Below are 109,493 nucleotides of genomic sequence, written 5' to 3' on the forward strand. Positions count from 1 at the left end.
GCTCGCGGGTCAGGCCAGCTCGCGCCCCTCGCCCGCTGCCTTCTGGTGCGCCTCGGCCTCGGCCTGGCCGATGATGTCCTCGGCCGGCACCGGGTTCAGACGGTCCCAGAGGAAGAACAGCAGCCCGCCGACGAGCATCGAGAGCCCGACCCACAGGTTGATGTGGATGCCGCCGGTCTTCTCGGGGTCGGTGTTCCAGTGCACGATGCCGACGATCGTCGTGATGACGCCGTAGAGCACGAACAGGCCGCCGAGGATGCGGCGCAGGTCGAGGCGGCGGGTGGAGCGGACGAGTGCGGCCTTCTGCTCGTCCGTCATGCCGGTGGTGGTGTCACTCATGTGTGGTGATCTCCTTCGGATCTACAGGACGGGGCTCAGAGGAACGGGAGGTAGAGGACGACGCACAGCACGAGCGCGACGGTGCCGAGCAGCGCGGGCGAGCGGTACCAGGCGGTGTCCGTCGCGACCGAGTCGCCGTGCAGGTCGATCTTCCCGATGCCGTAGACCAGGCCGCTGAGCTCCTTCTCGGGCTTCGGCTTCGTGACCATCGAGACCACGAACCCGACGACGAGCACGGTGACGAACGAGATGATCGCGCCGTACAGGGTCTCCGCGGTCGCGGTCGCGAAGAGGTCGGGGTTCACGAGGTAGGCGATCCACGTGATGGTCGGCGTGACGATGCCGAGCACGTAGCCCCAGAGGGCGCCCTGCGTCGTCATCCGCTTCCAGAGCAGACCGAGGATGAACACGGCGAACAGCGGCGCGTTGAAGAACGAGAACAGCGTCTGCATGTACGTCATGATGTTCGACGCCTGGGCGGCGATGAACGCGGTCGCGATGCCGACGAGCACACCGGCGACGGTCACCCAGCGGCCGGTCGTCAGGTAGTGCACGTCGGGCATGTTCGGCTTGATGTAGCGCTGCCAGATGTCGTACGTGAAGACGGTGTTGAACGAGGACACGTTCGCCGCCATGCCCGCCATGAACGAGGCGAGGAGACCGGTCACCGCGACGCCGAGCACGCCGGTCGGCAGGTACATCTGGATGAGCTTCGGGATCGCGTCGTTGTAGGTCAGCGACCCGTCGGCGAACTGGTTGCCGACGACGGCCGCGGCGATGAGGCCGGGGATGACGACGATCGCGGGGATGAAGAGCTTCGGGATCGCTGCGATGAGCGGGGTGCGGCGGGCGGCGGACATGTTCTTCGCCGAGAACGCGCGCTGCACCTCGGTGAAGTTCGTCGTCCAGTAGCCGAAGCCGAGCACGAAGCCCAGGCCGAGGACGATGGCGAGCCAGTTCGCGCCGATCGGGTTGGTCACGTCACCGAAGCCGGTGCCGGCCCACGCCTGCAGGTGCTGCACGCCCTGGGTCTGCACGATCGCCTTGCTGAGGCCGTCCCAGCCGCCGACGCGGTGCAGGCCGACGATCGTCAGCGGGATGAGCCCGGCGATGATCACGAAGAACTGCATGACCTCGTTGTAGATGGCACTGGAGAGGCCGCCGAGGGTGATGTAGACGAGGACGAAGCCCGCCGACACGATGATCGCGAGCCACTCGGGCCAGCCGAGCATGGCCTCGATGACGATCGCCATCGCGTAGAGGTTGATGCCGGCGATGAGGACGTTCGACACCGCGAACGCGATCGAGTTCACCAGGTGCGGGGCCTTGCCGAACCGGCGGAGCATGAACTCCGGCACGGAGCGGACCTTCGAGCCGTAGTAGAAGGGCATCATCACGAGCCCGAGGAACACCATCGCCGGCACCGCGCCGACGAGGTAGTAGTGCAGGGTCGCCATGCCGATCTGGGCACCGTTGGCGGCCATGCCGAGGATCTCGGTCGCGCCGAGGTTCGCGGACACGAACGCGAGGCCCGTGATCCACGCGGGCATGGACCTGCCCGAGAGGAAGAAGTCCATGCTCGTGCGGACCTGCCGCCGAGCCGTGAACCCGATCCCGATCACCACCGCGAAGTACACGATGACCATCAGGTAGTCGACCCAGCCCAAGTCGAGCCGGATCCCGTTGTTCGCTGCCGCGAGAACCATTGACACTCTCCGTCGATGTGTTGCAGTCGACAACTCCGCCGACCCGGACGAAGACGTTACACCGATTGTGACCGTTCACATAGCCGGGGTATGCATCGAGCTCGTCACGGCCCCCGACGCCCTCGGTAGGCTCTCGCCATGACCGAGCAGTCGCGCATCCTCGTCCTCAACGGCCCGAACCTCGACATCCTCGGCCGACGCGACCCGACGCAGTACGGCACGGTGACGCTCGCCGAGATCGAGGCGATCGTCCACACCGAGGCCGCGGTCCACGAGCTCGAGGCCGACTTCCGGCAGACCAACCGCGAGGGCGAGCTCGTCGAGTGGCTGCACGAGGCGCTCGACGATTTCGTCGGCGTCGTGATCAACCCCGCCGCCTACGCGCACACCTCGGTCGCGCTGCACGACGCGGTCGAGGCGCTGTCGGTCCCCGTCGTCGAGGTGCACCTCTCGAACACGTGGAAGCGCGAGCCCTTCCGGCACGTCGACCACGTCGCGACCGCCGCGACGGCGGTCATCGCCGGCGCGGGCGCCGACGGCTACCGCCTGGCGGTCGCGCACGTCGCGTCCCTGCTGGGCTGAGTCACTGCCGGGCTGGGTCGGTCCGGACTGGGTCGGTCCGGACTGGGTCGGTCCGGACTGGAGGCGCGTGGCGGCGCCGCCACGCGCCTCCAGTCCGTCAGCTGGTCGCGCCGGGCTCGCGCGTTCCTGCCCATCGCGCGTGACATGGGAGGAAGAATCGCGCGTAGCGAGACGGAATTCGCGACCTCCTACGCGCGGTTCGTCCTCCTACGCGCGGTTCGACCTCCGACGCGCGGATCGGCCTCCGACGAGCGGACGCCGGGCCCGCGCGGGTCAGAAGTCGGCGGGGCGACGCACGTCGGCGACGCCGGCGGTCGCGAAGCCTCCGCGGATCAGCGGCAGCGCCCGCAGGACAGCCTGGTCGATCCGGAGCTCGAGGTCGACGTTCGCGATGTCGTAGCCACCTTCGCGCTTCGTGAAGTCCCGCTCGTTGCCGAACACCCCGATGGGGAGCGTCGTCGACTGGAAGAAGCCGAACAGCGGGCGCATCTGGTGCTCGACGAGCAGGGCGTGCCGGTCGCTGCCGCCCGTCGCGGTCAGGAGCACCGGGGTGTCGACGAGGTCGTACTGCCCGATCCAGTCGAAGAACAGCTTGAACGCGCCGGAGTACGCGGCGCGGAACGCCGGGCTGCCCACGACGAGGACGTCCGCCGCCTCGACGGTCTCCAGGGCGTGACGGGTGCGGTCGGACATCGCCTCACGCGACGGCGCCGCCCCGAGGTCGGCCAGCAGCGGCCCGATCTCGATCGTCTCCGTCCGGGAGCCCTCGATCTCCTGGCCGAGGCGCGCCACGGTCGCAGCCACCAGGGTGGACGTCCGCGAGGGGTCCGAGGGGCTGCCGCTGACACCGACGACGAGTTCTCCGCTCATGCGGTCGATGCTCACACGACGGCGACGGGCGGGGTGCGGTTGTGACGACATGTGTCGGGTGCCAGCGCTCCCGCGTACCGTCCGCGGCATGCAGACGTTCCTGCCGTACCCGGACTTCCGCGCCTCGGCCGAGGTGCTCGACGACCGGCGGCTCGGCAAGCAGCGGGTCGAGACGCTGCAGGTCATGCGGGCGCTGACCCTGCCGGACTACGGCTGGCAGCACCACCCGGTGGTCGCGATGTGGCGCGGGTACCGCCCCGCGCTGATGGCCTACCAGGACGCCACGTGCCGGGTGTGGGCGGAGCGCGGCCACGCGGACACCTGCCTGGAGAAGACCCTGGCCGACCTGGGGCTCGTGCCGGAGGACCTCGACGCCTACGAGCGCGGTGACTACGTCGTGCCTGCGTGGAACGAGGACCCGGCGGTGCACCGCTCGCACCGGTCGAAGCTCGTGCAGAAGGCCCCGGAGCACTACCGGCCGCTGTTCCCGGACGTGCCGGACGACCTCGACTACGTCTGGCCGGTCAGCGGACGGGCGTCCACCGCGCCCCGTCACGACGGGTGACGGCAGCGGAACGGACCTCGACGACACCGGCGAGTCCGTCGACGGTGTGCTCGGCGACCGCCTCGGCGATCTCGTCCGACGGCGCGTCGTACCGGATGACGGCGCAGGGGACGCCGCGGAGCAGCTGCACGTCCTTCGCCTCGACCACGGTGAGCTCGGCGACGAGCCGTGCGGCCTCGGGCAGGACGGCGTCAGGGGTGGTGCCGGCGGCGAGTGCGCCGACGGCGAGGGTCACGCGGTACGAGGGCACGGCCACACCGTAGTGCAGCGATCGCGGCACCGCCGTGGCGCACCGGACCCGTCGTGGGCTGCGGGGGGACATGGCGTCGCGCAGGGGCAGCGACGCTCGCGCCCACGACGGGTCACAAGTGCTGCGGGGCACGACGAATCAGGGGGTGTCGTGCCCCGCGCCGGACGCAGATCAGGGGGTCGCGTCCGGTCGTCGCACCGGCGGGCCCGCAGGGGAAACGGTCCCGTCGATGCTGGTCCTCAAGGGTGTTCGGTGTCCTCTCGGTACCGGTCTGTCTCGGTCGGTGCGGGCATCGACCGTCGAGCCGCCGCGGGTCGGACCATGGGGAGCAGGGCACTCCCGATGGTCGCCAGAGCCCCGACGACGGCGATCAGCCCGAGTGGGGCGGTGCCGAGGTCGTGCTGTGCGGCCAGGACGAGCGCGACGACCGTCGCGGGTGCCGGGAGGAGCTGGACCGCCCGGAAGTGGTCCTCCTGCCGGACCCGAGTCGTCATCGCGTTTGCCATGTGAGTACTCTGACGCACTTCTCCGGTCCGCAAAAGGGGGGACACGTCCCCACTCATGGAGTAGAACGTCTAGTACACCCTCGGTGGGTGAGGAGCTCGTTCAGGCGAGTGCCCGGACCGCCCCCACCGCGTCGGCGACGGCATGCACGACGACGGGGACGTCCGCGTCGGTGAGGCCCGCGTCGAACGTCAGGCGCACCGCGGTCCGGGCGACGTCCTCCGGCAGCCCGAGCGCCGTGAGGACGTGCGACGCCTCGGTGCTGCCGGCCGCGCAGGCGCTCCCCGACGACGACACGACGTCTCGCTGCTCCAGCTCGAGCAGCACCGTCTCGCCGTTCACGCCCGGGAAGCAGAACGACGCGTGCCCGGGGAGCCGCGCGCTCCGCGACCCGGTGACGAACGCCCCGGGGACCGCCGCGAGGACACCGTCGAGCACGGCGTCCCTGGTGCGGGTCGCCGTCGCGGCGGACGCGGCCCGACCGGCGTCCGCCAGCGCCAGCGCCGTCGCGACCGCCACGGCCCCGGCGACGTCCTCGGTGCCCGAGCGACGGCCGCGTTCCTGTCCCCCACCGTGCAGGAGCGGTTCGAGCAGCACGCCGGCCCGGACCGCGAGCACGCCGGTGCCCTTCGGGGCGCCGAGCTTGTGCCCCGACAGCGACACCGCGTCGACGCCGAGCACGTCGAGGCGGACCGGCAGCCACGGCGCCGACTGCACGGCGTCGGTGTGGAAGCGCGCACCGACCTCGTGCGCGACGGCCGCGAGCGCCGGGACGTCCTGCACGGTGCCGATCTCGTTGTCGGCGTGCGCGACGGAGACGAGCGTGGTGTCCGGCCGCAGGGCAGCCCGGAGCACCGCCGGGTCGAGGCGGCCGTCGGGGCCGACCGGCAGCACCGTGACGTCGAAGCCGTGGAACCGTTCGAGGTAGCGGCAGCTCTCGAGCACGGCTTCGTGCTCGATGGCGCTCGTGACGACGTGTCGCCCCCGGGGTGCGGCGAGCGCGATGCCCTTGACCGCCGTGTTGGCGCCCTCGGTGCCGCCGGTGGTGAAGACGACCTCGCCCGGTCGGCACCCGAGCACGCGGGCGACGGTGGCGCGGGCGTCGGCGAGCCCCCGGGCGGCGGCGTCGCCGACCCCGTGCGTCGACGAGGGGTTGCCGAAGGTGCCGGTCAGGTACGGCCACATCGCCTCGAGGACCTCGCGGCGGACGGGGGTCGTGGCGGCCCGGTCGAGGTAGAACACGGTCAGGATCCGGCGGGCGCCGCCACGGACACGTCGAGTCCGAGGTCGAGCGCTCGTGCCGAGTGCGTCAGCGCACCGACCGAGATGACGTCCACACCGGTCGCGGCGATCGCGGCGACGGTGTCGAGCGACACCCCGCCAGAGGCCTCGACGAGCGCCCGGCCGGCGACGATCCCGACGCCGGTCTCGAGCATCTCCGGGGTGAAGTTGTCGAGCATGATCGTGTCGACCCCGGCCGCCACGACGGGTTCGATCTGGTCGATGCGGTCCACCTCGACCTCGACGTGCACGGTGTGCCCGAGGCGTTCCCGGGCGCCGGTGATCGCGTCCCCGATCCCGATCCCGCTCGCCAGCAGCACCGCCAGGTGGTTGTCCTTCGCGAGCACGGCGTCGGACAGCGAGGTGCGGTGGTTGTGCCCGCCGCCGCACCGGACGGCGTAGCGCTCGAGCGCCCGCAGTCCGGGAGTCGTCTTGCGGGTGTCGACGATGCGCGCCCGGGTGCCCGCGACGGCCGCGACGTAGGTGGCGGTGGCGGTCGCGATGCCGGACATGCGCTGCGCGAGGTTGAGTGCGACCCGCTCGGCCCGCAGGACCGAGCGCGCGTTGCCGGTCACCGTCGCCAGCAGGGTGCCCGCCGCGAAGGAGGATCCGTCGGGGACGTGCAGGACGACGTCGACCGACGGGTCGACCGCGTGCACGACCGCGGCGAAGACCCCGCCACCGCTCAGCACGCCGGGTTCCCGTGCGCCGAGGGTCGCCGTGGCCACGGCGTCGGCCGGGATGAGCGTCTCGCTGGTGACGTCGCCCCAGGGCGCGTCCTCTTCCAGCGCGGTCTCGATCACGCGGCGCAGGGCGTGCGGCGCGATGGTCCCCGGATCAATCGGTGCGGGATCGATCGGAGTGGTGTCGGTCGGTGCGGTGTCGGTCGGTGCTGCGGCGACGGTCATGCGGGTACCTCCTGCGGGACGGGTGCGTGCTGTGCGACCCACGCGTACGACGCGGGAGCGGACGGATCGGTGTCGGGGTGGTCGGTGCGGGCGTGCGCGCCGCGCGACTCGGTGCGGGTCTCGGCGGCCAGCGCCGTGATCCGTGCGAGGTCGAGCAGGGCACGGTCCTCGTGGTCGCGCACCCCGGTCGGCTCCGGCAGTGCCAGGGCGGCGAGGTCGCGGCGGGCGCTCGCGAGTCCGCTCGCGTCGCGCAACAGCCCGACGCGGTCCGTCATGACGGACTGGACCGCCTGCCGGACGTCGGCGACGTCGGTGCGGTGATCCGTGCCTCCAGGCAGTGTCGGACTGGAGGCGCGGATCACGTCCGCCGCATCGCACACGGTGGTCGGGTGGAGACCCGCGTCACCGCGCAGGCGCACCCGGTCGGGTCGCGGTGCGTCGAGTGCGTCCGCGGCGCGGACCGCGAAGACGAGTCCCTCGAGGAGCGAGTTGGAGGCGAGGCGGTTGGCGCCGTGCACGCCGGTGCAGGCGACCTCGCCGATCGCGAGGAGGCCCGGCAGGCTCGTGCGGCCCTCGGCGTCGGTGGCGACGCCGCCCATCGCGTAGTGGGCGGCGGGTGCCACCGGGACGCCCTCGCGGGTCCAGTCGAACCCGGCCGCTCGGGTGGCGCGGGTGAGGCCGGGGAAGCGTCGGACGAGGAACGCGGGGTCCAGGCCGGTCGCGTCGAGGAGGACGGGTTCCCCGCCCTGGTCGCGCAGTGCACGTGCGATCCCCCGGGCGACGACGTCGCGGGGGGCGAGTTCGGCGTCGGGGTGCACCGCCGTCATGAAGCGGCGTCCGCGGGCGTCGCGGAGGACGGCGCCCTCGCCGCGGACGGCTTCGGACACCAGCCCACCGTCCGGGACGGCGAGGCGGGTCGGGTGGAACTGCACGAACTCCAGGTCGGCGAGGACGGCTCCGGCACGCCAGGCCGCGGCGGCACCGTCGCCCGTCGCGACGAGCGGGTTGGTGGTCTCGCGGTAGAGGTGGCCGGCGCCGCCGGAGGCGAGCACGACGGCGTCCGCGTCGACGCGCCGGGGTTCAGCGAGCAGGTCGAGGACGTCGACCCCGACCACCGCTCCGTCGCGGACGACGAGGTCGGTGAGGCAGGTGCGCTCGAGGATGGTGACGTGCCGGCGGTGCAGCGCGTCGACGAGGGTGCGCTCGATCGCGGCACCGGTCGCGTCGCCGTCCGCGTGCACGACGCGCCACCGGCCGTGGGCGGCTTCACGGCCGCGCGCGAGGTCGTCGCCGTACCGGTCGAGGCTCGACGGGTCCGCCGTGCGGTCGAACGGCACCCCGAGCGAGAGCAGGTCGCGCACCCGGGCCGGCCCGTCGGTGCAGAGCACCTCGACGGCGCGGGCGTCGGCGCTGCCCGCGGCGGCGACGTGGGTGTCCGCCTGGTGGAGGGACGACGAGTCGTCCGCCCCGAGCGCGACCGCGACGCCGCCCTGGGCGTACGCGGTCGCGCTGTCGGCGAGCGCGCCCTTCGTCACCAGGGTGACGTCGTGTCGGGCGCTCGCGCGGATCGCGGCGGTCAGTCCGGCGATGCCGGAGCCGACGATGACGACGTGCACGGTGCGGTCCTTCCGGGGTGCGGACCGGTCAGCGGGCCGCGGGTGCGGTCTGGCCGGCGAGTGGACGCGGCTTCGCGGCGAGCATCCGCTCGAGGGCGACCTTGGCGTCGGCCTGCACGTCGGCGGGGACGACGATCTCGTTGAGGACCTCGCCGTCGACGAGCGCCTCGAGCACCCAGGCGAGGTAGCCCGGGTGGATCCGGTACATCGTCGAGCAGGGGCACACCACGGGGTCGAGGCAGAAGATCGTGTGCTGCGGGTACTCGGCTGCGAGCCGGTTCACCATGTTGATCTCGGTGCCGATCGCGAACGTGGTGGGCTCGGTCGCCGCGGCCACGGTCTTCCGGATGAGGTCGGTGCTGCCGGCGTGGTCGGCGGCGTCGACGACCGCCATCGGGCACTCGGGGTGCACGATGACCTGCACACCGGGATGCTCGCGGCGTGCCTGGTCGATCTGGTCCACCGTGAAGCGACGGTGCACCGAGCAGAAGCCGTGCCAGAGGATGACCTTCGCCGCTTCGAGGTCCTCGGCGGTGTTGCCGCCGCCGGCGAGCCGCGGGTTCCACATCGGCATGAGATCGGTGCTGATGCCCATCGCCTTCGCGGTGTTCCGGCCGAGGTGCTGGTCCGGGAAGAACAGCACGCGCTGCCCCCGCTCGAACGCCCACTCGAGGACGGTCGCGGCGTTCGACGACGTGCAGACGATCCCGCCGTTCCGGCCGCAGAACGCCTTGAGGTCCGCCGCCGAGTTCATGTAGGTGACGGGGATGACCGGCACGCGGCCGTCGGCGTCGGGCTCCGAGCCGTAGAGCGCGGTGAGCTCGGCCCACGCCGCCTCGACGCTGTCGATGTCCGCCATGTCGGCCATCGAGCACCCGGCGGCGAGGTTCGGCAGGATCACGCGCTGGTCGTCACGGGCGAGGATGTCCGCCGTCTCCGCCATGAAGTGCACCCCGCAGAACACGATCGCCTCGGCGTCGGGCTTCGTCAGGGCGGCGTTGGCGAGCTGGAACGAGTCGCCGAGGAAGTCGGCGTGCCGGACCACCTCGTCGCGCTGGTAGAAGTGCCCGAGCACGACGACACGGTCGCCGAGGGTGGCCTTCGCGCGCTCGATCCGCTCGTGGAGCTCGTCCACCGGTGCGTGCTTGTACTCGTCCGGCAGGACGCCCTGGCGCGGCGCAGAGGTCGGGATGACGTCGGACATCGACGAGCCGGGGCCGTAGCCGGGTCGGGAGTCGAAGTCCCAGGTCGGCGCGGCGAGGTCGGGCGTGCAGGTGCTGCCGGCCGCCTGGCCGTTGGAGATCAGTTCGATCGTGGTGGCGATGGACACGGTTTTCCTATCGGTTCCGCTGCTGTGGGGTGCCGGTCTGCAGCGGGCCGTTGTCCGCGTAGGCCAGGTCGGGGTTCGAGCGGTAGAGCCGGGCCGGTCGGTGCCGCCCGCCGCTCGTGGTCTCGTCGGTCGGCAGGATCGCGTCGGTCTTCTCGACCTGCCGGCGGAAGTTCGCGGGGTCGAGCGCTCGCCCGAGCACCGCCTCGTACACCCCGCGGAGTTCGGCGAGGGTGAACCGGTCCCCCAGGAACGCCTGCGCGATCCGGGAGTACGACATCTTGTTGCGCAGCCGCCAGAGGGCGTAGTCCACGATGCGGTCGTGGTCGAACGCGAGCGGCGGGTGCTCGTCGGCGAGGAACCACCGGACGTTCCAGTCGTCCGGCACCGACGACGCTTCGTCCGGGTGCACCAGGGCCCAGTACACGATCGACACGACGCGGCTCGGGGAGCGGTCGACGTCGCCGAAGGCGTAGAGCTGCTCGAGGTAGCGCGGCTGCACGTTCGTGGTCTCACGGAGGCGTGCCGCGGCGGAGTCCTCGAGCCCCTCGTCCGGTCGGACCCAGCCGCCCGGGAGCGCCCAGGAGCCCTCGAACGGCTCGGCGACGCGGCGCACGAGCGGCATCCAGAGCGCCGGCGCACCGGTGTCCGGGTGCGGGCGCAGCGCGACGATCACGGTCGAGACCGCGACGCGGATGGCTGGTTCGTGGGGTTCAGGAGATAGTGTCATGGTGACTCGAAGTGTTCGGGTTGAGATGACACTATCACCGGGTTTCACGAGACCGAAACAGCGCCGAAAACTCCCGGTCGGACCGCGCGCCTACATTGAGCGCATGACGACGGTGACGAGGATGCACGCCGTGGTGTCGGGGACGGTCCAGGGGGTCGGGTTCCGGTACTGGACCGCGCGGAAGGCCGACGGGCTGGACCTGGCGGGCTACGCGCGGAACCTGTTCGACGGGACGGTCGAGGTCGAGGCGGAGGGACCGGCTCCGGCGGTCGACGCGCTCATGACCTGGATCCGCACCGGTCCCCCGTCCGCGACGGTGACCGACGTGGCCTGCCGACCGGTGGTGCCGCACGGCGACGTCGACGGGTTCGCGATCCTGCACTGACCCCGGCACCGACCGTTCACCTGCGGATGTCGGTGCGAAGCGGAATAATCGAATCCACTCAGGCGGTTGCCCTGTCTGCGCGTCCTGCGCCCCCTCGTTCCACCAGTCGTGATCCACCAGGAGCCCCGCATGACCCAGGCCGTCGATTCCGCACCCCGCACCGGGAGCGTCTCGCAGCCCTCCCCCGGCGAGACCCGACTCGTGATCGGGCTGCTGCTCGTCTCCGCGTTCGTCGTCATCCTCAACGAGACGATCATGGGTGTCGCCCTGCCGCGCCTGATGGACGACCTCGACATCAGCGCCGCGACCGGGCAGTGGCTCACCACCGGCTTCCTGCTGACCATGGCGGTCGTCATCCCGATCACCGGGTTCCTGCTGCAGCGCTTCAACACGCGTCCGGTGTTCGTCTGGGCGATGAGCCTGTTCTCCGCCGGCACCCTGATCGCGCTGCTCGCGCCCGGCTTCACGATGCTGCTGCTCGGCCGCATCGTGCAGGCGAGCGGGACGGCGATCATGATGCCGCTCCTGATGACGACGGTGCTCACCCTCGTCGAGCCCGCCCACCGCGGGCGTGTGATGGGCAACATCTCGATCGTCATCTCCGTCGCCCCGGCCATCGGCCCGACGATCTCCGGCCTCATCCTCAACGCGTTCTCGTGGCGCTGGCTGTTCGGCTTCGTCCTGCCCATCGCCCTCGCCGCCCTCGTGCTCGGCATGGTGAAGGTGCGGAACGTGTCCACGCCGCGGAAGGCCCCGCTCGACGTGTTCTCCGTCGTGCTCTCGGCGTTCGCGTTCGGTGGGATCGTCTACGGCCTGTCGAGCATCGGCGAGGCCGGCGCGACCGGTCCCGTCGTGCCGATCACCGCGCTCGTCGTCGGTGCCGTCGCGCTCGCCCTGTTCATCGTCCGGCAGACGCGACTCCAGCGCGCCGACCGTGCACTGCTCGACCTGCGCACGTTCCAGACGAAGGGCTTCACGATCCCGATCGTCGCGATGGGGCTCAGCTTCATGGCGATGTTCGGCACGCTGATCCTGCTGCCGATCTACCTCGAGCGCGTGCTCGGGCTCGACGTCCTGAACGTCGGCCTGCTGCTCCTGCCCGGTGGCCTCATCATGGGGCTGCTCTCGCCGATCGTCGGTCGCGTCTACGACCGCCGCGGACCGCGCGTGCTGCTCATCCCGGGGTCGATCATCATCAGCGCCGTGCTGTGGGCGCTCTCCACCGTCGGCGTGGACACCAGCGTGTGGTTCGTGCTCGGCGCACACGTCGTCCTGAGCATCGGCCTGGCCCTGACCTTCACGCCGCTCTTCACCGCGGCGCTCGGCGGCCTGCCACCGCGGCTGTACTCGCACGGCAGCGCCGTGCTCGGCACCGCCCAGCAGCTCGCCGGTGCGGCGGGGACGGCGCTGTTCGTCACGCTGCTGACCATCGGTGCAGCCACCGCGACCGCCGGCTCGGGTGCGGACGGCCTCGCCGAGGCGACCGCCTCCGGCGTGCGGACGGCGTTCCTGGTCGGCGCGGTGATCTCGCTGTTCGGCATCGCGACGTCCTCGCTGGTCCGCAAGCCGGACGTCCCCGCGGGCGCGCCGACGCCGTCGATGCACTGACGCCGGTCGTCGCGGCTCCGCGATCGTCGGGGCTCCGCGATCGCCGGGGCTCCGCGATCGTCGGGTCGAACCACGGAAGCGACGTCGAACCGGCCAGCGTGCCTGGTTCGACGTCGGTTTCGTGGTTCGTCGGACGCCGCAGGCGTCGGCGGCGCGTGGCATCGTGGACGCCATGCGGTCGACGACGAGCGAGCTGAACTGGTCCGGCACGGTCACCTACACGGCCGAGCGGGTCCTCCGTCCGACGTCGATCGACGAGGCGGCCGAGATCGTCGCACGCGAACCCCGCGTGCACGGCCTCGGCACCCGGCACTCGTTCAACGACTCCGCCGATGCTCCCGGTGTCCTGCTCGACCTCACCGCGATCCCGACCGACCTCCACGTCGACGCCGAACGGCGCACCGCCACGATGGGCGCCGGCACCCGGTACGGGGTCGTCGCGCCGGACATCGACCGCGCCGGGTTCGCCCTGCACAACGAGGGGTCGCTGCCGCACATCTCCCTCGGCGGCGCGATCGCGACGGGCACGCACGGTTCCGGCACGACCCTCGGCTCGCTCAGCACCGCCGTGCGCTCCTTCGAGGTGCTCGGGCCGGACGGCACCGCGCGGACGATCGACCGGCAGGACCCGTCGTTCGACGGCGCCGTGCTGCACCTCGGGCTGCTCGGCATCGTCACCCGGGTGACCGTCGACGTCGAGCCGACCTACCGGATGCGCCAGGACTCCTACGGCCCGATCCCCTGGGACACCTTCACCGCGAACGTCGCCGAGGTCCACGCCGCCGCGTACTCGGTGTGCTCGTACACGGTGTTCGGCGACGAGATCGGCGAGGTGCTGCTGAAGTCCCGCGTGCCGGACGGCGCCGACGACGTGGCCGTGCCGGACGACCTCGTCGGCGCACCACGGCTTCCGGGCTCCCCCGGCGACGACCACCACACCGCGCGTGACGGGTCCGTCGGCCCGTGGTGGGACCGGCTGCCGCACTTCCCGATCCAGTCGGTGCCGAGCCACGGGTCCGAGGTGCAGAGCGAGCACTTCGTCCCGCTCCGGCACGCGGCCGCCGCGCTCGAGGCCGTCCGGGGCATGGCCGACCGCATCCAGCCGCACCTGCACGTCTGCGAGCTCCGCACCATGGCCGCAGACCCGTTCTGGCTCAGCCCGACGCAGGGCGAGGACGTGCTCTGCATCGCCTTCACGTGGCAGAAGCACCCCACCGAGGTCGCTGCGCTGCTGCCCGACCTCGAGGCACGGCTCGCCCCGCTCGGCGGGCGCCCGCACTGGGGCAAGATGAGCTCGCTCGACCGCGCCGCCGTCGCCGAGCTGTACCCGCGGCTGCCGGACTTCCGCGCCCTCGTGGCGGCGGCCGACCCGGACCGGACGTTCGCGTCTGCGTTCGGTGAGCGGGTGCTCGGGAGCTGACCCGCGCCTCCAGGCCCGCCGTCGCGACCGCACCGTCCCGACCGGACCGGTCGCACCGACCGCCGCCGTCGGGACCGGACCGGAACGGCCGCCGTCCCGACCGCCTTCCGTCAGGACCAGACCCGACCGGACCAGCCGACGTGCCGTCCGCTCAGACGACGGGCGTGATCGTCCGCGCCGCACCGTCCCAGTGCCGGACGCCGGCGACGCCGAGCGACTCCGGCAGCGGCGCCGTCCGGAGCGCGGCGACGGCGCGGGGTAGGTCCTCGTCCCGCACTCGGCGGGCGAACGTGACGTGTGGCGACCACGCGCCCGGCAGCGACGTCTCCACGCCACCGGACGCCGCGGCGTGCACGGCCTGGTGGAACGCGGCGAGCTGGGCGTCGACCACGACCGCGCGGGCGAGCACCGACCGTCCGGGACCGGCGGGGAACAGCAGGAGTCCGCCGAGCCGGAGGTCGGTGGGCACGGGTGCCGCGACTCCCGTCGGCACCGGCAGGTCGGGGCCGGCGGCGAGGGTCACGTGCGGGGCGTTCGACGGGGAGGGGTGTCGACCGAGACTCGGCAGGTCGGCGTCGACGAGCGCGGACCAGGCCTGCCGCACGGCGGCGTCCGACGCTGGGTCCAGGAGGAGTTCGATGCTGCGCACACCCCGAGTGAACCAAGCGCACCCGACAGGTGGCACCGACCAGGCTCGTGGCCGTGCGCCACGCCTCCATCTGCGTCCGGGCCCTGCCGCGATGTAACACAGCGGAACGGAACTCGCACCGCGCCGGACGGCCCGTCACACTCGACTGCACGCCGCGGAGCACCGCGGCCACCACCGCGGCCCCGCGGTCCCCCACACAGCACGGCCCACGAGGAGCACCACCATGTCCGCAGCACCCGCCCTGCCCGAGAAGCCGAAGGGCAAGCGTCCGATCGGCTGGATCATCGCCGCCGCGGTGGTCGTCGTCGCGATCGTCGTCGCCCTCATCGTCGGAGCCGTCCGTTCGGGCAGCAACGACGACGGAGCCGGCGCGTCCGGTGACGCACCGAAGACCGTCACGATCGGTGTCGCGGACAAGTCCCTCTCCTACTGGAGCACCTACACGAAGCTCGCGAAGTCGAAGCTCAACGTCACCGTCAAGCTGACGAACTTCGCGGACTACTCGCTGCCGAACCCGGCGCTCAAGGACAAGCAGCTGGACCTCAACCAGTTCCAGCACATCCAGTACCTCGCCGACTACAACGTCACCTCGGACGACGACCTGCAGCCGATCGGCTCGACCGCCGTGTACCCGCTGCCGCTCTACGCGACGAAGTACGACAAGGCGTCGGCGATCCCCGAGGGCGCGAAGATCGCGATCCCGAACGACTCGATCAACCAGGCGCGGGCGCTCCTCGTGCTCCAGGGCGCGAAGCTCATCACCCTGAAGGACGGCGGGTCGGCGTTCTCGACCACGTCCGACATCGAGTCGAAGAAGGTCGACGTCCAGCCGCTCGAGGCCTCGCAGACCGCGAACGCGCTGCAGCAGGGCTCCGTCGCCGCCGCCGTCGTGAACAACAACTTCGCCACCGCCGCCGGCCTGCCCTCGAGCGACGTCGTCTACCAGGACGACCCGTCCAGCGCCAACGCCGCCCCGTACGTCAACGTCTTCGCCGCGCGCGACGAGGACAAGGGCAACACGACCTACCTCGCACTCGCGAAGCTGTTCCAGGACGATGCCGTGCAGAAGGTCTTCCTCAAGGACAACCCCGACGCGGTCGTCCGTGACGAGAGCGCCTCGTCGCTGCAGGACGAACTCAGCAAGGTCGAGAAGGACGCGAAGGCGGCCAAGCAGTAGTGCCGGTCCTCGTCGAACTCCGCGGCGTCTCGAAGCACTACCGCCGCGCCGACACCGGCGAGACCGTGGTGGCCGTCGAGGACGTCTCCCTGGACGTGCACCAGGGAGAGGTCCTCGGCGTCATCGGGTACTCCGGTGCGGGCAAGTCCACCCTGGTGCGTCTCGTGAACGCGCTGGAGCTGCCGAGCTCGGGCTCCGTAACGGTGGCCGGCAAGGAGCTGACGGCGATCCCCGAGCGGGACCGCCGTCTGGCGCGTCGGAACATCGGGATGATCTTCCAGCAGTTCAACCTGTTCCGGTCCCGCACCATCGCCGGCAACGTCGCGTACCCGCTCAAGGTCGCCGGCGTGCCGAAGGCCGAGCGTGACCGCCGGGTCGCCGAGCTCCTCGACTTCGTCGGTCTGCTCGAGCGCGCCCACGCCTACCCGGAGCAGCTCTCCGGCGGGCAGAAGCAGCGCGTCGGCATCGCCCGCGCGCTGGCCGCCGACCCCGAGCTGCTCCTCGCCGACGAAGCGACCAGCGCCCTCGACCCGGAGACCACCTCCGAGGTGCTGGGGCTGCTCCGCCGGGTCAACCGGGAGCTCGGCGTCACCATCATCGTCATCACGCACGAGATGGACGCCGTCCGGCAGATCGCCGACCGTGTCGCCGTGATGGAGCAGGGTCGCGTCGTCGAGGTCGGGGACGTCTACGACGTGTTCTCCGCGCCGCAGACCGACGCCGCCCAGCGCTTCGTCCGCACCGCGCTGCACGACCGGCCGTCCGCCGAGACCCTCGCGCGGCTGCGGGAACGGCACCCCGGTCGGCTCGTCACGGTGCAGATCACCGACGAGGCCGGGCTGCAGAACCGGATCGACGCGGCCTTCCGGGCTGCCGGGGTCACCGCCGAACTCGTCTACGGCGGCGTCGGTGAGATCCGCGAGCGCCGGATCGGCTCGCTCACCTACGAGCTGAGTTCGTCGTCGCCCACCGGCATCGACGACGCGATCGACGCGCTCCGCGCCGCGAGCGTCACGACCGACGAGGAGGACGCCGCGTGAACAACTCCTTCCAGAGCGTGATCGACACGTTCGACGTGTTCCTCGCCTCGGTGCGCGACACCATCGTGATGTCGCTCGTCTCCCTCGTGATCGCCGGGATCATCGGCCTGGCGCTCGGCCTCGCGCTGTACGCCACCCGCCCCGGCAACCTGCTCGGCAACCGGGCGGCGTACACGATCCTCAACGTGGTCGTGAACCTGGTCCGCCCGATCCCGTTCGTCATCTTCCTCGCCGCGATCGCACCGCTGTCGCGCGTGGTCGTGCAGACGACGATCGGCGTGCCGGCGGTGACGTTCGCGATCTCGCTCGCGGCGGCGTTCGCGGTGTCGAGGATCGTGGAGCAGAACCTGCTCGCGGTCGACCCGGGAGTCGTCGAGGCGGCGCGGGCATCGGGCGCACACCCGGTGTCGATCCTGCTGACGGTCCTCATCCCCGAGGGCCTCGGGCCGCTCATCCTCGGCTACACCTTCATCTACATCGGCATCGTCGACATGACGGCGCAGGGTGCGCTCATCGGTGGTGGTGGTCTCGGCGAGTACGCGATCACCTACGGGTCGCAGCGCTACGACTGGTGGATCGTGTACGTCTCGGTGGCGGCGATCGTCATCATCGTGCAGCTCGGCCAGTTCGTCGGCAACCGGCTGGCTCGCGCGACCCTGCGTCGCTGACGCGGCCGGGTCGCCGGTCTTCGGTCGCCGGCGGCCGGCGGCCGGCGGCCGGCGGCCGTCGCCGGTCCCCGGTCGCCGGTCGAGATCGCACTCCGGCGCGCATCCGCCGGACGCTCGCCGGCGTGAGATCGCACTCCGGCGCGGGTCCGTCTCGTGGCCGGCCGCCGAAGTGCGATCTCAGCCCCGGTGGTCGACGCGACCGCCTGGAGGCGCGGTGCCCGTCCGCGGGACCGGCACCGCGCCTCCAGTGCGGAGCCGGCCGGGCGCGGGGCGCTCCCCGAGCGGGCCCGATTCGTCACGCTCGGCGTGCGCGAGCCGCGCGTCGCGCCTGCTCAGCGGGCAACGCGCGGCGCGTTGCACCCGCTCGGCGCCCGGCGGGCCCGCTCGCCGGGCGGGCGCGGCGGGTCAGGCGGCCGGGGACTCGACCGTGGCGACGGTGCCGGTCGCGCCGTCGTGCTCGTAGTGTGCCCGCACCAGGATCGGCCGGTGGTCGGAGATGCCGGCCGGCAGGGTCTCGACGCCGGCGATGTGCAGGCCGACGCTCGTGGCGAAGTCGAAGTGCCCGGTGAACTTCCGGTAGCGCAGGTACGTCGGCTGGTCGGAGAGCGACAGCGCGAAGCCGTGCTGCTCGATCTTCCGGCGCAGGTTGGTCTGGAACCACGGGTAGTTGAAGTCGCCGACCATGATCGCCGGGGCTTCCTTCGAGAGCTCGCGGAGGAACTGGTGCGCGGCCTCGATCTGCTTGCGGCGCAGGGAGTTCGTGGCGGTCAGCGGCGAGGCGTGGAAGGACGCGACGATGACCTCGGCGTCGGCCTCGGTGTCGCGCAGGTGCATCGCGATGAGCCGCTCGTGCGCGGGTGCGAGGACCCGGTCGTGCAGGGACTTCTGCAGCGAGTGGATGCTGAAGTCCTGCACCTCGAACCGGTCGTCGCGCTTGTAGATCGCGAGCCCGAGGCGGTTCGCCTTGGTGGAGGCGGCCAGGGACAGCCCGGCGACCGAGGGGGCGAGGTCGTTGCTGTCGCACTCCTGCACGCAGATGACGTCGGCGTCGGAGGCCTCGGCCAGGGCGGCGAGCTCGCCGTTCGCGGTGTGCTCGCGGAGGTTGTAGCTGACGACACGCAGCCCGGTCGGTTCCGCTGCCGTCTCGGCTGCGATCGTCCCCTGCTGCTGTGGCGCGGCCATGCTGCCTTCCTGTTCCGGGTGTTTCCGGTCACCCTGCCGCGGTCACCGTACTCGGCGATCGCAAACGATTGCTGAGACTGTAGCGCGGGCCGGGTTTCGTGCGTGTGACCGTGCGGAGAACGGCTGCACGTGTCAGGCGCGGACCCGTCGAGCGGGGCGGACCGTCTCCCCCGCGGTGCGGCTCATCAGCAGTCCTTCGACGCACGCCACGACGAGCAGGACGGCGATCACCCAGAAGGCGGCGTCGTACGGACCGGTCCCGCCGAGCCCCGCGGCGGCACGGATCACGACGGCGGCGACGGCGACGCCGAACCCGGCCGCGGTCTGCTGGAGCGTCGACGACAGGGTGTTCGCCGGGGTCATGTCCGCCTGCTCGACGTCGGCGAAGGCGATGGTGTTGTACGCCGTGAAGCCGACCGACCGCGCGGCGCCGCTCACCACGAGCAGCACGGCGAGGAGCCAGAACGGGGTGTCCTCGGTCATGAACACCATCGCCACCACGCTGAGGGCCGCCACCGCACTCGACACGACGATCACCGGCCGGTACCCGAACCAGCGGAGGAACGGCGTCGTCATCGGCTTGATGCCGAGGTTGCCGACGAAGACCCAGAGGACGGCGGACCCGGCGAGCACCGCGCTCCAGCCCCAGGCGTCCTGGAACAGCAGGGGCAGGACGAACGGCACGGCCGACACGGCCAGGCGGAACAGGCTGCCGCCGGCGTGGGACACCCGGAACGTCTCGAGCCGGAAGGAGTCGAGCCCCATGATCGGGTGCGGGGCCCGGCGGAAGTGCCACACGGCGAGCCAGCAGCACACGGCGCCGACGATCCCGGACAGCACGACCGCGAGCACCGGCACCGTGTCGAGGGCGAGCAGCGACGCCATCACGACGAGCGACCCGAGGCCGAAGCACGCCAGGAGCGATCCGAACCAGTCGAACGGCACGCGCTCGGCCGCCCGCTCCTGCGGCACGAGCACGAGGGCCGCGACGAAGGCGATGATCCCGAGCGGGATGTTGATGAGGAAGATCCAGTGCCACGACAGGGTGTCGACGAGCACACCGCCGACGAAGGGCGCGATGATCGGCGCAGCCAGGGCCGGCCAGGTCAGGATCGCGATGGCGGTGACGAGCTGCTCGCGGCCCGCGCTCCGGAGCACGACCAGCCGGCCGACGGGGACCATCAGCGCCCCACCGAGGCCCTGGACGATCCGCCAGAGCGTCAGGTCGACGAGCCCGGTCGAGAGCGCGCACAGCGCCGATGCGATCGTGAACAGCGCGATCGCGCCGGTGAACACCGTGCGGGAGCCGATGCGGTCGGTGAGCCAGCCGCTGACCGGGATGAACACGGCGAGCGTCACGAGGTACGCGGTGATCGCGACGCCGACGGCCGCGGAGTCGACCCCGAGGTCGCGGCCCATCGCCGGGGCCGCGGTGGCCAGGATCGTGCCGTCCAGGAGCTCCATGAAGAAGGTCCCGGCGACGAGCACCGCCACCGCCGTGCTCCCCCGTCGTCGTGTCGTCGTCATCGTCGCCATGTCGTCTCCGATGCTATGCCCGCGGCGGCGCCCGCCGGTCGGCTTCCGCATCCCCACCGGTCGGCTTCCGCATCCCCGCCGGCGACTTCTGCATTGCAGAATGAGGGAGACGACGACGTTGCTCCGCCGCTCTCGGCTCGGGGAACGTGGGACCGCACACGACGCACCAGGAGGCTCGATGACGACCACACCCGTCCCCGGCACGGTCACGGCCAAGGGCGCTCCGGACCCGGCCGCACCGTCCACGCGGCACGTCCTCGACCACGCGTACCTGCCCGTGATGACGCTGCGCGAGTCCGCACTGGCGAACAACACCGCGGTCATGCAGTCCTACGTCGAGCGGCACGGGCTGCTGTTCGCGCCGCACATGAAGACCCACATGGCACCGGCCCTCGCAGCGCGCCAGGTCGCCGCGGGCGCATGGGGCGTCACCGTCGCGTCCGTCCAGCAGGCGATGGTCGCGTGGGAGCACGGCGTGCACCGGATCCTGGTCGCGAACGAGGTCCTCGACCCGACCGGCCTCGCGTGGCTCGCATCACGACGGGCGGCCGACCCGGAGGCCGACGTCCTCTGCTACGTCGACTCACCGGCCGGCGTCGCGGCGGGACGGGCTGCGCAGGCCGCGGTCGACGGCACGCTGCACGTGCTGGTCGAGGTCGGCTTCCCCGGTGGTCGCACCGGCGTCCGCACGGCCGCCGCGGCACGCGACCTCGCGCAACTCGCCCACGACGGCGGTCTCGCGCTCCGCGGGGTCTCCGGGTACGAGGGCGGCCTGCCCGGGGTCGACGCGGCCCGCGCCTACGTCGAGGGCGTCCTCGACGTCGCGGTCGCCGTCCGTCCGCTCGTCGACGGGCCGCGCGCCCTGCTCAGCATGGGCGGCAGCGCCTGGTTCGACGGCGTCGTCGACGCGGTCGCCGCGCGCCCGGACGACCTCGACGTCCTGCTGCGCTCCGGCGCGTACCTCACCCACGACGACGGCTTCTACGCCGAACGCACGCCCTTCGGTCGCCACCCGGACGAGGGCGCGCTCGTCCCCGCCATCGAGGTCTGGGGCCGGGTCACGTCCTGCCCGGAACCCGGGCTCGCCCTGGTCGCGGTCGGCAAGCGCGACATCTCCTTCGACGAGGGACTCCCGGTGGTGCGCGGGGTCCGGCCTGGAGGCGCGGCCGACGTCGCGCAGGTCGTCCCGCCACCAGGGGCGGTCATCGTCACCCGCCTCGACGACCAGCACTGTTACCTCGCGCTGGCGGACGGGGCCGCCGAGGCCGACGGGGCCGACGAGGCCGACGGGGCCGACGAGGCCGACGGGGCCGACGAGGCCGACGGGGCCGACGGGGTCGCCGAGGGCGACGGGTGGGGCGGGCTGACGCCCGGCGACGTCGTCGTGTTCGGCATCTCGCACCCGTGCACGGTCTTCGACAAGTGGCGGCAGGTGGTCGTCCTCGACGACGACGACACCGTCCTCGACACGATCGCGACGTGGTTCTGATGCGTGCGACGACACCGGTCGTGTCCGCCGACGACGACGCCCCGGCGCGCAACGCCGCGCTCTCCCTCCGCCGCGGTCTGCGCCTGCTCGACTGCATCGCGGACCGGACGCGGAACGGCGAGTCCTCGGTGTCCCTCACCACGCTCGCCGACGAACTCGGCACCTCGAAGTCGACCGTCCTGCGGCTGACGGCGCCGATGCTCGAGAACGACCTGCTCCGCCGCACCGCCGACGCGGGCTTCACGCTCGGCCTCGGGGCCCTGCTGCTCGGGCAGAGCTACCTCGAGGGCATCGACCTCCGGTCCGCCGCCGCACCGTTCCTCCGCCGCACCGCGGAGCAGACCGGGCTGACGTGCCACCTCGTCGTGCCGGACGGCACCGACATCGTCTACGTCGACAAGGTCGAGACCCGCGGCACCGTGCGGATGGGCTCCCGGATCGGCAACCGCCTGCCGATGCGCAACACCGCGTCGGGCAAGGCGATGGTGGCGTTCGGCGAACCGGAGCTGCTCGCCCGCGTGCTGGCCGAACCGGCCACGGCGATGACCGACCACTCGATCGTCGACGACGACCGGTGGCGTGTCGAGATCGACCGGACGCACGGCCGCGGGTACGGCATCGACGACCGCGAGAACGAGCCCGACATCCGCTGCGTGGCCGCTCCCGTGCTCGACCACGCGAACCAGGTCGTCGGGGCGATGAGCATCTCCGGACTCGCCTCCCGCTTCCCCGCGGCGGCCGTCCGCGAGCTCGGCGACGGGGTCGTCCGGACCGCGCTCGAGATCTCGGTCGCGCTCGGCTCGTCGTCCGCCCAGCTCGCCCTGTCGAAGGGGACCCGGTGACCGGCCGGGTGCTCACCTTCGGTGAGACGATGCTGCTCCTCACGGGGCGCGACGTCGGAGCCGTCCCGGACCTCGAGCACATGCGCGTCGACACCGGGGGCGCCGAGAGCAACGTCGCGATCGGACTCGTCCGCGCCGGCGTGCCGACGACGTGGATCGGCCGCGTCGGCACCGACCCCGCCGGGGACCGCGTCACGCGGGACGTCAGTGGTGAGGGCGTCGACGTCGTCGCCGTGCCGGACCCCGACCACTCGACCGGCATCATGATGAAGGAGCGCTTGGCCGACGGCCGGACGCGGGTGACCTACCACCGGCGGGGATCGGCGGGTTCCGCGCTCCGCGCCGACGACCTGCCCGTGAGTGCGGTCGAGCGCGCGACGCTCCTGCACGTCACCGGCATCACCCTCGCGCTCTCCGACTCGGCGCGCGACGCCGTCGAGGCCGCGATCGAGCGGGCCGACGTCGCGGGCGTGCCGGTCTCGTTCGACGTGAACCACCGTCCGAAGCTCATCGACGCCGACACCGCACGCGAGCGCTACCGGACCGCCGCCGCGCACTCGTCGGTGGTGTTCGCCGGCGACGACGAAGCACGCCTGGTGCTCGGACTCGCCGACGACGAGGGTGACGACGAGACGCTGGCGCACGAACTCGCCGCACTCGGCCGCGGTCGGGCCGTGGTGAAGCTCGGGTCGCGCGGCGCGGTGGCGTCGATCGACGGACGCTTCCTGCGGCGATCCGCGACCCCGGTGCGCGTCGTCGACCCGGTCGGAGCGGGAGACGCCTTCGTCGCGGGGTGGCTCGCAGCGACGCTGTCCGGTGCGACCCCGGACGAAGCACTCGACCGCGCCGCGGACGCCGGAGCCCTCGCCTGCACCGTCGAGAGCGACTGGCGGCGGCCCGACCCCGCCGCCCTGCACGACCCCACCATCCCCTCGGACGTCGACCACGCCGTCCACGACCGCGTCGACCGCTGACCCGCGACCGCACCGCACCGCACCGCGACCAACCGCCACGCACCGCACCGCGATCCACCGCCACGTCCGCCGAGCACGAGGAACGAGCACATGACGAACACCAGCAGCGCCAACACCGCGAGCAACGACACCGCGGCGGCGGCAGGGGCGTCGCCCGCCCGACACCGGCACGCCGCCGGGCCCGCGATCGCGATCCTCCGCGGCGGCACCGGCGACCACGTCGAGGACGTCATCGCCACCCTGGTCGAGGCCGGGGTGCGCGCGATCGAGATCACCACGAACACGCCACGCTGGCGGGAGGGCATCGCCTGGGCCGCGGAGCGCTACGGCACGTCCGCGTCGATCGGCGTCGGCACCGTGCTCGAACCGCGTCAGCTCGACGAGGCCGCAGCCGCCGGTGCGGTCTTCGCCGTCAGTCCCCACCTCGACGCGGCCATCGGGGAGCGCGCGCACGAGCGTGGCCTCGGCTGGTACCCCGGCGCCGCGACGCCGACCGAGATCGTCCGCGCCTGGCAGCTCGGTGCCCGCGCGGTCAAGGTGTTCCCGGCGGCGCCGCTCGGCGGGCCGGGGTTCCTCAAGCAGGTCCTCGCGCCGCTCGACTTCGTCGACGTGATCCCCACCGGGGGCATCGGCGTCGAGGACGCGGCCGAGTACCTCGCGGCCGGGGCCGTCGCCGTCGGTCTCGGGTCACCGCTCGTCGGGGACGCCCTGACGAGCGGCGACCTCGACGCCCTCCGGACCCGCGCCGAGCGGCTCGTCGCCGGACTCCCCCGGTGACCGACCGGACGCAGCCGATCCTGCTGCGCGGCGGCTCGGTGCTGGCCGACGAGCCGGTGCGTGCGGACGTCCTCGTCGCCGACGGTCGGATCGTGGCCATCGGTACCTACCTCGACGCACCGTCCGACACCGCGACGATCGACTGCGGCGAGCGCCTCGTCCTGCCCGGCTTCGTCGACGCTCACTCGCACGCCGGCTCGCTGGTCTTCGACGAGGGCGTGCAGCTGGCGCTCCTTCGGCAGGGCGTGACCACGATCGTCACCGGGCAGGACGGCGTCGGCCCGGCTCCCGGCGACGGCTGCTGGGCGAACACGTCCTTCGCCGCGATCGACGGCCCGCACCCGCACCACCACGGCGGCGGGATCGGTGCGCTGCTCGGCACGTACGACGGCACGACGCCGGTGAACGTCGCGACCCTGGTGCCCGCCGGGACGGTACGACACGAGGTCCTCGGCGAAGACGACCGGACGGCGAGCCCGGCGGAGCTCGACGCCATGCGGGCCCTGGTACGGCAGGGGCTGTCCGAGGGGGCGGTGGGTCTCGCGACCGGGCTCGACTACGTGCCGGGTCTGTACGCCGACACGGCGGAGCTCACGGCGCTCTGCACCGAGGTGGCCGCGGCCGACGGGCTCTACGTCTCGCACATGCGCGGCGGGTACGAGGGCAACGCCCGGGCGGGGCTCGACGAGATCGCCGACATCGTCCGGGGCTCCGGGGTCCGGGCGCACGTCTCGCACCTGCACGCCCCGGTCGGACTCGCGATCGACGCGCTCACCGCGCTCGCCGACGACGGCGCCCCGATGTCCTTCGACGCCTACCCGTACTCGCGCGGGTGCACGATCCTGTCGATGCTGCTCCTGCCGGCCGAGCTGGCACGCCCCGGCACGGACGACCTCGCCCGGGCGCTGGCCGACGAGGCGGGTCGACGGCGCGTCCGTGCTGCCGTGCTCGAACGGGTGCTCGGTCGGGCGGACCTCGGCACCGGGTGGGCGGAGCAGATCACGTTGTCGCACGTGCCCGCCGCGGAGTTCCACGCGCTGCAGGGCCGCACCCTCGACGAGGCAGCGACCGCGACGGGGACGGACCCGGTCGACCTCGCGCTGGACGTCCTCGTCGACTCGGCGCTGCAGGTCACCGTCGTGATGCGGGTGCCCCGTCCGCGCACGGCCGACGAGCTCGCACCCCTGTTCCGGTTGCCGGGGCACACGGCGGGGTCGGACGGCATCTTCGTCGGGACCCATCCGCACCCGCGGGCGTACGGCACCTTCGCGCGCTACCTGCAGGAGTACGGCGCGACCGGCCGCCTCGGCTGGTCGGAGACCGTCCGCCACCTGTCCACCACGAGCGTCGAGCGGTACCGGCTGGGCGACCGCGGCACCGTCCGGCCCGGCGCGATCGCGGACCTCGCCGTGGTCGATCCTGCTCGGGTCGCCGCACGGTCGTCCTACGAGCACCCGATGCGCCTCGCGGAGGGCGTCGACGACGTCCTGGTGGCCGGCGTCCCGGTGCTGGCCGACGGCGTCCTGACGCACGCGACCCCCGGTGCCGGACTCCGCCGGGGCGGACTCCACCGAGCCCAGCCGGAGCGAGGCGATCGGGGCAACGGGGGTCGGTGAGGCTTCACTCAGCCAGCCGCGACGGTCAGGAGGCGGCGGGCAGCACGGCGACGACGTCGATCTCGACGAGGATGTTCGCGAGGTGCGACTGCACGGTCGTCCGCACCGGGTACGGCTGCGAGAAGTGCTTCGCGTACTCCTCGTTGAACGCCGGGAAGTCTCGGTCGGAGTGCTCGAGGTGCACTGTGGACTTCACGACGTCGTCGAGGGTGGCGCCGTGCTCGGCCAGGACCGCCGCGATGTTCGCCAGCACCTGGGCCGTCTGCCCTGCGACGTCGTCGGCGATCGCACCCGTGGCCGGGTCCTGCGGGCCGAAGCCCGCGGTGTAGAGGAAGCCGTTCGCGACGATGCCCTGGCTGTAGGGGCCGGCGGGCTTCGGGGCGTTGTCGGTCACGATGGCGGTCTTGTTCGGCACGGTGCTCCTCGGGGTCGTTGTGGTGGCGACGTCGTTGTGGTCACGATGTCGTCGCGGTCGTGGTTGCGGTCACGTCGTCCGCGCCGGCGACTGCGTCCGCGAGGGATCCGCGACCGCCGGACGCGACCTCCAGGCTAGGCGCGCGCCCGGCACTGGACCCGGCCGTCTGCCGGAGCCGTTCCGTCCTGCACAACGCGAGCCGTGCCTCCAGGCCGTGGCCGCCGACCGCGCCGGAACGGTGAGGGTCCCACCAGCCGCGCCCGACTACGCTGCCAGCGTGCCCCCTGCCTTGCCCGGACATCGCGGAGTGCTGCGGTGAGTCGACTGGACGGGACCCTCCCGGAGTCGATCGCCAGCAGCCGTCGTCGGGTCCTCGACGTCGCGACGAGCCTCCCCGCGTGGGCGGCCGTGCTGCTCGTGTGGACCGGCGGGCGCATCGTGTCGACGTTCTGGCTCGCGCTGGCGTTCCCGCTGATCGGGCGAGCCCTGCCGGAGAACGCCATCTGGGGCAACGGCCACGGCTTCCTGAACTTCCTGACGGCGTGGGACGGCCAGTACTACGAGCAGATCTCGGTGCACGGCTACCCGACGACGCTGCCGCTCGACGCGACGGGCAACGTCGCGCAGAACGCCTGGGCGTTCCTGCCCGCGTTCCCGTTCACGATCCGCATGCTCACGGCGTCGACCGGGGTGCCCTTCGACGGCGGTGCACCCGCGATCGCCCTCGTCGCCGGGCTGATCGCGACCTACCTGCTGCACCGGCTGGTCCGCGACCGTGCCGGGTCGGCGGCGGCCATGTGGGCGGTCTTCTTCTTCACGTGCGGCCCGCTGTCCTTCCTGCTGCAGGTCGGGTACGCGGAAAGCATGTTCCTCGCGCTGACCTTCGGCGCGCTGCTCGCGCTCGAACGTCGGCGGTACGGGCTGCTGACGGTCCTCGGTGTCGTCGCTGCGTTCACCCGGCCGGGAGCCCTGGCGATCCCGCTCGTGCTCGGGGTCCTCGCGCTCGTCCGGTACGTCCGCGCCCGGAGGACCGAGGGGGTCCGCTCCATCGACGCGTTCCCGGTGGCGGAACGCGTGCGGGTCGTCGCCGCGGGCCTCACGATGGTCGTGGCCGGGTTGGCGTGGCCGGTCATCGCCTCGCACGCGACCGGGTCGCCGAACGCCTACCTCGAGACAGAGATGTCCTGGTGGGTGAACTTCATCGGGCGGGTCGACTTCATGCCGCTCACCCCGTGGTTCCTCATCGCGGCGCGCTGGCTCGGCGTCGGCGGGGTCCTCATCGTGGTGTTCCTGCTCGTGTCGTACCCGGTGTGGCTCCTCCGGAAGTCGACGCGGAAGCTCGGGTTCACGACCGTGGTGTTCTCGGCGTCGTACGCGCTCTACGTCTTCGCGGTGTCCCTGCCGATGGCCTCGACCCCCCGGATCCTGATGCCGCTCGCGCCGCTGTTCGGGTCGCCCGAGCTGGTGGCGAAGCCGTGGATGCGGTGGACCCTGGTGGTGTGCGCGGTGCTCGGGCAGCCGGTGCTCGTCGCCGTGCTGTGGCTGCTCGGCCCGCCGTGACCGCTCCGACTGCGCTCCGGACACGCTGCTGCCCACCGGGCAGTAGTACTCAGGGTCGATCAGGTCAAACTCGGTCGCCACGGCGAGGCCGTCAGGGGCGGTAGTCCTTGTTTTCCGATGGAGGATCGAGCGGACGCTGTCTGGGCCACTGGCCTCCCTGCGAACCTTGGACGACCGCTGTCACGGATCGGAGTACTGCGAGAAGCACGGTCTTCACCCACCCACTCCGCCGCGGGTCCTCAAACGCATCGTCGCCATACGGCCGGTTCCGATCGCTACCGCTCATCACCCACCTCCCTCAACATCGCCAGTCGCCACTGCGGCCTCAACTCAAGACGCACGTCAGAGGGGCAGTGCTGTTGTGCAGGTACCAGTCCCACTTGCACTTCGCGTTGACTCGCCGAGGCGAGAACGACGTTGTGATAGAGGCCGATCCTGACGCGGTGCCGACCCCGGTCACACTCAGATACGCGTGCGTTACCGCGTTGGGATGGGTAGTCGCTCGCGCTTTGCTGTAGTTCGCTCCTGACGAGATGCCCTTCCACACTCCAGCCGTCGGCCTGCCGTTGTACCACGTGAATGACGCAGCTTCCGCCTCCGAGGGATCGAGCACCGCTGAGCCCAAGATCATCACTGCCCCCATCCCGAGGGCAACCGCTCCAAGTTTAGTCTTCTTCATGTTCTCCCCGATCCTCTGTGAGCAACCGTTCTGAGCAAGCTGCTCCGCTTCGGGCGACCCTAGCGATGTACCCGGTCGAAATACAAGTTCATCATCTGTAAAAAAAAATGTTGCCGCTGGACGGCGATCTGTGACTACGATCGGCTGCGGCCTCCATGAATAGGACGTCGCCCGAGAGAAACGAGGGGTTCGTGCAACAGATCAGGATGCGGCGTTTGGCCTATCCGATGGTCGGCGGGTTGGTGCTCGCGGCCGGCATCGTCGGTGCCGCGGCGATTGCGCCCGACCATCGGGCGGAAGCTGACTCCGCTGGTGCCACATTGAAAGCCACAGAAGCGAGAGCGATCCTCACCGAATTCGCCAGCAAGCAGACCGCTGCGGACCAACTTCCACCCTTCCTGAGGGAGGGTGAGCAGGCGCTCGATGGACTCGACTTCACGAGCAGCAGGTTCCTTGGCGCAACGGATGGAACGCGGGCGTGGACTGCCCTGAACTCGAACGCCGAAGTGTGTCTGGTCACCCTCCTCGCGGGGAGTGAGCAGTGGGCAAGCTCGACCTGCGCCACCCCAGCTGACTTTGCGGCACACGGCATCGGCTTGCAGTCTGCGACATCGGATGAGTCCGCCCGCCTGTACTTCGTGCCGGAAGGCTACGGTGCGGACGCTGACGCCGGGCTGGAGGAGGTTGCGCCGCAGCTACTCGAAGGTGACCCGACCGAGAGCCAAGAAGCTCCGGTCGAACTTCCGCAAGAGGACGACTCGGCGCGTGACCAGCGTGCAAAATCGACGCAATCGCGAGCCACGCTGGAACTCCTGCCGTTCGACTCGATCACGGAGCTCCAGGAGTGAGGGGAATCAATCCGCACCGTGCTTCAGTGACGCCGCAACGCTTCGCACTATCGGCCGCGGCGATCCTCCTCGCACTCGGCGCTGTCTTGGGCAGCCCCTCGCACGCGATGGCTGCGTCGTCCTCGATATGGAACGGTAACTCGCAGAAGGGCACCTGGGTGAGCGCCGGGACACCGTACAGCTCCAAGGTCAACGCGTGGGGATTGACTGTCTTCGTCACTCGTGTAGGAGTTCGGGTCAACGGTTACGTCAGCAACGGATCAGGCGGGTCCATCATCGTGTCGTATGCAAAGAAGAAAAATCCGAGCATCGCGTGCCGATGGGACCAGGGATCGACGCAGGTTCAACCGATCAAATGCGTGAACAGCTGGTGAGTACTGTCCAACAAGCCTGACGGGGCGACCTAGTTCAGTCGCCCCGTCAGACAAGCGCCCGGGTCGTGCGCTAGAGCTCGACCGTCCCGTGGTCGCCGGTGTCCGGCCGGCTCTGCTTGCCGAGCGCGGCCTTGAGGGTCTGCACGAGGCTCCCCACCGGGCCGGTGTCCTGCGTCCAGTACTCGACCGAGACGCCCTCGACGGTCAGCAGTCGGATCGTCGGGTCCTCGCGGCCGTCGGGGAACCAGGCCTCTGCGAACGGTGACCACAGCTCGTCGATCACCGTGTCGTCCTGCGTCACCGTGGCGGTGCCGGCGATGGACAGGTAGCCGCCCTGCGACTCGATGGCCACGTTGACGTGCGGGTTCCGGGCGATGTCCTCGACCTTCTCGCTGCCGTCCTGCACGAGGAAGCGGAGCGTGCCGTGGAACGTCTTGTCCTGCACGGCGAGGGGCCGTGCGTGCAGCTGGCCGTCCTCGCTGACGGTCGTCAGCAGGGCCGTGTGGGCTCCGTGGACGATGTCCGAGATGGCTGCGCGCTGGTCTGCCTCTGTGTCGGTCATGGTGCTCCTCTCGCGTCGTGCGCCCTGTTGTGCCCGACGTGCGGCCGGGTCTCCCCGGGGCGCGTTCCGTTCCCGCCAGTGTGCCCCTCGATGCTGGGCGCGTCCGGGTCGGCGCCGTTCGGGTGGGCGTCGGTCGGCGTCGGTCGGTGTCGGTCGGTGTCGTTCAGTGCCGTTCGGTGTCGTTCAGTGAGCAGAAGACGTCGGGTGCGCGCGGGCGACCCGACGTTTTCTGCTCAGTCGACGGGCGGACGGGCGCGGGCGCGGGCGGACGGGCGCGGGCGCGGGCGGACGGGCGCGGACGGGCGCGGACGGGCGCGGACGGGCGCGCGGACGGACGGCTCGCCGGCGGACCGGCGCGCCCGGGTCAGGCGGGTTCGCGGATGGTCGTCTCGACGTCGACGACCTGCGGGACCCGCGGCATCGAGGCGAAGCCGAACGCCACGGGCGGGTCGAGCGGCGCCAGGGACCCCAGCGGCTCCCCCGCCCAGGTCCCGCGCACGCCGGTGACGTCGTGCGCCCCGGTCACGCCGTAGTACTCGCGGCGGCCGTTCCCCGCCGAGCCGGCGGTGCCGGATCCGGGAGCGACGAGCCGGGCGATCGGGTCGATCGCGGCGAGCCACCGCGGGTCGCGGGCGATCGGCTTCGGGACCACGCGCAGCACCCGGCCGAGCGGTGAGATCGTGCCGACGTCGACCGACACCTGCAGCGCGCCGGCGTCGAGCTCCAGGCCACGGGCCGTCCGTCGAGCCCGCACGTCGACCACGGACACGGTGTCGAACCGGTAGGTGCCGGAGACGTAGGCGGCGACGATCTCGTCCGGCGCGAGCAGCACGCTGGTGCCGTCGGGCAGCTCGAGGAACACGTCGGTGAACGCCCCGAAGGGCGAGCGGTCCCACATCCCGACGACGATCCGGACGCCCGACGTGGTGCCGACGCCCATGATCCGGCCGCGGAACCGGCGCTCGACGGGAGGGATGCTGGGACGTGACGGCATGCCGTGGACCGTACCCGGCGCGCCCGTGAGGCGGACCGACGGAGCCGACCCGCGCCTCCCGGCCGACAGGTGCGCCAAAGCGACAGATCGCCGCGAACGTTCCGCGGCGATCTGTCGCTTTCGCGGGTGGGCCCGCCGGGATGACTGCCTACGGGACGGGGACGGGCTCGGCGAGCAGCTCGCGCACGCGCGGCGCGACCCGGGTGCCGTAGAGCTCGATGGACCGCATCATGTCCTCGTGCGGGAGGCGACCGGTCGCGTACCGCATGTCGAACCGCGAGGCCCCGAGGATCCGCATGTTCCGGGCGATCTTCCGCGCGACGGTCTCGGGCGACCCGACGTAGAGCGACCCGCCGGCCGACAGGCCCGCACGGTAGCCGGCGACGTCGAGGGGCGGCCAGCCGCGCTCCCGGCCGAGCTGGTCGGTGACGGCCTTGTGGTACGGCCAGTAGCGCTCGGCGGCCTCGTCGTCGGTCGCGGCGATGAAGCCGGGCGAGTGCATGGCGATCGGCTGCTGCGGCAGCTCGAGCTGCGTGAGCGCCTGGCGGTAGAGGCGGGAGAACGGGGCGAACTGGGCGGGCTGGCCGCCGATGATCGCGAGGAACAGGGGCAGCCCGTACGACGCCGCTCGGATGACCGACTGGGGCGAGCCGCCGACGCCGATCCACGTCGGGATGGGGCCGTGCTCGAGCTTCGGGAAGACGTCCTGGTCGGTGAGCGAGGCGCGCTTCGTGCCGGACCAGGTGACCGCGTCGCCGCCGCGGAGGGACGCCCAGAGCTGCAGCTTCTCCTCGAACAGGACCTCGTAGTCGGACAGCTCGTAGCCGAACAGGGGGAACGACTCGGTGAAGGACCCGCGGCCGAGGATGACCTCGGCGCGGCCGTTCGACAGCGCGTCGACGGTGGCGAAGCGCTCGTAGACGCGGACCGGGTCGTCCGAGGACAGCACCGTGACGGCGGAGCCCATCCGGATGCGCGAGGTGCGGGCGGCGATCGCGGCGAGGACGACCTCGGGTGCGCTCACGACGAAGTCGGCGCGGTGGTGCTCGCCGACGCCGATGAAGTCGACGCCAACCTGGTCGGCGAGGACGGCCTGGTCGACGACGTCGCGGATGCTCTGCGCGTCGGACTGCAGGCTGCCGTCGGCGAGTTCGGTGACGTCGCCGAAGGTGTCGAGGCCGAGCTGCACGGGGCCGATCCGCTCGGGTGCGGGCGGCGGCACGTCCGAGGGGCGGTCGGTGCCGAATGCGTTGCTCATGCTGCTCTCCCAGATCAATGCGTTTGCATAAAGATAGCACGACCGACGCGGCGCGGCCAGGGCCCGCGTGTACGGTCGCCCGCATGCCGCAGATCCCCGACCAGACCGGACGCCGCGTCGTCGTCACCGGAGCCAACAGCGGGACCGGGAAGGAGACCGCGACCCGGCTCGCCGCCGCGGGCGCCTCCGTCGTGCTCGCCGTCCGCACCATCGCGAAGGGCGAGGAGGCCGCCGCCGGCATCCGCGCCGCCCACCCCGGTGCCGACGTCGAGGTGCGAGAGCTCGACCTCGCCGACCTCGCGAGCGTCCGCCGCTTCGCCGCCGGGGTGCTCGCCGACGACCGCTCCCTCGACGTCCTCGTCAACAACGCCGGCGTGATGGCACCGCCGAAGCGCTTCGAGACCGTGGACGGCTTCGAGCTGCAGTTCGGCACGAACTTCCTCGGCCCGTTCGCCCTCACCAACCTGCTGCTGCCGGCGCTCCTCCGGTCGCCGGACGCCCGCGTCGCGACGATGTCGAGCATCGCCGCGGTCCCCGGCCGGATCCGGTTCGACGACCTGCAGTGGGAGCACGGCTACAACGGCTGGCGTGCGTACGCGCAGTCGAAGCTCGCCGACCTGCTCCTCGCGCTGCACCTGCACCGACTGACGGTCGAGTTCGACTGGCCGGTGATGAGCACCGCGGCGCACCCCGGGTACACGCGGACGAACCTGCAGTCGGCCGGACGCTCGCTCGGGAAGGCCAAGCAGGCCAAGCCGAGCAACCGGGCACTGCCGTTCACGCAGGCGGTCGAGCAGGGCTCCGAGCCGCTGCTGTACGCCGCCGTGGGGCCGGCAGCGGTGGGTGGCGCCTACTACGGCCCGTCCGGCGCGTTCGGGCTGACCGGCCCGACGACGGTCGCGTCGATCCCGCGGTCCGCGCGGAGCGCCGACCTCGCCCGCTCGCTGTGGGCGGTCGCCGAGGACCTGACCGGGACGCGTCCGCCGGTCTGACCCGCGGGAGCGCGCCGGGTCCAGCGGTCGCGCCTGGTCGACCGGGTCAGCCCGGTCCAGCGGTCCTGCCTGGTCCGCCGGGTCCGCCTGGTCCGCCGGGTCCGCCGGTTCGGCCTGGAGGCGCGGCGCACCCCCGCCGGCCCGGCCGTCAGAACCGCACGTGGTCGCGCTCGAAGGCCGCGGTCACCGCCGCCAGGACGGCGCGCTGCCCCCGGGCGGTCGGGTGCACGTCGTCCGACTGCATCCAGTCGGCGTGCCCGCGGAGCGGCTGCCCGATGTCGACGTAGGTGCCGCCGTCCTCGTCGATCGCGGTCCGGAGCGCCGCGGACACCGCCCCGAGCTGCGCGGGTGGGGCGTCCTCGTTCCAGATCGCACTGAGCCCGACGACCCGCGCACGCGGCAGCAGCCGGTGGACGTCGGCGACGAGCTGCTCGGTGGCGCCGTCGACCTCGTCCTCGTCCTGCCCGAGGTCGTTCGAACTGGCCTGCACGAGCACGACCGCCGGCCGGAGCGCGACCGCCCTCTGGACGAGCCCCTCGTACGCGCTCGCGCACGAGTCGGGGTCGCCCTCGGTGAGCACGCCCGCGCCGTCGCACGACAGGTTCGTCAGCTGCCACCGCTCGGTCCGGGCGAGGACCGCCGGCCACGCCTGCTCGGCGGGGAGTCCGTGCCCGCCGCTGATCGAGTCGCCGATCACGACGACCCGCGCACCGGGAGCGGCGTTCCACGGTCGGCCGCTGGCGGTGCTCGCCCGGCTCGTGGTGGCGGTGCCGTCCGCCGACGCGGAGCTCTCGGCGCAGGCTCCGAGCCCGAGCGACACGGCGAGCGCCAGAGCGGTCGCCGCAGCTGCACGGGCACTGCTGACCAGGTGGGGGGAGGTCACGACGGGGACGGTACGCCGCGTCTCGATGGACGGACCGCGGTCCTGCTGAGGTCTGGCTCAGGAGTGGTGCAGCTCGACCGATCCGTCCAGGCGTCCGGGTTGGGTGAGCCGCGCGTGCTGCAGCACCGTGCGCGACGGGCCGACCGCTGCGGCGACGATCGAGAGCGTCGCGACGTGCCCCTCGTGCTCGTGCGCGTCGCGGAGGATCGCGTCGGGGTCGTCCGCCGGCAGCGCGGCCGACTCGGCGAGGAGCCCGAACCACCCGCTCCACCCGTCGCCCGCGTCGCCGCCGGCGTCCACGGCGCGGAGTTCGTCGAACGGGCCGAGCTCCGGCGGGCCGACCGGGGCGTCGACCGCTCGGAACGCCTCGAGCCAGCGGCCGATGCGCGGTGCGGCGGGGTCGTCGGCCTCGCCGTGCGTCACCATGTGCACGCCCGGGTCGAGGACGGTGGTGCGGACCTCCGCGCCGTCCCACGTGACGACCTCGGCGCCGTCGGCGGTGGCACGCACGAGGTTGAACGCCCGCGTGGTCGGCACCGTGCCGTCGTGCCCCGGCAGCACCCCGTCGACGGCGTCGAGCGGGACGACCCCGCGCGTGGTCCAGGTGCTGTCCGCGCTCGCGACCGGCTCGGCACGGTTGAGGACCACCGCGAGCCCGGCGTCGTCCGAGGCGGCGAGCCAGGCGCCACCCGCCGAACGGTCGCGGACGCCGCGGACCGACGGGTCGCGCTCCGGCCACCAGGCGGCCGGCGGGTCCCACGGGCGCTCCGGCGACTCGTCGCGCAGGGCGAGCATCGTGACGGGCCACTCGGAACCGGGATCGACGCGGACGACGACGGTGCACATGGGATCGATCCTCGCACGGTGCCCCGGGTAGCGTGACCGGCGTGAACGCAGCAGCAGAGCGCCGTCTGACCGTCGTCGTCGGGATCACCGGGGGCATCGCCGCCTACAAGGCCGTGGGGGTCGTCCGCGACCTCGTCACGCGCGGCCACGACGTGCACGTCGTACCGACCGAGGGCGCGCTCCGCTTCGTCGGCCTGCCGACCCTCGAGGCGCTCAGCCGGAACCCGGTCACCACGACCGTGTTCGAGGACGTCGCCGAGGTGCGACACGTCTCCCTCGGGCGCCGGGCGGACCTGGTCGTCATCGCCCCCGCCACCGCCGACTCGCTCGCCCGGATGGCGGCGGGCCTGGCCGGCGACCTGCTCGGCACGACCCTGCTCGCGACAGAGGCCCCGGTCGTCGTCGCCCCCGCCATGCACCCGCAGATGTGGGAGCACCCCGCGACGACGGCGAACGTCGCCACGCTGCGGCAGCGCGGCGTCCGCTTCGTCGGCCCGGTGGTCGGGGCGCTGACGGGCGACGACGCCGGGATCGGCCGGATGGCGGAGCCCGAGGACATCGTCGCCGCGGCGCTCGCCGTGCTGGACCACGCGCCGACCGCCGGCCGGGCGGGCGTGACCGCACCGCGGGCCGACGGCGAGCGGTCCGCCGGGGCCGAGCCGCGCCTCCAGGCCGGCACCACCGACATCGCCGGCACGGGCGCGCGCGGCGAACAGGGCGACCTCGCCGGTGTCCGCGTCGTCGTCAGCGCCGGCGGGACCCGGGAGCCGTTCGACCCCGTCCGCTTCGTCGGCAACCGGTCGAGCGGCCGCCAGGGCGTCGCCATCGCCGCCGACGCCGCCCGACGCGGTGCGAGCGTCACGGTCGTCGCCGCGAACGTCGAGTCGTCGCTCACCGCCGGGCTCGACGCCACCGTCGTGCCGGTCGGCTCCGCCCTCGAACTCGCCGACGCCGTGCACGCCGCCGCGGCCGACGCCGACGTCGTCGTGATGACCGCCGCGGTCGCGGACTACCGACCGGCGGAGGTCCGGGCCGAGAAGCTCAAGAAGGAGTCCCAGGGCGACACCATGACGCTCGAGCTCGTGCGGAACCCGGACGTCCTCGCCGACCTCGTCGCCGCACGCCGGACGGGGCAGATCATCGTGGGCTTCGCCGCCGAGACCGAACCCGACCGGGCCGCACGCATCGAGCTCGGCCGCGCCAAGATCGCCCGGAAGCCGGCGGACCTGCTCGTGGTGAACCACGTCGGCTGGTCGGCGGGGTTCGAGCGCGAGGAGAACGCCATCGAGGTCCTCGTGCCCGGCGGCGAGGTCGTCCGCGAGACCTCGGGCAGCAAGGCCGAGGTGGCGACGGCGGTCCTCGACCTCGTGGCGACCGCACTGACCTGAGCTGCCGGCCCGAGCAGCCGGCCGAGCCGCCGACCTGAGCGGTCTCCGTGCGTGCGCGGTGCGCGCCGGGCACGATGGGGGCATGCGACGACGCGAGCGTGCACGACGCGCCACCCGGACCGCCACCCTCCTCGCCGTGGTGCTCGGCGGGGCAGGTGTGACCCACTTCCTCCGCCCGCGGGGCTACGACCGGATCGTCCCGGACGCCCTGCCCCCGCGGATCACCACCCTCGCCTCGGGCGCCGCTGAGCTCGGGATCGCCGCCGGGCTGCTGGTCCCGGCAACCCGTCGTGCGGCCGGGTGGGCCGCTGCCGCGCTCTTCCTCGCCGTGTTCCCCGCGAACGTCAAGATGGCGAACGACCTGCTCGACAGCCCGCGGTCCACCCGCGGGATGCGGCTCGGCTCCGTCCTCCGCCTGCCGCTGCAGGCACCCCTCGTCGCCTGGGCCGTGCGCGTCGGTCGGCACGCGCCGAAGCGGTGACCGGGGCGACGCGGGACCGCGCCGCGGTGCCGCTGCTGCACCGCCCGGTGACCGTGCACGCCTGGGAGGACATCGTCTTCGCGCACTGGCGGCACGACCCGGCGTCGCTCGCCGCGCTCGTCCCGCCCGGTACCCGCCCCGACGTGATCGACGGCAGCGCCTGGGCGGGGTTGTCGGCGTACGTGTTCCGCGAGACCCGGGTCCCGCCGTTCCCGCCGTCCGGCCGGCTCGGTTCGATGACCGAGGTCACGATCGAGGTCCTCACCGTCGACGACCGCGGTCGACGCGGCGTCGCCTACCGCACGGTCGACACCGCGAACGTGCCGGCGATCGTCGCCGCGCACGCGCTGCTCGGGGTCCCGTACACGTTCGCGCACGCACGAGCGCGCCGCCGCGGCGACACGATCGCGCACCACTCGGTCCGGCACCCCGCCCGGGCAGGCGCGCTCCACCCGGTCCGGTGGGTGCGAACACGGACTGGAGGCGCGGTGCCGCCCCGCCACGACGCCTCGGTCCGGGTGGTGGCCGGCGCCGTCGTCGACACCCCGCTGGCCGCCGAGCTCACGACACGACAGGGCATCCACGCCCGCCTGCTCGCGCAGACGCTGTTCTGGCAGCGGCAGCACCCGCCGCTGACGGTCCGGTCGGCGCAGCTCGAACGCCTGGACGGCGACCTGCCGGACGCCGTCGGGATGCCCGGGCTGTTCGACCGCGATCCGGACTCGCTGCTCGTGGTGGACGGCACGACGGTCCGGTACGCGTGGGGGGACGTGGTCCGGTGACCGACGATCCGCACCACCTCGACCGCTTCGTCCAGGCGCAGGAGGGCGTCCACGACCGGGCCCTCGACGAGCTCCGCGCCGGCCGGAAGACCTCGCACTGGATGTGGTTCGTGTTCCCGCAGCTCGCCGGGCTGGGTCGGAGTGCGACCGCGCAGCGCTACTCCCTCGACGGAACGGCCGAGGCCCGGGCGTACCTCGACCACCCGGTGCTCGGCCCGCGGCTGCTCGACGCGACCGCCGTCGTGGCCGCCGCTCCGGCGCGTTCGGCGGACGACCTGCTCGGCGGAATCGACGCGCTGAAGCTGCGGTCCTCGATGACCCTGTTCGCGCACGCTTCGGCCGACGCGGCGCCCTTCCGCGCCGTGCTCGACCGCTGGTACGGCGGCACCGAGGACCCGGTCACGGTGCGCCTGCTGCACCTCGACGACTGACACGCCTCGATCCGATCCGGACGCCGTTCGTATATCAGGTACGGTGAACCATGCGTCCGCACCGACCGGTCGGCCGCGCACCCCGTTGCCCGTCAACCCCGACTCCGGAGGAACCCGCATGCCGGTCCCCAGCAGCGCACCGACCGAGCACCAGCTGCTCCGCGACACCGTTCGCGAGAAGATCCACGACGCGATCATGGACGGCACGCTGGAACCGGGCGAACGGCTCAACGACGACGAACTCATCGCCTGGCTCGGCGTCTCCCGCACCCCCATCCGCGAAGCCCTCAGCCAGCTCGCCCGCGCCGGACTCATCGAGATGGCGCCGAACCGGTACACCCGGGTGACCACCCCGAACCCGACCGAGGTCGTCGAGGCGATGCAGACGCTCGGCGTGCTGTTCGGCGGCGTGGTGCGCCTGGCCGTCCCGCGGCTCGGCGCCGCGTCGAAGAAGAAGATCCTGGCGCAGCTCGACACCGCCATCGCGGACTTCGAGGCGCACGACGTCGCGGCCGTGAACCGCGACGCGCTCGGCGTCTTCGCCCTGTACGTCGCGGAGTGCGGCAACGAGAACCTGCAGCGGGTCTGCCGCGACACCATGGACGGCCTGGCGTTCCGTCTCCGCCTGCCGAACCTCGACGAGCTCGTCGACTGGGACCGGATGACGGCGGACTTCCGTCGGCTGCGCGCGGCCACCGAGCAGGGCGACAACGTCGCCGCCGAGCTCGCGACCGAGGCCATCCACCTGCTCCCCGGGGAAAAGCGCTGACACCATCTGAACAGGTGCACAGGAAGCCGCCCGTCTCGCCCACGCGAGGCGGGCGGTCTGCGTTCCCCGCGCCTCCCGGCCGTCCCCGACCGAGCGCGCCGGGCACGCGCAGTCACGCGCTGACGGAAGCCGGTAGCATCGCTCCGACCACCTGTCGGACGACCCGGAGCACCGCATGAGCCACCGCCAGCCGGACCGCACCGAGATCGCCGCGCGCCTCGCCGCCGCCGTCGGCCGGATCAACCGCCGGGCCCGCACCGATTCGGCCGCACTCGGGTACGGCATCGTGTCCGCGCTCGCGACGATCCAGAGTGAGGGCCCCCTGCGCCCCGGCGACCTGTCGCGGATCGAGGTCGTCACGAAGCCGACGATGACCCGCATCCTGACCGAGCTCGAGCAGCGCGGGTTCATCGAGCGCGAGGCCGACCCGCGCGACGGACGGGCGTTCATGGTGACCGCGACACCCGAGGGCATCGCCGCCGTCGAACGCGCCCGAGCCGACCGCACCGGCATCGTCGCCGAGCTCATCGCCGAACTGCCCGACCACGACGTCGACGCCATCGCCGCCGCACTCGAAGCCCTCGAGCGCGTGGCCCAGGGCGAGCGGCACGATCGCTCCCAGGAAGCGCACAGCGCGCCGGCCTGATCCCGCCGTTACCGAACCGTTACCGACGGGTGGACGGACGGTTCTGCCAGCCTCCCTGGACGCGCCGTCCAGGCTCGCGAGTCATCGTGTCGGCTTCGCCCATCGGCGGCCACCCCACGGCTGCCGGCCGGCGGACGGACGGGCCCCACACCACCGTCCGGTCCTCCCCCGGCTCGCGAGCTCTCGACGACGGACGTCCCCACGTCACGGACACCTGCGCGCTCCCCCACCCCCGCGCGCAGCGTCGACAGCCACGCACCACGAGCCGGCCGACCACCGGAATCGATGACAGGACACAGCACCACCGACCTCCCCACCACCACTGCCTCGACCCGACGTGAGGCCCTGAACACCCGCGACCGGCGCCTCCGCCGGGCGCTCCGCCGCCCCACCACGTTCATCGTGGGCGGCGCCGCGGTCCTCGCCGTCGCCGGCGGCATCGCGACCGTCGGGACGCAGCCCGCGATCGGCGAGGCACTCGGCATGCCGACCGCGAGCGCCTCGGCCACTCCGGCCCTCGACGGCACCGCACTCGACCGGGCACAGGCCGCCGCGACCATCTCCACGGCGCAGACGGTCATCTCGACCGCGAACGAAAAGACCGACACCACCGCGCTCGAGCGCCGCATCGACGCACTCGACGACTACCGGAAGCTCTCCGGCGCGGCACTGACCTCGCGGATCTCCTCGACGGTCGACGCCAGCACCGAGGTCGCGAACGCCAGCGCCACCCAGGACAAGCGGGACGCCGACGCGAAGGCCGCAGCCGAGGCGGCAGCGCAGAAGGCAGCAGCCGAGCGGGCCGCCGCAGCCGAGGCCGCGCGGAAGCAGGCAGCCGCGAACACCCCGGCGGGGGCGAAGGCCACGGCCAGCTCGCTCGCCGCGTCGAAGTACGGCTGGGGTTCCGACCAGTTCCAGTGCCTCGACAACCTCTGGACCAAGGAGTCCGGCTGGAACTACCAGGCCGTCAACGCGAACGGCGGCGCGACCGGCATCCCGCAGGCGCTCCCCGGCTCGAAGATGGGCACGATCGCGGCGGACTGGCGCACCAACGCCACCACGCAGATCACGTGGGGGCTGCAGTACATCAGCCAGTCGTACGGCACGCCGTGCGCTGCGTGGGCGCACTCGCAGGCGTCGAACTTCTACTGAGCACGTGACGTCAACGGCCTCGGGATCGCTCCCGGGGCCGTTCGTCGTGTAGGCATGCCGGGTGACCACCATCGGACTCCGCCGCATGGCGCCCCGGGACCCCACCGAGGGACACCGTGCCGCCAGCCCCCTCGAGCTCCTCTTCGACCTGGTCTTCGTCGTCGCCGTGGGGTTCGCCGCGTCGAACCTGCACGAGATCGAGGCCGAGGGGCACGTCACCTCCGCCGTGATCGCCTACGCCTTCGTCTTCTTCGCGATCTGGTGGGCGTGGATCAACTTCACCTGGTTCGCGACCTCGTTCGACACCGACGACTGGCTCTACCGGGTCATGACCGTCGTGCAGATGGCGGGCGTGCTCGTCCTCGCCGCCGGCGTGCACGCCGTGATGGTCGACGGCTCCACGCTCGTCGTCGTCATCGGGTACGTCGTGATGCGCCTGGCCCTGGTCGGCCAGTGGCTGCGGGTCGCGGTCTCGTCGCCGGAGTACCGGCGGACGGCGCTCCGCTACGCCGCGGGGATCATCGTGGTGCAGGTGCTCTGGGTGCTCGCCGTGCTGCTGCCCTGGGACGTCGAGCGGTTCGTCATCCCGGTGCTCATCCTCCTCGAGGTCCTCGTGCCGCCGTTCGCGGAGGCCGGCGCCCACACCACTCCGTGGCACACCCGGCACATCGCCGAGCGCTACTCCCTCTTCACGCTCATCGTCCTCGGTGAGGGGCTCGTCGCGTCGGCGAACGCGGTCATCGACGGCATCGCGCACGCCGACCACCTGGCGTCGCTCCTCGTGCTCGCCGCGTGCGGTCTCGTCATCGTCGTCGGCATGTGGTGGATCTACTTCTCGCGGGAGCAGCACGCCCACATCCGGTCGCTGCCCACCGCCCTCGTGTTCGGCTACGGCCACTACCTCGTGTTCGCCGCCGCCGGGGCGTTGCCCGCGGGCATCGAGGTCGCCGTCAGCGCCGACGCGGGCGAGGCCGAGCTGTCCCACGCCTCCGTCGCCGGCACGATCGCGGTGCCCGTCGCGCTGTTCGTGCTCGCGATCTGGTGGCTCGCGCTCCGCCCGTCGCTGACGACCGGGTGGAACGTCGTGGTCGTGCTGCTCGCGCTGGCGGTGCTCGCGAGCATCGCCGTGCCCGCGGTGTCGCTCGTCGCGACGGCGGTGCTGGTCGTGGCGATCGTGGTCGTGCTGGAGGTGGCGGACCGGCGGGGGTGAGCCCGGCGGTCGCACCCGGATCGGGGGCATCTCACCCGGACCGTGCGATGGGCGGGCCGTCGGGGACGGCTGCGCTCTGCGGATGACGCGGCCGCATCACTCGGGTGGGGTGGCCCGGTCCGCGCACCCGTGGCGGTCCGAGACGGTGACCGTGTCACGGCCTGGAGGCGCGGTGCGGGCCCGCCCCGCGCCTCCAGGCCGACGGTCGGGACCGTCAGCCGACGCGTGCGACCCGGACGTCCACCCGGCTGAGGGTGAGGCCGTGGGCCTCGGCCACCGCGAGAGCCGCGAGGTGCGCGGCGCGCGCCGTCTCCGGTGCCGGACGGGCTCCGTCGGTGCCGATCACGACGCGCAGGACGTCGTCGTCGAGGACGACACGGGCCAGCGCCGCGCGCGTCGCGAGCCGCTTCGCGGTGTCGATCGTCCCGCCCAGCGTGGGACGGGCGTGGTACAGCTCGGACACGCCGGGGACCGCGAGGACGGCGGTCTCCACGGCGGTCAGGACGTCGTCGTCGGCGCTCATGCGCGGTCCTCCTCGTCGTCGGTCGTCGGGGGCAGCAGGTCACGGACCACCACGTCCACGGAGTCGACGAGCAGGTCCGTCTGCGTGGCGAGCACCGCTGCGACGGCCTCGCGCACCTCGGACGCCACCGCCGGGATCGCCGCACCGGCGCGGACGGCGATCTCCACCACCACCCGCACCGGTGCGCCGAGCTCGACGACGTCGCCCTCCAGCCGGCACCGGGCGATGAGGGCGTCCGGCACGCCGTCGCCGACGCTGCGGACCAGGGAACGGATCGCGCCCTCGGTCATGACCGGCCGTTCGGTCGGCGCCTCCGGGCGGAGCGGGACGTCGCGACCGGACCGCGCCTCGATCGAGATGTTGGCGAGCACGCCGCTGATCCACGACTCGTCGGCCGGGGCCTCGTTCGCCGCCGCCTCTTCGAGGGAACCGAGCGACGAGTGCCGGAGTCGGACGATCGCCGCGAGCGCGTTCTGGCACGCCGCGGACTCGTCGATGCTCGGGTCGGCGGGCAGCATGCCCGCGTCGAGGTAGTCGGCCAGCTCGTCGATCGTGTGGCCGTCGAGGTCGTCGGGTTCGAGGGAGTCGAGCCGGACGGGATCGGGTTCGGTCATCGCCATCCCTCCATGAGACGGATCATGTTCTTCCGTGCCCGGGACAGCAGTCCGCGGACGGTCGAGGCGGGGAGGTCCAGTTCCTCCGCGATCTCGTCGTACGAGTACTCGAGGACTTCCTTCATGAGCCAGCACCGCCGCTGCGCCTCCGGCAGTTCGGCGAGCGCCGTCTCCACCGCTTCCTCACGCGAGCGCGCCTCGGCGACGCGGTCCGGGGCGTCGTCGGCAGGCGCCTCGACCTCGAGCTCGGTCACGTCGTCGTGGAAACGCCGGGCGCGGATGCGGTCGAGGCATTTGCGGCTGAGGATGCGCATCAGCCAGGCCTTGACGCGTGCCCCGTCGTCGAGTCGGTCCATCCGGTTCCAGGCGGTGATGAACGTCTCCTGCACGACGTCGTCGAGCTCGTCCGTCGACCCGAGCGTCCGGCGGGCGTAGGCGCGCAGGAGCGGGGTGTACCGGCGGATGAGCACCTCGAACGCACGGACGTCGCCGTCGGACGACCGATCCGCGAGGACGGCATCGTCGAGGTCGGTGAGGGGCGGGTGTGGCACGGATTCCTTCTACTGGTGGTGGATGGGGGTCTGCTGGGCGTCACTCGTGGTCGGTGCGGCGCCCCGGTGCGCGGCGGACCCGGAACGGACCGGCGGGCCGAGCGGAGAGGGAACGGACCCGTGCCGTCGCCAGGAGGTGCCCGGGGGCGACGCGGTCGTGCGACGGCTGCTGCTGTGCGGCGGTGTCGGTCATGGGGTCTCCTCGGAGCGTTCCGGAGGGCCGTCGGGTGTGGCCCTGCACCGATGAGACGTGGTGAGGACGGGATTCGTCACACGTCTGCGGCAAAGTGGGTGCATGCCCCTCGTCACCGCCGTCTGCCGCGTCGACCGCCTGCACCGCGACTCCGGCACGATCGGGATCACCGCGATCGACAAGCGCCCCGTCGACGGGCCCGTCCGGGTCCGGCCGCTCGGGCTGCACGCCGACGTGCAGGCCGACCGCAAGCACCACGGCGGTGTCGACCAGGCCGTGTACGCATACGCCGACGAGGACGCCGCGTTCTTCGCCGAGTCGCTCGGCCGCGACGTCCCGCCCGGCCTGTTCGGCGAGAACCTCCGCACGAGCGGCATCGACGTCACCGGCGCCGTCACCGGGGAGCGCTGGCGCATCGGCGAGGCCCTCGAGCTCGAGCTCGAGGTCACCGTCCCGCGCACGCCGTGCGGGACCTTCGCCCGTCGCATGCAGGTGGACCGGTGGGTGAAGCGGTTCGCCGAGGAGGGGCGCCCCGGGGCGTACTTCCGGGTACTGCGCTCCGGCCCCGTCGCCGCCGGTGATCCGATCGTCGTCACGCACCGGCCGGACCACGGGGTCACGATCGGGCAGCTCTTCGCCGGGCTGTCGCCGGAGCAGGCGCGCGCGGTGCTCGACTCGGGGACGGGTCTGGCGCCGACGGTGGTGCGCGACGTGTCGAAGGTGCTCGCGCGCGGCCGGGTCCTCGACCGCTGAGGCGGCGGCCGGAGTCCGTCCGGCATGTGGGTCAGACGGGGCTGAGCGGCTGCAGCTCCCCCGTCGGCAGCTCGACCCGGATGCGGTCGCCCGCGCGGACGACGCCGCCGGCGACCACGACGGACATGACGCCGCCCTTCCGCTCGACGGACCCGTCGTCGGCCCGGCCGAGGACCGCGCGGAGCAGCCCGGGTTCGAAGTCGTTGATCTGCTGGCACGGGTTCCGCAGTCCGGTCACCCGCACGCACGCGTCGTCGCCGAGGTGCAGGAGCGTGCCGGTCGGCAGCCCGAGCAGGTCGACGCCGCGCGTCGTGACGTTCTCGCCCATGTCGCCGGGCGCCACGGTGAACCCCGCGTCGGCGACCTCGTCGAAGACCTCGGCGTGCAGCAGGTGCACCTGGCGCAGGTTCGGCTGCGACGGGTCGCGGGCGACCCGGGAGCGGTGCTGCACCGTCGTGCCGGCGTGGGCGTCGCCCTCGATGCCCCAGCCCTCGACCAGGACGACCTCGTCGACCACGGGCTTGGTGAAGTGGTGGGCGGTGTCACGGCTCACGGCGACGACCGTGGGCTGCTCGTCTTCGAGGTTCTGGGTCACGAGACGATCATGGCGCAGAACCCGTCGATCGTGCAGGCCCGCTCAGTCACCAGCGGCGCCGCGGGTGGGGTCGATCGGTCGCTTCGCCCGCGGCAGGCCCGCCACCACCAGGTCGTACGCGTTGCCGACCAGGTCCTCCACCAGCGTCTCGTCGATCCCGTCCCCGGGCGACAGCGTGATCCAGTGCCGCTTGTTCATGTGCCAGCCCGGGGCGATCTCGTCGTGCTCCTGCACGAGCGCAGCCCCGTGCGGCGGCGCGCACTTGAGGTTCACGATCGGCACGCCACGCAGCTCGGACGTCATCACGAACATCTTGCCGACGACCTTGTAGACGACGGCGCCCTCGCCGAAGGGCTGCGTCTCCGCCACCGCGGGCAGTCCCATCGCGGTGCGGACCGCGACCTCGTGCAACGCCTCGCCGTCCATCCGCCCAGCATGCCGCACACCGCCGACGCGCGCCTCGTTCTGGGGGCGGGAGCGGCCGCACGTCCCGTCGTACGATCGACGCGCCGCGCACCCGACGCGGCGGCCGCTCCCGTGGCCACGACCACCCCTGGGGGAAGAACCCGTGCGTCTCACCCGTACCCTCGGCATCACCGCCGCCACCGTCGTCCTCGCGGCGTCCGTCGTCGTCGGCGGCGCGTCCACCGCGCAGGCCGCTCCGACCGTCTACAAGAACTGCACGGCCGTGCAGAAGGTGTACTCGGGCGGGATCGCGAAGAAGTCCGTCACGAAGAACCGTGTCACCTCGAAGGGCAAGGTCGAGTACCGGGCGCTCAAGGGCACGGTGAAGAAGGACGACGCGCTCTACAACGCGAACAAGAAGATGGACGCCGACGCCGACGGGATCGCCTGCGAGAAGAGCTGACGCCGCGCGTCACGCGCTCCGGCGCGACGGCGTCGCGCTCCGCGGCCGAACCGCTCAGAGCGGCGGAACGCCCTCGTGCCCGGACCGCGGGCGCGCGGTACCGGCGACCCCGGTGACCACCGACCCCGCCGGGACGTCCTTCGTGACGACGGTGTTCGCACCCACGACCGAGTCCGCCCCGACCGTGATCGCCCCGATCAGCGACGACCCGGCGCCGAGGACCACGCGGTCCCCCACCGCCGGGTGCCGGCGGGCTCCCGGGCCGTGCTCGCCGCCGCGTCCGCCGAGGGTCACCCCGTGGAAGAGCACGACGTCGTCGCCGACGACCGCGGTCTCGCCGATGACCACGCCCATGCCGTGGTCGATGAAGAAGCGGCGGCCGATGCGCGCTCCCGGGTGGATCTCGATCCCCGTGACGGACCGGGCGACCTGGGCGACGACCCGTGCGGCGAACCGCGAGCCGGGCAGGCCCTCGGCGATCCACAGCCGGTGCGTCAGCCGGTAGGTCCAGATGGCGTGCAGCCCCGAGTAGACGATCGCGTTCTCGAGGTCACCGCGGGATGCGGGGTCACCGCGGCGTGCTGCGGCCAGGTCCTCGCGGACGGTCCGCAGCACGCCTCGTCGGGCGGGTCGTCTCACGCAGTGAGTCCCTCGAAGAGCACCGTCGACAGGTAGCGCTCCCCGGTGTCGCACACGATCGCGACGACCCGCTTGCCGGCGTTCTCGGGCCGAGCGGCGATCTCGATCGCGGCGTGCAGGATCGCGCCGGACGAGATGCCGGCGAGGATGCCCTCCTGCGTCCCGAGGTCGCGGGCGACCCGGAGCGCGTCGTCGAGCTCGACGTCGAAGACCTCGTCGATGACGCTGCGGTCGAGGACCTCGGGGATGAAGTTCGCGCCGATGCCCTGGATCTTGTGCGGGCCGGCCTTGCCCTCGGTGAGGAGGGGCGAGTCCTTCGGCTCCACCGCGACGATCTGCACCCCGGGCACGCGCTCCTTGAGCACCTGCCCGACGCCGGTGATCGTGCCGCCGGTGCCGACACCCGCGACGAACACGTCGACGTGGCCCTCGGTGTCGCGGAGGATCTCCTCCGCCGTGGTCTTCCGGTGGATCGCGGCGTTGGCGGCGGTCTCGAACTGGTGGGCGAGGATCGCACCCGGCGTCTCGGCGACGATCTGCTCGGCCCGCGCGACCGCGCCCTTCATGCCCTCGGACCCGGGGGTCAGGACGATCTCGGCCCCGAACGCGCGGACGAGTGCCCGACGCTCGACGCTCATGGTCTCGGGCATCGCGATGACGACCCGGTAGCCGCGGGCCGCGCCGACCAGCGCCAGGGCGATGCCCGTGTTGCCGGACGAGCCCTCGACGATCGTGCCGCCGGCCTGCAACTCGCCGGACTCCTCGGCCGCGTCGACGATCGCGACGCCGAGCCGGTCCTTCACGCTCGCACCGGGGTTGTAGAACTCGAGCTTCGCCAGGATCTCGGCTCCGCCGGCCTTGGGCAGGCGGTTCAGCCGGACCAGCGGCGTGTTGCCGAACGCCTGCGAGATGTCGTCGTAGATGGTGCCGCTCATCGGTTCCGTCCTCATCGGGTCAGGTCGCGTGCCCACCCCTCTGGAGGCACGGCGTGCGCTGCGATCCTAGCGAGCGCACCCGGCGTGTCCCTGTCCGATGACGCGCGCTGCGCGCCGGACGCACGCCGTGCGCTGCGCGCCGCGTCCGATGACGTGCGCTGCGCGCCGGACGCGCGCCGCGCCTCCAGGCCGTTGCCCACGCGCCCAGCCGCGCGTACCGTGCTCCGCAACGACGAGGAGGTCGTCATGTCCAAGGAACAGCAACCCGACGTCGCCCCGCGGGTCGTCGACCGCGCCGCGTTCGACGAAGCGCTCGCCGCACAGGTGCAGGACGAGAAGGAACTCACGCGACACGGCGACCGAGTCTCCGCCGCCCGCCGACGGCTGCCGATGGTGCGCGTCGACGACTACGAGTTCGCCGGACCGGACGGCCCGGTCCGCCTCACCGAGCTGTTCGGGGACAAGTACCTGCTCCTCGTCCAGAACGTCATGTACGGACGGGACTGGGACGCGGGCTGCCCCAGTTGCACCTGGGCCGTCGACAACCTGCCCGCCGACATGGGCCGGCTCGACGACGAAGGGATCGCGTTCGCCATGATCTCGGAGGGGCCGATCGAGAAGCTCGAGGCCTGGCGGGCGCAGCACGGGTGGCCGCACGCGTGGGTGTCCTCGGGCGCCACGAGCTACCACGACGACTGGGGGTGGACGATCCACCACGACGACTTCGACGGCCCAGTGCCCGGGTACTCGTACTACCTGCTGCGCGACGGGGTGCCGTACCTGACCTACGCGACCGGTTCGCGGGGCACCGAGGCGATCCTGCCGGTCGCGCACATCATGGACCGGACCGTGTACGGGCGGCAGCAGGACTGGGAGGACAGCCCCGAGGGCTGGCCGCAGTACCCCACGTACGGCTGATCCGCGGCGCGGTGCGGCGGCGCGGCGCGGGCGCGGTGCGGCGCGGCAGGCGCGGCGCGCGGGCGCTGGCGCGCCCTCGCGAAAGCGACAGTTCGCCGCGGAACTCCGGCGGCCAGCTGTCGCTCTGGCGTCTGGAACCGGACCGCCCCGCGTCGGTCTGTCGCTTTCGCGGTGAGCGACACGTCACGCGCTCGGCCGCCCGTGACGTGTCGCTGAGCGCGAAACCCGCGCGCGAAACCCCGACGAGCAGCCGTCAGCGCACGAACGCCGTACGCGCGAAGCGGCCGTCCGTCGCCTCGAGCACCCGCAGCACGTTGCCGCCCGCCAGCGCCCGCAGGTCCGCAGCACCCCACCCGCGCCGCCGCAGCTCCGATGCGAGCACCGGGTACCGCGACACGTCCCGCAGGTCCGGCGGGAGCACCGGCGTGCCGTCGTAGTCGCCGCCGAGGCCGATGTGCGCCACGCCCGCGACGTCCCGCGCGTGCTCGACGTGGTCCGCGACGTCGGACACCGTCACGAGCGGCGCCGACCCCGGCGCAAGCGACGACCCCGACGACCCCGGCGACCCCGGCGACCCCGGCGACCCCGGCGACCCCGCAGCGAACCACTCCGCGAACGCCGCGGAGACGAACTGCGGCACGAACGTGATCATCACGACGCCCCCGTTGTCCGCCAACCGGGCGAGCACGTCGTCGGGCACGTTCCGCGGGTGGTCGTTCACGGCGACCGTCGAGGAGTGGCTGAAGACCACGGGCTGCGTCGCGACGTCGAGGGTGTCCCGCATCGTCGCCGGAGCGGTGTGCGAGAGGTCGACGAGCATGCCGAGCCGCTCCATCTCGGCGACGACCTCGCGGCCGCGGTCGGTGAGTCCGCCGTGCGGGTGCGACCCCGTCGCCGAGTCGGCCCAGGGGGTGTCGTCGTTGTGCGTCAGGGTCATGTACCGAACGCCGAGCCGCGCGAGGGTCCGGAGCACGGCCAGGTCGTTGCCGATGGAGTGGCCGCCCTCGGCCCCGAGCAGCGAGGCGATCCGGCCGGAGTCGATCGCCGCCCGCACCTCCGCCGCGGTGCGGGCGAGCGCGAGCGACTCCGGGTAGCGCTCGATGATCCGGTGCGCGACGTCGACCTGCTGCAGGGTGGTGCGGACCGGGTCGGGATCGTCGGCGGGGACGAACACCGACCAGAACTGCCCGACGACGCCGCCGGCACGCAGCTTCGGCAGGTCGGTGTGGAGGGAGCCCTCCTCGGAGTCGATCCCCTCGACCCCGGAGGCGTGCGTGTCCCGGCGCTCCCACGGCAGGTCGTTGTGGCCGTCGATGACCGGGAACGGGAGCGCGTCGAACGTCATGCGACGACGCTACCGGCCGCCCCGCCGTCGGTAGGCTCGCCCCCATGGACCCCGTCACGCTCCGCACCGACCGGCTCGTGCTCTCCGTCCCCGTGCCGGCCGATGCCGACGACGTCGTCGCGTACGCGAACGACCCGGACGTCATCGCGTACACGCCGGTGCCGGTGCCGTACGGTCACGCCGAGGCGCGGCACTGGATCACCGAGGTCGTCGGGTCGGGCTGGACGGCGGACACCCGCTACGAGTTCGGCATCCGGCGCGCGGACGACCTGCGGCTGCTCGGCACGGTCGGCCTGTTCGGTTTCATCGACGGCGCCGCGGAGATCGGCTACGCCGTGCACCCCGACGGCCGGGGCCACGGGTTCGTGACGGAGGCAGCACGCGCCGTCCTCGACTGGGCGTTCGCCCCGGCGCCGCAGGGACTCGGTTTCGTCCGGGTGCAGTGGCGCGCGATCGCGACGAACACCCCGTCCGTCGCGATCGCCGAGCGGCTCGGCCTGCGCTACGAGGGACGGCTCCGGTCCGGCGTGTCCCACCGCGGCGCGCGCCACGACCAGCTCATCGCGGCGGTCCTCCGCGACGACGACCGCTCCACACCGACGGTCTGGCCGACCGCGTGACGGTCGCGTTCCGCGTCGTCACCGAACTCGACGCGCCGCCCGAGCGCGCCTTCGCACTCTCCCTCGACATCGGTGCGCACGAGCGGTCGATGGCCGCCAGCAGTGAGCGCGCCGTGGCCGGCACGACGTCCGGCACCATCGGCCTGGGCGAGACCGTCACGTGGCGCGCGCGGCACTTCGGGATCGTGTGGCGGATGACGAGTCGGATCACCGCCCTGGAGGCCCCCCACCGGTTCGTCGACGAACAGGTGCGTGGGCCGTTCGCCCGGTTCCACCACGTCCATCGCTTCGAGCCGTCGGCGCGCGGCACGCGGATGGTGGACGAGATCGAGTTCCGAGCTCCGCTCGGACTGCTGGGCAGGCTGGCCGAACGGATCGCGCTGGCGCGCTACCTGCCGCGGCTCATCGCCGACCGCAACGCTTCCCTCGCCGCAGAACTCCGCGCCTCGGACGAGGACTGACCAGGCGCCGAGATCGCACTTCGTGCCGGATCGGCGTCGGCGTCGGCCGCCGGAGTGCGATCTCGGCGTCCCACACGCACGACGCCGCCGGCCGCGGGGCGTCGGTCAGGGGGCGGTGAGCTCGCCGAGCGCCTCGTAGGCGTTCGCGACGGCGTCCACGCGCGTCCGCCCACCCGGCCCGGACGCCTCGTACACGTCGTTGGCGATCGCCGCCACCACCGCGAACAGCGCGGCCATCGAGTCGAACGCCGACGGTGAGTCGACCGGGCAGAGGATCGCGGTGGCGGCCGGAGCCGCGATGACCGCCGCCGTGGGGTCACCGAGCACGACGACGTCGGCACCCGTCGCGACGCAGTGCCGGACGAGCCGTCCGACCCCGGACGCGTGCCGCCGCACGGTGACGATGACGACGAGGTCGCGGCGGTCGAGGTCGGCGACCTCTTCCCCGAGGCGCTGCCCCGGCGCCGGACCGATCCGGACGTCCGGCCGGACCTGGGCGAGCTGGGCGCGGAGCTGCAGCGCGATCGGGTAGGCGCCACGCTCGCCGATGACCAGGACGCGTCGCGCCCGGACGATCCGCCGTGCGAGCCGGGGCCGGTCGGCACGGGCGAGCGAGGCGAAGGCGGCGTCGAGGTTGCGCGACTCGACGGCGCGCTGGTCGACGTGGGCGGCGTCCTCCGCTGCCCACGGCAGTCCGGATCCACGCGCCGACATGAGGTTCGCCCGGACCTCGGCCGCGTCCTGGAACCCGAGCGACCGGACGAGCCGCGAGACGGTCGCCTTCGAGGTGCCCGACTCGGCGGCGAGCTCGGCGGAGGTGCCGACGAGCAGGAGTTCCGGGTCGTGGCGGACCATCGCCGCGACGCGACGCTCGGCCGGGGAGAGCTGTTCCCACACGGAGTCGATGCGGGCGCGGACGTCGGGTCCGGCGGTGCTCATGCGCGGGCCACCCGGTCGACGGCGACGGCGAGGGCGTCGAGCCCGAGGGCGATGTCCTCCGTCGAGACGAACTCGTCCGGGTGGTGGCTGATGCCGTCCGGGTTGCGGAGGAACAGCATCGCCACGTCGGTGACGAGGCCGAGCGACATCGCGTCGTGCCCGGCCCGCGAGAACAGCTCCATCGGAGATGCCTCGCCCGTCGACTCGATCCCGGCACGGACGGCGTCCATGAGCCGCGGCGCGCAGAACACGGCGGGGGCACGGTGCACCTCGGTCGGCGCGACGCTGACCCCGCGACGTTCCCCGATGAGCGTGAAGGCCTTGGTGAGTTCGTCCCACACCCGGTCGCGTCCCTCGTCGAACTCCCCGCGGAGGTCGACCGAGAACCGTGCGAGACCGGGGACGACGTTGACGGAGCCGGGCTCGACGGTCATGGTGCCGACCGTGCCGACGTGGTGCGACGCCCGGCAGATCCGTTCGACGGCGAGTGCGGCCTCGGCGGCGGCGAGCAGGGCGTCGTGGCGGCGCTCGTACGGGGTGCCGCCGGCGTGCCGGGCCTCGCCCACGGCCTCGACCGTGAACCGGCGGGCGCTGGCGATGCTCGTGACGACGCCGAGCGCCTGCCCGGCCTGCTCGAGGTACGGCCCCTGCTCGATGTGCGCCTCGAGGTAGCCGACGAGCGTGCCGGGGTCCGCTGCGGCGTCGCCGACCCGCGCCGGATCGAGCCCGAAGTCCTCGAACGCGCGGCGGAGGGTGACCCCGTCGCCGTCGGCCAGGTCCCACCACGACTCGTCCCAGACCCCGGCGACCGCGGAGGACCCGAGCAGGGCCTTGCCGAAGCGGGTGCCCTCTTCGTCGGAGAACGCGATGACCTCGAGCGCCACCGGCAGCGGGCCGTCGGCGGTGAGGCGCGCGGCGGTCCGGATCGCCATGAGGACCCCGACGATGCCGTCGTACCGGCCGGCGTCCACCACGGTGTCGAGGTGCGAGCCGAGGAGCAGCACGGGGGCGTCCGGCTCCGCTCCGTCGATCCGCCCGTGCAGGTTGCCGGCGGCGTCCTGCCAGGTGCGGAGTCCGGCGTCCTGCATCCACTCGGCGACGATCGCGTTCACCCGGGCGTGCTCGGGCGACAGGTACACGCGGGTGATCCGGCCGGTCTCCTCGGTGACGAGGGCGAGTTCGTCGCACCAGCGCGCCACGAGCTCGGCGTCGGTCGTGGCCAGGTCGGTGGCGCCGACGACGGGTGCGGCACTCACGCGAGCACCGCGGCGGGGACAGCGGCGACGGTGCTGTCACGGAAGACGTCCAGCGCGGCGTCGACGCCACCACCCTGCGGAACGGCGTGCCCCGCCCGGCGGAGCGTCTGCTCGAGCGCGGCGAGCGTCGTCACGACGGTGTCCTTCCGGGCGTTGTAGCCCATCGTGCCGATGCGCCACACCTTGCCGTGCAGCGGACCGAACGACGTGCCGATCTCGATGCCGTGGTCGTCGAGCATCGCCGCACGGACCTCGTCGCCGACGACGTCGGACGGGATCTCCACCGCGACGACGTTGTGCATCTTGTGCGCCACGTCGCCGAAGACGCCGAGCCCCAGCGCCTGCACGCCGGCGAGCATCGCGCGGCCCGCGGTCTCGTGCCGGGCGACGACGGCGTCGCGGCCCTCTTCCAGCAGGATGCGGGCGCACTCGTTCGCGGCGTAGAGCATCGAGGCGGCCTCGGTGTGGTGGTTGAGCCGGCGCGGACCCCAGTAGTCGAGGATCATCGCCAGGTCGAGGTAGTTCGAGCGGATGGGCTCGTCCGCGACGGCGTCGCCGGGTTCACGGATGCCGGCCTCGACGCTGCGGCGGCCGTCGAGGACCGCCACCGCCCTCGGCGAGAGGGTGAGCGGCGCGCTGCCGGACGGCCCGCCCAAGCACTTCTGCAGCCCGGCGCTGACGGCGTCGATCCCCCACGCGTCGGTCTCGAGCGGGTTGCCGCCGATCGTGGCGGTCGCGTCGGTGTAGAACAGCACGCCGTGCCGCTCGCAGATCGCACCGAGCTCGTCGAGCGGCTGGTTCATCGTGGTCGAGGTGTCGCCCTGCACGATGGCCAGGACCTTCGGCCGGACGCGGACGATCGCGTCCTCGACGGCGGACGGCGTGAAGACCTGTCCCCACTCGGTCTCGATCGTGTGGACCTCGGCGCCGGCACGACCCGCGATCTCGGCGAGCAGGTGCCCGAACCGGCCGAACACCGGCACGAGGACACGGTCGCCGGGAGCCAGCAGCGAGACGAGCGCGGCCTCGATGCCGGCGCGGGAGGTGCCGTCGACGAGCACGGTGGCTTCGTTCTCGGTGCCGAACACCTGCCGGTAGAGCGCCTGCGTCTCGTTCATCGTGGTGGTCATCCACGGGTCGTACTGCCCGACGAGCGGGGTCGACAGCGCACGGAGCACGCGCGGGTCGGCGGTGATGGGCCCCGGCCCCATGAGGAGTCGTGCGGGCGGGTTCACTGGGAGCATGGTGGTTCCTCCGTTCCTGATCCGAGCGTACCGGAACGTTCGTTACAGACGTGTTGCGGGGACAGACGGGGCAGCCGTGGCACGGACCGACGCGGTGGACGGCACCGGTCGTGGGACGAGCTCTCCCGCGACGGCGGTGACGCCGTCCTCAGCAGAGGCGACCAGCCGACCGCGCAACCAGGTCTCGGTGACGCGGCCGCGCGCCTCCAGGCCGGCGAACGCCGAGACCGGGTTGCGGTGCGCGAGACCGGCCACGTCGATGACGGCCGTGGCGGACGGGTCGAAGACCGCGAAGTGGGCGAGTGCGCCGGGGGCGACCACACCTCGGTCGGCGAAGCCGGCGAGCGCCGCGGGTCCGGTCGTGAAGAGCGGGAGGAGTTCCTCGAGCCGGACGCCACGACGTGACGCCTCGGTCCACACCGCACGGAACCCGACCTGCAGCCCCGCGATCCCACCCCAGGCCAGCCCCCAGTCGTCGACCTTGAGGTCCGCGGTGGAGGGCGAGTGGTCCGACACGACCATGTCGATCGTGCCGTCGAGGAGCCCCCGCCAGAGGGCGTCCCGGTTGGCGTCGTCGCGGATCGGCGGGCAGCACTTGTACTCCGTCGCGCCGTCCGGGATCGTGCCGGCCTCGAACGACAGGTAGTGCGGGCAGGTCTCGACCGTGATCCGCACGCCGTCGTCCTTCGCGGCCCGGATCATCGGCAGCGCGCCGGCGTCGGACAGGTGCAGGATGTGCACCCGCGCCCCGGTCGCCCGCGCGCCGTCGATCACCCGGGCGATGGCGGACCGCTCGGCGTCGACCGGGCGGGTGACGAGGAAGTCCGCGTAGTGGCCGCCGAGGGCCTCGTGGTCGACCAGGAACGCGGGGTCCTCGGCGTGCACGATGAGGAGCGCGTCGATGCGGGCGACCTCCTCGATGGCGGCCCGGAGCTGCGTGGCGTCGAGGTGCGGGAACTCGTCGACGCCGGACGGTGCCGTGAAGCACTTGAAGCCGAAGACGCCGACGTCGTGCAGCGCGTCGAGCGAGCCGAGGCTCGCCGGCACGGCGCCGCCCCAGAAGCCCACGTCGACCGCGACCCGGCCCGCGGCGCTCGCCTGCTTGACGGCGAGCGCCTCGACGGTGGTCGTCGCGGGGATCGAGTTGAGCGGCATGTCGATGACGGTGGTGACCCCGCCGAGCGCGGCCGCGCGGGTGGCGGACGCGAAGCCCTCCCACTCGGTACGGCCGGGCTCGTTGACGTGCACGTGGGTGTCGACGAGCCCGGGGAGCAGGACCTGGTCGTCGGGGACGGTGCGGTCCACGGTCGCGTCGACGGTGGCGTCGACCGGCAGGACGGCGTCGATCCGGCCGTCGCGGACGACGACCGCAGCGGGACGGAAGGCTCCGTCGACCCACGCGCGGTGGGCGCGCAGGACCAGGTCGGCCTGGAGGCGCGTCATGCGCCCGCCCCGACCGTCACGGCCGCCGACGGGAGACGTTCGAACCCCGCCAGCAGTCCCGACATCGGCTTGGCTGGTGGTGCGGCGTACTCGCCGCGTCTGCCCGTCGTCAGGCCGAGGCGCACGAGCGACTCGGCGAGCACCGTTGCGGCAGCCACCCCGTCGACCACCGGTGCCCCGATCTCGCGGGAGACCTCGGCGCAGAAGTCGGCCATCCCGGCGCAGCCGAGCACCACCGCGTCCGCTCCCCCGGCGAGCACGGCACGGCACTCCTCGACGACGAGTTCCCGCGCGCCCGACGTCGGGTCCTCGAGTCGGAGCACGGGCACCTCGCACGCCCGGATCTCGGTGACGAGCGACGCGAAGCCGTAGCGCTCGGCGAGCTCGTGGGCACGACCCGTGGTCCGGGCGAGCGTGGTGACGACACCGAAGCGCCGGCCGAGCATCGCGGCGGCGTGGAAGCCGGCCTCGGCGATGCCGATGACGGGGCCGCCGGCGACCTCGCGTGCGGCGTCGAGCCCGGGGTCGCCGAAGCAGGCGACCACGTACGCGTCCACCCCGTCGCGCTCCCCGATCGCGATCTGCTCGAGGAGTCCGGGGACGGCCAGCGCCTCCTCGTAGTGGCTCTCGATCGAGGCCGGCCCCATCGTCGGGTTGACCGCTTCGACGACGGTGCCGGGGCCGGCGACCGCCGCAGCGGCGGCTCCGATGGTCCGCGTCATCGACGCGGTGGTGTTGGGGTTGACGACACGGATGCGCATCGGGGTCCTTCCGGTGGTGCGGGGTGCTGGGTGGTGACCATCGTGGCGGAGGCGAGCCGCGCCTCCAGGCCGTGACCGTGGTCGGTGGACGGCCGGCCGCCGCGACCCGCCTGTGGAGGACGGGTCGCCGCGACGGGGTCAGGCGCGGCCGGTGGCGGCGCCGTCGTCGACCGTGGGGTCGTCCGCGTCGAGGACGGGCATGCTCGGGCGGACCCGCTCGAGGGCCCAGAAGACCACGAGCCCGAGGCCACAGCCGATGAACCAGCTGTAGTTCGACAGCCACGGGAGCACGCCGAGCGCCGGCGGCAGGACCGCGCTGGCGACCGAGACGGCACCGGTGATGACGAGGGTCCAGATCGCGTTCGGGTTGAAGCCCTTCGCGTACCAGTACCGCGCCGTCGGGTCCTTCGTGTACATGTCGTCGACCGCGACCCGCTGCTTCGCGACGATGTAGTAGCCGGCGATGAGGATGCCGAACAACGGCCCGATCAGCGCGCCGAGAACACCGAGCGTGTAGAGGATCGCCTGGTCGTTGCCGTACCAGTTCCACGGGGTGAGGAGCACGGAGCCGACCGCGGCGATCATGCCGCCGGCTCGCCAGCTGATCCGCCGCGGGGCGACGTTCGAGAAGTCGAACGCGGGGCTGATGAAGTTCGCGACGATGTTGATGCCGACGGTGGCCGTGACGAAGGTCAGGCCGCCGAGCAGGATCGCGAACGGCGCACCGATCGCCTGCACGGTCTCGATCGGGTCGGTGATGAGCTTGCCGAACACCGGCACCGTGGCGCTGGCGCAGAGCACGGTCAGCACCGAGAAGAACAGGAAGTTGATCGGCAGCCCCCAGAGGTTCCCGCGCTTCACCGCGTCGAAGGACTTCGCGTAGCGCGAGAAGTCGCCGAAGTTGAGCATCGGGCCGGAGAAGTAGCTCACCACGAGGGCGATCGCCGACAGCATCACCGGGATGCTCGCACCGAACGAGAGCGGCTCGCCCGCCGAGAGCGTGAACGAGATGTTGCTGATGCCGGCCTGGCTGACGAGGTACACCGCCAGGGCGATCATCACGACGTAGACCGCGGGGCCGGCCCAGTCGATGAACTTCTTGATGGCGTCCATGCCCATCCAGAACAGTGCGCCCTGGGCGACCCAGAGGATCGCGTACGAGATCCACCCGAGCGCCGAGAGTCCGAGGAACGAGTGCTCGAGGAGCACCGCTGACGCCGGGATGAACTTCAGGAAGATGATGTTGAGCGACTGCGCGGCGAGGAAGGTCTGCACGCCGTACCAGGCCATCGCGATGAGGCCGCGGATGATCGCCGGGACGTTCGCGCCGAGGACACCGAACACCGCGCGGTTGATCACCGGGTACGGCACGCCGGTGCGCTGCGACGGCTTCGCGACGAGGTTCGCGAACACCTGCACGATGAGGATGCCGACCACCAGCGCGATGAGCACCTGCCAGCTGGCGATGCCGAGGGCGAAGAGCGACCCGGCGGTGACGTACCCGCCGACCGAGTGCACGTCGGACATCCAGAACGCGAAGATGTTGTAGCTCGTCCACGTCTGCTTCCGCAGCGGTGCGAGGTCTTCGTTGGTGAGCGCCGGGTCGTACCCGGGCTTGACGACACCGGCGCCGGCGGGGGCCGGTGTCGTGAGGGGGGCGTGGGGCGCGGCGACCGGGGCCTGGATCTCTGTAGCCATGGCGTCCTCCGAGGAGTGGGAAGGGCGAGCGGTACCCGCCTCTGGCCACGACGCTACGGAGCCTCTTCGATGCGCCCGTTTCCCCCGTGTAACGGTCGTGTGTCGGAGCAGCGGGCGTGAAACGCTCGTTCCGGCCGGCGATGTGCGCGAGGAACTTGCACAGGCTTGTGCACGATGATGGCAGGATGCAGCACAGCACCCGGTACGTGGCCATCGGCGACAGCTTCTCCGAGGGCATCGGCGACGAGGGGACCGGCGGCATCGGCGACGCCGGCGCGGTTCCGTTCCCCGGCTGGACCGGACGACTGGCGAGCGGGATGGCCGACCACCTCGGGGTGCCCGTCTCGTACGCCAACCTCGCCGTGCGCGGTCGGCTGCTGGCCGGGGTCCTCGACGAGCAGCTCGACGCCGCACTCGCCCTCGACCCCGCGCCGACGCTCATCACGTTCTGCGGCGGCGGCAACGACCTGCTCCGTCCGCGCTTCGACGTCGACCAGCTCATCGGGCGACTCGAGGCCGCGGTGACCACGGTCCTCGACCGCGGGGTCCGGATCGCCCTGCTCAGCCCGGCCGACCCGAGCGCCCGGCTCCCCCTCGGGTCGCTCATCAACCGCCGCGGCGACGCCTGGGCCGAGGCACTCGGCGACCTCGCCCGGCGGCACGGCCTGCCCTTCGTCGACGTCTCCCGCGACGACCACCTGCGCCGGGCCGAGTTCTGGTCCGAGGACCGCCTGCACATGAACGCGACCGGCCACCAGCGCGTCGCCGACCTCGCCCTGCACGCCGTCGTGGACGGCCCCGCCCCGGTGGTCCCGGCAGAGGCCCCGGCCGGGCGACGACGCTTCCGCGACGAGGCCCGCTACTACCGCGAGCACGTGCTGCCGTGGGTGGGACGCCGGGTCACCCGCCGTTCCTCCGGCGACGGCCGGACTGCGACGTTCCCGGAGTGGACGACTGCCACACCGAACGCCCCGCGTGGCTGAGCATCAGCACAGGCCCGGCGTTGCTGCGGCATGCCGCAGGGATGTCGCACCGTGCGACCCGAGCTGCGACTGCGCCCGGCGACGCTGCTAGACAACAGCAATGAGCAGGGGAATCAGGATCGACCACGTGGGCGTCACGGTGCCGGACATCGACGCAGCCACGGCGTTCTTCGAGGCGGCGTTCGACGCCGTCGTCCTGTACGACATGCGGTGCAGGACCGAGGCACCGAACGACTCCCCCGAGGCGCACCGCTACCTCGGGATCCCACGGAGCATGGCGCAGGGCGCGTTCCGGATGCTCGCGCTCCCCGAGGGGCCGGGGCTCGAGCTGTTCGAGTACCTCGGCGCCGACCAGCACGGTGCGGCACTCCCCTCGGACCTCGGGTGGCAGCACCTGGCGATCTACACCGACGACCTCGACGAGACACTCGCCCGGGTCGAGGCCGCGGGTGGCAGCCGGAACTCCGACCCCCGCGACCTCCGCGGGCTCGAGGCCGGCGAGGGCAACCGCTTCGTCTACACCCGCACGCCGTGGGGGTCGACGCTCGAGCTCGTCAGCTACCCGACCCCGCAGCCGTACCTGTTGCAGGCGCCCCGGGCTAAGTGGGCGCCGTGGCCGACCACGGCGGACGCCGTCCGCAGCGCCGGCAGCACGGTCCCCGTCAGCTGACGACCCCGATCGGCGCCGGTCAGCGGTCGGCGCCGGTCAGCGGTCGGCGCCGGTCAGCGATCGGCGCCGGTCAGCCACGCGCGGGTCGGTCGCCCGTGCAGGGCGTGCGGGAACACCGGCCCGACCGGACGGAACCCGGCGCTCCGGTAGAGCGCGAGCGCGGGCTCGTTGTCCTCGAGCGCGTGCAGCAGACACCGCTGGTGGCCGGCGCGTCCGGCCTCGGCGACGGCCGCGCGGAGCAGGGAGCGGCCGAGCCCTCGCCCCTGCGCGCGCGGGTCGACGGCGAGGAGCGACAGGTAGGCCGCATCGACCGGGTCGTCGGGCATGCCGGTCCCCGGCGCGGTCACCAGGGCGAACCCGACGAGCGCGGCGTCGCTCGCCTCGGACGCCGCCGCCACGACCAGCGCGACCCGCTCCGCGGCGAACTTCGCGCGCGCCCGGGACCGCACGGCGTCCGACTCCGGGACGCCGTCGCGCGTCGCGACCGCCGCCGTCCAGAGGTCGACGCACGCCTCGGCCTCGCCCTGGGTCGCGGCACGCACGACGCAGGAGGAACCGATCACCCGTCCACCCTACGACGGTCACCTCCGTCAGACGGTTCTGTCAGGATCGGCGGAACGGCGACACCACTGAGTGAAGGGGGTCTGCTCATGACCGCACACCGCACCACCGCCCTGGTCCTCGGGGCCGCTGCACTCATCGTCGGCATCACCGGCTGCGCCACCACGTCCGGCCAGGCTGCACCGATCCCGGCGCCCACGGGCGCGACCGCGTCCGCCGCCTCGGCCACGCCGACACCGGCATCCACTCCGACACCGGCATCGACACCGGCCCCGTCGGGGACCGCGACGCCAGGAGGCCCGTCGACCTGGGTCTTCGGCGCCTCGTCGTTCGGGCCCGTCACGCTCGGCGCCACCGACGCCGGCACGGTCCTGCCCGCCGCGGGCTTCGCTCGGCAGCCCGCCACCGACTGCGTCAGCTCCTACGAGTGGACGTCACCGGGCCTGACGGCGTCGAGCGGGAACGGCTACCGCATCCTCGTCGCCGCTGACGACTCCGGCCCCGGCGTCCGGTACGTGCGCGTCGCCGGCCAGGCCGAGGACGCCGGCGCGTTCTCCTCGCCAGCGTTGACGACCACGGGCATCGCGCTCGGGTCGACCGCCGACGAGGTCCGCGCCGCCTACCCGGGCCTCGTCAAGACGGTCGACACGTGGGAGCCGTCGGGCGGCGGGTACCGCGAGTACGTGTCCCCCACGGCCGACGGCCACTGGCTGCACTTCGACACGACGGGCGGCGACGCCGCCCACGACGTCGTGACGACCGTCGTCATCAACGACACGAAGTCGGTCACGCAGGCCGTCTGCCCGAACTGAGGGGCTGCGACGTCGCCGCGCTCCGTCGTGCAGATCATCGCGCGTCCCTACAATAGGCATACGTTTCAAGCGTTGCGGGGCCGTGTCCGCGAGTCACGCCGGCCCGGAGGCGCGGTGCGGGCCCGCCCCGCGCCTCCAGACCGGCACCCGGTCACGTCACGGGCGCGCGAGCGCCCGCCGCACAACCGAACGCACCCGGAACCGCAGGTTCGCGCGGTTCGGACGGACTTCGGTTGTGCGAACGTCCGCACGGACTGACGGACTGACGGACTGACGGACTGCCGGACTGCCGGACGGGAGGCGCGGTGTGGGGCCGCCCCGCGCCTCCAGGCCGGCACCCGGTCGCGCACGCGCCCGCGCGCCGCACAACGGAACGCACCCGGAACCGCAGGTTCGCGCGGCGCGGACGAACTTCGGTTGTGCGAACGTCCGCACGGGCTGCCGGACTTCCGGACTGCCGGACTGGAGGCGCGGTGCGGAGCCGACCCGCGCCTCCACGCCGGCACCCGGTCACGTCACGGGCGGACGGTCGCCTCGCGCGCGGCGGCCTCGGCCGCGACCCACGCGAGCATGCCGCACTTCACGCGCATCACGAACTTGGAGACCCCGTGGAAGGCGACCAGGTCCTCGAGGACGTCCTCGTCGGGGTCGCCGGCGCCGCGGGACCGCATCATCGTGCGGAACTCCTCGGTGAGCGTCTGCAGCTCCGACACCGTGCGTCCGACGGCCATGTCGGTGAGGACCGACGCGGACGCCATCGAGATCGAGCAGCCGTCGCCCTGCCAGGCGAGTGCCGCGATGCGGTCGGTCCCCGGTTCGAGCCGCAGCCGGACGGTGATCTCGTCGCCGCAGGTCGGGTTCCGCTCGAAGTGCGAGGCATCGGCGTCGGGCAGTTCGCCGTCGCCGTGCCGGGCCTTGGCGTGGTCGAGGATGACCTGCTGGTAGAGCGAGTCGAGGCCGTTCACGAGGCCGCTCCGAAGTAGCCGCGGATCTCGCCGACCGCGACGAGGAAGCGGTCGACGTCCTGCTCGGTCGTGTACACGTAAGTGCTGGCACGACTCGTCGCCGTCAGCCCGAGCCGGCGGTGCAGGGGTTGCGCGCAATGGTGGCCGGAGCGCACGGCGATGCCCTGCGCGTCGAGGTACTGCGAGACGTCGTGCGCGTGCACGCCGTCGACGTCGAACGACACCAGACCGGACCGGGGCACCCCGGCGGGCGGGCCGACCGGACGGATCCCGGGGATCGCCGCGAGGCCGTCGAGCAGGCGCTGGGCGAGGTGCTCCTCGTGCGCGCGCACCCGCTCCATGCCGATGCCCTGCAGGTAGCGCACCGCCTCGGCGAGCGCGACGGCCTGGGACACCGGCTGCGTCCCCGCCTCGAACCGCTCGGGCGCGGGCATGAACTCGCTGTGCTCCATCGTCACGGTGGTGATCATCGAGCCGCCGGTGCGGAACGGGGGCAGGGCGTCGAGCAGCTCCTGCCGTCCCCAGAGCACGCCGATGCCGTTCGGTCCGAGCATCTTGTGGCCCGAGAACGCGGCGAAGTCGACGCCGAGCTCCTGCACGTCGAGCGGCCGGTGCGGAGCGGACTGGCAGGCGTCGAGGACGACGAGGGCACCGTTCGCGTGGGCCGCGGCGACGACCGCCGAGACCGGCGCGATCATCCCGGTGACGTTCGACACGTGCGCGAACGCGACGACCTTCGTGCGCTCGGAGACCAGGGCGACGGCGTCCGCGGCGGTCCAGGTGCCGTCGTCGGCGACCGGGACCCAGCGGAGCGTCGCACCGGTGAGGGCGGCGAGTTCCTGCCACGGGACGAGGTCGGCGTGGTGCTCGGCCTCGGTGACGAGGACCTCGTCCCCCGGGCCGATGCGGAAGCGCGCGGCGGGGGCGCCCCCGCGGCCGCGGCTGGCGTTCGCGATGCCGTACGCGACCAGGTTGAGGGCGTCGGTCGCGTTCGACGTCCAGACGACCTCGGTCGGGGCTGCTGCGCCGATGAAGCCGGCGACGGTGGCGCGGGCGTCCTCGTAGGCGTCGGTGCTCAGCGCGGCGAGGGTGTGCGCACCGCGGTGGACGGCGGCGTTGTCGCGCTCGAGGAACCGGCGCTCGGCGTCGAGCACCTGCCGGGGTCGTTGGGCGGTCGCCCCGGAGTCGAGGTAGGCGAGGGGGAACCCGTTCACCTCCTGCTGGAGGATCGGGAAGTCCTGTTTGATCGCCTCGACCTCGGACTCGGTGAGCGGTTGGTTCGGCGCCACGACAGTCACCTCACAATCGTGGTCCGTCGGCGGCCCGGCGTCCAGTCGGCCGGCACCTGCTCACGGCGAACGGCCCCGGACGACGTCGTCCGGGGCCGTTCACGTCGTGCTGGTCGTCCTGTGCTGGTCGTGCTGCGCTGGTCGTGCGCTACTGGTTGCCGACCTGCTTGTCGGCGGCGTCACGCGCGCCGTCGATCTTGTCGTCGAACTTGCCGCCGGTCGCCTTCTTCACGGCGTCCGCGACGCCGTCGAGGACCTTGTCGCTGACCCCCTCGGCCTTTTCGCTCTTCAGGGCGTCCTGGACCTTGCCGTCCTTCAGGAACTCCTGCGCCTTCTTCGTGATGTCGTCGAACCCCGCCATCGCCTGCTCCTCGCGTCGTGCGGAGCCCGTCGCTCCGTCGTGGAGCCGATGGTAGGCCGATCAGACCATCTGTGCGCTGCGGCGTCGCGCGAGGACGTACCCGACCGCGACCGCGCCGGACACCGCCAGGAGCGCCGGGATGAGGATGTCCGTGCCCTCCTGCGTGAACTCGACCACGAGCACGAGGGCGGTGAAGGGCGCCCGCATCGTCGTCGCGAGGAACGCGGCGGCGCCGATGAACGCGAAGGCGGTCAGGCTCTGCGAGTCGGTCGGCCAGAGCAGCAGCCAGAGCCCGCCGAGCCCACCGCCGACGGCCGAACCGATCGCGATGGACGGCGTGAGGGTGCCGCCGACCGCACCGGCACCGATCGTCGCCGAGGTCGTGATGGTGCGGATCACGCCGAGGACCAGCAGGAGCACGATCGGCGTCAGGCCGGCCACGGTGCCGTCGTCGAGCGAGGCGTTCATCGCCACCAGGCCGAGCGCCCGCCCGTTGCCGAGGATCTCCGGGAACGGCACCGCGATGAGGCCGACCATCGCGAACACGACGGGGAGCACCACGAGCAGGTGCCACCCCTTCGGCGCGATGCCCTGCAGCCGGTTCGTCAGCTTCACGAACCCCACGCCGGCGAAGCCGAGCACCGGGCCGACGACCACGGCCCAGACGAGCAGGGACGGCGAGAGGTGCGTCGTCGGCACGTGGTAGAGCACCTCGTCCGGGATCACCAGGCGCGCGACGAAGGCCGCGACGGCGCTCGTCGCGAACGCCGGCAGCGCGGTGGCGAAGCTGATCTCGCCGAGCAGCACCTCGACCGCGAAGAGCGCGCCGCCGAGCGGGACGTCGTACACGGCGGCGAGACCGGCGGCCGCACCGCACGCGACGAGGATCTTCGTCTCGCGGGCGGTCAGGCCGGCCCGGGCGGTGACGAGCTGGGACAGCCAGGCTCCGACCTCGCGCGGCGCCACCTCCTTGCCGATCGAGGCGCCGAGTCCGACGGCGAGGATCTGCACGCCGGCGTTGGCGACCGTCGCGAGCGCGGGCATCCGCTTGCCACCCACAGCCGCGGGCACCGAGACGATCGGCCGACCCCACCGGCGGAGCGCCCACCAGGCGAACCCGGTCAGGACGCCGGCGGCGACGAGCGCGAGGAAGCGGTTCAGGGGCGAGGGGGCGTCCGCCGCCTCGAGGTGCCCGCCGAACGGGTACCCGAACGCGACGAACTGGATGAGCTGCAGCGCGAGCCAGACGGCGATGCCGGCGATGCCCCCGGCGATCCCCACGAGTGCGGTGATGACGGCGAGCTTGAGCGCCCAGACGGGGGTCGCGTGTCCGGAGCGCGGCATGTCGAAAACCCTAGCGGCTCCGATCACCGGCACCGGGCCTCCCGTTCGTCCCACCTGCCGTCAGACGGCCGTCAGGCGGAACGGCACCACGCAGTCCGCCGGTACGAGGGGCGGCTGCAGGCCGACCGTGCCGAGCACGCGGCCGCCGAACACGCGGTCCCCTGCCCACCAGTCCGGCGCCTCGATGCCCTCGCCCGCGCCGACCAGGACGGGGTCGACGCGGTACACGGCGTCCGGGTCGAGGTCACGGAACCGGATCCGTCCGGTGCCGGAGACCTCGGACCGGCCCGTGCTCACGAAGAAGAACACCGCGTCGCGGGCGTCGGGCGCGACGGTGCCGTACACCAGCCGGGTGTCGTCGACCTCGTCCATCCGCACGAGGTCGCCGCCGTGCAGCAGTCCGCGCCACGCCACGTGCAGCGCGATCCACTGCCGCAGCGCCGACTCCTCGTCGGGCGTGGCCTGCGCGAGGTCCCACTCGATGCCGAAGTGCCCGACGATCGCCGTGCCGGCGCGGAACGCCAGGTCGTGCACCCGGCCCGTCGTGTGGTTCCGCCCGCTCGCGACGTGGGCGCCGAGCAGCTCCGGCGGCAGGAGCTGCTGGGTCCACCGGTGCATCTGCTGCCGTTCGAGCGGGTCGATGTCGTCCGACACCCAGACCCGGTCGGTGTGCTCGAGGACCCCGAGGTCCACGCGGGCGCCGCCGGACGAGCACGACTCGATCTCGAGCGCCGGGAACCGCTCCTTGAGCGTCGCCAGCAACCGGTACGCGGCGAGGGTCTGCTCGTGCACCGCCGCGCCGCCGCCGGGGTGACCGGCCTCGACCAGGTCGCGGTTGTGGTCCCACTTGACGTACTCGATCCCGTACTCGCCGATGATCGCCGTCATCCGCTCGAGCAGGTACGCGAACGCCTCGGGGACCGCCAGGTCGAGGACCTGCTGGTGCCGGGACCGCACGGGCAGCCGACCGTCCGCCTGCAGGATCCACTCCGGGTGGGCCCGCGCAAGGTCGCTGTCCTCGTTGACCATCTCCGGCTCGAACCACAGGCCGAACTCCATGCCGAGCGCACGCACGCGGTCGACGAGCGGGCCGAGGCCGTCCGGCCAGACGTCCTCGTCGACGTACCAGTCGCCGAGCCCGGCGTGGTCGTCGCGGCGGCCCCGGAACCAGCCGTCGTCGAGGACGTAGCGCTCGACCCCGAGCCGTGCGGCCCGCTCGGCGAGGTCGGTCAGGCGCGCCAGGTCGTGGTCGAAGTAGACGGCCTCCCAGACGTTGATCGTCACCGGGCGCGGTCGCGTCGGGTGCTGCGGACGGCTGCGGACCCACCGGTGGAAGCGCCGGGCCTGGTCGTCGAGCCCGTCGCCGTACGCCGCGTAGAGCCACGGCCCGGCGTAGGTGTCGCCGGTGGCCAGCCGGACCTCCCCCGGCAGGAGCAGCTCGCCGCCGCCGACGACCTGCCGACCGGTCGCCAGGCGTTCGGCGACGTGCCGGTGGTTGCCGCTCCAGGCGGTGTGCACGCCCCACACCTCGCCGCGGGCGAAACCGAACCCGGGCGTGCCGACGCTGAGCACCGTGGCGGCGTCGGCCCCGGTGCGGCCCTTCCGGCCCTCGCGTTCGTGGGTGCCGACGACGAGTTCCCGGCGCTGCGGGGTGCGCTCCTTGCCCCATCGACCGGCGAAGTCGAGGATCTCGCGCGCGTGGGACGGCACCGGCAGGACGAGCGTGAGGTCGTCGACCGTGTACACGCCCGCCCCGGTGTTCGTGACGGCGGCACGGGTCCGGACGAGCCCGGAGACGAGCATCTCGACGGTCAGCGTGAGGGCGAGCCCGGCGGTGGCGGCGACGGCGTGGACGGTGACCGAACCCGCGCCCGCGCCCGGCCGCACGTCCACCGCAGTCACCGTGAACGCCGGGGACCAGTCGCGGCCGTCCCGGTGCCCGGCGAGCCCCGGTCGCCCGGTCCACCCGCGGTGCGGCTCGGGCAGGATCGCCAACCGCACCGGCACGTCCACCTCGTTGTTCGCGACCGGTGCGACGTCGGCCTCGGCGAGCGCCGCGAGCGCTTGGTCGTCGAGTGGTCCGAGCGCCGCGCCCCAGTGCACCACGGCGGGCAGGGCGCGGTCACGGCAGTCGAGCACCAGGGAGACTCCCCCGGCTTGCAGGTGGACGAAGTCGTTCGTGGTCACGGACCGAGTCTCCCTCAGAACCAGCGCTTGACCTTGAACACCACCCAGAGCACCGCCGCGAACACCACCATCGCCACGATCGCCAGCGGGTACCCGAGGGGCCACTGCAACTCGGGCATGTGCGTGAAGTTCATGCCGTAGATCGCCGCGACGAGCGTCGGGGCGAACAGGATCGCCGCCCAGCCGGAGATCTTCTTCGTGTCGTCGTTCTGCTTCTGCGCCGCCAGAGTCGAGTCGACCGTCAGTGCGTTCTGCAGCAGCTGCCGGAACGTGTCCAGACGCTCGACGGTCCGGATGGCGTGGTCGAGGACGTCGCGGAACCGTCGCTGCATCTCCACCGGCAGGTGGTATTTCTCGGCGCCGCGGTGCAGGTTCTCGATGATGTGGATGAGCGGTCGGGCGGCACGCTGGAAGTCGACGACCTCGCCGAAGAGCTCGTAGATGCGCCGGGAGACCCCCGCCTCGCCCGCGAAGAGCTGGTCCTCGATCTGGTTGATGTCCTCCTCGAGGCCGTCGATGACCGGCACGTAGCCGTCCACGATCGTGTCCATCAGCGCCCAGAGCTGCGCCTGCGGGCCGACCGTCACGAGCCCGGGCTTGCCGCTCATCCGCTGCAGGGCTCGCGGCACGGTCTGCGCTCCGCGGGGATCGGCCTTGACGACCACGAGGAAGAAGCTCTCCCCGACGAAGGCGTGAACCTCGCCGAACTCGACCTCCTCGGCACGGTCGTTGTAGAGCGCCGGCTTCAGCACGACGAAGAGCGTCGAGCCGTAGCGCTCGAGCTTCGGTCGCTGGTGCCCCTCGGCGGAGTCCTCGACCGCCAGCTCGTGCAGGCCGAGGGCGACCGCCACGTCGCCGAGTTCCTCGGCGTCGGGCTGGTGCAGCACGATGCACGCGCTGGCGCCCTGGTCCTCCAGCATCCGGAAGGTGTCGTCGAGCGAGGGACTCGGGATCGGGGCGATCCGGTCGACGTAGACGGTGTTCAGCTCGACGGTCACGCCACCACCGTACGCAGGGTGCGCGGTTTCCGGCCTGGAGGCGCGTGGCGGCGCCGCCACGCGCCTCCAGGCCGTCCCCCGGCTGGCTGGACGTGCGCTGCGCGCCGGTGGTGACCACGCGCCTACCGTGCAGGTCATCAGCATGCTGACGAAAGGGACTGACATGAAGAGGATCTGGAAGCGGATCGCCGTCGCGGTGAGTGCCGTCGTCGCGGTCGTCGGCGCGTTCGTGGGCTCCGGTGCTGCCGGGGGCACCCCGATCCAGGACGCCGCCGGCGGGGCGCTGTCGGCGTCCTCGACCGCGATCGCGCCGGACGGCCCGGCGTTCTCGATCTGGAGCGTCGTCTACGTGGGGCTGCTGGCGTACGCCGTCCGCCAGTGCTTCCGCACCGCCGACGACGACCGCCACGCGCGCCTCGCCGTGCCGGTCGTGCTCTCGCTGCTCCTCAACGCCGCGTGGATCCTGTCCGTGCAGTTCGGGTTCCTGTGGCTGAGCGAACCGATCATCGTGGCGCTGCTCGCGGTGCTGGTCTGGGTCTTCGTGATCCTGCGCCGCACCCGACCGTCCGGCATCGTGGCGGCGATCGTCACCGACGGGACCTTCGGCCTGTACCTCGGCTGGGTCTGCGTCGCGACGGCGGCCAACACGGCGGCGGTCCTGACGGCGGCGGGCTTCCGGGGCTTCGGCCTCGGGCAGGACGTCTGGGGCGTGCTCGTCGCCGCGGTGGCCGGGCTCGTCGGGGTGCTGCTCGCCGTGTGGGGCCGCGGGCGCCTGGCGCCGACCGCCGCGCTCGCGTGGGGGTTGGCGTGGGTGGCGGTCGCGCGGCTCGACGGGCCGCTCGTATCGACGCCGACGGCCGTGGCGGCGGTGGTCGCGGCGGCTGCTGCGGTCGTCGTGACGCTCGTGGTGCGGGCGCGCGTCGGGTGGGTCGCCGGGCGTGCGGGGCGCGGCGCCTCCGTGCTGCCGAAGCGACAGATGTCCTGACAGCCGCTCGCCCCGAGCCGCGAGCCGCGAGTCTCGCCCGGCGCCCGGCGCGACCGGAGTTTCGCCCTGAGCGACACTTCTCGGGGTCGTGGCCGCGTGAAGTGTCGCTCAGCCCGAATGTCGGCGGGCCCGGCGGCGGCCGGCGGCGCCGGCGGCGCTCAGCGCCCCGCGGCCACCAGCCCGTGCGCCGCGGCGACGGCCTCGTTCACGACCTGGCCCGCGTGCACGTTCACCCCGAGCGCCAGGGCCGGGTCCGCCGCCGTCGCGGCCTCCCACCCGCGGTCGGCGATCGCCACGGCGTAGGGCAGCGTCGCGTTCGTGAGCGAGATCGTCGAGGTGCGCGGCACCGCCCCGGGCATGTTCGCCACGCAGTAGTACACCGAGTCGTGCACCGCGAAGGTCGGGTCGTCGTGGGTGGTCGGGTGCGAGCCCTCGAAGCAGCCGCCCTGGTCGATCGCGATGTCGACGAGCACCGACCCCGGCTGCATGTCCGCGACCATGGCGTCGGTGACGAGCTTCGGCGCCGAGGCCCCCGGGATGAGCACCGACCCGATCACGAGATCGGCGTCCCGCAGTGCCTCGGCGATGGCGTGCGCCGACGACCGCAGCGTCGTGATCCGCCCGTCGAACCGGGCGTCGAGTGCCCGGAGCCGCGGCAGGCTGATGTCGAACACGGTGACCTCGGCACCGAGCCCGAGCGCCATGGTGGCGGCGTGCTCACCCGCGACCCCGCCGCCGATCACGACGACGCGGCCCTTGGGCGCCCCGGGGACCCCGCCGAGCAGGAGCCCGCGGCCGCCGTGCACGCGCATGAGGTGGTGCGCGCCGACCTGCGCGGAGAGCCGTCCGGCGATCTCGGACATCGGCGAGAGCAGCGGCAGCGAGCGGTCCGGCAGCTGCACCGTCTCGTAGGCGATCGCGGTCGCGCCGGACGCGATGAGCGCGTCGGTCAGGGGCCGGTCGGCTGCCAGGTGCAGGTAGGTGAAGAGGACCTGTCCGGGGCGGATCGAGGCGTACTCGGACGCCACCGGCTCCTTCACCTTCATGACCATCTCGGCGCGCTCCCAGACCTCGGCCGCTGTCGGCACGATGGTCGCCCCCGCGGCGGCGTACTCGGCGTCCGGGAAGGACGAGCCCTCGCCCGCTCCGGCCTGCACGAGGACCTGGTGGCCGTGCAGCGCCAGCTCGGCGACGCCGGCCGGGGTGGCCGCCACGCGGTACTCGTTGTTCTTGATCTCGGTGGGGACGCCGATGCGCATCGCAGACTCCTTCGTGGGTGGTGCTCTCGTCCACACCATTCAGCGCCGGATTCGTTGCGGGGACGTTACAGCCGAACATCCGGACGACGCACGGCACATCCGTGCGATGAGATTCGGTGGTCGGCCGCTCAGAAGACCTTGCCCGGGTTGAGGATCCCCGCCGGGTCGAACACCCGCCGGATGCCACGCTGCAGCTCGAGCACGTCGTCGCCGAGCTCGTCGCCGATCCACCGCCGCTTGAGCACGCCGACGCCGTGCTCCCCGGTGAGGGTCCCGCCGAGCTCGATCGCCGCACGGAACATCGCGTCCGCCGCCTGCCACACGTGCGGCGGGACCTCGTCGCCCGCGAACACGAAGTTCGGGTGCAGGTTGCCGTCGCCCGCGTGGGCCACGGTCGGGATCGCGACCCCGTACTCCTGACCGATCGCCTCGACCCGGGCGAACATCTCGGCGAGCCGACTGCGCGGCACGGCGACGTCCTCGATGAGCACCCGGCCCCGTGCCTCCATGGCCGGGTGGAACGACCGACGGATGGTGAGCAGGCGCTCGCGTTCCGCCGCCGAGCCGGCCAGGTGGACGGTGCCGCCCTCGGACTGGAGGCGCGGCGCGGCTCCCAGCGCCGCCTCCGTCGCGCCCGGGCCGTCGTACTCGACGAGCAGGAACACCTGGCCCGCCGCAGTGCTCCCCACGGTCTGGGCGATGACGTCCGGCCCGAGGTAGGCGGCGATGCCCTCGAGCGCGGCGGCGTCGAGGAGTTCGACCGTCGACGGCCGGTCGGCTCCGGTGACGACGAGCGCCGCGGCCCGGGCGGCCGACTCGACGGACGGGAAGACGGCGCCGAGCGTGGCCGGCTCGCCCGCGGGGATCGGCACGAGCCGGACCGTCGCGCCGACGATCACACCGAGGGTGCCCTCCGAACCGACGAGCAGCGCCGTCAGGTCGAGCCCGGTCACGCCCTTGACGGTGCGGTGGCCCGTGGAGATCAGCCGACCGTCGGCGAGCACCACGTCGAGCCCGAGCACGGCCTCGCGCGTCACCCCGTACTTCACGCAGCGGAGTCCGCCGGCGTTCGTGGCGATGTTGCCGCCGACGCTCGCGATCGCCGCGCTCGCGGGGTCCGGCGCGAACCGCAGGCCGAACTCGGCGACCGCGGCGTTGAGGTCGCCGTTGAGCACCCCGGGTTCGACGATCGCGAACTCGTCCTCGGTCGAGACGCCGACGATGCGGTCCATCCGGGCGACGCTGAGCACGACGGTGCCCTCGGTGCCGTTCGCGCCGCCGGCGAGTCCGGTGCCGGCGCCCCGCGGCACGACCGGTACGCGCAGCTCGGTGCAGGTGCGGAGGGTGGCCTGGACGTGCTCGACCGTCCGGGACTCGACGACGGCGACGGGCCCGCCGGGTGCGGTCCAGCCGGACTTGTCGGTCCGTGCTGCGTCGAGCACGGACGGGTCGGTCAGGACGAGCGTGCCGTCCTGGTCGTCGAGGGCGGACCGGAGGGCGGTGACGACGGTGTCCATGCCGCCACGCTACCGAGCACCGCCGTCAGCGCGAGCGCAGCGACTCGCTCGGCAGCTCGCCGAAGCGTGCACGGTAGGTGGCCGAGAAGCGTCCGAGGTGCCCGAAGCCCCACGCCCGGGCGACGTCCGCGACCGAGGTGTCGTCGCGGTCACCGCGGACCAGGTCGGCCCGGGCACCGTCGAGCCGCACGCCGCGCAGCAGCTCGCCCGGCGTCTGGTCGAGATGGCGGCGGAGGGACTGCTGCAGCCCGCGCGGACTGAGGCCCGCGGCCGCCGCGATCTCCGGCGTGCCGATCGGCTCGCGCGCGTGCTCGTGCACGAACTCGAGCGCCCGCCGCAGCCGCTCGTGCTCGGGGCCGCCGCCGGCCACCGTCGACCGCCAGCGGTTGCGCTCCGGGAAGGCCGCGATCGCCGCGGTGGCGAACGCCTCGGCGATGTCGCGCTGGATCGTCGGGGTCATCTCGGTGTCGACGTCGAGCCAGGTCGACGCGTACCCGTGGACGACGGACTGCCAGGTGCGCATCCCCTCGGCGGTGGGCCGCCGGAGCGCGTCGAACGCGAAGTCGTCGTCGCCCGAGACGGAGCGGACGAAGTCGCGGTCGAGGTGCACCAGGTTCAGGGCGATGTCGCGGTGGTGCAGCTCGTACGTGTCGGCGAAGGGCAGGACCACCGGGACGCCGGGCTCGAGGTGGACCGATTCGCCGGCGTGGGTGATCGTGCTCGTGCCGCCGCGCATCCAGACGACCAGGAACTCGTCGTCGACCCGGCTGTCGGTCTGCAGGTCGACGAGGAACCGGGACGACCGGAGCGACATCCGGCCGTCGCCCACGCCCGCGAAGTCCCAGTGCGACTGTGCACGGGTGCGGCGGACACGGGGCGAACGGAAGTCGTAGTCGCCGCCGAAGAAGGTCAGTGCCTGGTCGACGTCGCTGCCGACGAGGCGTCGGAAGTACCGCTCGTCGGTCCGGGTCTCGCTCGTGGGCAACATGCACCAGAACGTACGCGGCACCACCGACAAACTAGGTCGGATCGTGACTCAGGGTTGGAGGATCGCCTGTCCGACGCTCTCGTCGAGGATGAGGTCCGTGACCAGTCCGGCGGCCAGCGCCCCGCGGAGCGACGCCGCCTTGGAACGGCCCGCGACGACGCACACCCGGCGCGGTGCGCGCTTGATCGTGTCGAGGTCCGGAGCTCCCGCACGGGCGTTCACGCTGATGTCCTTCCACGACCCGTCGGCGCGGTAGAACACGGTCGACACGTCGCCGACGACCTTCGCCTTCGTGAGCTCGTCGCGGTCCTCGGGGTCGAGGTAGCCGCCCGAGTAGACGTGCGAGGGGACCGGGGCCTGCGGCGCGCCGACACCGAACACGACGAGGTCCATCCGCTCGTGCAGGTCGAGCACGCGGCGGATCGAGCGCTCCCGGAACAGGGCCTCCTTCGTCGCCGGGTCGTCGAAGAAGGCGGGCACCGGGAACTGTTGCACGAACGCGCCGTACGCCTCGCCGAACCGGCGGAGGATCTCGGACGCGTAGACGATGCCCGTGGTGCGGGTGTTCGCGGCGCCGTTGATCTGCACGACGGTGGAGCCGTGCGTGGTCTTCGGCACGAGGTACCGGCTGACGGCGCTGACGGTCGACCCCCACGAGATGCCGATCACCATGTTCGACTCGACGTACTGCGTCAGGATGCGCGCGGCGGACAGCGCCACCCGTTCGAGCCGGTCGACGTCGCTCGTGTGGTCCGGCACCGGTACGACGTGCGCGTGCACCCCGAAGCGCGAGCGGATGCTCCGGCTGAGCGCGGCGGCCTGGTCGAGGGGCGAGCGGATCTGGATGTCGACGAGCCCGGTGTCCCTGGCGTACTTGAGCAGGCGGGACACCGACGAGCGCGAGGTGCCGAGTTCGTCGGCGATCGCGTCCATCGTCAGGTCCTGCAGGTAGTACAGGTGGGCGGCGCGCAGCGCCTGCTGCGTGCGCATGGGCTGAGCCGCATCGCTCATCGTGCTCCGATCGGTAGAACGCAACCATGCACGGACGTGCACGGCCTCTGCAACCCCTGTCGCGCCTCCAGACCCGCTCTGGAGCCCGTGCGACACGTGTGCTGCACGTTCGTGCACGCGAGTTGCCCGGCCTCTCACGGGAGGCGCACGATCGGTGTCGAACACAACGAACCGATCAAGGAAGCGACGCAGCAGATGTCGAAGAAGACGCAGCCCCGGAACACGGTGAACGCGCTCACGGAGCGCCCGAACGCACAGGTCCTCGTCGTGGGTGGCGGCATCAACGGCATCGCCACCTTCCGCGACCTCGCCCTGCAGGGCGTGGACGTCGCCCTCGTCGAGCGCGGCGACTACGCCTCGGGCGCCTCCGCCGCCTCGAGCCACATGATCCACGGCGGGATCCGCTACCTCGAGAACGGCGAGTTCCGACTCGTCCGCGAGAGCGTGCAGGAGCGCAACGGCCTGATCCGCATCGCCCCGCACTACGTCAAGCCGCTGCAGACCACGATGCCGATCTTCTCCACGTTCTCCGGCATCATGAACGCGCCGCTGCGGATGCTCACGCACAAGCAGCGCTCCACGAAGGAGCGCGGCGCGATGCTCATCAAGATCGGCATGACGATCTACGACTCCTTCTCGCGTGACGGCGGCTCCGTCCCGAAGCACGTCTTCCGCACCAAGAAGGCCGCGCTCGAGGACATGCCGGCGCTCAACAAGGACCTCAAGTACACGGGCACCTACTACGACGCCTCGGTGCACGAGCCCGAGCGGCTCGCGCTCGACGTGCTCAAGGACGGCCTCGCCGCGGGAGGCGACAAGGCACGCGCAGTCAACTACGTCGAGGCCGCGGGCACCCGCGACGGCGGCGTGGTGCTGCGCGACCGCGAGACCGGCGACGAGTTCGTCTTCACGGCGGACGTCGTCATCAACGCCTCCGGCCCCTGGACCGACCTGACGAACGGCGCGTTCGGCGGCGAGACGAAGTTCATGGGCGGCACGAAGGGCTCCCACATCGTCGTCGACAACCCCGAGCTCCTCGAGGCGACGAAGGGCCGCGAGCTGTTCTTCGAGAACAACGACGGCCGCATCGTCCTCATCTACCCGCTCAAGGGCCGGGTGCTCATCGGCACGACCGACATCGACGCCGACCCGTCGAAGCCGGTCACCACGACCGACGAGGAGATCGACTACTTCTTCGGGCTCGTCAAGCACGTGTTCCCGCAGATCGACGTCACGCGCGACCACATCGTCTACAGCTACTCCGGCATCCGCCCGCTCCCCCGCCACGAGGACACCGCCCCCGGCTTCGTGTCGCGTGACTACCGGATCGTGGACACCCCGATCGCCGGACTGCCGAAGTCGACCGTGCTGTCGCTCGTCGGTGGCAAGTGGACGACGTTCCGTGCCCTCGCCGCACACCTCTCCACGGAGGCCACCACGAAGCTCGGGATGGCCCGCAAGGTCGACACCACCGGCATGCCGATCGGCGGTGGCAAGGAGTACCCGACCACCGACGCGCAGCGTGCGCTGTGGATCAAGTCGCACCGTGACGGCCTCGACGAGTCGATCGTCGACGGGCTGCTCGAGCGCTACGGCACCCGTGCCGCCGAGGTCGTGGACGTCCTGGTGGACGGCCCGGTCGAGGCGCTCGAGTCCGAGCCGACCCTCACCCGAGCCGAGGTCGCGTACTTCGCCCGCCACGAGCAGGCCGTGCACCTGGTCGACGTGGTGCTGCGTCGCACGAACCTCGCGTTCGTCGGCGGGGTCACGATCGACCTGCTCGACGAGCTCGCCGACGTGATGGCCGAGACCCTCGGCTGGACGCCGGAGGAGCGCGCGGACGAGGTCCAGCGCACCCTCGACGTCCTGCGCGAGTCGCACGGGGTCATCGTGCCGCTGACGGCATCGGCTCCGGCGTCCGCGTCGCAGCCCGCGTAGTCGACGCGACGACACGACGGACGGGAGGCACGGTGCCAGCTGGCACCGTGCCTCCCGTCCGTCCGTGGTCGCGTCGACCGCCTCAGTAGCGTTCGCCCGTCGGGTCCGGCGCCGTCCGGTCGATGAGCTCCTCGCCACCGACGGGCTCGCCTTCCCAGTCGACCAGGCGCCAGCCGTCGGCGAACGAGCCCTCGAGCTCGACGATCCCGGTGTTCTCGAGGTGCCGCTGCGTGCCGAAGTGGTCCGGCGTGTTGTGCGCGGCCGCACTCGCCCACGTCCGGATCGCTGCGCCGTGGCTGACGGCCGCCGCGACGTCGACGCCGGTGGCCTCGATCTGCCGGACCGCTTCGTCGTAGCGCGCGAAGAACTCCTCGCCGCTCTCGGCTCCGGGCATCCGGGTGCTGCGGTCGCCGCCCGACCAGCCGTGCACCGTCGAGATGTACATCTGCACGGACACCCGGTCACTCTTGCCCTGGGTGTCGCCGGCCTCGATCTCGCGGAGGCCGGGCAGCACCACCGGCTCGAGCCCGAGCGCGGCGGCGAGCGGTGCCGCGGTGACCTGCGTCCGGACCATCGTCGAGGTGAAGAGCCGCTCGATCCCCCGGTCCGCGAGGGCCTCGGGGAGCGCGTCGGCCTGCCGCTGCCCGAGCTCCGTCAGGCCCGGCCCGGGCACCTCGGCGTCGAGGACGCCGTTCACGTTCGCAGGGGTCTGGCCGTGGCGGATGAGCAGCAGTCGCATGGATCCACCCTACGGACCACCGCCGACGTCACCCCGGTGTGCGTCGACGCGAAACGACAGCGGCGACGTCGTACGACCACGACGGTGTCGTTCTTCGCGGGGCGCGACGCACCGCGAAGGCAACGAACGACGAGGCCGATGTCGTACGACGACGACCTCGTCGTTCCGAGTCGAGCAACCCGCAGCGCCCCGCAGCGCCCCGGCACCCCCGCGTCAGCGCGCCGGCACGGCCCGCGTCAGCGCGCCGGCACGGCCTCGGCATCGGCGGCGTCGCGCGCGGCCTCGGTCACGGCGTCCTGCGCGGCGAACGGCAGGTCCCCGAGGTCGAGGTGCGGGTTCGTGTCCTGCGTGAGCACGAGCTCGCGGGCCTCGTCCTCGGTCTCCACCGCGGGCATCGACCCGGGCAGCGGACGCTTCGAGGACTCCTTCATGCAGAAGACCCCGATCGCGCCGACGACGCTCATCGCCATCAGGAAGTACGCCGGCGCGAGGTCGTCGCCCGTCGCGGTCAGCAGCGCCTGCACGATGAGGGGCGTCGTCCCGCCGAACACCGCGATCGCGATGTTGTACGCGAACCCCATCCCGCCGTACCGCGTCGACGTCGGGAAGAGCGCGGGCAGCGACGCAGCCTGGTTCGACACCCACAGCGCCGTCATCAGCGCGAGCAGGCCGAGTCCGGCGAGCGTCGACCACTGCTCGCCGTGGCCGATGAGCAGGAACGCGGGCACGACGAGCACGACGGTGGTGGCGGCCCCGATCCACATCACGACCCGTCGGCCGAGGCGGTCGGAGAGCTTGCCGGTGAGCGGGAGCATCAGCGCGAGCAGGACGAGGACGGGGATCGTCAGCAGCGTGCCGTCGAGCGCGGAGTACCCGAGCGCGTCAGTGAGGTACGTCGGCATGTACGAGGTGAGCGCGTAACCGACGGTGTTCGACGCGGCGACGAGCATCACGGCGATGACGATCGGGCGCCAGTGGTCGCGGACCATGACGAACACGTTCGCGGGACGCTCGCCGGAGAGCGTCACCCGCGTGGAGGTCGCTGCCTCCTGCGCGGCCTGGGTGGCCTGGAACACCGGGGACTCCTCGATGCGCAGGCGGAACCAGATCGCGACGACGCCGATGACCCCGGCGGCGAGGAACGGGAAGCGCCAGCCGTAGGCCGTCATCGCCTCCTCGCCCAGGGTGATCTGCAGCACGGAGACGACGGTGGCGCCGAGCGCGAAGCCGAGGTAGCTGCCGAAGTCCAGGATGCTCGCGAAGAACCCGCGGCGACGGTCCGGGGCGTACTCGGTGACGAACGTCGTCGCCCCGGCGTACTCACCGCCGGTCGAGAAGCCCTGCGCGAGCTTCAGCACGACCAGGACGATCGGTGCGAACACCCCGATCGTGGCGTAGGCGGGCAGCGCTCCGATCAGGAACGTCGACGCCGCCATCATGATGAGCGTCGTCGCGAGGACCTTCTGGCGGCCGATGCGGTCACCGAGCCGTCCGAACACGATGCCGCCGAGCGGACGGGCGACGTAGGTCGCGGCGAAGACACCGAGACTGAACAGGATCTGCACCGCGGGTTCGGCGGTGGGGAGGAAGACCTTCCCCATCGTGACGGCGAGGTAGCCGTACACGCCGACGTCGTACCACTCCATGGTGTTGCCGACGACCATGCCGCTGACGGCTCGGCGCATCATGCTCTTGTCGACCACGGTGACGTCGCTCTCGCGCAGTCGTCGGTGCGGTCGGGTGTGGGTACTGCTGGGATCGGAACCCATGCATCTCTCCTCGGTGGATCGGCGGGCCGACGGGTACCGGCCCGGGAACAGCGAGCGACGTTACCGAGCAACCGAAATGTCATTGGCCGGTGATTCTCAGGGAACGGCGTGTCACCCGGACGGGGGTCATGCCCGATCCGCTTCCCCGCGCGGAAGCGGCGCGACGGTAACGAGGTCATAACATCGGCACCATGGCGATCGAACCCGAGACGAAGAACTGGACGTGGGTCATCGAGGCCGCGTGCCCCGAGTGCGGCTACGACGGCAGCACGGTGACCATCGGCGACGTGCCGGGCATCATCGAGGCGAACGCCGCCGCGTGGCCCGCGGTGCTCGGCCGCGACGACGTGCACGAGCGTCCGGACGACCACACATGGTCACCGCTGGAGTACGGCGCACACGTGCGTGACGTGCACCGGAAGATGGCGGAACGGCTCGCGCTCATGCTCGCCGAGGACGCCCCGACGTTCCCGAACTGGGACCAGGACGCCACCGCGGTCGAGGACCGCTACGGCGAACAGGACCCGGCGACGGTCGCCCGGGAGCTCGGCGAGGCGGCGCACCGCGCGGCGCGGGCGTTCGACGACGTCCACCCCGACCAGCTCGAGCGCACCGGCCTCCGGTCCGACGGCAGCGCCTTCACGGTCGCGACCCTCGCCACCTACTACGCGCACGACCCGGTGCACCACCTGTGGGACGTGCGGCGGACGCACTAGACGTCCCCATCTTCGGGCCTGGAGGCGCGGGGCGGGCCCGCCCCGCGCCTCCAGGCCGACGGCGGGAACCGCTCAGGCGAGCGCGTCCAGCAGGGCGCGCGCGGTCGCGGCATCCGTGACCAGCTCGTTCACGAGCCCGGCACGGACCGCACCGATGATGCTCGGGACCTTCGCGGCGCCGACCGCGACCCCGACGGCGTGCGGCACGTCGGCGAGCAGCGCGCGCGAGGTCCGCACCATCCGATCGCTGCCGGGGAACTCAATCGCGGAGCCGTCGGCGGCGTAGAAGTTGAGGCAGACGTCACCGGCTGCCTGGTCGAACGCGGCATCCTCGACGGGGACCCCGCGGGCGAGGGCATCCCGGGTCGGGGTCGGCGCACCGATGCCGAGGATCGCTCCCTTGGCTCGCGACCACAGGCCGACGACGTGCTGGAACGCCGGGTCCTCGTCGAGCGAGGAGCGCATCGCCGGCGAGGGCAGCGCCTGCGCGAAGAGGAACGCCGGGATCGCTCCCGAGTGCTCGGCGGCGGTCCGGGTGATCTCGTTCGTCTGGAACCACGGCATCGGGTCGGCCTGCCCGCCCACGGTGGGGACGAGCTGGACGCCGGCGAGCGGGGGCATGCCGGAGCGTGCGACGTCGTGGACGGTGCGCCCCGACGACATCAGGACGGCGTCGCCCGGCACCAGGGCCATCCCCTCGAGAGCGGCCGCGACCGGTGCGGCGAGGTCGGCGCCGAGCGTGGCGGCGTGCGTCACGGCGGCGAGGTGCACGGCACGGAGCCCGAGCACGACCTGCAACCGTTCGGCGAGTGCGACGGTCTCGTCCTGGAACGGGTCGACGACCTCGATGCGGACGAGTCCGGCTTTCCGGGCCTCGGCGACGAGCCGGCTGACGGTCGGACGGGAGACCCCGAGCCGCGCGGCGATCTCGACCTGCGTGGCGTCCTCGAGGTAGTACATCCGCGCCGCCTGGTACACGGTGTCCAGGGGGAAACGGGTCCGGGCAGCCTCCGTGCCGGCAGCGGTCTCGGAGGACATGGAGCGGGACCCTTCGGTTCGTTTCGGGGTTCGTCCGGAGGCGCGCTCGGAGGCTCGTTCGGACACCGTGATCGTAGTCCGGGCGACCATCGGAAATGCTGTTCTGGACGGATGTTCAGCGGTGTACCCTCGTCGGTGGAGCCGCTGACCGCGGCAGAACCGGAAGGTGGAACGCATGACGTACCGTCTCGTGATCGGGTCCGACGACGCCGGGTTCGACTACAAGGAGATCATCAAGGCCGACCTGGCCGACGACCCGCGGGTGTCCTCGGTCACCGACGTCGGGGTCGACGCCGACGGCCACACCGCGTACCCGCACATCGCCGTGGACGCCGCCCGGCTCGTGGCGAACGGCGAGGCCGACCGCGCGATCCTCATCTGCGGCACCGGGCTCGGCGTCGCGATCAGCGCGAACAAGGTCCCGGGCATCCGTGCCGTCACCGCGCACGACTCGTACTCCGTGGAGCGCTCGGTCCTGTCGAACGACGCGCAGGTGCTCTGCATGGGCCAGCGCGTCATCGGCGTCGAGCTCGCCCGTCGGCTCGCGAAGGAGTGGCTCGGCTACGAGTTCGACACGTCGAGCGCCAGTGCCGAGAAGGTCGCCGCGATCTGCAGCTACGACGGTTCGGCTCCGGCCGGGGTCGACGCCCAGGTCTAGCGGGTTCATCCCCGCGGACCGGCGGATCATCCTCGCGGCGGACGCCGGTCGGGTCGAGCAGGAGCGATCGTTGCAGGAACGGCGACGCCCAGCCTCCTGTCGGGGGCCGGACGTACCGTTCTCCCGACTCCGATGCTCCACCGAGGGGAAACCGATGAAGAAGTCAGCCTGGCTGCCAGCAGTCATCGCTCCGGTCGTCGTCGCCGGCGCCGTCGCCGCGCCGATGATCGCGAACGCCGCGAACGACCCGATCGCGGGGACGAACCCGAGCGCCGCCGACGTCATCGCCAGCATCGCGAAGTCCTCCGACGCGCAGTACTCCGGCAAGCTCGTGCAGACGAGCGACCTCGGGCTCCCCGAGCTCCCGACCGGGTCCGGCGGGTCCTCGCTCGAGGGTGACGCCTCGGACGTCCTCGGCCTCCTGACCTCGTCGCACACCGCCCGGCTCTACGTGGACGGCGCCGACAAGCAGCGCGTCCAGCTGACGCAGCAGCTCGCCGAACAGGACCTCGTCCGCAACGGCTCCGACGTCTGGACCTGGGACTCGAAGGAGCGGACGGCCACGCACGTCACCCTGCCGAAGGACGCCGCGACGCCGCAGGACGGCACGACCACCCCGGCCGAGATCGCGAAGCAGGCCGTCGACGGCATCACGCCCACCACGACGGTCTCGAAGCCGACCGAGGTCCGTGTCGCCGGGCACGACGCCTGGCAGATCACGCTGACGCCGAAGTCCTCCGGCACGCTCGTCGGAGCCGTGCGCCTGGCGGTCGACCAGCAGACCGGGCTCCCGCTCCGCGCCGTGGTCGAGGCGAAGGGCCAGGACGACCCCGCCGTGCAGGTCGGGTTCACGAGCCTGTCCTACGGCGCCCCGGCCGCGCGGCTGTTCGACTTCACGCCGCCGTCGGGCGCGAAGGTCGAGACGAAGGACCTCTCGGACGCCGGCAGCCACGGGACGGGCGACGCCGGCAGCCACGCGAAGGGCGACGCCGACCACCACCGGACCGACGGCAAGCGTGTCGCCGGCGACGAGCCGACGTTCACCGGGAAGGGCTGGGCCACCATCGCCGAGCTCCCCGCGGGCACGGTCGACCAGTCCTCGCTCGGTGACGACGCCGCCGGCCTGCTCGGCCAGGTGACGAAGGCGGTCGACGGCGGTCGCGCGGTCCAGACCTCGCTCGTGTCGGTCTACCTCACGGACGACGGCCGCGTCCTGGCGGGCGCCGTGCCGGTGTCCGCCCTGGTCGCCGCCGCGAAGTGAGCGCGGACGACCACCCGGTGAGCACGACGGCACCCGGCGCCGTGGACGCAACCGCCCCGGCGCCGGCGACCGACCTCGCGATCCGCACCACGGGCCTCCAGAAGGTCTTCCGCAAGCAGCGGGCGGTCGACGGCATCGACCTCGCCGTCCCCCGCGGCGCCGTCTTCGGCTTCCTCGGCCCGAACGGCTCCGGCAAGACGACCACGATCCGGATGCTCCTCGGGCTCTCGAGCGCGACCGGTGGCACCATCGAGGTGCTCGGGGAGTCGATGCCGAAGGCCCTGCACACCGTGCTCCCCCGCGTCGGCGCACTCGTCGAGGGACCGGCGTTCTACCCGTACCTGTCCGGGCGGGCCAACCTGCTCCGCTTCGACGCCGCCGACCCCACGTCCGACCCGCGCACCCGGAAGGACCGCGTGGCGAGCGCCCTCGACCGGGTCGGGCTGACGCACGCGGCCGACAAGAAGGCGCACGCGTACTCCCTCGGCATGAAGCAGCGGCTCGGCCTCGCCAACGCGCTCCTCGCCCCGCGGGACCTCCTCGTGCTGGACGAGCCGACGAACGGCCTCGACCCGCAGGGCACGCGAGAGGTCCGGAACCTCATCCGCTCCCTCGCCGACGACGGCACGACGGTGTTCGTGTCGAGCCACCTGCTCGCCGAGATCGAGCAGGTGTGCACGCACGCCGCCGTGATGCGGACGGGCAAGCTCGTCGCGCAGGGGGCGATGGACGAACTCCGCTCGGCCGGTGCCCGCACCGTCACGGTCCGGACGCCCGACCTCGGGCAGGCCGGCTCGGTCCTCTCCCGTCTGGGGCTGACCCCGCGGCACGAGGGCGGTGCCGACGTGCTCGTCGCCGACCTGCCGGACACGGTCCTCGCCGAGACCATCACCGCCGAACTCGTGCGCGCCGACGTCCGCGTACGCGGGCTCACCGTCGGGGGCGGCACCCTCGAGGACCTGTTCGTCGCACTCACCGGGGAGGGCTTCGATGTCGCAGCCTGACTCCCCCGTCGCCCGTCGGCAGCGCCCGTTCGCGCTCCTCGGCTCCGAACTCGCGCTCGTCTTCCGCCGTCGCCGCACCTGGGCGATGCTCGGCGCCCTCGCGCTCGTGCCGATCCTCATCGCCGTCGCGGTCCGTCTCACCACCGGCGACGACAGCGGTGGCCCCGCGTTCCTCGGCGACATCACGAACAACGGCCTGTTCGTGTCGTTCACCGCGCTGACGGTGTCGATCCCCCTGTTCCTGCCGCTCACCGTCGGCGTCGTCGCCGGTGACACCGTCGCGGGCGAGGCCAGCCACGGCACCATCCGGTACCTGCTCGTCGCACCGACCGGTCGCGTCCGGTTCATCCTCGTGAAGTACGCGGGCGCCGTGGCGTTCTGTCTGGCGGCGACGCTCCTCATCGTGCTCGTCGGTGCGGCGATCGGTGCGGTGCTGTTCCCGATCGGCCCGGTGACCCTGCTGTCCGGCACGCAGGTCGACGGCTGGTCCTACGCCGGCCGCGCGCTGCTCCTCGCGCTCTACGCCACGCTGTCGATGCTCGGGCTGTCGGCGATCGGCCTGTTCGCCTCGACCCTGACGAGCGTGCCGGTCGGGGCGATGGCGGCGACGGTCGTGCTCGCCGGGGCGTCGCAGGTGCTCGACCAGCTGCCGCAGCTCGACTGGCTGCACCCGTTCCTGTTCTCACACCAGTGGCTCGGGTTCGGCGACCTGCTGCGCGACCCGATCGCGTTCGACTCGTTCGGGTCGAACGCCCTGCTGCAGCTCGGCTACGTCGTGGTGTTCGGCGCGCTGGCGTACAGCCGGTTCGCCACGAAGGACATCCTGAGCTGAGCTGAGCCGGGGCTGACGGCCCGGCCCGGTCGCCGCCTGCGCCGGCAGCAGTCAGCTCGCCGGGCTCGCCGACCCGCCCGCCATCGTCTCGGTGTCGCTCCCGCGTTCGTCGGCGTACCGGTCACGCAGGTCGCGGGCCTTCTCGGACCGGTACCAGTCCAGCCGCGCCCCGGTCTCGACGGGCTGCATCCCGACGACGACCTTGCCGCGCGAGTGCATCTCGGCGAGGTCCTCGTACGCGTCGACGATGTACTCGAACGGGTAGTAGCCGGAGATGAGGATCTGGACGCGCCGGTCCTCGACGGCCTTGGCGAGCATCGTCAGGTTCTCCATCGCCTCCTGGTCGTCCGCCGGTGCGCGGAGGTACCGGATCTCGACGTCGCGCCGTTCCTCGGAGGACACGTACCGCGCGTCGTCGATGCCGAGCGCCGCAGCGAGTGCCTTCGAGGGCGCGTCGCCGTGGTTGTCGATGAACGCGGTGATCGGCCGGCCGTCGGCGATCTCGCGGATGCGGGCCTCTTCGCCGTCGCCGTACACGACCGGCAGGGTGCCGATCTGGCGCAGGTAGTCGTGGTTCCGCGCGCTGCCGAGGGCGATCACGGTCGCGCCGGCGTCGTGGGCGAGCTGGCACTCGATGTGCCCGACACCACCCGCGGCGGCACTGATCACGACGGTGTCGTCCGGGCCGAGCTTGAGGTCGCGGACGATCGTCACCGCGGTGCAGCCGGCGAGGTAGAGGCCGCCGGCGACCTCCCACCCGACGTGCGTCGGCTTCGTGATGACGGCTTCGCGCGGCACCCGGATCCAGGTGGCGTGCGCACCGCCGTCGGGAGCGTGGCCCATCACCTCGTCGCCGACCCGGATGCCCTTGACGTCCTTGCCCTTGGAACGGACGATGCCGGCGAAGTCCACACCCTGGTGCGCCGGGAACTCGAGTTCGATGTGGTCGCGGAGCCGTCCCTCGCGGAGGAAGCGCTCCACGTGGTTGAGACCGGCCGCGATGATCTCGACGACGACGTCGCCGGGGCCCGGCTCCGGACGTTCCTGGGGGACGAGCTCGACGACGTCGAAGTCGCCGTACCGGTCGTACTGGACTGCACTGCCGATCCGCATGGGGTGCTCCTTCGCTGGAGATGTGCCACCGGCCTACTCGGAGTTCCCGGATGCAACCCGAGCGCGCGGGGTACCGGTCAGCGCCCGGTGGACGCCTCGATGATGCGGGTCACCGTCTCGGCGTCGAAGCGGAACGCGAGCCGGTCGGCGTCCGCCCGCGGGACCCGGACCGGTGTCGACCAGACGGAGCCGTCCTCGGCGAGGTCGACGACGAGCGCGCCCGATTCGACGAACGCGGCTTCCTCGGACCACGGTCCGGCGACGTCGGTGTCGTTCGCGACGCCCGGGGCGACGAGGACCGGCACCCCGGCGAGGGACCCGGCGAAGTGGTGGTGGTAGTGGCCGGCGAGGACCACGCGGACGTCCGAGTCGCGGATCGCGTCGGCGAGTGCGTCCGGGTTGCGGAGCCGCAGCGCGTCGTGCAGGGCGGTCGGCGCCGGCAGGGGCGGGTGGTGCAGGACCACCACGGTGCCGTGCGGTGCGGGCGCCTCGGCGAGCACCGTCCGCAGGCGCTCGAGCGAGGTCTCGTCGATCTCCCCGTACCCGGCCCCGGGGACACTCGTGTCGACCGTGACGATCCGCCGACCGGCGACGTCGGACCGGCCCCACACCGGGACCGTCGGCGGGTGGTACTCCATCGTGTGCATGAGCCGCGTCCCGCCCTCGCCGAGGACGTGTCCGTTCGCCAGCACCTGGCGGAACCCATCGCGGAGGTCGTGGTTGCCCGGCACCGTGACGAGCGCTGCACCGTGGCGCTCCGCCCACCCGCCGACGCGTTCGAGCACCGCGGCGTAGGACTCCGCGGAGCCGTCCTCGGAGACGTCGCCGGACACGACGACCAGCCCCACGCCGGGCACGCCGTCGACCCGGGCGAGGACGCTGTCGAGCGCGGCCGTGGTGTCGACGGAGCCCTGGTGGAGGGCGCCGTCACCGGTCAGGTGGGTGTCGGAGAGGTGGAGGACGCGGAGGGTCCCCGCTGCGGGCGGCTGCATGCGGCCACGCTATCCGCGCGCATGAGCGTTGCCTGGTGCCGCCCTTCGCTGCCCCGTCAGTCGGCGGCGGCCGCCAGCTGGTCCTCGAGGTTGAAGACCTCCGGCAGCACCCGCGCCGTCTGGTCGGCCCGACCGGTCGCGCCGTCGAAGAGGTCCTGCATGTGGGACTCCCACGCACCCGCGACCTCGGACGCGGCGAGCGACGCATCGGCATCGGCCACCGAGTCCGTCTCGTAGTACCCGATGAGCAGGCCGTCGTCGTCGAGGAACAGCGAGTAGTTCCGCCGCCCCGCCGACGCGATGGCCCGCAGCATGGCCGGCCAGACCGCGGCGTGGCGCTCCCGGTAGGCGTCCATGTGCTCCGCCGCCACCTGCAGACGGAAGCAGACGCGGGTCACGTGATCCGTTCCTCCAGGCCCGGACTGGAGGCGCGGCGCACGCTGGTCCGCGTCGCTCACCGGGGCGTCCGCTCGTCTTGCGCACCCCGCAGCGCCTGCTGGCGCGCGGCGTGCTCCTCGGGGGTGCGGACCGTGCCGGTGGTGCTGGTGACCGTGCCGTAGCGCTCGGTCTCGATCTCCTCGAGCGTCTTGCCGCGCGTGTCCGGAGCCCAGATCGTGCCGATCAGGAACGACAGCGCGAGCAGGCCGATGATGAGCCCGCCGAGGCCGCGCAGGCCGATGTCGGACAGCAGCAGCGGGAACCAGATGCTGAGGAGCCCGACCATCACGCGGGCCGCGAGGAACAGGACGCCCTGGGCGCTGGCGCGGTAGCGGGTGGCGAAGAGCTCCGACGTCCAGAGGCCGTAGAACGCCTGGGCGCCGATGCCGGACGAGATGCCCCAGGCGACGGCGAAGAACAGCAGGGTGCCGAGGTTCGCCGGCGCGTAGATGAGGACCGTCCAGGCGATGATCGCGAGGATCGCGCCGATCGCGTAGAGGACCCGGCGGCTCATCCGGTCGGCGAAGCGCATGAAGCCGAAGTAGGTCGCGGCGACCGTGCAGCCCCAGACCAGGATCTGCAGGCCGTACTGCTCGGGGACGCTCGTGACGCCGGTCGCCGAGTACACGCGCGGCTGGAAGATGCCGGCCTGCCCGGCGACCGTGTTCCAGAGCGCGTAGACGCCGAACAGGAACAGCATCGCCGTGAGGTTCTTCCGGCGGCTGAACAGCTGCGAGAAGCCGTGGAAGAAGTTGGCGCTGCCGGTGGCCGCGCGCTCGTCCTTCCAGATCGTCGACTCGGGCAGGCCGCGCCGGAGCCACCACACGATCGCGGCGACGACGAACAGGTGCGCGAAGATCAGGCGGCTGCCGAGGAGCCCGAGCGGCGCGGCGGCGATGGCGAGGGCGAACCCGACCATCGGGCCGATCGACCAGGCGAGCTGCGCGGTGCCGACGTGGGCGGCCCGCTTGTCGGCCGGTGCCTGCTCGGCGATGTAGGTCCAGCTGGCGGGGACGCCCGCGCCGACAGCGATGCCGGTCAGGATGAACCCGACGAGGAGCATCCCGTAGCTGCCGGCGAACACGGCGAGCAGGATGCCGAGCATGTAGAGCAGCAGGTCGTACGTGTAGATGAACTTCCGGCCGTAGCGGTCGCAGAGCGGCCCGCCGATGATCGCGCCGGCGGCAGCGCCGAACGCGTTCGCGGACAGGCTCGCCAGGAGCCCGACCTGCAGGTCCCCGATGTGGAACTGCGCCTGCCAGAGGCTGAGGCTCGTGGCGATCGCGATGATCGACCCGGACTCGATGTAGTTCGACATGGCGACCGAGATGGTCGCCTTCCAGCCCGTGGTGTTCCGGGCTCCGATGCGGACCGCCATTGGTCCTCCGTTCGTGCGTTCGTCGGTGAATCGTTTCAACGGTGCTGCGAGGACGTTACTCGTCGCCGCGCTCGAGGGCAAGTCGCGCGCATGCACGCCGGCCGCCGCGGTCGTTCCGCGCGAAGGAGGCCGAATCGCGCGTAGGAGGTCGGAAGTTCCTGCATCCCACGCGCGATTCCGCCTTCCATGGCACCCGCGATGGGAAGGAAGCGCCACGATCCGGACCCGACACCGCCCCCACGACGCCCCGATCGGGCACCGGGATGCCAGGATGACCCCATGGCAGTGAGCGTTCGGGACGTCGCAGCGCTCGCCGGCGTGTCCCTCGGCACCGTCTCGAACGTGCTCAACCGCCCCGACAAGGTCGCCCCAGGCACCGTCGAACGCGTGCAGTCCGCGATCGCCCAGCTCGGCTTCGTCCGCAACGACTCCGCCCGCCAGCTCCGGGCCGGCCGCAGCTCCACCGTCGGCCTCATCGTCCTCGACGGCGGCAACCCGTTCTTCACCGACGTCGCACGCGGCGCCGAGGACGCCGCGATGCAGAAGGGCCTCGCCGTCCTGGTCGGCAACTCCGACGAGTCCGTCGACCGCGAGCACACCTACGTCGACCTCTTCGAGGAGCGCCGCGTCGCCGGCCTGCTCATCTCCCCCGCCGGCGACGACCTCACACGCCTCGCCCGACTCCGCGACCAGGGCACCGCCGTCGTCCTCGTCGACCGCCGGGCCGACGACGAGCACTTCGCCTCGGTCTCGGTCGACGACGTCGCCGGTGGACACATCGCGGTGTCGCACCTCGCGGCGATCGGCCGGCGCCGGATCGCGTTCGTCGGCGGCCCGTTCGGCATCCGGCAGGTCACCGACCGGCACGCCGGAGCGGTCGCCGCCGCAGCAGCCGCCGGCCTCGAGCTCGAGGTGCTCACCACGTCGTCACTGTCCGTCCTCGAGGGGCGCCGCATCGGCGAGGAGCTCCAGGCACGCCCGGCAGCCGACCGGCCGGACGCCGTGTTCGCGGCGAACGACCTGCTCGCCGTCGGACTCGAGCAGGCGTTCATCATGCGCGGATCGATCCGCGTGCCGGACGAGATCGCGATCGTGGGCTACGACGACATCGCCTTCGCCGAGGCCGCGGTCGTCCCCCTCACCTCGGTGCGGCAGCCGGCGCAGGACCTCGGCCGGCGGGCGATCGAACTGCTGCTCGCCCAGGTCGAGGAGGGGCACGACGTCGAGACCCTCCACGTCGAGTTCACGCCCGAGCTCGTCGTGCGGCAGTCCACCGTCGCCGAGCCCCCCGCCGTCGAGCGCTGACACGCGCGGCGCGCCGCGCCGCACGCTCGCTGCCCCGTCGACCGCCACCGGGCCCGTGCGGTGACCGGCTGACGGCCTGGAGGCGCGTGGCGGCCCCGCACCGCGCCTCCAGGCCGACGCGTGTCGGCACCACCCCACCTGCCGCCTACGATCAGAGCATGGTGCATGTCCCACGGCGCGACGGACCGCCGAGCGTGCACCACGTCGCCGCCCGGGCGGGCGTGTCGCTCGCGACGGTCTCGAACGTCCTCAACCACCCGGAGCGCGTCGCCGAGCGCACCGCCGCTCGCGTCCACGCCGCCATCGACGAACTCGGCTACACGCCGAACCGGAACGCACGCGCCCTGGTGTCCGGGAGCACGCGCGCCATCGGACTCGTCGTCATGTCGCTGCGGAACTCCCTGTTCAGCGACATGGTGAACGGTGCGCAGCTCGAGGCGCGGAAGCGCGGACACGCACTGCTCATCGCGAGCAGCGAGGACGACCTCGAGGCGCAGGCCGACCACCTGGCGTACCTCGAGAGCACGCGGGTGTCCGGCATCCTGCTGGCGACGATGACCGAGTCACGCGAGCAGGTCGACCTCACGCGGCGGCACGGGCACCCCGTCGTGTACGTGAACTACGAACCGTCCGAGGTCGAGGCGTGCTCGGTCGTGGTCGACAACGAGCAGGCGGCGTACATCGCGACGACGCACCTCATCGAGCGCGGCTGCAAGCGGATCGGCTTCGTCAGCGCGCGGCCCGAGCTGCAGCCGGTGCACCGACGGCGCGCGGGGGTGCTGCGGGCGCTCGCGGAACACCCCGGGGTCGCCCTCGTCGACGTCGACGCCGGCGACATCGACCCCGTCGGCGGCACGGACGCCGGGGCCCGGATCGCGCGGATGCCGGCGTCCGAGCGGCCGGACGGGGTGCTCGGGGTGACGGACCTCCTGGCGATGGCGGTCGTCACCGAGCTGCGGGCGGCGGGGCTCCGCGTGCCGGAGGACATCCCGGTGTCGGGCTGCGACCACAACTCGGTGGCGTGGGGCGGTGCGGTGCCGCTCACCTCGGTGACGATGCACGGCGCGGAGATGGGCGCGGCGGCGGTCGGGCTCCTGCTCGACGAGCTGCGGGACGCACCGGGCGAGCACGTGCACCGGACCGTGGTGATCGGCAGCGAGCTCGTGGCGCGGGAGAGCACGCTCGGCAGGGCTGCTGCTGCGGCGGCGGCGCGGGGCCGGAGGCCGAGCGACCCGAGGTTGCGCGAGAGCTGACGCGGGCCGCGGCGCGGGCGCGGCGGCGGGCGCCGCTGGCCGCGCGCTGCGGCGCGGGTGCGGGCGCTGCTGGCCGCGCGCTGCGTGCCGGTGCGGCGGGCGCCGCTGGTGACTTTCGCGGTGAGCGACACTTCACGCGCCGACGAGCGCGTGAAGAGTCGCTGAGCGCGAAAGCCGGCCGGCGGCCCTGGTGGCGACCACCCCGGGCGGTGAGGCACGGGGCGGAGGTGGGCCGCGCCTCCCGTCTGCCGGAGGTGCGCGACCGCGGAGGTGCGCGACGGCGGCACCGCACCGCGCCGCACCGCACCGCGCCGGGCCAGGCCGGGCCGGGCCAGGCCGCACCCAAGACCCGCGGTGAGCGACACTTCACGCGCCGACGAGCCCGTGATGTGTCGCTGAGCGCGAAACTCGGGCCGCACCTGCCCGCAACCGCAACCGCAACCGCAAAGCGACAGTCGCACCCGAAGCCGCGCGGACCCGACCAGCAAAGCGACACAACGCCGCCGAATGTTCGCGCCCATCTGTCGCTTTCGCGAAACCGGGCCCGATGCCGATGCCCACCCGCACCGCACCGCACCCCACCCCACGAGCACGCACTTCCGTAACGAATCGCGGCGGACGATTGACACGCTTCAATCGCCGTGGTTCCATTCCGATTGAAACGTTCTAAACAGCAGCACCGGAGCCCCGCAGCGGAGCGGGATCCGGGTCCGTTTCACCCCGGGGTACCCCGCCCCGGGCCTTACGAGGAGGTAAGGAATGTCAGCTCGCTCCCTGACCACCCGGCTGATCGCCATCGGCGGCGCCACGGTCCTCATCGGCGGCCTCGCCGCCTGTTCGTCGGGCGGCTCCGCCGACACCGGCAGCGGCGGCGGCAAGGTGCAGATCACGTACCAGGCCGACAACTCGCCCGCCACGGCCGCCACCGCGAAGCCACTCATCGCCGCGTTCGAGAAGGCGAACCCGGACATCACGGTCAAGTTCGACACCCGCCCGCAGGGCACCGACGGCGACAACCTGGTGAAGACGCAGCTGTCCACCGGCGAGATGGCCGACGTGTTCAACTACAACTCGGGCTCGCTCATGCAGGCCCTCAACCCGGACAACACCCTCGTCGACCTCACCGACCAGAAGTGGGCGAAGGACGTCGACCCGCAGTTCTCGAAGGTCGTCAGCACCGACAAGGGCATGTACGGCGCCCCGTTCGGCACCAGCTTCGGCGGCGGCGTCATGTACAACAAGAAGGTCTACGAGAAGCTCGGCCTGAGCGTCCCGACCACGTGGGACGAGTTCATCAGCAACAGCGAGAAGATCAAGGACTCGGGCGTCGACCCGATCATCCAGACGTACGGCGACACCTGGACCAGCCAGCTGTTCGTCCTCGGCGACTTCGCGAACATCACGGCGCAGCAGAAGAACTGGGGCTCGCAGTACACGAAGAACAAGGAGTCCTACGCGAAGCAGCCGGCACTCGCCGGGTTCGAGCACCTCGCCGAGGTCAAGGACAAGGGCCTCGTGAACAAGGACTACGCGTCCGCGACGCAGGCGAACGGCCTGAAGATGCTCGCCGACGGCACCGGGGCGCAGTACCCGATGCTGACGAACGCGATCTCGACCCTGCAGCAGGACAGCCCCGACGCGGTCAACGACATCGGCGCCTTCGCCCTGCCGGCGGAGAACGCGGACGACACGAACCTGACGATCTGGGAGCCGAACGGCCTCTACATCCCGAAGACGTCGACGGGTGACAAGCTCGCGGCGGCGAAGAAGTTCATCGCCTTCGCGAACTCGACCGAGGGCTGCAAGGTGCAGAACGACACCGGCACCCCCGGTGGCCCGTACGTCATCTCCACCTGCACCCTGCCCGACTCCGTCCCGCCGATGATCGGCGACCTGCAGAAGTACCTCGACGACGGCAAGGCATCGCCGGCGCTCGAGTTCGTCTCCCCCATCAAGGGCCCGAACCTCGAGAAGATCTGCGTGCAGGTCGGCTCGGGCATCTCGTCCGCCGCTGTCGGCGCGAAGCAGTACGACCAGGACGTCGTGCAGCAGGCGCAGCAGCTCGGCATCAAGGGCTGGTGATCCGGTGACCGCGACGCTCACGACGGCGGCAGCCCCGCCGCAGACCCTCAAGGCCGGGCCGGGCCCCGCACGCCGCCGGATGCGCTCGTTCTACCCGGCGTGGTTCTTCATCCCGGCGATCGCGTTGTACGTCGTGTTCTTCGCGGTCCCGACCTTCGCGGGGTTCTACTTCTCGCTCACCCGCTGGACGCTGTTCGACCAGACCTTCATCGGCTTCGACAACTTCGTCCGGTTCTTCCAGGACCCGCAGCTCGTCTCCGGGTTCGTGCACACGTTCGAGTACGGGTTCGTGACGAGCGCGGCGAAGGTGGTCCTCGGACTCGCCCTCGCCCTGCTCCTCACGAGCCCCGTGCTCGGGCGCGGGTACCTCCGAGCGGTGGTGTTCTTCCCCGTGCTGGTGTCGACCATCGGCATCGGCATCACGTTCAAGGCGCTGATGGACCCCTTCCACGGGATCATCAACGGCGTCCTGGGTTCGGTCGGCCTCCCCACCCCGGGGTGGCTGACCGACCCGGCCCTCGCACTGTGGAGCGTCGCCGCGGTGGACGTCTGGAAGGGCGTCGGCATCGCGACGCTCATCTTCATCGCCGGCATCGTCGCGATCCCGCAGGAGTACTTCGAGGCTGCCCGCGTCGACGGCGCGAGCGCGTGGACGATCTTCAAGAACATCACGCTGCCGCTGTCCCGCCCGGCGATGGGGACGGTCATCATCCTGTCCCTGATCGGCGGCCTGCGGTCCTTCGACCTGATCTGGGCGATGACCGGCGGCGGACCAGGGTTCACCAGCGACGTCATCGCGAGTGTGATCTACAAGCAGTACCAGGCCGGGTTCTACGGGCTGTCGACGGCCGGCAACGTCGTGCTCTTCATCGTCGTCACGGCGATCATGGTGCCGATCTCCTGGCTCATCAACCGCAAGGAGGCGGACCTGTGACCACCCTGACCAGCCCCCGCGTCGGTACCCCGACACCCCGGCGCCCCAAGCGCAACACCACCCGCAAGTGGATCATCGGCTCGATCGCGATCGTCGTCAGCTTCGTGGTCTTCCTGGTGCCGTTCGTCTTCGTCCTGTTCCAGGCGGCGAAGAACCCGGCCGAGGCGAACCAGCTTGGCTTCAGCCTGCCGACCGAGTGGCAGCTGTGGCAGAACCTGCAGACCGTGTTCCAGTCCGGCGACGGCGGCATCCTCCGCGCCTTCTGGAACAGCGCGATCCTCACCGTGGGCAGCGTCATCATCATGGTGGTGTTCTCCGCGATGGTCGGCTACGTCCTGCAGCGGCGGCCGAGCAAGTGGAACGGCCTGATCAACTTCTTCGTCCTGGCCGGGCTCATCGTCCCGCCCGCGATCGTCCCGACGATCTGGGTGCTGCAGGGCCTGAACCTGTTCAAGACGATGGGCGGGATGATCCTCATCGAGGCGACCTTCGGCCTGTCGTTCTGCATCCTGCTCTTCCGGGCGTTCGTCGCGACGATCCCGAAGGAGCTCGACGAGGCAGCCGTCCTCGACGGCGCCGGCCCGATCCGGCTGTTCTTCGGGGTGGTCCTGCCGCTCCTCAAGCCGGTCATCATCACGGTCGTGCTCGTGCAGTCGGTGACGGTGTTCAACGACTTCACGAACCCGCTGTACTTCCTGCCCGGGTCCGAGAACGCCACCGTCCAGCAGACGCTGTACTCGTTCCAGAGCCAGTCCGTCAGTCAGCTCAACCTGCTGTTCACCGACGTGCTGCTCATCACGATCCCGCCGCTCATCCTCTACATCTTCTTCAACCGTCAGATCGTCGCCGGCATGACCAGCGGCGCCGTCAAGGGCTGACGCCCGACCCCGGCCTGGAGGCGCGGCTCGCCTCCCCCGGTCGTCCCACCTCGACGGGACGGCCGGGCCCACGACCCCCGCTCCGGTCGACGACGACCGGTCGCGTGAAAGGACCACACCACATGACCACCTGGACCGCATCGTTCATCGCGAGCGACGACGACCTCGGGAGCGCACCGATCCTGCGCCGGGAGTTCACCCTCGACGACGGCCACGGCCCCGTCACCGCGGCGACCCTCGACCTCAGCGCCCTCGGCGTCGTCGAGGGCTGGCTCGGCGGGCAGCGCGTCTCCGACCACCTGCTCGAACCGGGGTGGACGAGTTACGAGTGGCGCATCCGCGTCGCGTCGCACGACGTGACCGCGCATCTGGCCGAGACGGCTCCCGGCAGCGCCGCCGTCCTCGCACTGGTGATCGGCAACGGCTGGGCCGCCGGACGCCTCGCGTGGGGCGGTGGTGGGGGCTGGTACACGGACGAGCGCGCCGGGTTCGCCGAGCTCCGAATCACCTTCGAGGACGGCCACGAGCAGCGGGTCGTGACGGACGCCGACTGGCAGGCGCTGTCGAGTGCGATCACCGCCGACCAGCTGTACGACGGCGAGGACATCGACGCCCGGCTCCGCGACGGCTCGTTCCTGACGCCGGGCGAGGTCACAGTGCCGAGCGTCGACGGGCACGAGGGCCGCACGAGCGGCGTGCACACCGTCGACATCGGCGACCGCGCACTCGTCGCCGACACCGTGCCGCCGGTCCGGCCCCTCGCCGAGATCGCGCCGGTCGAGGTCTGGACGAGCCCGTCGGGTGCGACCCTGGTCGACTTCGGGGTGAACCTGGTCGGCTGGCTCCGTGTGGACGCCTCCGGTCCCGCCGGCACCGTGCTGACGTTCACGCACGCCGAGGTCCTCGAGCACGACGAGCTCGGCACCCGCCCGCTGCGCACGGCGAAGGCGACGGACCACTTCACCCTGAGCGGGGGCGAGGACCGCTTCGAGCCCCGCTTCACCTTCCACGGCTTCCGCTACGCGCAGGTCGACGGCTGGCCGGGCACCCTCGACGAGCTCCGCACCGCGATCACCGCCGTGCAGGTCGGCTCCGACCTGACGCGCACCGGCACGTTCGCGTCGAGCCACGAGCTGCTCAACACCTTCCACGACAACGTGATCCGGGGCATGCAGGGCAACTTCCTCAGCGTGCCGACCGACTGCCCGCAGCGCGACGAGCGCCTGGGGTGGACGGGCGACATCGCGGCCTTCGCGCCGACGGCGTCGTACCTGTTCGACACCAGGACGTTCCTCGGCGACTGGCTCCGCGACGTGTGGCTCGAGCAGCAGCACGCCGAGGGGGTCATCCCGTTCGTCGTGCCGGACGTGCTGAAGTACTCCCCCGCCGAGGACTTCGGCAAGCCCGACGCCACCGCCATCTGGTCGGACGCCGGGGTCTGGGTGCCGTGGACGCTGTACCAGGCGTACGGCGACACAGCCGTCCTCGAGGAGCAGTTCGACTCGATGGCCGCGCACCTCCGCCGGATCCGCGACCACCTGTCCCCGCAGGACCTCTGGGACACGGTGTTCCAGTTCGGCGACTGGCTCGACCCGGACGCCCCGCCGGAGAACCCGGCGGACGCGAAGGCCGACAAGGGCGTCGTCGCGACGATCTGCGCCTTCCGGTCCGCGACGATCGTGGCGGAGGCGGCGGAGCTCCTGGGCGGCCACGAGGCGGAGGCAGCCGAGTTCCGGGAACTCGCCGCGCGCCTCCAGGCTGCCTTCCGGGCCCACTACCTGCTGGACGACGGACGGGTCCTGTCCGACGCGACCACCGTGTACACGCTCGCGATCGTGTTCGGGATCCTCGACGCCGAGCAGGAGGCGAGGGCGGGCGACCGCCTCGCCGAGCTGGCCGAGCAGTCCGGGTACCGGATCTCGACGGGCTTCGCGGGGACGCCGTTCATCACCGACGCGCTCACGAAGACGGGCCACCTGTCGGACGCGTACGAGCTGCTGCTGCAGACCGAGTGCCCGTCGTGGCTGTACCCGGTGACGATGGGCGCGACGACGGTCTGGGAGCGCTGGGACTCGATGCTGCCGGACGGCACCATCAACCCGGGTGAGATGACCTCGTTCAACCACTACGCGCTCGGAGCCGTGGCGGACTGGATGCACCGGGTGGTGGGCGGCCTCGCGCCGCTCGAACCGGGGTACTCGGCCGTCCTGATCGCGCCGCAGCCGGGCGGTGGCCTGACCTGGGCGTCGACCTCGCTCGACACGGTGCACGGGCACGTCGCGGTGCGGTGGGAGCTCGTCGACGGCGAGCTCGTCGTGCACGCGTCCGTCCCCGAGGGCGTCACGGCCGTGGTGCGGCTGCCGGGGGCACCCGAGCAGCGTGTGTCGGGAGGGACGCACGAGCTCCGCGCGCCGGCCGCGGTCCCCGCGGCGTAGCGCCGGCCGCGGGGCGGGCGCGCGCGGCGCCCGCGGCGGGCCGGCCCGGCGGCGCCGGCCGGGCCGGCCCTGCCGGCCCGGTCGCCGGCCGGCCCGGCCGCCGGCCGGCCGGCCGCCGGCCGGCCGGCCCGGCGCACAACCAAAGTCACGACGAACCGCGCGATTGCGCGGTTCGGCGCCACTTCGGTTGTGCGAAGCGCCACCGGCCGCCCGCCCGCCACCGCCACCAGCCGCCCGCCAGCACCAACCGCCGACGCCACACCACACCACCGCAGCCGCCCGCACCGCACCACCCGCACCACCCCGCTTGCGCGGAACCCGCGCAGCGCGTACCGTATGAAACGATTCAATCGCACACGAGGAAGTGACACGATGACATCGACCCCGAGCTTCGCCGGCATCGCCGACCAGCTGGCCCGACAGCAGATCGAGCTGCCCAGCTGGGCCTTCGGCAACTCCGGCACCCGCTTCAAGGTGTTCAGCACGCCGGGCACCCCGCGCGACCCCTACGAGAAGATCGCCGACGCCGCCCAGGTGCACAAGTACACGGGGCTCGCCCCCACGGTGGCGCTGCACATCCCGTGGGACCTCGTGGACGACTTCGCCGACCTCCGCCGCCACGCGGAAGAGCACGGCGTCCGGTTGGGCACCGTGAACTCGAACACCTTCCAGGACGACGACTACAAGTTCGGCGCCCTCACCCACGTCGACGAGACGATCCGGCAGAAGGCGATCGACCACCACCTGCGCTGCATCGACGTGATGGACGCCACCGGCAGCAGGGACCTCAAGATCTGGCTGGCCGAGGGCTCGAACTACCCCGGGCAAGAGGACATGCGCTCCCGCCAGGACCGCCTGCACGAGTCGCTCAGCACGATCTACGACCGCCTCGGCGCGGACCAGCGCCTGGTGCTCGAGTACAAGTTCTTCGAGCCGTCGTTCTACCACACCGACGTGCCGGACTGGGGCACGAGCTACGTGCAGACGAGCGCCCTCGGCGACAAGGCGATGGTGTGCCTGGACACGGGCCACCACGCTCCCGGCACGAACATCGAGTTCATCGTGATGCAGCTGCTGCGTCTCGGGAAGCTCGGCTCCTTCGACTTCAACTCGCGCTTCTACGCCGACGACGACCTGATCGTGGGCGCAGCGGACCCGTTCCAGCTCTTCCGCATCCTGGTCGAGGTGGTCCGCGGTGGCGGCTACGACAACCCCGACGTCGCGTTCATGCTCGACCAGTGCCACAACATCGAGGACAAGATCCCGGGGCAGATCCGCTCCGTGCTCAACGTGCAGGAGATGACGGCCCGCGCGCTGCTCCTCGACCGCGTGGCGCTGACCGCCGCGCAGGAAGCGCACGACGTCCTCGGCGCGAACGAGATCTTCATGGACGCGTACCAGACGGACGTCCGGAAGGACCTCGCCGTCTGGCGCGAATCCCGCGGCCTGCCGGCGAACCCGATGCGCGCGTACCTGGACTCCGGGTACCAGCAGTCGATCGCCGAGGACCGCGTCGGCGGCGTCCAGGCCGGTTGGGGCGCGTAGACAGATGACGATCAACGACCTGGAGGCACGGGTGGACCCCGCAACGCACGGCACCGACGCGGACACGACGATCAGTGCCCTCATCGCACGTTCCAACGCGCTCGGCTCGGATCCGCGGATCACGAACTACGCCGGCGGGAACACCTCGGCGAAGGGCACCGACACCGACCCGGTGACCGGCGAGCCGGTGGAGCTGCTCTGGGTGAAGGGCTCCGGGGGCGACCTCGGCACCCTCACCCCAGCGGGCCTCGCGGTCCTCCGCGTCGACCGCGTCCGTGCCCTCCAGGACGTCTACCCCGGCGTGGAGCGCGAGGACGAGATGGTCGCCGCGTTCGACTACACGCTGCACGGCAAGGGCGGTGCGGCGCCGTCGATCGACACCGCGATGCACGCCCTCGTCGACGCCGCGCACGTCGACCACCTGCACCCGGACGCCGGCATCGCCATCGCGACGGCGGCGGACGGACCGGCCCTGACGTCGACGGTCTTCGGCGACAGGGTGGTGTGGGTGCCGTGGCGCCGACCCGGCTTCCAGCTCGGGCTCGACACCGCCGCGATCAAGCGGGACAACCCGCAAGCGATCGGCACGATCCTCGGCGGTCACGGCATCACGGCCTGGGGCGACACGAGCGACGAGGCGCAAGGCAACTCGCGCTGGATCATCGACACCGCCGAGCAGTACATCGCAGCGAACGGCGCGGCCGACCCGTTCGGCGGCGTCCGAGCGGGGTTCGAAGCACTGCCGACCGACGAACGTCGCGCACGCGCCGCGGCCCTCGCGCCGACGATCCGCGGCATCGCCGGGCACGACAAGCCCGTGGTGGGTCGTTTCACCGACTCGGACGTCGTGCTCGACTTCCTGGCGAGCGAGCGCGCTGAAGAACTCGCGGCCCTCGGCACCAGCTGCCCGGACCACTTCCTCCGCACCAAGGTGAAGCCGCTCATCCTCGACCTGCCGGTGACGGCGAGCGTGGACGAGCAGATCGAGCGCCTGCGCGAGCTCCACGAGCAGTACCGCGCGGACTACCAGGCCTACTACGACCGCCACGCGACGCCGGACTCCCCCGCGATCCGCGGCGCCGACCCGCTCATCGTGCTGGTCCCCGGCGTCGGGATGTTCTCGTACGGCAAGGACGCCCAGACGGCCCGCGTCGCCGGCGAGTTCTACGTCAACGCGATCAACGTGATGCGCGGCGCCGAGGCGCTGAGCAGCTACGCCCCCATCGACGAGGCCGAGAAGTTCCGCATCGAGTACTGGGCGCTCGAAGAGGCGAAGCTCCAGCGGATGCCCGCGCCGAAGCAGCTCGCGACCCGCATCGCCCTCGTCACGGGGGCCGCGTCCGGCATCGGCAAGGCCATCGCGAAGCGCCTGGCGGCCGAGGGGGCCGCGGTCGTCATCGCCGACCTCGATGCCGACAAGGCCACCGCCGCGGCAGCCGAGATCGGCGGCCCGGACCAGGCCATCGGCGTCGCGGCGAACGTGACCTCAGCAGCGGACATCGAGCAGGCGATCCAGCAGACCCTGCTCCACTTCGGCGGTCTCGACCTCGTCGTGAACAACGCCGGTCTGAGCCTGTCGAAGAGCCTGCTCGAGACCACAGAACAGGACTGGGACCTGCAGCACGACGTCATGGCGAAGGGGTCGTTCCTGGTGTCGAAGGCGGCGGCGAAGGTCCTCATCGAGCAGGGGCTCGGCGGCGACATCGTCTACATCTCGTCGAAGAACTCGGTGTTCGCCGGCCCGAACAACATCGCGTACTCGGCGACGAAGGCCGACCAGGCGCACCAGGTCCGGCTCCTCGCGGCCGAGCTCGGCGAACACGGGGTCCGTGTCAACGGCATCAACCCCGACGGGGTCGTCCGCGGCTCGGGCATCTTCGCCTCCGGCTGGGGAGCGAACCGCGCGAAGACGTACGGCATCGACGAGCAGGACCTCGGCAAGTTCTACGCACAGCGCACGATCCTCAAGCGCGAGGTCGTACCGGAGAACGTCGCCAACGCCGTCTACGCGATCTGCACCGCCGACTTCTCGCACACCACCGGCCTGCACGTGCCGGTGGACGCCGGCGTCGCCGCGGCCTTCCTGCGCTGACCGGGAAAGCGAGCAACGACATGCGCACCAGCGGCAGCGTGGCCGCGGTCGACCTCGGCGCCACGAGCGGCCGGGTGATCGTCGGCCACGTCGACACCGACGGCGTCCGGATGGAGCACGTCGCCCGGTTCCCGAACGGCCCCGTGTCGGTGCACGAGCACGACCGGCAGGCCCTGCACTGGGACGTGGTCGAGCTCTACCGGCAGGTGGTCGACGGCCTCCGCGACGCCTTCGGACGGCACCCGGGCATCGCCAGCATCGGGATCGACTCGTGGGCGGTCGACTACGGGCTCCTCCGCGAGGGCCGCCTGCTCGGGCTGCCGTACCACTACCGCGACGAGCGCCACGAGCACGGGGTCGCACCCGTGCACGGACGACTCGACGCCGCCGAGCTGTACGCCCGGAACGGCCTGCAGCACCTGCCCTTCAACACGGTGTTCCAGCTCGCCGCCGACCCGACCGTGCCGCTCGCCCAGCGGGCGCTGCTCGTCCCCGACCTGCTCGGCCACTGGCTGACCGGCGTCGAGGCGGCCGAGCGCACGAACGCGTCGACCACCGGGCTCCTGAACGCGACCACGCGTGGGTGGGACCCGGCGTTGCGGGCTGCTGCGCGCCTCCCGTCCGGACTCCTGCCCACCCTGCGCGACCCGGGTGACCGACTCGGTCCCCTGCTGCCCGCCGTCGCCGACCAGGTCGGCGGCAACGCACCCGTCACGCTCGTCGGATCGCACGACACCGCCTCCGCGGTCGTCGCGGTCCCCGCGACCGAACCGGACTTCGCGTACATCTCCTCCGGCACGTGGTCGCTCGTCGGCGTCGAACTCGACGCCCCCGTCCTGTCGGACGCGGCACGACGGGCCAACTGCACCAACGAGGGCGGGGTCGACGGACGGGTCCGGTTCCTCAAGAACGTGTCCGGACTGTGGTTGCTCTCCGAGAGCGTCCGCACCTGGGAGCGTGGTGGCGACCACATCGACCTGGAGGCGCTGCTCGCCTCCGCCGCGGCCGTCACCGCCCCGGTCCCCGTCTTCGACCCCGCGGACGAGTCGTTCACGCCGCCGGGCGACATGCCGTCGCGCATCGCGACGTGGTGCACGGCGCACGGCCTGAGCGCACCGGCCACCCGCGCCGAGTTCGTCCGGTCGATCCTCGAGTCGCTCGCGACCGCCTACGCCTCGACGCTCGACACCATCCGCGACGTCACCGGCAAGGACATCCGCGTCGTGCACGTCGTCGGCGGCGGATCGCAGAACCGACTGCTCTGCCAGCTCACCGCCGACCGCACCGGACTGCCCGTGCTCGCGGGCCCCGTCGAGGCGACCGCGCTGGGCAACGTCCTGGTGCAGGCGCGCGCCGCTGGACTCGCGGGGCTCGGAGGGGCTTCACTGGAGGCACTCCGCAGCACCGTCGCACGGACCGTCGAGCCCGTGCGGTACACACCCTCGGCGTCGTCGCGCGCCGATCCCGATCGAACCACCGTCAGGAGCACCGCATGACCACGACCGACGACCAGCACCGCGTCGACCCCGCGACCGGGGCCCCCGCTGCCTCGACCGGTCCCGCGTCCACCGCGCGTGCCCGGGTGAAGCGGCAGCTGCCGACCGTGCACGACCTCGCCCCGCTCATGCAGTTCAAGAAGCCGGACCTCAACGCGCGGCGCCGCCGCCTGGAGTCCGCCCTGACGATCTGGGACCTGCGGAAGATCGCCGCCCGCCGGACCCCGAAGGCCGCCTTCGACTACACCGAGGGTGCCGCCGAGGCCGAGATCTCCCTCGCCCGAGCCCGGCAGGCCTTCGAGGACATCGAGTTCACGCCCGCGATCCTCCGCGACGTCTCCTCGGTCGACACCTCGCGGCAGGTCCTCGGCGGGAACGTCGCGTACCCGTTCGGCATCGCGCCGACCGGCTTCACGCGGATGATGCAGACCGAGGGTGAGCGGGCCGGAGCCCGTGCGGCCGGTCGCGCCGGCATCCCGTTCTCGCTCTCCACGATGGGCACCACCGCGATCGAGGACGTCCGCGACGCGAACCCGCACGGCCGGAACTGGTTCCAGCTGTACATGTGGAAGGACCGCGAGAAGTCGATGGCGCTGGTCTCCCGCGCCGAGGCCGCCGGGTTCGACACGCTGCTCGTCACGGTTGACGTCCCCGTCGCCGGGGCACGTCTCCGTGACAAGCGGAACGGTTTCTCGATCCCGCCGCAGCTCGGCGCGAAGACGATCGTCAACGCGATCCCGCGGCCGTGGTGGTGGTTCGACTTCCTCACGACCGAGCCCCTGGCGTTCGCGTCGCTCGACCGCTGGTCCGGCACCGTCGGTGAACTGCTCGACCACATGTTCGACCCGACCGTCACCTACGAGGACCTCGCCTGGATCCGCGACCAGTGGAAGGGCAAGGTCGTCGTGAAGGGCGTGCAGTCCCTAGCGGACGCCAAGCGCCTGGCCGACCTCGGCGTCGACGGCATCACGCTGTCGAACCACGGCGGCCGGCAGCTCGACCGCGCGCCCGTCCCCTTCCACCTCCTGCCCCAGGTGGTGAAGGAGGTCGGGAACGACACCGAGGTGCACCTCGACACCGGCATCATGTCCGGCGCCGACATCGTCGCCGCGGTCGCCCTCGGTGCGAAGTTCACGATGGTCGGCCGTGCCTACCTGTACGGCCTGATGGCGGGCGGCGAAGCCGGGGTCGACCGGATGATCCAGATCCTGTCCGAGCAGATCGAGCGGACCATGCGGCTGCTCGGCGTCGCGACCCTCGACGAGCTCGAGCCGGGGCACGTCACCCAGCTCGCGCGGCTGACGCCGATCGCCCGGGGCTGAGGCGCGGTCCGCACTCGGCCGTTGCCGGGTGCGGGCTGGCCAGCACTCGATGCCCCACCGTCAGGAAGTCGAGCGCGTCCAGCTCGGCGGACAGGAGCATCCACATGTGAGTGGACATCCGTCAGTTCCCGGGTCTGCGTGCGTTCCGCGGAGCGTGAGCGCCCTGTCATCTGCCAGCCGATGACGTTTCCGGTTCCGGTTCCGGTTCCGGGTTCCATGCCCACCGCCCCGCTCCATGCCCTCTTCATGGTCGAGACAGCTTTCGGAGGCCGCTCAATCGTGGAGCGTTCGGCGCCCCCTCATCGGGCATCTTTGCGGAACACGTAAACGGGAATCCCCTGGTCAGTGGGGACACCGCCGAGTTGTCGTGTTTGTCGATGCTGGAACGTGTAGCGATGGACGACCGGCTATAGAGACGCCCGACGGGCCGCGTGCGGCACGGGATGCGGGGTGATGAGGCAGTGAGGGATCGCGGTCCCGCCGTGGCTCTCGAATCATCAGCGCAACTGGGTTGTCGGAGCAGCCGCCGCCTTTCGGCCGGGCCCAGCGTCACCTGCTTCGCGCGATTTCGGCTTAACCGTATAGGTCTTTCGTGGTCCTCCGCCAAGCGATGGGCCGTCTCGTGAATGACGACATCGAATCGTCAGCGCACGCGGCGATGCGGCTGACTAGTCAGGGTCGAAGCAGACTGGCGTCGTGCCGTGAGTCTCGGTCGCATAGAGTTCCGCTATGAACCCTGCCCAGCGGCTGCACGACACTCTCACGGATTGGAAGGAGCGGCACGGCGGAAATACATCTCGCGCGATCGCGCGCGATCTTGAGACGGCCGAGGGGATGCAGGCACAAATGCTCGCGCTCGATGACCTCCGCCTCGTTGCGGAGGGCCTCGATGAGCTAGAAGCCGCGAACGTGAGAGTCAGTGCATACCGCAGGAACCTGCCGCTGTGGACGCGCATAGTGTTGGCGTACCCGCACGGCTGGACGACTGCGATCGGCCGCGAGGAAGCGTACCCATCGGACGCGATCGACCACCTCGACACGCTGGCCGACCGTTGGGAGGACAGGCGGCCATCGCTATCAGACGACGGCAAACGACTCCTCCGTGAGGCGGTGGATACGGTCGAAGGGTTGTTGCAGGCGGACCCGTCGCTGTCACCTAAGCTCCGCGCATACATCAGCCGTCTCCTGCGAGAGATTCAAGCTGCCTTTGATGATGAGGTCCTCGACGAGCGCTTCGACTATGAGGACGCTGCTCAGCGCCTCTGGTTGTCTCTCTTTGCGGCTCAGGCTCAGTCGCATAAGAAGGACCTTTGGGCGGACGCCATGAAGCGGTTCTTCTTCGACGCCGGAGCCTCCGCCTTGGGCGCCGCGCCGCAAACGATCCTGGCGATCGCCAGCGCTTCCGGACACGCCTGAGGCTGACTGTTCGGGCGCCCGTTCTACCAGCTCCATCACAGCAGCGAACTAGTCACCCCAGAGGTCTGCTACATCATCGTAGTCATTCGCCTTGCGAGCTGCGGCGGCCAGACTGCCCGCTTCATCTGCCACTTCGGCTGCGCGCACAAGAGCGTTGATCTTGTCCAGATGCGCCACGGTCTCCGCCAACCGCTCGGATGGGAACGGTTCGCGGGGATTGAATCCCGCGTCCCGCAGCGTCGATACCAGCTTCCTCCGCTCAGGGGGGCCAAACAGCGCTACGAGGGACGACGTGACTGCGTATTCGTTCACGCCGAAGTTCAGCGCGTAGGTCCCACGCCATGGGGTTCCCGGTTTCGTGCGCACCTGTTCTGCAAGTTCTTCCGCTGCTGCTCGCAGCGAAGCTCGTAGCTCCTTCACGCCTTCCTTGCCAAGCGCCCGTGCCGTTTCCGGGCCGGTTCCCACCATGTCTCGCGTAAGCCGCTCGACCCTCGCCGGAAGCGCGGCCGCCAGCTCACCCAGTAGCTCGCGGCCGGCGCGGTGCTCAGCCTTCTTCGCCTCGTCGTACTCGCGTTCAGCGTCGTCCAGGGACTGTCGTGTTTCTGCACTCATGCTCGAAGCATAGGAAAGACGAGCGACATTCACTGTCAACTGGGTGGAGGACGGTCTCCAGGTGGGTTCGTTAGCCAATCCCCTATCGCCGCAAAGGCGACGGTGCAGCCCCGCGGTGGCACGAGCCTAGAACTGGGGCAGCGCATGATGCCACCGAAGCCCTAGGCTCCGATGGCACATCTAGCTTCGGTCCTTGGGAGTCAAATCGATGCTTGGACTCGTCTTCAGCCTCGTGACGCTCATGTTTAACCTGCTCGTGCAGTTGATGGCGCTGACCATGCGTTTCGGGTTTCTGCTCGTGCGTCTCGCCATCTGGGCCGTACCGGTGTTCGCTCGAATCACAGTTCTTGCAATCCGCGTTCTATGGGCATTCTTGCCGGTTGCCCTTGGGGCTGGAGCAGCTCTGTGCACGGCCGTGGCCAGCGTCACCGGCCTAGTCCTTCGCCGACTGCGACGTGGTCCACGAGACGTCAGATCATCATCCACACCGGGCGGAGACGCGTCCTGATGTTTTAGGTCGTCAACGACACAACCACCTGTGTGCGGCGCGGGGCGAGCTCCATCCGCTTCTCGCCCGAGACCGGGGCACCAGACGCTAGCGTGAGGGCGGCTGCGTCTCGCCGCAACTCGAAGGCGCTAGTCGCCGTCCCATAAGTCGATCGGCAGGCGGGCTCTTCCCCGGCGCCGGCCCGCTGGGTACCGTGGCCGCATGGACTGCTTCGCCACCGGTGACGCAGCAGCTGGGCATGAAGCAGCACGTCGGAGAGCGAATACTGATCGTGCCCGACAAGGGGTCCGTGGCGTGGTCCTCGGCGAAGCTAGGGCCGGGGCAGCGGCCTCGTCATCGCATCGGCCACGAGAGCAAGGGAACATGTCTGGAATGCCGACATACAGTTGTCGCGGTGACGACAGACAGTAGAGGCATGAACGACAACAACGCGTCACCCAAGGCCCCCTCAAGCTCCCTTGCCCGCACCTCTTTGGACCAGTGGCTGGTCATGTGGAACCGCGACGGTGCGCTCGCCCACAACATCTGTTCCACTGACTTCCGGATCCGCTTCGCCGTCACGGAACCCGACGGATCAACCCCTGCGGACGAAATCCGAACCGCTGAGGACTTTGCCCGTTACCTTGAGTGGTGGCGCGGACAGCATCCTGGCGCGGTGTTCACGAGCATCGCTTCCGCCATCGACGGTGATCATGGTCGATTGATTTGGGACATGGAAGCTGGCGACGTGCACGTGGGTGGTGTCGACGTCTTCGATTTCGACGAGGATGGGCGGGTTCGAAGGGTCTGGTCTGCCGGAGGTCAGCGCAGCATGCGGAGCTGAACCACCCGCGGCACATACCGGCATTTCGGGGAGGATTGACCATGAAGCGAGCCGAGCGGCAATATGCGCTCGTCGACATACTGCGGGGGGCGCATTCCCCCTGGTCCGCCGCTCGGCTCGCCCGCCACTTTGAAGTCTCACGGCGAACCATCGAACGAGATATCTCGGCACTGCAACTTGTCGGAGTACCGCTTTATGCCGACCGAGGAGCATCGGGCGGGTATTCGATCCTTCGCGACTATTCGCTTCCGCCCCTGAATCTGTCAGCTGGCGAGTCCCTCGCCGTGCTCGCTGGGCTAGGTCTACTAGAGTCATCGCCCTACCAGGCGGCCGCAATGAGGGCATCCGCGAAAATTCAGGCCGTTATGCGCGAAGAGCACCGCGGCCCTGTGCACGAAGCCCTCGGCATGATCCGCGTCATCGATGCCGTCGCCTCCCAAGACACCGCCCCCGTGTCGCTCGGGATACTGTCGGATGCAATTGCGGCACGCCGCGTGGTCCGACTCACCTATTTGGGTGAACACGCCGATGGTAGACCCGACTCGTCCAGCAGCACGGTCCGAGATGTCGAGACGATGGGCCTCCTCCGAGCAGGTGATTCGTGGCTCCTTGCGGGGTGGTGCCGTCTCCGCAATGCCGTTCGAGGATTTCGCATCGAGCGGATTACTGACCTCCAAATCCTCGATGAGATGCCCGTAACACGGGACCCGAACGCCTGGGACGACGACCTGGCTCGATGGCCGACCCGCCGTCTTGGATGACACCGTCTTATGTCATCATTTTGCGCATTCTGCTGACCTCCCCTAGGGCTGCAGTCGGACTTGGCGGCGTACGCCAGACCCGAACACGAATTAGGCGACAGCCGCATTTACCGAAGACATCTCGACGTCACTTTTGAAGTCGCGCGAGAGCGTAAATGAGGTCGTGCTCAATCGATGTGGGCCAAGGAAACAGTGGCGTCGCGCGGCGAAGTGTCGCTAGTCCGTGAAGACCGACCCACAGCGCGGCGGCATCGCTCCTCGGATCAGTACTTGACGACGAGCCCGCAACCGAAGCGGCGGCTATTGCATCGGCCAGGACGAGTAGAGCGTCCTGGCCGATGTTTCGCCGTTCCTCGCGTTCGATCAGTTCGCTGTCGTCGATGTTTGCCGCGTCCCAAGCTCCGCCGAAGAGAAGGCGGTATTGCTCGGGACGTTCCGGCAGCTTGACTCTTCGGGTTCCTGACGAATCCGCAGACGTCAACTCGATCCATTCCGTAAATGGCGCTTCTACGGCCTGCGTCGCCTCGTGAGCAGGCAGCGTCTACGGACTTCATCGTATGTACGTGGAGGCTCGTGTCGGTCTGCACAGGCCCCGCGTTCATCAACGCGGTCTCGACCGTCGAAAAGAGCACCCCCTGCATGAAGAAAATTATCGGCGATTTCCCGTTCGCCTTCACTGCCCAAGAGGACCTGGCCATTCAAGGGACCCTTAATGACGGGCTGACGCTGGAGAAAGGACGCACCCTCTTCCTTTATGGGCACCTCCGGGGCTCTCTCGTCATTAAGACCGGAGCGCGCCTCGTCCTCGCCGGGACCCTTGGTGCGTTCGTAGACCACAACGATGGCACTCTGTCCGTCGCTGGCGAGATTGCGACCCCGATAGAAACCATCCCCGGAATCGTGAACATCGCCGCCGGTACAGCCGTCACTATCGACACCGTTAGCCAGATTGTCAGCACTGAGGGGTATTTAAACCCCGTTGCCGGCGTCACGGACATCTCGCTAAGCCGCACCTCCACCCTCTCCTGGAGCCCGCAAGACACGACGTTCTCTCCGACGACCTCGCACGACTTCGTGGATCTATCCACGACCTTCTGGCCTCCTGCCGAAACGCCTAATACACCTGCATAGGCAATCCGTCTATCGGGACGTTCCACCCCCAACCCGGACGATCACACGGCGCGGATCGAGGGGGACTGTTGCGTGTACAGCAAGTGTCTCGGTAGCCGATGGCGGTTTCAAGGGGTCGTTGCAACGGGTGGTTGTTTCGGGTCCGAGAGTAGCTGTTCGAATGCTTCTGCAGGGCTGCGGTAGTCGAGGGTCTTGCGGGGGCGGCCGTTGAGTTCAGCAGTGACTTCGAGGAGCCGTTCCGGGCTGTGGACGCTGAGGTCGGTGGACTTCGGGAAGTACTGCCGGAGCAGCCCGTTGGTGTTCTCGTTCGAGCCACGCTGCCAGGGCTTGTGCGGGTCGCAGAAGTAGATCGCGAGGTCCGTGGCGAGAGTGATGTCTTTGTGTCGGGCAAGCTCGGTGCCCTGATCCCACGTCAACGACCGGCGCA

109 protein-coding genes are annotated in these 109,493 nt (G+C 71.8%); 54 read left to right on the top strand and 55 right to left on the bottom strand.

From position 1 onward, the window contains the following. Positions 1–9: 9 nt before the first annotated feature. Positions 10–339: a hypothetical protein gene (locus EDF64_RS04300; RefSeq protein WP_133518830.1), complete on the bottom strand. Its 330-nt coding sequence runs from the start codon at positions 337–339 to the stop codon at positions 10–12. A gap of 35 nt (positions 340–374) precedes the next feature. After that, on the bottom strand, positions 375–2,045 hold the full coding sequence (locus EDF64_RS04305) for a sodium:solute symporter family protein (protein WP_133518831.1): 1,671 nt from the start codon (positions 2,043–2,045) through the stop codon (positions 375–377). Positions 2,046–2,183: 138 nt separating this feature from the next. Here EDF64_RS04305 and aroQ point away from each other — a divergent pair, with 138 nt between their 5' ends. Beyond that, complete coding sequence (aroQ, locus tag EDF64_RS04310; protein ID WP_133518832.1) at positions 2,184–2,627, top strand: type II 3-dehydroquinate dehydratase; 444 nt, start codon at positions 2,184–2,186, stop codon at positions 2,625–2,627. A 273-nt stretch (positions 2,628–2,900) separates the two neighbouring features. Here aroQ and EDF64_RS04315 read toward each other — a convergent pair whose 3' ends face one another. Then, positions 2,901–3,497 carry an NAD(P)H-dependent oxidoreductase gene (locus EDF64_RS04315; RefSeq protein WP_166645592.1) on the bottom strand — a complete coding sequence of 199 codons (597 nt, stop codon included), beginning with the start codon at positions 3,495–3,497 and terminating at the stop codon, positions 2,901–2,903. 88 nt (positions 3,498–3,585) lie between these two features. Between EDF64_RS04315 and EDF64_RS04320 the strand changes: the two genes are divergently transcribed. Beyond that, positions 3,586–4,062: an MSMEG_6728 family protein gene (locus EDF64_RS04320; RefSeq protein ID WP_133518833.1), complete on the top strand. Its 477-nt coding sequence runs from the start codon at positions 3,586–3,588 to the stop codon at positions 4,060–4,062. Here the strand turns inward: EDF64_RS04320 and EDF64_RS04325 are convergent. The 7 genes from EDF64_RS04325 to EDF64_RS04355 form a co-directional block, all read right to left on the bottom strand. Continuing rightward, positions 4,022–4,312: a hypothetical protein gene (locus EDF64_RS04325; protein ID WP_133518834.1), complete on the bottom strand. Its 291-nt coding sequence runs from the start codon at positions 4,310–4,312 to the stop codon at positions 4,022–4,024. The genes EDF64_RS04320 and EDF64_RS04325 overlap by 41 nt on opposite strands. Before the next feature lie 239 nt (positions 4,313–4,551). Then, entirely contained in the window at positions 4,552–4,818 is a 267-nt protein-coding gene (locus EDF64_RS04330) for a hypothetical protein (protein WP_133518835.1), read from the bottom strand. Between the two features lie 100 nt (positions 4,819–4,918). Beyond that, positions 4,919–6,058 (bottom strand): cysteine desulfurase family protein, encoded by a 1,140-nt coding sequence (locus tag EDF64_RS04335; RefSeq protein WP_133518836.1) that lies wholly within the window; start codon positions 6,056–6,058, stop codon positions 4,919–4,921. Positions 6,059–6,060: 2 nt separating this feature from the next. Then, complete coding sequence (gene nadC / locus EDF64_RS04340; protein WP_133518837.1) at positions 6,061–7,005, bottom strand: carboxylating nicotinate-nucleotide diphosphorylase; 945 nt, start codon at positions 7,003–7,005, stop codon at positions 6,061–6,063. Further along, entirely contained in the window at positions 7,002–8,621 is a 1,620-nt protein-coding gene (gene nadB, locus EDF64_RS04345) for an L-aspartate oxidase (protein ID WP_133518838.1), read from the bottom strand. The genes nadC and nadB overlap by 4 nt, the downstream gene beginning before the upstream one ends. Positions 8,622–8,649: 28 nt before the next feature. Then, positions 8,650–9,951, bottom strand: a complete 1,302-nt coding sequence (nadA, locus tag EDF64_RS04350; RefSeq protein WP_133518839.1) for a quinolinate synthase NadA — start codon at positions 9,949–9,951, stop codon at positions 8,650–8,652. 7 nt (positions 9,952–9,958) lie between these two features. Beyond that, the gene (locus EDF64_RS04355) at positions 9,959–10,678 is read right to left on the bottom strand and encodes an NUDIX hydrolase (RefSeq protein WP_133518840.1); all 720 of its coding nucleotides are present in this window, start codon (positions 10,676–10,678) and stop codon (positions 9,959–9,961) included. Between the two features lie 103 nt (positions 10,679–10,781). Here EDF64_RS04355 and EDF64_RS04360 point away from each other — a divergent pair, with 103 nt between their 5' ends. The 3 genes from EDF64_RS04360 (at position 10,782) to EDF64_RS04370 (ending at position 14,091) form a co-directional block, all read left to right on the top strand. After that, entirely contained in the window at positions 10,782–11,063 is a 282-nt protein-coding gene (locus tag EDF64_RS04360; protein ID WP_166645593.1) for an acylphosphatase, read from the top strand. Positions 11,064–11,192: 129 nt separating this feature from the next. Beyond that, complete coding sequence (locus EDF64_RS04365; RefSeq protein ID WP_133518841.1) at positions 11,193–12,671, top strand: MDR family MFS transporter; 1,479 nt, start codon at positions 11,193–11,195, stop codon at positions 12,669–12,671. A gap of 172 nt (positions 12,672–12,843) precedes the next feature. Beyond that, positions 12,844–14,091, top strand: coding sequence for a D-arabinono-1,4-lactone oxidase (locus tag EDF64_RS04370; protein ID WP_133518842.1), 1,248 nt, complete (start codon positions 12,844–12,846; stop codon positions 14,089–14,091). Positions 14,092–14,242: 151 nt separating this feature from the next. Here EDF64_RS04370 and EDF64_RS04375 read toward each other — a convergent pair whose 3' ends face one another. Beyond that, entirely contained in the window at positions 14,243–14,740 is a 498-nt protein-coding gene (locus EDF64_RS04375) for a 2'-5' RNA ligase family protein (RefSeq protein WP_243736243.1), read from the bottom strand. A gap of 223 nt (positions 14,741–14,963) precedes the next feature. Between EDF64_RS04375 and EDF64_RS04380 the strand changes: the two genes are divergently transcribed. From EDF64_RS04380 to EDF64_RS04390, 3 genes are read left to right on the top strand one after another with little or no spacing between them, the layout of a single operon-like run. Then, positions 14,964–15,917, top strand: coding sequence for a MetQ/NlpA family ABC transporter substrate-binding protein (locus tag EDF64_RS04380; protein WP_133518844.1), 954 nt, complete (start codon positions 14,964–14,966; stop codon positions 15,915–15,917). Then, on the top strand, positions 15,917–16,957 hold the full coding sequence (locus tag EDF64_RS04385) for a methionine ABC transporter ATP-binding protein (protein ID WP_133518845.1): 1,041 nt from the start codon (positions 15,917–15,919) through the stop codon (positions 16,955–16,957). Before EDF64_RS04380 ends, EDF64_RS04385 begins: the two co-directional genes overlap by 1 nt. Then, positions 16,954–17,625, top strand: coding sequence for a methionine ABC transporter permease (locus tag EDF64_RS04390; protein WP_243736244.1), 672 nt, complete (start codon positions 16,954–16,956; stop codon positions 17,623–17,625). Before EDF64_RS04385 ends, EDF64_RS04390 begins: the two co-directional genes overlap by 4 nt. A gap of 405 nt (positions 17,626–18,030) precedes the next feature. Here the strand turns inward: EDF64_RS04390 and EDF64_RS04395 are convergent, their stop codons facing one another. Both EDF64_RS04395 and EDF64_RS04400 read right to left on the bottom strand, forming a co-directional pair. After that, positions 18,031–18,807 (bottom strand): endonuclease/exonuclease/phosphatase family protein, encoded by a 777-nt coding sequence (locus EDF64_RS04395; protein ID WP_133518846.1) that lies wholly within the window; start codon positions 18,805–18,807, stop codon positions 18,031–18,033. Between the two features lie 132 nt (positions 18,808–18,939). Next, positions 18,940–20,343 (bottom strand): MFS transporter, encoded by a 1,404-nt coding sequence (locus EDF64_RS04400; protein ID WP_208108824.1) that lies wholly within the window; start codon positions 20,341–20,343, stop codon positions 18,940–18,942. 178 nt (positions 20,344–20,521) lie between these two features. Here EDF64_RS04400 and EDF64_RS04405 point away from each other — a divergent pair, with 178 nt between their 5' ends. The 5 genes from EDF64_RS04405 to EDF64_RS04425 all read left to right on the top strand — a co-directional run bounded on the left by EDF64_RS04405 (position 20,522) and on the right by EDF64_RS04425 (position 26,041). Next, positions 20,522–21,832: an alanine racemase gene (locus tag EDF64_RS04405; RefSeq protein WP_166645594.1), complete on the top strand. Its 1,311-nt coding sequence runs from the start codon at positions 20,522–20,524 to the stop codon at positions 21,830–21,832. Further along, positions 21,832–22,674 carry an IclR family transcriptional regulator gene (locus EDF64_RS04410; protein WP_243736257.1) on the top strand — a complete coding sequence of 281 codons (843 nt, stop codon included), beginning with the start codon at positions 21,832–21,834 and terminating at the stop codon, positions 22,672–22,674. The genes EDF64_RS04405 and EDF64_RS04410 overlap by 1 nt, the downstream gene beginning before the upstream one ends. After that, a complete protein-coding gene (locus EDF64_RS04415; protein WP_133518848.1) occupies positions 22,671–23,648 on the top strand; it encodes a sugar kinase in 978 nt (325 codons plus the stop codon). The genes EDF64_RS04410 and EDF64_RS04415 overlap by 4 nt, the downstream gene beginning before the upstream one ends. A gap of 90 nt (positions 23,649–23,738) precedes the next feature. Then, entirely contained in the window at positions 23,739–24,425 is a 687-nt protein-coding gene (locus tag EDF64_RS04420) for a bifunctional 4-hydroxy-2-oxoglutarate aldolase/2-dehydro-3-deoxy-phosphogluconate aldolase (protein WP_133518849.1), read from the top strand. Continuing rightward, entirely contained in the window at positions 24,422–26,041 is a 1,620-nt protein-coding gene (locus EDF64_RS04425; RefSeq protein ID WP_133518850.1) for an N-acyl-D-amino-acid deacylase family protein, read from the top strand. Before EDF64_RS04420 ends, EDF64_RS04425 begins: the two co-directional genes overlap by 4 nt. Positions 26,042–26,066: 25 nt before the next feature. On the opposite strand, the gene EDF64_RS04430 is transcribed toward EDF64_RS04425, so the two are convergent. Beyond that, positions 26,067–26,456, bottom strand: a complete 390-nt coding sequence (locus EDF64_RS04430; protein ID WP_133518851.1) for a RidA family protein — start codon at positions 26,454–26,456, stop codon at positions 26,067–26,069. Positions 26,457–26,771: 315 nt separating this feature from the next. Between EDF64_RS04430 and EDF64_RS04435 the strand changes: the two genes are divergently transcribed. The 3 genes from EDF64_RS04435 (at position 26,772) to EDF64_RS04445 (ending at position 29,917) form a co-directional block, all read left to right on the top strand. Continuing rightward, positions 26,772–28,016, top strand: a complete 1,245-nt coding sequence (locus EDF64_RS04435) for a hypothetical protein (protein WP_133518852.1) — start codon at positions 26,772–26,774, stop codon at positions 28,014–28,016. Positions 28,017–28,886: 870 nt separating this feature from the next. Next, positions 28,887–29,543, top strand: a complete 657-nt coding sequence (locus tag EDF64_RS04440) for a hypothetical protein (RefSeq protein ID WP_133518853.1) — start codon at positions 28,887–28,889, stop codon at positions 29,541–29,543. A 26-nt stretch (positions 29,544–29,569) separates the two neighbouring features. After that, positions 29,570–29,917, top strand: coding sequence for a hypothetical protein (locus EDF64_RS04445; RefSeq protein ID WP_133518854.1), 348 nt, complete (start codon positions 29,570–29,572; stop codon positions 29,915–29,917). Between the two features lie 70 nt (positions 29,918–29,987). On the opposite strand, the gene EDF64_RS04450 is transcribed toward EDF64_RS04445, so the two are convergent. From EDF64_RS04450 to EDF64_RS04460, 3 genes are all read right to left on the bottom strand, one after another. Beyond that, entirely contained in the window at positions 29,988–30,479 is a 492-nt protein-coding gene (locus tag EDF64_RS04450) for a pyridoxamine 5'-phosphate oxidase family protein (RefSeq protein ID WP_133518855.1), read from the bottom strand. 364 nt (positions 30,480–30,843) lie between these two features. Then, positions 30,844–31,473, bottom strand: coding sequence for a hypothetical protein (locus tag EDF64_RS04455; protein ID WP_133518856.1), 630 nt, complete (start codon positions 31,471–31,473; stop codon positions 30,844–30,846). 148 nt (positions 31,474–31,621) lie between these two features. Next, positions 31,622–32,731 carry an LLM class flavin-dependent oxidoreductase gene (locus EDF64_RS04460; RefSeq protein ID WP_243736245.1) on the bottom strand — a complete coding sequence of 370 codons (1,110 nt, stop codon included), beginning with the start codon at positions 32,729–32,731 and terminating at the stop codon, positions 31,622–31,624. Positions 32,732–32,814: 83 nt separating this feature from the next. Between EDF64_RS04460 and EDF64_RS04465 the strand changes: the two genes are divergently transcribed. Beyond that, positions 32,815–33,723: an SDR family oxidoreductase gene (locus tag EDF64_RS04465; protein WP_133518857.1), complete on the top strand. Its 909-nt coding sequence runs from the start codon at positions 32,815–32,817 to the stop codon at positions 33,721–33,723. Positions 33,724–33,871: 148 nt separating this feature from the next. Here the strand turns inward: EDF64_RS04465 and EDF64_RS04475 are convergent, their stop codons facing one another. After that, entirely contained in the window at positions 33,872–34,606 is a 735-nt protein-coding gene (locus EDF64_RS04475; RefSeq protein WP_166645595.1) for an SGNH/GDSL hydrolase family protein, read from the bottom strand. 57 nt (positions 34,607–34,663) lie between these two features. Then, positions 34,664–35,452, bottom strand: a complete 789-nt coding sequence (locus EDF64_RS04480) for an NRDE family protein (protein WP_133518859.1) — start codon at positions 35,450–35,452, stop codon at positions 34,664–34,666. A 65-nt stretch (positions 35,453–35,517) separates the two neighbouring features. Between EDF64_RS04480 and EDF64_RS04485 the strand changes: the two genes are divergently transcribed. From EDF64_RS04485 to EDF64_RS04520, 8 genes are all read left to right on the top strand, one after another. Further along, a complete protein-coding gene (locus EDF64_RS04485) occupies positions 35,518–36,840 on the top strand; it encodes a bifunctional phosphopantothenoylcysteine decarboxylase/phosphopantothenate synthase (protein ID WP_133518951.1) in 1,323 nt (440 codons plus the stop codon). An 82-nt stretch (positions 36,841–36,922) separates the two neighbouring features. Beyond that, a complete protein-coding gene (locus EDF64_RS04490; protein ID WP_133518860.1) occupies positions 36,923–37,321 on the top strand; it encodes a DoxX family protein in 399 nt (132 codons plus the stop codon). Next, positions 37,318–38,103, top strand: coding sequence for a YqjF family protein (locus EDF64_RS04495; protein ID WP_166645596.1), 786 nt, complete (start codon positions 37,318–37,320; stop codon positions 38,101–38,103). The genes EDF64_RS04490 and EDF64_RS04495 overlap by 4 nt, the downstream gene beginning before the upstream one ends. After that, positions 38,100–38,534, top strand: a complete 435-nt coding sequence (locus tag EDF64_RS04500) for a DUF1810 domain-containing protein (protein WP_133518862.1) — start codon at positions 38,100–38,102, stop codon at positions 38,532–38,534. Before EDF64_RS04495 ends, EDF64_RS04500 begins: the two co-directional genes overlap by 4 nt. A gap of 118 nt (positions 38,535–38,652) precedes the next feature. After that, positions 38,653–39,303 carry a GntR family transcriptional regulator gene (locus EDF64_RS04505; RefSeq protein ID WP_133518863.1) on the top strand — a complete coding sequence of 217 codons (651 nt, stop codon included), beginning with the start codon at positions 38,653–38,655 and terminating at the stop codon, positions 39,301–39,303. A gap of 175 nt (positions 39,304–39,478) precedes the next feature. Next, positions 39,479–39,949: a MarR family winged helix-turn-helix transcriptional regulator gene (locus tag EDF64_RS04510; RefSeq protein ID WP_133518864.1), complete on the top strand. Its 471-nt coding sequence runs from the start codon at positions 39,479–39,481 to the stop codon at positions 39,947–39,949. A 285-nt stretch (positions 39,950–40,234) separates the two neighbouring features. After that, positions 40,235–41,101 carry a hypothetical protein gene (locus EDF64_RS04515; protein WP_133518865.1) on the top strand — a complete coding sequence of 289 codons (867 nt, stop codon included), beginning with the start codon at positions 40,235–40,237 and terminating at the stop codon, positions 41,099–41,101. 61 nt (positions 41,102–41,162) lie between these two features. After that, the gene (locus EDF64_RS04520; RefSeq protein ID WP_243736246.1) at positions 41,163–42,311 is read left to right on the top strand and encodes a low temperature requirement protein A; all 1,149 of its coding nucleotides are present in this window, start codon (positions 41,163–41,165) and stop codon (positions 42,309–42,311) included. Between the two features lie 214 nt (positions 42,312–42,525). On the opposite strand, the gene EDF64_RS04525 is transcribed toward EDF64_RS04520, so the two are convergent. Genes EDF64_RS04525 through EDF64_RS18090 form a run of 4 tightly spaced genes read right to left on the bottom strand, consistent with a single transcriptional unit; the run spans position 42,526 to position 44,192 of the window. After that, positions 42,526–42,834 carry a hypothetical protein gene (locus EDF64_RS04525; protein ID WP_133518866.1) on the bottom strand — a complete coding sequence of 103 codons (309 nt, stop codon included), beginning with the start codon at positions 42,832–42,834 and terminating at the stop codon, positions 42,526–42,528. After that, entirely contained in the window at positions 42,831–43,448 is a 618-nt protein-coding gene (locus EDF64_RS04530) for an Asp23/Gls24 family envelope stress response protein (RefSeq protein WP_166645597.1), read from the bottom strand. Before EDF64_RS04530 ends, EDF64_RS04525 begins: the two co-directional genes overlap by 4 nt. Next, entirely contained in the window at positions 43,445–43,999 is a 555-nt protein-coding gene (locus tag EDF64_RS04535) for an RNA polymerase sigma factor (protein ID WP_133518868.1), read from the bottom strand. The genes EDF64_RS04530 and EDF64_RS04535 overlap by 4 nt, the downstream gene beginning before the upstream one ends. Before the next feature lie 40 nt (positions 44,000–44,039). Continuing rightward, entirely contained in the window at positions 44,040–44,192 is a 153-nt protein-coding gene (locus EDF64_RS18090; protein WP_166645598.1) for a hypothetical protein, read from the bottom strand. Between the two features lie 102 nt (positions 44,193–44,294). Between EDF64_RS18090 and EDF64_RS04540 the strand changes: the two genes are divergently transcribed. Further along, positions 44,295–44,945 (top strand): MOSC domain-containing protein, encoded by a 651-nt coding sequence (locus EDF64_RS04540; protein WP_133518869.1) that lies wholly within the window; start codon positions 44,295–44,297, stop codon positions 44,943–44,945. Positions 44,946–44,976: 31 nt separating this feature from the next. On the opposite strand, the gene EDF64_RS04545 is transcribed toward EDF64_RS04540, so the two are convergent. Further along, entirely contained in the window at positions 44,977–45,540 is a 564-nt protein-coding gene (locus tag EDF64_RS04545) for an MOSC domain-containing protein (RefSeq protein ID WP_133518870.1), read from the bottom strand. A 42-nt stretch (positions 45,541–45,582) separates the two neighbouring features. Further along, positions 45,583–45,966: an MmcQ/YjbR family DNA-binding protein gene (locus EDF64_RS04550; protein WP_133518871.1), complete on the bottom strand. Its 384-nt coding sequence runs from the start codon at positions 45,964–45,966 to the stop codon at positions 45,583–45,585. A gap of 142 nt (positions 45,967–46,108) precedes the next feature. Here EDF64_RS04550 and EDF64_RS04555 point away from each other — a divergent pair, with 142 nt between their 5' ends. Then, positions 46,109–46,408, top strand: a complete 300-nt coding sequence (locus tag EDF64_RS04555; protein ID WP_243736247.1) for an excalibur calcium-binding domain-containing protein — start codon at positions 46,109–46,111, stop codon at positions 46,406–46,408. 54 nt (positions 46,409–46,462) lie between these two features. Here EDF64_RS04555 and epsC read toward each other — a convergent pair whose 3' ends face one another. After that, complete coding sequence (gene epsC, locus EDF64_RS04560; RefSeq protein ID WP_243736248.1) at positions 46,463–47,047, bottom strand: serine O-acetyltransferase EpsC; 585 nt, start codon at positions 47,045–47,047, stop codon at positions 46,463–46,465. Further along, a complete protein-coding gene (gene cysK, locus EDF64_RS04565; protein ID WP_071292343.1) occupies positions 47,044–47,982 on the bottom strand; it encodes a cysteine synthase A in 939 nt (312 codons plus the stop codon). Before cysK ends, epsC begins: the two co-directional genes overlap by 4 nt. Positions 47,983–48,228: 246 nt before the next feature. Here cysK and EDF64_RS04570 point away from each other — a divergent pair, with 246 nt between their 5' ends. After that, positions 48,229–48,900 carry a DUF899 family protein gene (locus tag EDF64_RS04570; protein ID WP_133518872.1) on the top strand — a complete coding sequence of 224 codons (672 nt, stop codon included), beginning with the start codon at positions 48,229–48,231 and terminating at the stop codon, positions 48,898–48,900. Positions 48,901–49,153: 253 nt separating this feature from the next. Here EDF64_RS04570 and EDF64_RS04575 read toward each other — a convergent pair whose 3' ends face one another. After that, positions 49,154–50,245, bottom strand: a complete 1,092-nt coding sequence (locus EDF64_RS04575; RefSeq protein ID WP_133518873.1) for a dipeptidase — start codon at positions 50,243–50,245, stop codon at positions 49,154–49,156. Positions 50,246–50,289: 44 nt separating this feature from the next. Between EDF64_RS04575 and EDF64_RS04580 the strand changes: the two genes are divergently transcribed. Together EDF64_RS04580 and EDF64_RS04585 are read left to right on the top strand one after the other, a co-directional pair. Then, complete coding sequence (locus EDF64_RS04580; RefSeq protein WP_133518874.1) at positions 50,290–50,865, top strand: GNAT family N-acetyltransferase; 576 nt, start codon at positions 50,290–50,292, stop codon at positions 50,863–50,865. Continuing rightward, the gene (locus tag EDF64_RS04585; RefSeq protein ID WP_133518875.1) at positions 50,862–51,326 is read left to right on the top strand and encodes an SRPBCC family protein; all 465 of its coding nucleotides are present in this window, start codon (positions 50,862–50,864) and stop codon (positions 51,324–51,326) included. Before EDF64_RS04580 ends, EDF64_RS04585 begins: the two co-directional genes overlap by 4 nt. Positions 51,327–51,431: 105 nt before the next feature. Here EDF64_RS04585 and EDF64_RS04590 read toward each other — a convergent pair whose 3' ends face one another. The 6 genes from EDF64_RS04590 to EDF64_RS04615 all read right to left on the bottom strand — a co-directional run bounded on the left by EDF64_RS04590 (position 51,432) and on the right by EDF64_RS04615 (position 58,667). Further along, the gene (locus EDF64_RS04590; protein ID WP_133518876.1) at positions 51,432–52,265 is read right to left on the bottom strand and encodes a MurR/RpiR family transcriptional regulator; all 834 of its coding nucleotides are present in this window, start codon (positions 52,263–52,265) and stop codon (positions 51,432–51,434) included. After that, positions 52,262–53,521, bottom strand: coding sequence for an allantoate amidohydrolase (locus EDF64_RS04595; RefSeq protein WP_133518877.1), 1,260 nt, complete (start codon positions 53,519–53,521; stop codon positions 52,262–52,264). The genes EDF64_RS04590 and EDF64_RS04595 overlap by 4 nt, the downstream gene beginning before the upstream one ends. After that, a complete protein-coding gene (locus tag EDF64_RS04600) occupies positions 53,518–54,765 on the bottom strand; it encodes a pyridoxal-phosphate-dependent aminotransferase family protein (RefSeq protein WP_133518878.1) in 1,248 nt (415 codons plus the stop codon). Before EDF64_RS04600 ends, EDF64_RS04595 begins: the two co-directional genes overlap by 4 nt. A gap of 42 nt (positions 54,766–54,807) precedes the next feature. After that, positions 54,808–56,208: an allantoinase AllB gene (gene allB, locus EDF64_RS04605; RefSeq protein ID WP_133518879.1), complete on the bottom strand. Its 1,401-nt coding sequence runs from the start codon at positions 56,206–56,208 to the stop codon at positions 54,808–54,810. Continuing rightward, complete coding sequence (locus EDF64_RS04610) at positions 56,205–56,969, bottom strand: aspartate/glutamate racemase family protein (protein WP_133518880.1); 765 nt, start codon at positions 56,967–56,969, stop codon at positions 56,205–56,207. The genes allB and EDF64_RS04610 overlap by 4 nt, the downstream gene beginning before the upstream one ends. Positions 56,970–57,107: 138 nt before the next feature. Beyond that, positions 57,108–58,667 carry an NCS1 family nucleobase:cation symporter-1 gene (locus tag EDF64_RS04615; protein ID WP_133518881.1) on the bottom strand — a complete coding sequence of 520 codons (1,560 nt, stop codon included), beginning with the start codon at positions 58,665–58,667 and terminating at the stop codon, positions 57,108–57,110. Between the two features lie 185 nt (positions 58,668–58,852). Here EDF64_RS04615 and EDF64_RS04620 point away from each other — a divergent pair, with 185 nt between their 5' ends. Further along, positions 58,853–59,650: an SGNH/GDSL hydrolase family protein gene (locus tag EDF64_RS04620; RefSeq protein ID WP_133518882.1), complete on the top strand. Its 798-nt coding sequence runs from the start codon at positions 58,853–58,855 to the stop codon at positions 59,648–59,650. Between the two features lie 100 nt (positions 59,651–59,750). Further along, positions 59,751–60,320 (top strand): VOC family protein, encoded by a 570-nt coding sequence (locus EDF64_RS04625; RefSeq protein ID WP_133518883.1) that lies wholly within the window; start codon positions 59,751–59,753, stop codon positions 60,318–60,320. Positions 60,321–60,373: 53 nt separating this feature from the next. Here the strand turns inward: EDF64_RS04625 and EDF64_RS04630 are convergent, their stop codons facing one another. Beyond that, positions 60,374–60,883: a GNAT family N-acetyltransferase gene (locus EDF64_RS04630; protein WP_133518884.1), complete on the bottom strand. Its 510-nt coding sequence runs from the start codon at positions 60,881–60,883 to the stop codon at positions 60,374–60,376. Positions 60,884–60,970: 87 nt separating this feature from the next. Here EDF64_RS04630 and EDF64_RS04635 point away from each other — a divergent pair, with 87 nt between their 5' ends. Continuing rightward, positions 60,971–61,693: a hypothetical protein gene (locus EDF64_RS04635; RefSeq protein WP_133518885.1), complete on the top strand. Its 723-nt coding sequence runs from the start codon at positions 60,971–60,973 to the stop codon at positions 61,691–61,693. A gap of 515 nt (positions 61,694–62,208) precedes the next feature. Here EDF64_RS04635 and sufU read toward each other — a convergent pair. The 6 genes from sufU to EDF64_RS04665 form a co-directional block, all read right to left on the bottom strand. Beyond that, positions 62,209–62,658 carry a Fe-S cluster assembly sulfur transfer protein SufU gene (gene sufU, locus EDF64_RS04640; protein WP_133518886.1) on the bottom strand — a complete coding sequence of 150 codons (450 nt, stop codon included), beginning with the start codon at positions 62,656–62,658 and terminating at the stop codon, positions 62,209–62,211. Next, entirely contained in the window at positions 62,655–63,947 is a 1,293-nt protein-coding gene (locus EDF64_RS04645) for a SufS family cysteine desulfurase (RefSeq protein ID WP_133518887.1), read from the bottom strand. The genes sufU and EDF64_RS04645 overlap by 4 nt, the downstream gene beginning before the upstream one ends. Positions 63,948–64,095: 148 nt before the next feature. Then, positions 64,096–64,308: an Rv0909 family putative TA system antitoxin gene (locus tag EDF64_RS04650; RefSeq protein ID WP_133518888.1), complete on the bottom strand. Its 213-nt coding sequence runs from the start codon at positions 64,306–64,308 to the stop codon at positions 64,096–64,098. Positions 64,309–64,368: 60 nt separating this feature from the next. After that, a complete protein-coding gene (locus EDF64_RS04655; protein ID WP_133518889.1) occupies positions 64,369–65,652 on the bottom strand; it encodes a chloride channel protein in 1,284 nt (427 codons plus the stop codon). Between the two features lie 60 nt (positions 65,653–65,712). After that, positions 65,713–67,839, bottom strand: coding sequence for an alpha-galactosidase (locus EDF64_RS04660; RefSeq protein ID WP_133518890.1), 2,127 nt, complete (start codon positions 67,837–67,839; stop codon positions 65,713–65,715). A gap of 14 nt (positions 67,840–67,853) precedes the next feature. Next, on the bottom strand, positions 67,854–68,837 hold the full coding sequence (locus tag EDF64_RS04665; RefSeq protein ID WP_133518891.1) for a magnesium and cobalt transport protein CorA: 984 nt from the start codon (positions 68,835–68,837) through the stop codon (positions 67,854–67,856). A gap of 163 nt (positions 68,838–69,000) precedes the next feature. On the opposite strand from EDF64_RS04665, the gene EDF64_RS04670 reads away from it, so the two are divergent. Beyond that, positions 69,001–69,822 (top strand): tryptophan-rich sensory protein, encoded by an 822-nt coding sequence (locus EDF64_RS04670; protein WP_133518892.1) that lies wholly within the window; start codon positions 69,001–69,003, stop codon positions 69,820–69,822. A gap of 158 nt (positions 69,823–69,980) precedes the next feature. On the opposite strand, the gene ald is transcribed toward EDF64_RS04670, so the two are convergent. The 4 genes from ald to EDF64_RS04690 all read right to left on the bottom strand — a co-directional run bounded on the left by ald (position 69,981) and on the right by EDF64_RS04690 (position 74,576). After that, complete coding sequence (ald, locus tag EDF64_RS04675; RefSeq protein WP_133518893.1) at positions 69,981–71,081, bottom strand: alanine dehydrogenase; 1,101 nt, start codon at positions 71,079–71,081, stop codon at positions 69,981–69,983. A gap of 128 nt (positions 71,082–71,209) precedes the next feature. Beyond that, the gene (locus tag EDF64_RS04680) at positions 71,210–72,598 is read right to left on the bottom strand and encodes an FAD-binding oxidoreductase (protein WP_133518894.1); all 1,389 of its coding nucleotides are present in this window, start codon (positions 72,596–72,598) and stop codon (positions 71,210–71,212) included. Between the two features lie 25 nt (positions 72,599–72,623). After that, positions 72,624–73,586 carry an AraC family transcriptional regulator gene (locus tag EDF64_RS04685; protein WP_133518895.1) on the bottom strand — a complete coding sequence of 321 codons (963 nt, stop codon included), beginning with the start codon at positions 73,584–73,586 and terminating at the stop codon, positions 72,624–72,626. Positions 73,587–73,634: 48 nt separating this feature from the next. Next, a complete protein-coding gene (locus EDF64_RS04690) occupies positions 73,635–74,576 on the bottom strand; it encodes a sugar-binding transcriptional regulator (protein ID WP_133518955.1) in 942 nt (313 codons plus the stop codon). A 216-nt stretch (positions 74,577–74,792) separates the two neighbouring features. On the opposite strand from EDF64_RS04690, the gene EDF64_RS04695 reads away from it, so the two are divergent. Next, positions 74,793–76,535: a glycerol-3-phosphate dehydrogenase/oxidase gene (locus EDF64_RS04695; protein ID WP_133518896.1), complete on the top strand. Its 1,743-nt coding sequence runs from the start codon at positions 74,793–74,795 to the stop codon at positions 76,533–76,535. Positions 76,536–76,617: 82 nt separating this feature from the next. Here the strand turns inward: EDF64_RS04695 and EDF64_RS04700 are convergent, their stop codons facing one another. Then, complete coding sequence (locus EDF64_RS04700; RefSeq protein ID WP_133518897.1) at positions 76,618–77,274, bottom strand: histidine phosphatase family protein; 657 nt, start codon at positions 77,272–77,274, stop codon at positions 76,618–76,620. A gap of 236 nt (positions 77,275–77,510) precedes the next feature. Then, positions 77,511–79,043 (bottom strand): MFS transporter, encoded by a 1,533-nt coding sequence (locus tag EDF64_RS04705; protein WP_133518898.1) that lies wholly within the window; start codon positions 79,041–79,043, stop codon positions 77,511–77,513. Positions 79,044–79,234: 191 nt separating this feature from the next. Between EDF64_RS04705 and EDF64_RS04710 the strand changes: the two genes are divergently transcribed. Then, entirely contained in the window at positions 79,235–79,759 is a 525-nt protein-coding gene (locus EDF64_RS04710; protein WP_133518899.1) for a DinB family protein, read from the top strand. A gap of 72 nt (positions 79,760–79,831) precedes the next feature. On the opposite strand, the gene EDF64_RS04715 is transcribed toward EDF64_RS04710, so the two are convergent. Next, entirely contained in the window at positions 79,832–80,797 is a 966-nt protein-coding gene (locus EDF64_RS04715) for a sugar-binding transcriptional regulator (protein ID WP_133518900.1), read from the bottom strand. 175 nt (positions 80,798–80,972) lie between these two features. Between EDF64_RS04715 and EDF64_RS04720 the strand changes: the two genes are divergently transcribed. The 4 genes from EDF64_RS04720 to EDF64_RS04735 all read left to right on the top strand — a co-directional run bounded on the left by EDF64_RS04720 (position 80,973) and on the right by EDF64_RS04735 (position 84,552). Continuing rightward, a complete protein-coding gene (locus tag EDF64_RS04720; protein WP_133518901.1) occupies positions 80,973–81,455 on the top strand; it encodes a ribose-5-phosphate isomerase in 483 nt (160 codons plus the stop codon). A 154-nt stretch (positions 81,456–81,609) separates the two neighbouring features. Continuing rightward, positions 81,610–82,716, top strand: a complete 1,107-nt coding sequence (locus tag EDF64_RS04725) for a LolA family protein (RefSeq protein WP_133518902.1) — start codon at positions 81,610–81,612, stop codon at positions 82,714–82,716. A gap of 17 nt (positions 82,717–82,733) precedes the next feature. After that, the gene (locus tag EDF64_RS04730; protein WP_208108827.1) at positions 82,734–83,720 is read left to right on the top strand and encodes an ABC transporter ATP-binding protein; all 987 of its coding nucleotides are present in this window, start codon (positions 82,734–82,736) and stop codon (positions 83,718–83,720) included. Then, the gene (locus EDF64_RS04735; protein WP_133518903.1) at positions 83,707–84,552 is read left to right on the top strand and encodes an ABC transporter permease; all 846 of its coding nucleotides are present in this window, start codon (positions 83,707–83,709) and stop codon (positions 84,550–84,552) included. Before EDF64_RS04730 ends, EDF64_RS04735 begins: the two co-directional genes overlap by 14 nt. A gap of 51 nt (positions 84,553–84,603) precedes the next feature. On the opposite strand, the gene EDF64_RS04740 is transcribed toward EDF64_RS04735, so the two are convergent. The 4 genes from EDF64_RS04740 to EDF64_RS04755 form a co-directional block, all read right to left on the bottom strand. Further along, on the bottom strand, positions 84,604–85,665 hold the full coding sequence (locus tag EDF64_RS04740) for an NADP-dependent oxidoreductase (protein WP_133518904.1): 1,062 nt from the start codon (positions 85,663–85,665) through the stop codon (positions 84,604–84,606). Between the two features lie 77 nt (positions 85,666–85,742). Beyond that, the gene (locus EDF64_RS04745; RefSeq protein ID WP_133518905.1) at positions 85,743–86,657 is read right to left on the bottom strand and encodes a metallophosphoesterase; all 915 of its coding nucleotides are present in this window, start codon (positions 86,655–86,657) and stop codon (positions 85,743–85,745) included. 56 nt (positions 86,658–86,713) lie between these two features. Beyond that, positions 86,714–87,055 carry an L-rhamnose mutarotase gene (locus tag EDF64_RS04750; RefSeq protein WP_133518906.1) on the bottom strand — a complete coding sequence of 114 codons (342 nt, stop codon included), beginning with the start codon at positions 87,053–87,055 and terminating at the stop codon, positions 86,714–86,716. Positions 87,056–87,111: 56 nt separating this feature from the next. Continuing rightward, positions 87,112–88,473 (bottom strand): MFS transporter, encoded by a 1,362-nt coding sequence (locus EDF64_RS04755; RefSeq protein ID WP_208108828.1) that lies wholly within the window; start codon positions 88,471–88,473, stop codon positions 87,112–87,114. A gap of 279 nt (positions 88,474–88,752) precedes the next feature. Here EDF64_RS04755 and EDF64_RS04760 point away from each other — a divergent pair, with 279 nt between their 5' ends. The 11 genes from EDF64_RS04760 (at position 88,753) to EDF64_RS04815 (ending at position 105,231) form a co-directional block, all read left to right on the top strand. Then, positions 88,753–89,778 (top strand): LacI family DNA-binding transcriptional regulator, encoded by a 1,026-nt coding sequence (locus EDF64_RS04760; protein ID WP_133518907.1) that lies wholly within the window; start codon positions 88,753–88,755, stop codon positions 89,776–89,778. A gap of 158 nt (positions 89,779–89,936) precedes the next feature. After that, positions 89,937–91,031 carry a LacI family DNA-binding transcriptional regulator gene (locus EDF64_RS04765; RefSeq protein ID WP_133518908.1) on the top strand — a complete coding sequence of 365 codons (1,095 nt, stop codon included), beginning with the start codon at positions 89,937–89,939 and terminating at the stop codon, positions 91,029–91,031. A gap of 759 nt (positions 91,032–91,790) precedes the next feature. Continuing rightward, entirely contained in the window at positions 91,791–93,113 is a 1,323-nt protein-coding gene (locus tag EDF64_RS04770) for an ABC transporter substrate-binding protein (protein WP_133518909.1), read from the top strand. Between the two features lie 79 nt (positions 93,114–93,192). Continuing rightward, a complete protein-coding gene (locus EDF64_RS04775; RefSeq protein WP_083402647.1) occupies positions 93,193–94,047 on the top strand; it encodes a carbohydrate ABC transporter permease in 855 nt (284 codons plus the stop codon). Between the two features lie 5 nt (positions 94,048–94,052). After that, entirely contained in the window at positions 94,053–94,925 is an 873-nt protein-coding gene (locus tag EDF64_RS04780) for a carbohydrate ABC transporter permease (protein ID WP_133518958.1), read from the top strand. Between the two features lie 122 nt (positions 94,926–95,047). Further along, positions 95,048–97,360: a family 78 glycoside hydrolase catalytic domain gene (locus tag EDF64_RS04785; protein ID WP_133518910.1), complete on the top strand. Its 2,313-nt coding sequence runs from the start codon at positions 95,048–95,050 to the stop codon at positions 97,358–97,360. Positions 97,361–97,732: 372 nt separating this feature from the next. Continuing rightward, entirely contained in the window at positions 97,733–98,905 is a 1,173-nt protein-coding gene (gene rhaI, locus EDF64_RS04795; protein ID WP_133518911.1) for an L-rhamnose isomerase, read from the top strand. 4 nt (positions 98,906–98,909) lie between these two features. Beyond that, positions 98,910–100,997, top strand: a complete 2,088-nt coding sequence (locus EDF64_RS04800; RefSeq protein WP_133518912.1) for a bifunctional aldolase/short-chain dehydrogenase — start codon at positions 98,910–98,912, stop codon at positions 100,995–100,997. A 20-nt stretch (positions 100,998–101,017) separates the two neighbouring features. Then, positions 101,018–102,493 carry a rhamnulokinase gene (locus EDF64_RS04805; protein ID WP_133518913.1) on the top strand — a complete coding sequence of 492 codons (1,476 nt, stop codon included), beginning with the start codon at positions 101,018–101,020 and terminating at the stop codon, positions 102,491–102,493. A gap of 128 nt (positions 102,494–102,621) precedes the next feature. Further along, a complete protein-coding gene (locus tag EDF64_RS04810) occupies positions 102,622–103,815 on the top strand; it encodes an alpha-hydroxy acid oxidase (RefSeq protein ID WP_133518959.1) in 1,194 nt (397 codons plus the stop codon). A gap of 729 nt (positions 103,816–104,544) precedes the next feature. Continuing rightward, entirely contained in the window at positions 104,545–105,231 is a 687-nt protein-coding gene (locus tag EDF64_RS04815) for a hypothetical protein (RefSeq protein WP_133518914.1), read from the top strand. Between the two features lie 48 nt (positions 105,232–105,279). On the opposite strand, the gene EDF64_RS04820 is transcribed toward EDF64_RS04815, so the two are convergent. Then, positions 105,280–105,843 (bottom strand): hypothetical protein, encoded by a 564-nt coding sequence (locus tag EDF64_RS04820; RefSeq protein ID WP_133518915.1) that lies wholly within the window; start codon positions 105,841–105,843, stop codon positions 105,280–105,282. Between the two features lie 923 nt (positions 105,844–106,766). On the opposite strand from EDF64_RS04820, the gene EDF64_RS04825 reads away from it, so the two are divergent. After that, positions 106,767–107,174 (top strand): nuclear transport factor 2 family protein, encoded by a 408-nt coding sequence (locus EDF64_RS04825; protein WP_133518916.1) that lies wholly within the window; start codon positions 106,767–106,769, stop codon positions 107,172–107,174. Between the two features lie 41 nt (positions 107,175–107,215). Beyond that, positions 107,216–107,935 (top strand): helix-turn-helix transcriptional regulator, encoded by a 720-nt coding sequence (locus EDF64_RS04830; protein ID WP_133518917.1) that lies wholly within the window; start codon positions 107,216–107,218, stop codon positions 107,933–107,935. A 127-nt stretch (positions 107,936–108,062) separates the two neighbouring features. Here EDF64_RS04830 and EDF64_RS18660 read toward each other — a convergent pair whose 3' ends face one another. Next, the gene (locus EDF64_RS18660) at positions 108,063–108,416 is read right to left on the bottom strand and encodes a TetR-like C-terminal domain-containing protein (protein WP_166645600.1); all 354 of its coding nucleotides are present in this window, start codon (positions 108,414–108,416) and stop codon (positions 108,063–108,065) included. 158 nt (positions 108,417–108,574) lie between these two features. Between EDF64_RS18660 and EDF64_RS04840 the strand changes: the two genes are divergently transcribed. Further along, positions 108,575–109,066: a hypothetical protein gene (locus EDF64_RS04840; protein WP_166645601.1), complete on the top strand. Its 492-nt coding sequence runs from the start codon at positions 108,575–108,577 to the stop codon at positions 109,064–109,066. Positions 109,067–109,173: 107 nt separating this feature from the next. Here the strand turns inward: EDF64_RS04840 and EDF64_RS04845 are convergent. Then, a partial coding sequence (locus tag EDF64_RS04845; RefSeq protein ID WP_133518919.1) for an IS30 family transposase occupies positions 109,174–109,493 on the bottom strand: 320 nt, incomplete at its 5' end.

The sequence above is a fragment of the Curtobacterium flaccumfaciens genome, from assembly GCF_004361695.1.
Taxonomy (GTDB): Bacteria; Actinomycetota; Actinomycetes; order Actinomycetales; family Microbacteriaceae; genus Curtobacterium; species Curtobacterium flaccumfaciens_B.

Coding starts and splice junctions, on each gene's coding strand:
- EDF64_RS04320 (WP_133518833.1), top strand. CDS start 3,586: ATGCAGACGTTCCTGCCGTACCCGGACTTCCGCGCCTCGGCCGAGGTG.
- EDF64_RS04745 (WP_133518905.1), bottom strand. CDS start 86,657: ATGCAGCCGCCCGCAGCGGGGACCCTCCGCGTCCTCCACCTCTCCGAC.
- ald (WP_133518893.1), bottom strand. CDS start 71,081: ATGCGCATCGGCGTCCCCACCGAGATCAAGAACAACGAGTACCGCGTG.
- EDF64_RS04610 (WP_133518880.1), bottom strand. CDS start 56,969: ATGCGCATCCGTGTCGTCAACCCCAACACCACCGCGTCGATGACGCGG.
- EDF64_RS04315 (WP_166645592.1), bottom strand. CDS start 3,497: ATGAGCGGAGAACTCGTCGTCGGTGTCAGCGGCAGCCCCTCGGACCCC.
- allB (WP_133518879.1), bottom strand. CDS start 56,208: ATGACGCGCCTCCAGGCCGACCTGGTCCTGCGCGCCCACCGCGCGTGG.
- EDF64_RS04815 (WP_133518914.1), top strand. CDS start 104,545: ATGAACCCTGCCCAGCGGCTGCACGACACTCTCACGGATTGGAAGGAG.
- EDF64_RS04770 (WP_133518909.1), top strand. CDS start 91,791: ATGTCAGCTCGCTCCCTGACCACCCGGCTGATCGCCATCGGCGGCGCC.
- EDF64_RS04700 (WP_133518897.1), bottom strand. CDS start 77,274: ATGCGACTGCTGCTCATCCGCCACGGCCAGACCCCTGCGAACGTGAAC.
- EDF64_RS04755 (WP_208108828.1), bottom strand. CDS start 88,473: ATGGCGGTCCGCATCGGAGCCCGGAACACCACGGGCTGGAAGGCGACC.
- EDF64_RS04305 (WP_133518831.1), bottom strand. CDS start 2,045: ATGGTTCTCGCGGCAGCGAACAACGGGATCCGGCTCGACTTGGGCTGG.
- EDF64_RS04410 (WP_243736257.1), top strand. CDS start 21,832: ATGCGTGCGACGACACCGGTCGTGTCCGCCGACGACGACGCCCCGGCG.
- EDF64_RS04465 (WP_133518857.1), top strand. CDS start 32,815: ATGCCGCAGATCCCCGACCAGACCGGACGCCGCGTCGTCGTCACCGGA.
- EDF64_RS04460 (WP_243736245.1), bottom strand. CDS start 32,731: ATGAGCAACGCATTCGGCACCGACCGCCCCTCGGACGTGCCGCCGCCC.
- EDF64_RS04760 (WP_133518907.1), top strand. CDS start 88,753: ATGGCAGTGAGCGTTCGGGACGTCGCAGCGCTCGCCGGCGTGTCCCTC.
- EDF64_RS04650 (WP_133518888.1), bottom strand. CDS start 64,308: ATGGCGGGGTTCGACGACATCACGAAGAAGGCGCAGGAGTTCCTGAAG.
- EDF64_RS04680 (WP_133518894.1), bottom strand. CDS start 72,598: ATGGACACCGTCGTCACCGCCCTCCGGTCCGCCCTCGACGACCAGGAC.
- EDF64_RS04330 (WP_133518835.1), bottom strand. CDS start 4,818: ATGGCAAACGCGATGACGACTCGGGTCCGGCAGGAGGACCACTTCCGG.
- EDF64_RS04720 (WP_133518901.1), top strand. CDS start 80,973: ATGACGTACCGTCTCGTGATCGGGTCCGACGACGCCGGGTTCGACTAC.
- EDF64_RS04705 (WP_133518898.1), bottom strand. CDS start 79,043: ATGGGTTCCGATCCCAGCAGTACCCACACCCGACCGCACCGACGACTG.
- EDF64_RS04405 (WP_166645594.1), top strand. CDS start 20,522: ATGACGACCACACCCGTCCCCGGCACGGTCACGGCCAAGGGCGCTCCG.
- EDF64_RS04380 (WP_133518844.1), top strand. CDS start 14,964: ATGTCCGCAGCACCCGCCCTGCCCGAGAAGCCGAAGGGCAAGCGTCCG.
- rhaI (WP_133518911.1), top strand. CDS start 97,733: ATGACATCGACCCCGAGCTTCGCCGGCATCGCCGACCAGCTGGCCCGA.
- EDF64_RS04775 (WP_083402647.1), top strand. CDS start 93,193: ATGCGCTCGTTCTACCCGGCGTGGTTCTTCATCCCGGCGATCGCGTTG.
- EDF64_RS04635 (WP_133518885.1), top strand. CDS start 60,971: ATGACCGCACACCGCACCACCGCCCTGGTCCTCGGGGCCGCTGCACTC.
- EDF64_RS04740 (WP_133518904.1), bottom strand. CDS start 85,665: ATGCGGATCGGCAGTGCAGTCCAGTACGACCGGTACGGCGACTTCGAC.
- EDF64_RS04395 (WP_133518846.1), bottom strand. CDS start 18,807: ATGGCCGCGCCACAGCAGCAGGGGACGATCGCAGCCGAGACGGCAGCG.
- EDF64_RS04765 (WP_133518908.1), top strand. CDS start 89,937: ATGGTGCATGTCCCACGGCGCGACGGACCGCCGAGCGTGCACCACGTC.
- EDF64_RS04620 (WP_133518882.1), top strand. CDS start 58,853: ATGCAGCACAGCACCCGGTACGTGGCCATCGGCGACAGCTTCTCCGAG.
- EDF64_RS04800 (WP_133518912.1), top strand. CDS start 98,910: ATGACGATCAACGACCTGGAGGCACGGGTGGACCCCGCAACGCACGGC.
- EDF64_RS04695 (WP_133518896.1), top strand. CDS start 74,793: ATGTCGAAGAAGACGCAGCCCCGGAACACGGTGAACGCGCTCACGGAG.
- EDF64_RS04715 (WP_133518900.1), bottom strand. CDS start 80,797: ATGTCCTCCGAGACCGCTGCCGGCACGGAGGCTGCCCGGACCCGTTTC.
- EDF64_RS04355 (WP_133518840.1), bottom strand. CDS start 10,678: ATGACACTATCTCCTGAACCCCACGAACCAGCCATCCGCGTCGCGGTC.
- EDF64_RS04300 (WP_133518830.1), bottom strand. CDS start 339: ATGAGTGACACCACCACCGGCATGACGGACGAGCAGAAGGCCGCACTC.
- cysK (WP_071292343.1), bottom strand. CDS start 47,982: ATGAGCGGCACCATCTACGACGACATCTCGCAGGCGTTCGGCAACACG.
- EDF64_RS04540 (WP_133518869.1), top strand. CDS start 44,295: ATGCCCCTCGTCACCGCCGTCTGCCGCGTCGACCGCCTGCACCGCGAC.
- EDF64_RS04625 (WP_133518883.1), top strand. CDS start 59,751: ATGAGCAGGGGAATCAGGATCGACCACGTGGGCGTCACGGTGCCGGAC.
- EDF64_RS04825 (WP_133518916.1), top strand. CDS start 106,767: ATGAACGACAACAACGCGTCACCCAAGGCCCCCTCAAGCTCCCTTGCC.
- EDF64_RS04580 (WP_133518874.1), top strand. CDS start 50,290: ATGGACCCCGTCACGCTCCGCACCGACCGGCTCGTGCTCTCCGTCCCC.
- EDF64_RS04400 (WP_208108824.1), bottom strand. CDS start 20,343: ATGGCGACGATGACGACGACACGACGACGGGGGAGCACGGCGGTGGCG.
- EDF64_RS04805 (WP_133518913.1), top strand. CDS start 101,018: ATGCGCACCAGCGGCAGCGTGGCCGCGGTCGACCTCGGCGCCACGAGC.
- EDF64_RS04725 (WP_133518902.1), top strand. CDS start 81,610: ATGAAGAAGTCAGCCTGGCTGCCAGCAGTCATCGCTCCGGTCGTCGTC.
- EDF64_RS04830 (WP_133518917.1), top strand. CDS start 107,216: ATGAAGCGAGCCGAGCGGCAATATGCGCTCGTCGACATACTGCGGGGG.
- EDF64_RS04360 (WP_166645593.1), top strand. CDS start 10,782: ATGACGACGGTGACGAGGATGCACGCCGTGGTGTCGGGGACGGTCCAG.
- EDF64_RS04490 (WP_133518860.1), top strand. CDS start 36,923: ATGCGACGACGCGAGCGTGCACGACGCGCCACCCGGACCGCCACCCTC.
- EDF64_RS04685 (WP_133518895.1), bottom strand. CDS start 73,586: ATGTTGCCCACGAGCGAGACCCGGACCGACGAGCGGTACTTCCGACGC.
- EDF64_RS04600 (WP_133518878.1), bottom strand. CDS start 54,765: ATGCTCCCAGTGAACCCGCCCGCACGACTCCTCATGGGGCCGGGGCCC.
- EDF64_RS04670 (WP_133518892.1), top strand. CDS start 69,001: ATGAAGAGGATCTGGAAGCGGATCGCCGTCGCGGTGAGTGCCGTCGTC.
- EDF64_RS04820 (WP_133518915.1), bottom strand. CDS start 105,843: ATGAGTGCAGAAACACGACAGTCCCTGGACGACGCTGAACGCGAGTAC.
- EDF64_RS04735 (WP_133518903.1), top strand. CDS start 83,707: ATGTCGCAGCCTGACTCCCCCGTCGCCCGTCGGCAGCGCCCGTTCGCG.
- EDF64_RS04590 (WP_133518876.1), bottom strand. CDS start 52,265: ATGAGCACCGCCGGACCCGACGTCCGCGCCCGCATCGACTCCGTGTGG.
- EDF64_RS04365 (WP_133518841.1), top strand. CDS start 11,193: ATGACCCAGGCCGTCGATTCCGCACCCCGCACCGGGAGCGTCTCGCAG.
- EDF64_RS04575 (WP_133518873.1), bottom strand. CDS start 50,245: ATGACGTTCGACGCGCTCCCGTTCCCGGTCATCGACGGCCACAACGAC.
- EDF64_RS04455 (WP_133518856.1), bottom strand. CDS start 31,473: ATGCCGTCACGTCCCAGCATCCCTCCCGTCGAGCGCCGGTTCCGCGGC.
- EDF64_RS04785 (WP_133518910.1), top strand. CDS start 95,048: ATGACCACCTGGACCGCATCGTTCATCGCGAGCGACGACGACCTCGGG.
- EDF64_RS04710 (WP_133518899.1), top strand. CDS start 79,235: ATGGCGATCGAACCCGAGACGAAGAACTGGACGTGGGTCATCGAGGCC.
- EDF64_RS04655 (WP_133518889.1), bottom strand. CDS start 65,652: ATGCCGCGCTCCGGACACGCGACCCCCGTCTGGGCGCTCAAGCTCGCC.
- EDF64_RS04810 (WP_133518959.1), top strand. CDS start 102,622: ATGCAGTTCAAGAAGCCGGACCTCAACGCGCGGCGCCGCCGCCTGGAG.
- EDF64_RS04450 (WP_133518855.1), bottom strand. CDS start 30,479: ATGACCGACACAGAGGCAGACCAGCGCGCAGCCATCTCGGACATCGTC.
- EDF64_RS18090 (WP_166645598.1), bottom strand. CDS start 44,192: ATGACCGACACCGCCGCACAGCAGCAGCCGTCGCACGACCGCGTCGCC.
- nadC (WP_133518837.1), bottom strand. CDS start 7,005: ATGACCGTCGCCGCAGCACCGACCGACACCGCACCGACCGACACCACT.
- EDF64_RS04480 (WP_133518859.1), bottom strand. CDS start 35,452: ATGTGCACCGTCGTCGTCCGCGTCGATCCCGGTTCCGAGTGGCCCGTC.
- EDF64_RS04370 (WP_133518842.1), top strand. CDS start 12,844: ATGCGGTCGACGACGAGCGAGCTGAACTGGTCCGGCACGGTCACCTAC.
- EDF64_RS04525 (WP_133518866.1), bottom strand. CDS start 42,834: ATGAGCGCCGACGACGACGTCCTGACCGCCGTGGAGACCGCCGTCCTC.
- aroQ (WP_133518832.1), top strand. CDS start 2,184: ATGACCGAGCAGTCGCGCATCCTCGTCCTCAACGGCCCGAACCTCGAC.
- EDF64_RS04505 (WP_133518863.1), top strand. CDS start 38,653: ATGCCGGTCCCCAGCAGCGCACCGACCGAGCACCAGCTGCTCCGCGAC.
- EDF64_RS04615 (WP_133518881.1), bottom strand. CDS start 58,667: ATGGCTACAGAGATCCAGGCCCCGGTCGCCGCGCCCCACGCCCCCCTC.
- EDF64_RS04690 (WP_133518955.1), bottom strand. CDS start 74,576: ATGCGCACGCAGCAGGCGCTGCGCGCCGCCCACCTGTACTACCTGCAG.
- EDF64_RS04570 (WP_133518872.1), top strand. CDS start 48,229: ATGTCCAAGGAACAGCAACCCGACGTCGCCCCGCGGGTCGTCGACCGC.
- EDF64_RS04515 (WP_133518865.1), top strand. CDS start 40,235: ATGACAGGACACAGCACCACCGACCTCCCCACCACCACTGCCTCGACC.
- EDF64_RS04550 (WP_133518871.1), bottom strand. CDS start 45,966: ATGGACGGCGAGGCGTTGCACGAGGTCGCGGTCCGCACCGCGATGGGA.
- EDF64_RS04530 (WP_166645597.1), bottom strand. CDS start 43,448: ATGACCGAACCCGATCCCGTCCGGCTCGACTCCCTCGAACCCGACGAC.
- EDF64_RS04510 (WP_133518864.1), top strand. CDS start 39,479: ATGAGCCACCGCCAGCCGGACCGCACCGAGATCGCCGCGCGCCTCGCC.
- EDF64_RS04420 (WP_133518849.1), top strand. CDS start 23,739: ATGACGAACACCAGCAGCGCCAACACCGCGAGCAACGACACCGCGGCG.
- EDF64_RS04840 (WP_166645601.1), top strand. CDS start 108,575: ATGAAGAAAATTATCGGCGATTTCCCGTTCGCCTTCACTGCCCAAGAG.